This is a genomic window from Leptospira neocaledonica, from assembly GCF_002812205.1.
GTDB lineage: Bacteria > Spirochaetota > Leptospiria > Leptospirales > Leptospiraceae > Leptospira_B > Leptospira_B neocaledonica.
The window spans coordinates 155075-270417 of sequence record NZ_NPEA01000006.1; the positions used below are offsets into that span (position 1 = coordinate 155075).

Sequence of the window (115343 nt, forward strand, 5' to 3'; positions counted from 1 at the left end):
GCGACCGCCATGGCATCCTCCGCCTTGACCACCCTGGCCTCCGCGATATCCACCGCCGCCACCTTGACCGCCTTGGTAACCTCCGCCTTGACCACCCTGGCCTCCACGATAGCCTCCGCCGCCTTCACGGTTTTGGTAACCGCCACCACCTTCGCGGTTTTGACCACCTTGATAACCACCACCCTGACCACCGCGGTATCCACCGCCTTGGCCTCCTTGGTAACCACCACCTTCGGAACGATTTCCTCTGTAGTTGCCACCGGATGATTCTCCAGAATCTCTGTTCTGGTTGGAGTAGGTAGGTCTTTGGTTTGGACGAGATACTATAATATTATTGTCTTCTCTCTGAAATGGAGGTCTTCCTTCTCCTAAAATATGTTCAGGAGGAGCAGATCTTGGAACCGGAGGTTCTTGGCGAGTGCTTGGTTCCGGAAAGAGAGGTTCTTTTTTAGGAGGAGCAGAACTTTTAGGAGTGCTTGGAGAGGAGGAAGCAGCAGCGGCCGGCTTATTTGGAGCTGGATCTGTAGAGGCTTCTTTCTTTGCAGAAGTAGAAGGCATCTTCTCATCCGGCTTCTTTTTGATCACCAGCTTCTTCTTCTTACTTGCGTCAGCAGAAGCAGAGCCCTGGAGCTTTTCCTTGATTGATTTATTCTTTTCTTCCATATAATGTCCTGGTCAAGTACGCGATGTACTGAAAACGGGTCTTAAAGCCCTACCCTCGAATCGAGGAGATCAGCTTTCCTCCACCCACTCTACAGATTCTGCCAATATCCTAAGTATCTGTGCAGCAGTAGTCTGTCCTATGCCGGGGAGTTTTGCCAAGTCGTCCTGGCTGATCTCGATCAACGTCTCGACGTTATTGATCCCTGCGCTCCTTAATAGGCCTATCAAGCGGGTAGAAAGTCCAGGTAGATCCTCTAGAGCAGTTGCTCCATCGTCTTCTTCTTCCGCAACTGCAGCTGGAGGACTGAATAGTTTATCCAATCTCTCTCTCGCTTCCGGAGAAGAGAATTCTTCGTTGTACTGGGCTATCGTTTTGATATCGATCCTAAATCCGGTTAACTGTGATGCCAACTTTACATTGGAACCGTTGATTCCGATTGCAAGAGATAATTGTTCCTCTGGAACGATTACCATTGCCTCTCTACCCACGGAATCCGCCTTAACATCATAAGGTTTAGCAGGAGAAATCGCATTTGCGATAAACTCCGTCGGGTCCGAAGAGTATTGAACGATATCTATTCTTTCGTTTCCTAATTCCCTAACGATGGACTGGATACGAACCCCTTTCATACCTACGCAGGCTCCCACAGGATCGATATCTCCTCTGGTAGCATAAACCACTACTTTGGTACGAATGGAAGGTTGACGAGCCACGTTTACGATCTCTACGAGTCCGTCGTAGATCTCTGGGATTTCCATTTCGAAAAGTTTACGAACAAAATCCGCAGAGGCTCTGGAAAGAGTGATCACAGGGATCGGTTCTCTGGGACGAAGTTCCACTTTTTGTATGATTGCTTTTAGACGATCCCCGCTATGATATTTTTCTCCGGGGTTTTGCTCACGCTTAGGCATAACACCTTCGACCTTACCTAGATCGATGGACATTGCGTCTTTTTTCCAGCGTTGGAAATATCCGTGAGTCAGTTCGCCTTCTTTTGCTTTGTATTCCTGATACAGAAGTTCTTTTTCCATATCTCTCAAACGTTGGAATACCATTTGTTTTGCTTGAGATGAAATGATCCTGGAAAGCTCCATCGGCTTTTCTTTAAAATCCAGGACTTCTCCTTCTGCTGCGTTAGGATAAACAGCCTTAGCATCTTCTAAGGAAATTTCCAAACCGTTTTTAGGAGAAGAGTCCACAACTTTGCGAGACACTACGATGACGACATTTTCTCCGTCTCCGGAGGAGGCAAATTCTACCTTGATCGGGTTTTCTTCCTCTTCTAGAGTTTCGATGCCCGACTTCTTTTTGTACGCGGTAATCAAAGAATCACGAATGACTCCCATCACGGCTTCCCTGTCTAAGGATTTGTCGGCACAAAATTGTTGGATCGCTTCCAACAGATTGACTTCGACTTCTTTCTTCTTAACTGCCATAATCAAATACTTACGTACAAATTTCCTTTTAGTATATCCTTCAATTCAAGAATGACTTCCTTTTTTTTAGAACCTTTTGTTTTCCTTTTGGAAAACGGTTCTAAAAAGATCCTGTCCTCTTTCCTATCTAGAATCTTAAAAATTCCTTCTTTATCGTTCGACCCTTCCAACTTATAGACGAGTCGCACCGGTATTCCACGGAATCTATCCAGATCCTCGGGAATCACCAGTTTTCTTTCCGCACCGGCGGAAGAAACCTTGAGAGTATAGTTCAGATCCGGTGAGATCCGCTCCAACTCTTCATTCAGTTTTCTGGAAACTTGCTCACATTCCAGAAGGCTGACGGAACCGTACGGGTGTCCGAGGTGATCCAACTCTACCTCGATCAGCGTATGGTTTGGCCTTTGGCTAACCATGAGTGCATACAGCTTGACGGGAGCGAGAAGGATTCGATCTAAGATCGTTTCGATTACTTCTTTACTGACTGTCAACGCCGGCCTTACAGAGAGTCTCTGAACCGCTTCGTTTTGCCTCAAAAAAGAGGAAAAAACAACCTACAAAATCGGAATATCGCCGAAAATTTTAGGTTTTTCCCATACCATTCATGGGTGGTTCCCGATACCTATTCAAAATATTTTTACCTAACCCTAGTGTAAAGTAAAAAATAAGCCCAGTTCCGAACCATCCTCTTGATACGAGCGAAATTGCTTGTTTTCTTATACTAAAAAGAAGGATGGTAACGAAATGTCCCGAGAAATCAAAATGTGGCTCGGGTTTTTATAAGAAACATGCAAAATTCTTTTACTTCCAAGATCAGGACCTCATCTGTCCGCAAATACCTTCCCTTTTTCCTATGCTCTATCTTAGTGATAGGAGCTTGTTCCAAGTTCCGAGTGGATGATTATAATCCTTATCTATACGGAAGAGTTAAATTAGGAAAAGATTTAAAAGAATTACAAGTGAGTATAGTCAATCGGGTTCCCACAAATGTTCCGAACCAAGTGGCTGTTGCTTCCGGAGTGATTTACGTTCCAGATTTCGAACAATCTTTGATTAAAGCATTCAATTCAGATGGAGATCTGAAGTTTGTGATCGGGAGTTCAAAAGAAAAACAGGATAAAGTCAAAACCTATAATATCAAATTAGGAAGAATCGGATTAGTCACCGTTTCCGATGGAGATGATATCTATGTCCAGTCCAGAGTATCCAGAGAAGATGCAAAGTCAGATAAAGTGGCTGAGAATATTTACACAAAAAAATCCGGGGAATTTCGTACGGAAGCAGAAGAAGCAGTTCCTTCTGTAATCCTGAAAATAAACGATTCCGGAAAACTTTCCCAGACAATCTATGCAGACGGCGTAGGGGGTTCTATTCCATTCGGTTACGTGGAAAGAATGGAAGCAGGAAATAATGACCTATTATTTGTTTTCCATAGACAGAATGGAGCGATGCGACTCAGCATTTTTGACGAAGCCGGAAAATTAAAACAGAAGGTAGAAGGTTCCGACTATAAAGATTCTTTAAACCAAGGAGAAGCTTATACTTGGTATGTTGATTCGTTTATCTCCCATCCCGATGGAGAGTATGTGCTCGGTTCTTTTAGTTTTTACGAAACCAAATCCGGAAGATTCAAAAATAGAAAGATCCTAAAATACGAACTCAAAGACAAAAGGATTACTCCTATCAAAGAGATCCAAGATCCTTCCGAAACATTGTATTGGGTCCTAAATAACGATAATTTTTTCATTTGGGAAACTGAAGTAGAAGAAGGAAATTCAATCCGACTCCAAGTCCACGACGAGGACGGAAACCATGTGAATAATATCCGCCTCAACTACCCTCCTCCTCGAGGGCTTTGGAGAGAAACTTGGATGGATACAAACGATGAAATTTATTCCATGAAGATTAGATCGGGCTATCTAGAGATCCATAAATGGAAATAAAATGAGCAGATCTCCTGATTTCCAGGTTCTATTCGGCGAAGAAGAAGCAAAAATTTTAGACGAGCAAACCATCCGAGAACGAAAAATTTCGGGGACATTGCTCATGGGATATGCAGCAATTTCCATCTTCCAAACCTGGGAAGAAGTTTTCAGATCGGCAAAAAAAATCGTCATACTCTGCGGCTCCGGAAATAACGGAGGGGATGGATACGCTTTAGCCCAATTTTTAAAGGCAGAAGGTCTCTCAGTGGAGATCTATTCAAAAGAAGGGAACTTCTCCGAAGAAACAAAATATTATAAAAATCTAACAGAAGAATTAAAGATCCAAAATTCCCCTTTGGAAAAATTTAAGAGCAATCTTGTAAATCCGGGAGAAGTATTGGTAGATTCTCTTTTAGGAACAGGATTTAAGGGTGAATTAAAGGGAGAAATTTCCAAAACTGTTGAAGAAATCCGAACTGCCAAAGAAAGATTAAAAAATTCTTTGCTGGTATTGAGTATCGATGCAGTTTCAGGATATTCTCCGGACGAAAAAATCCCGTTTGCTGCGGACATCTTAGCAGAAATAGGATCGCCCAAGACTAAGAATGTATTCTACCCTTTATCCAAAGAAAGAAAATCATTTCATCCAATCGGATTCTTACGCCAAGAATTTCAGACATCCAAATATCTTTTGCCAAGAGCAAACAAAGAAGAACTAATTTCAAAACTTTCCAGAGAAAAAGATTCACATAAATACAAAAACGGTTCCGCAGTATTTATAGGTGGGTCAGAAGGAATGTCGGGAGCAATCCTATCTTCTGCACTCGCATTCCAAGAATTGGGAGGAGGAATTTCGCAAATACTCACTCCATCTGCAACTACCCTTACTAAGGTATTAAAAAAAGATCCTTCTTTTATGGTTTCGGAGTTAGAAAATTCTAAAAAATCTTCCGATTATCCATTTTTGAAAAAGGCAAGCGTGGTATGTGTCGGGCCAGGACTCGCTTCTTCCGATCTTCCACAATTTTCTTTTCCAAAAGAAACGTATTTGGTCTTTGATGCAGGTGCATTAAAGTATTTAGATGAAAAAAATCTAGGCCCTCGAACGATACTCACTCCTCATTTAGGAGAATGGTCTTCTATCACAGGTAAAAAGGTCCAAAGCCAATATTCCGCCTTGGAAGATGCAAAAGTTTGGGCAAAAGAGAAGGGAACATACTTACTTTTAAAAGGGCCAGCTTCTATCCTGTTTACACCTGAAGGAAATTCATATTTTTGGGAATTCCAAGAACCTAAACTTGCTGTAATGGGAACAGGAGATCTACTTGCAGGAATCCTAACATTCTTCTTATCCAGGGGGGAGGATATGATTGAATCCGTCAGACTTTCTCAAAGTATTATGCTTCACTGTGCGGAACTATGCAAAGGTTATCCTACAGCAAGTAGGATACGTAAGAAGATCCGAACTTTGGTTATATAGAGACACGAAGTTTTGAAGAGCCACAGAGATTTTATCACACAGAGGCGCGGAGTCACAGAGCTTTTTTGCAGGGATTGTTAGTAATATATATCAATTCCGAAAAGATAAACATACGCTTGACCTGTCGAAATTTTAACCAATCTCATTCATGTAATCGAAGAAGGAGATTTGTTTATGAATTTTTTTAAGGCAGAAACGAGTTGGTCGAATGCAGAATTTATAATATTTAAACTTTGTGTGGCATCTGTGTATGTTTTGATTGGAGCCTATTTCAGCGATTTTTTCCTTCAATATCGTTTTCCAATTCTGACCATATTCGTAATCACCGTTATTTGGACAGTATCCCTTTGGCTACGAAAAATGAAATGGATATGAATCTCTACTCAGACTTAAATTTGATCTTACGATGAGTTCCGTCACAATAAGGTTTATTGGAAGAACCACCACAACGACAAAGGTACGATTCGGTGATTCGATTCGTTACCTTTCCAGTTCCGGAACAAATTTCTAAATTTCCGCTCACCTTCAATGGGCCATTTTTAGTAGGATCAATATTTAGGATTCCATTTCGAACGGGCAAAGGTTGAGATTCTTGGACAGAAGGTTCCCCAGTTGCTGTAAATCCAATACTCACATGAGTCGCATCACAAAAAGGTTTATGAGTAGAAGCTCCACATCTACAAAGCGTGAGTCTATATTGTTTCTCCACACCTTCTAGCTCAATATCCGCATGGATCGCAAGAGGACCATTCTCTCTCACCCTCAGAACATTAACAGGAGGAGCAGTTTCCTTAAAAGAAGGATCATTGGATTCAAAACGGATCGCGCCAGATGGACAATTCAAAGCTAAAGATTTAATCTCTTCTACACTTGCCTTGTCTGGATAGATCCATTCTCCTTCTACATTCGGAACGAATACATCTGGTCTACTCAACACACAATTTCTGGAATGAATACACTTCTTGCCATCGAAGAGAATTGTTGCTTCTTTTCCTTTTACGATTTCCATGATTTGGCCTCGGTCGAATTTTCTATTAGAAAAGGCCGAACGGCAAGCTTTTTGGATATATAGTTATGAAATTTTGAATTTATTGAACTTTCCGCTGAAAATTCGATAAAAATCGAAGCAAAAGCAATTCAAAAATTGTCACTATAGAATCTCGCAAAATTGAGGCCGCTTTCCTAGCATGTTCCTCTATTCCGAGGCTTCCTACTGTATACACGAAGTTTTCCAACAAAATTAGAAGGCTAACTGCAAGAACAATCATTGCCCATTTCTTAAAGAGGACGTTTCCGCGAAAAAATTGTATAACTCCAATTAGAGTAAAGATCAGAAAAGCATTAGCCCGCAGAAAGTAAGAAAGATAAAAACGTCTTTCCTCTTCCGAAAGGTCGTCGCCAAGCAGACCGTATCCGATAATACCCAGGACCGCTTGAAGTCCAAGGTGGGCGTAAATAATAATTAATCCGTTTCTTTTAAGCCAGTTTAGCATAATTACTCCGATAAATAACCCGAAACCAATTCTTTAGGAAAATCATATTTCCCTAAATCCACGTCTATTCCATTTTCCTTAAATAAATTTAAAAATGCAATTGTCCAAAGATCATACATCCCTTCTAATAATCCGCTAAAAACCCCACTTCCTTTTTTTAATTTTTTAAAACTATCTGCGGCATCACCTAAAGCTTCAGATATAACAGCAAGGTCTCGGCTCTCCTCAACCAACAATTTTAAGAGCTTGAAATAACCGGCATAATTCTTCCAACTACTTTTACTTGTTGCGTAATTGATACATTGCTGCAATTCAGATCTCGAGTTTTTTGCATCTTCTAATATATAATATTTCAAAAGTAGACCCATCCGAAAAGCTGGATTATTTGCTTCACTTTTAGTAAAGCGATCTTCTAAATTGAAGTAAGTTGCCATTTTTTTAGATAAAGATTTTTTTCCGATTAGCATACAATCGAAAATGAGAAATCCATCTAGATGGCTAATTCCTCTAGCATAATCAAGATCACCATCGACGTAACGTTCATAAATAGCAAACTTCGCAGCTAAAGACCGCAACAAACCCGAACGGAATTTTTCAACATCTCTATTAATAATCAAATCACAATGAGCTATTTTTTTTTCCTGTGAACTGAGAGTTACTAATTTATATGCAAGAATTACTTTATTTTGCTCAATATCTGCATAAGTCTCTTGTAGGCGCTTCTTTTCCAGTTTACTATATTCTTCAATGGAATAATCTTCAACTTTCATAAATTTCATCAATCACCATTCAACAGTATCAAACGCTTTAAATATTAATACGTCAATCCGGATCGTTTGCAGCAGAGTCAATTCCAGTAAGGCCATAATTAGCAGCTTCAGCTAAAAGAAATAATCCAAATCTATCAAAAGCTTCTAACGATGTTAAAAATTCGACATTCTGTGCGTTGATTTGCTGACCACTTCCATAATTCTTGATATCTTCAAGAATAATATCCTTCGTAGGTTTTGTATTCCAATAGATAAAATAATTATCCACAATAGTAAATCCCTTCGGATTCATTTTTAAAACTTCTCGTACAAATGCTTCTGAAATCCGAACAAGCCCGTCATCTCGCAGACCAGAAGACGCAACTTTTCCTATATATTGGTCCCTATTAGAATCATAAAGTTCCGGATATTTTTCCTTTAAAGCAGATGCAAAAATCAAATGTAGATCTTCCGAATGAAGTATATCCTCTAATGTAATTAAATTATAACTTTCTTGTCTTTTAGGACTAAACTTTTTGCGGGGCATTTTTTATTTGCCTCAACTTTATTACTTAAATTTTTATATAAACCCTATCAGAATACAACCGAATCATTTTGGAACAAACTTAGATAAAAAAGAAGAATTTGCCTTATTCCATTGTGCAGTCAAAGCTGTTCTTTGTTTATTTAGAGCCTGATTAGTCTTATTATACTTGTCTGCCAATTGATTGGTCTCAGTTACAAGTTTATTATATTGGTCCACATCTTCTTGGGTTTTGTCCTTAGCACTTTTCAGATCGAATGCTTTTTTGTATTTATCGAACTGTTCTTTTTTGAGCAAAAACTCGGTTAGAACCGGGAATTGTTCCGAGGATTCCATTTTATAAAAATTTAAAGTATTCTTGCAGGCGACAAGTAAACTGGAGTCTCCCTCGTAAGCAGGAATTTTTTCAAGCTCAGAAAGACCTTCTTCCGAATATTTTTGGAGAGTAGAACGGTTTTGCTCGATTCCATTCAGATCATTTTTATTAAGGGCATCCAAAAGATACATTTCTTGTTTGTAACTTTTAAAATCTACCAAGTAAACGATCCCTTGGTAATTCAAAACTTCCGAAGCTTTTTTGAGCTTAATACTCGTTGGATCTTGTTGCTCTATTAGTTTAATATTATTGTCCGCTGCAAATCCTTTCTCTTTTTCTTTTAGTTCGTCGCCTATTTCTTTCAATTTTTCATTGGCCTTTTTTTTAGCCAACATGTATGCCTCCATCGCATCGTAAGATTCCTCTGCGACTTCCTGTAGGTTAACTAATTTTCCGTAATCTTCTCTCAAGATGGTATACATCGTATTCAGATATTTTAGTATTGAATTTTTATAATCTGAACTTCCTTCATACGGAGCCACTTGGTTTGCGTTCAAGATTGCCTTTTCGACAGAAACTATAATTGCTCTTCTTTTATTCTCCACCAAAGAAGCACTTTTACTATGCGCAATTGCCTGTACATAAGCCAAGGTTTCCTTCCCGATCAGTTCACTTGGTCCGGTAAGTTCATTCATATGTTTTAATGCAGAAGCGGGATCCTTTGCGAAAATACTTCCGGTGTGAATGAAACCTAAGAGTAAAAATAGAATTATGGTTTTAATATGTATTTGTATCATTTTTTATCTTTCCTTCCGTAAATCTGCATATAGTCCTGCATAATTTTATATGCTTCATCTATATACAGGTCTTCTTCCAATCTTGCTTTTCTTTCCAAATTGATTTCTTTCGTATAAGAATCCATCTTTTCCAGCCCCTGATCGAAAGAATGAGTATCTACCGTAAAACTATTCGATTTTCTACTAGTTGCAGCCTGGTATTCTTCGTAAAATTTCGCTAATTCAGAAAATTCTTCGAAAAATTCTCCATTATCCAAAGAGATACGATCCATCGACTTTATTTTTTTACGAAGTTTAGAAGCAAGGGAGCCTAACTTGGAGAAATTCGGGCTTTCATCCGATCGATCTTCACTTGCATCTCTGATATCCGAAAGCTCCAGTTCTGGTAATTTTTTATAAGTTATTTCCTTATAGATTTGTTCCGTTCGGATCGCCTCCGGCATATCTTTTTCTCTCCCAGACAAATCCGAAAGATCAGGCAAAGGGATATCGGGAATTACTCCCTTTTGCTGATGACTCATCCCTTGCACTCCAAAGTATAAATGAGTGGTTAATTTTAGAAAATCGGAACTTCCCTTTTTGTTCTCTTCTAACGGAAGAAGAAATTGAGAGGTAGCCTTTCCGTAGCTAGGACTACCAACCACCAATGCCCGATTATAATTTTGTAATGCGGAGGCCAAAAATTCAGAAGCGGAAGCACTTTGCCCGTTTAGTAAAACCAGCAAAGGTCCGTCATAAATAGTACCCCTGTTTGTATCCTTGATGATAAATAATTCTCCATTGGAGGATTTTTGCACAAATAAGGGCCCTTGGTCTATGAAGATTCCAGCAAGATCTATAGCTTCTTCCAAAGAACCTCCTCCATTATTTCTCAAGTCCAAGATCAGTCCTTTAATATTATCTCTTTTTAATTTAAGAATCTCTCTTGCAATATCTTGAGCGCAACCTCCCCCTTCCGTTTCCCATTCGGTATAAAAAGCCGGTAAATACAGATAACCTATTTTACTTTTCCCGTTCAAAAGATAACTGGATATGGAATTTTCTTCCAGACCTATCTTTTCCTGAACTAATGGCACAGTAAGGATCTGACCATCGTTCTTTCTGACCTTAAAGACCGCTTTTTTGGTTTTGGTTCCGGAAAGAATCGAATCCATTTCTCCCGGAGAAAAATCGGAGGTGGAAACTATCCTGTTTTTATCATCGGGAAATCGAACTTCTAGAATCTGATCACCCCGGTTCAACTTTTCAGACCTCCAAGCCGGACCACCTGGAATCAATCTTTCTATTTTTGTGTCCCCGAAAAAACTCCTATTAAAAACGATTCCAAAAGAATATCCTTTGGAGGAAAGAGAGGTTTCAAATCTTCGTTTTTCGGAAGCGGAGAAAAAAGAACTATGAGGATCAAATTTTTCTAATATTACATTCAAGAATATGGATTCTAAATACGCCTCGAATCCGTCCGGATGTTCCAAAATATTTTTAATCCTTTCTTTTTCCCTTTGGATGGCCTCCTTCTTAAGCTCTTTTTCGGAGGCCAAAAAACTCTTCTGAAAATCTTCCTTTTGGGAAAACGGTTCAGAATAGAATTTAGAAGATAATACCTTGTATTTAAGATAGCGTGCCCATCTGTCATTCCAATCCGCTTTGTCTTTTGGATATTCAGTTTTCCTTTCAGGATAAAATTCGAATTCTCCCTTAGAGGCAAGAGGAGAATTCGATTTTTCTAATTCGTTTAAATATTCCGAAGTGATTTTAAGACGGTCCTTAAACAGGCTTAACGTATTCGCGAAGAAGGACGAAATTTGTCCGGATTCTTCCAAATTCAGTCGAAAGGACCTTCTCCCCAAGAGATCCAGATCCTCTTTGATAAAGTAAAAGCCCTGAGGGTCCAGACTTGCCCAAAAGGAATGTTTAACTTCTTCCGATAGACTGGGTTGCATCCTTGACTTTCCCAGATAATGACGTTCTGCCACTATGGAGAGAATTTTTTTGGTCTTCATCTCCGTGCTTAAACCTGGAGCGTTTTGTGCAGAAGTAGAAAAGGAGAAAAGAAGAAGTATAAGCAGGACTTCCTTCTTTTTTAAATATGAGAATTTAGAAAAGTACACTGAAATAGGTATCTGTATCGGATCAAAAAATTCGATCAATCCATTTACAGATCTACTCTTTTCAAAAATGGATCAGGAATGCTTGCAATCTTTTCGAGGAGAAAGTAATGTATGGAAAAAGGACCCAGGAATATCCAAAATGAGTAAAGGTTACCATTCCCGCTCTCCAGATGAATTCCAGGATTTCCTGCGTAAAAGTAAGGATGCAGGCAAATCTAATAATCGCTCCAAATTGATCCTATTTTTCGACGTTATACTATTACTGTTTATCTTTTCCGTAGTTGCCAGGCTTTTAAACCCTCTGGCATTTTCAGGCCAGACAGAATCAAAAGAAATTTCTTCCGGTTTTGTGAGTTATCGTCTTTCTTCCAGTAAAGAAAATTCTAAGGAATTTCCGATCTTCTTTCTTTTTTTAAAGAATAAAGGAACTGAAAGTTTATCTTTTCCGAATACGGAAGATAAAATCCGAGTTTTTATAAAAAGTGGAGATTTAAACTGTTTGGAAGATTCTTGGACTTTAACATCTAAAAAACTAGAACCTGGAAGTACGAATTTTTTCAGGTACGAAATTTCTTCTGCGCTTCTTTCGAATCTTCCTCCTGAATGCAAAACTCAGGAAAAATCGATTTTGAATAATATTACAGGTGTTTTCCAAGGCGGAAAGAAAAGATCCTTTCATGCAGAAATTTTCCGAAAAGACGAAAACATTTCTTTAGAAATTCCTAATTTTTGAGATATTATGAACGAAGAGATCCAAGCATTAAACAAGATAGTCGCCATCGTAGACGAAAAAGCTTCCTTATTCAAAAAGGATTGGAGTCATATGCCCAAGATCAGAGCAATTACCGAGAAAAAGTTAATCTTGGACTTGATTGAAAATGCTCTACAGTTAGCTAAAAATATACGCCCGGCGCCAACAGATCTTCTGGGGGATTTGCAGAAATTAAAGGCGGAATTTTCCAGGCTGCCGCTTTAGGGAATTCCAGAATGTTGGAATTCCAACAAAAGTAAGATATAAAATTGAGTCGTAGAAATTTGAATTTTATGATATAGGGGCGGGGCTCTCCCACGGGCCACTCCCCCCACCCGAACCTGGGCGGGGGCGATCCCAACGCGCGATGTGGGAGTTCCTACATTCTAGGGTGCAACGTTCTCTTCTAATCATAATTCTTCGTGATCTTCTTCCATTTTTTTTCAGTATCTTCAAGATAATCTTGGATCTCAGAATAGGACCGTTTTCCGTCCAGATAATCCAGAAGGAATTGATCCCCTACCAAAAGTTGGATCGCAGGCAGATCGGATCTGAATTCATAAGGTCCTTGTAGGAATTCAAACTGATTCGGATAAAACTCTTTCAATGTTCGAAGAAGCAGTAATCCGAATAATAGGCTATGGAATTTTTTAGGTTTATCTAAAAGAATCTGGTAACCTCCGCAAACTTTTCCCGCATGTTTATGGAATGTAGGAATAAACTTTAAAGGCCTGAGTCTAAAAATTCCTTTTTGCTTTTCTTGCAATTTTTCCAAAAGTGATCTGTCTAGATCGTTGATATAAGGAGCACCGAATGTTTCGAATGGTCGAGTAGTTCCTCTTCCTTCGGAAAGATTTGTTCCTTCTAACAGACAAAGTCCAGTATATACATAACAAGTAGTTTGGGCGGGAATATTTGGAGAAGGTGGAACCCATAAAAACTCGGAACTCCTTTTGGAATATAGATCCAATCGATATAGTTCCAGATCGAGTTTGAATTTATCTTTATAATATTCTAAAAGGCCCGCAGCAGAAAGACCATGTCGGTGCAGTGTACCTTCTACCCCGACGAATGAAGAAAATTTTTTTTGCAAAGGAGAACCTTCTACCTTAGAGCCAGCAGGATTTTTTGCATTCGATACTAAGATGCGAGGTTTTGATTTTCCTTTTTTAGAGAGTCGATCCGCTGCCTGCATTGCGTACAATGCGGTGGTCAAAAATGTATAATAACGAGCTCCTACATCCCGGATGTCTACGATCAATGTGTCCAGATCGGATAAAACTTCTTCCGCGGGAGCGAGACTTTCCTCATTATCCCCATATAAATTTAAAACTTCTGTTTCTCCCAGATCATAGATAAGCCCGCTCCCTGATACCTGGTCTTGCAATTCTGCAAAAAGCCCATGTTCAGGCAAAAATAGTTTTTTAAGTCCGTATTCTTTTTGGATGATCCTGAAATGATAGTCACCTTTCCAGCCGTATGCGCTCTGGTTGGTAAGCATCCCGATGGATTTCGCATCAGAGAGAATTTTGCTTTTTTTCATTTTCTAAAGAGGTTTTTTCCGGGAAACTACAGGAGTCAAGCAAGACTATGAGAGCCTCAGCCTTGGAAATCTTTTGCCTTATCCAGAAGGTCCTTTTTAGAGAATCCTTTAAAAAAGAGTTTCCATTCTTAGGGAAGGATAGTTTTCTTCTTAATTTGCCCCAACAGCGATCGTATGGCATTAGATACAAGCGTACCAAATCAAAAAGTAACAATAAAAGCCGGGACGGTTTTATTTCCGGAAGGAAGTGCCGCGAATTCTCTCAACGTATTGCATAGCGGAGCCTTGCGTTATTTGGTAGAAGCTCCCGGTTCCAGAAAACTGGAGTTATTCAAAATTTCAGGAGCCAATTTGACTCCTGGTGCCTCTGCACTTTTCGGCAGCGGACGTTATCCTTTTACGATTGTTGCAGAGCAAGACTGCGTGCTCTCCACATATGTTATGTCCCCGTCTACAGTGGGTCGTTCTCTCGCAGCCAGAAGTTCTTTGGGAATCATGGTGGGTCGTTCTCTTTTGAGAGAGATCACCGAGTCTTTCAAAAAAGTGAACCAGCTCAGAAAGATCGCTTCCGATATGGGAAAGACGAACGATAATCTTTCCCTTCTGTATTATCAATTCAATCCGAGTGTTTTTCCGGATATCAAACCTGGACAACCCATCGCAGATCCAAGTTCCGAAATTGTGGATCCGGTCCTTAGACTTGCTCGTGAAAATTTAAAACATTATTTCGATAACGGCGGAATTCTTCCGGAAAGACCTACTGCAAATTATGTAGAAGAAGACCATTCTCAGCTTCTAGTTAAATATTATCCTGAAGAAATAGAATTCCAAGATGGTGAATTCAATTTTGTTCGTAAGATAATCCTGGCGGATCCGAATCTTCTCGCACAATTATTCGCTCCTGATCCAGGCATGGTCTCCTATGTCTGCGACAAGCTTGGAAGAGTGCAGAATAATATTACGGAAAATGCAAAAAGTATATTAGAAGAATTGGATGAGGATTTCTCCCTGCTTTTAGGCGGTGTTGAAAGCCTTACCGAAAAATACTTCCTCATCCTGGATATGGCGGCGAACGGTTATGCGACGGCTCCTCCAGAGTTTGTTGTCCCTATTTTACAAGTTGTCTCTCAAAAGATAGAAAGAGCGCTCGCAGGTCACCAGGCACTTTTCGGTTCAGCCATTCCCGGACCTTCTCCTAATATTAAATCGTTCTTAGAAAAGACTGCTGGTCTTGCTAAAAAATTCGAAGCTTCTAATCCGACTGCAAAAGCAGCCTCGAATGGAAGTGGAGTTTCTGTGGATGGTTCTGCGGATGCGACGGCAATTCGTAAAGAATTGGCGAATTCTGCTTCCACGATCATCCAATTTTCCGGGATGGGTGGGGATGCGATCAAAGAGTTTTCCGCGATGATGGTAAAACTCAAGTCCTTAAAAAACCCATTGGACTCGGACAACGATACTCGTAAGTTAAGAAGGTCTATTACAAAAACCTACTTCGATATTTACGCTGCCTGTTTCCAAAAATACATCAACTCAGGAAAGAATGTTCCTAAACCTGTAGACCTGATGTTAAAATACGGTTTCTTCGACGAAACAATGCTGGATGATTCTCAGTTGGTGTTCATGTCCACATTCAAGGATGCGATCACTTCGGTTTCTGATATTCCGATCCATTACGGAACGGAATGGCTGGAAAAAATTTATAAAAGAGAATGCCCTACTTCCTTGGACGAACTCGGTCAGAACTTCTTCGACAAGGTCAAGATGGACAACCGAAATGCAGTTTTCAAAAAAGAATCCGATCTTCCTCCAGATATCGATAATCCGGAAGCAAGACTTAAATTTGAATTCGGTGCAATGTATGAGGCGAACGTTCGACTCACAACAGGTTCCTTGGCTACATACCTGCCTATCCTTACAAAATATCATTCTCAAATCCCTCTGGGAAAAGCATACGTTACCAAAAAGATGCTAACGGATACGATCCACGATATTATGGCAGTGGACTTCTCCGTATTCAACAGAGAGGTGATCTATAATAATCCGGAGATGGGGATCAACAAGGAGTTCGTTCAAAGAGCGATCGTTCCTGACTTTGTAATTGTTCCTTCTATCGGTAGCAAGATTATGATGTGGCAGGAACTTTCCATCCACAGAGGTTCCGGCTCTAAAGAAAGTAGAGGTAGGATCGTTCTTCCGATTTTCGTACAAGGAGATCTAAAATCTCTTTTGATAGATGCATTTGCGGCATTCCGTTGGGAGCTTTGCAAAACAATCTTGGGACCTGAATGGAATAACGTAGGAAATCCATCCATCACTGCTGACTATATGGACTATGTTCAGTTCTACAAAAAGAACAAAGATCTTTCCATAGAGATCAAAGAGAAGTTAGCCGCAGAATTCAAACGTTTCCGGAATGAAAGAGATATTTTCGCGAACGATTACCAGCTTTGGATCAAATACGAAGCAGAAGGTGTGCAAAGGTTGAACCGAGTAGTCCGAGGAATTTTCTATCGCCATATTCCTTTCGCGAGGACGATCCGGGAGAAGGTTTCCAAAATGCCTGCCTTCGGTGAAATCAACAATAGGTTCGTGAATATTCGAACACGTAAGTTTACCGAGTTGGAAAACAGATATAAGAAGTATATCAACGCGTTAGGAAGTCTTCCGGATCCTCTTCGAGAAAATATGGAATTTTACCGAGTTTAAGAAACCAAAAGAGATTTGTTTTCTTTTAATAATACACTCACGTCCTGAAGCTCTTCCCCAATAAGATTCTTTATGGATGTGTTCACTTCCTTCAAATAACCTTCTCGAATAGATACATCGAAAGAAGCCAAAGCGTCCGCCATAGGTTTCGGAACTCCAGCCCCAGCTAAAGCCTTGGAAAGTTCTTCTGCAGGAAGATCCACATAAGAAATTGTTATGCTCACTAGTTCGGAAGTAAATTTTGCAAGTTCCTTGTAGGTCCAAGCCCTAGGCCCACCGATCTCTAAAATTTTATTTCCCGATTCAGACGAAAGTAAAGCAGCCGCTGCCGCTTTAGCACAATCTTTCCTAGAAACATAGGCGCATGCACCTTCTCCTCCAGCACCGTAAATAGAACCGCTTGCAATTGCATGTTGCAATTTAGGTATTAAATAATCTGAATACATATTATTACGAAGTATTGTGTACGCAAGGCCACTTTGTTTGATCTTTTCTTCTGTTCCTTCGTGCTCGAAAGCGAATGTAACTGGAACTTCGTCTGCTTTTGTAAGAGAGGTATAAAGAATTCGTTTTGCTCCTACTTTAACTGCTGCGTCAACTGCGGCGCTATGTTCAGGGATTCTATTTCCTATATTATCAGTACTAATGATCAAGATCCTATCTGCGCCTTGGAACGCAGTGACAAGACTTGCGGGGTCGTCAAAACTTGCCTTTCTTACTGTAACTCCTCTTTTCGCAAAGTCCGCTAAACTTTCCGGCTTACGAGTTGTAGCGATGATCTTATTATGCCCTTTTTTTAATAATTCTTCTAGGACAATTTTTCCTAGATGGCCGGAAGCTCCGGTCACTAATACTGTTTCGGAAATGGTACTCATTTGGATCCTTAAACCTATTTTGGTCGGCGTTAGATTTATATTTTTAGACTACTTGAAATAATAAAAGTTACAAGTTAAATATAAAATTAACACACGCGGCAAAGCTAAGAGTGTTTATTTCAGTTATGCTTTCGATTCAAAGTACTGGTTTTGATTATAGACATTCTCTCGTTTGGTCTTCGACCACCGACTCACTTCCGCGGTCGTTTTCTCGCTCCCTACGGGTCGCTGCGGAAAGGATGCGCAGGGCTTTAGTCCATGCGAAGCATGGATGAGCGGGACGCGAACCCGGAGCAGCCTGGTCTGAGCGAAGGACCGCTTGGTGTGCCCTCGATAAACGCCTCCGGCTATCTCGGGCTCGCTCACTCCCAATGGGTCGTTCGCGAAGAGCCGCCCGAAAATTAAACTTCTTCTAATAGATAAGGGCGAGTATATTCTCTTACGATCTCTACAACGAAACGGCCCCAAGACTTAGGATCTTCTTGAGAAATTTCGATCTGGCGGATCTTAGGAAAATATGCCTGAGGTTTGAACGCAGTATGAGTCAGCTCCATGGCTCTCAAATAATTATCCACTCGTTTCACTCGAACGAAGTTCAATAACTCACCTTGGATCTTATCTTGTGGCATATAGCCTATGATGATGAGTCTTGGAAATAATGACTTTTTGAGAAGATTGATGAAGTCTCCAAAACTATCCACACGATCTATAAATCCTTCGTAAGCACCTCCACCCAGGTTCATGATCTGAGTAACAATGTCCATGGTGAAGGAAACACCTTCCGCAGATGTCATATCAGAGATGATCACGATACCTTCGTCAGGTTGAAAAGTTTTGAATTCACTGGTTGGTTTAAAATGACGTCTAAGTAATTTCGCTGTAGAGATATCTATCTCCGCTGCTTTCGGAACCAGAACTTTTCCGGATGAATCGGAGATAGGTTCTCTAGTAATAAGATATCTTTTCTTGGCGGCGTTCTGGTTCATCACCCGGAAGGCTTTCACCTTCTCTTCCAGCTCGTCCAGAGTACAATACCCTATTTTTAAAACGTTTTCTCTCGCGCGTTTTTTGAGATCTATGTCTTCCATACGAGTTTTTGGTGGCCCGGAGGAACCAGCTTAAACGAGGTTCCGAATTCCGCGAGAATTTACCGGGTATCCGGGGAGAGTATATAAAAAAAATCCAGGTCTGAAAAGCCCTCTTTTGGCTATGCAAAAAAACCGCTTGTCCACGGAATGTGCGCTTCTTGAATGGGGAGGAATGCCCATTCTCTCCATTTTAACTCGTTCTAGAAGCGGAATATATATTCAGTTTTGGAAGGGAGTCCTGCTGATATCCTGTCTGACCTTGGTTTCCTGCTTTTCGGTGGAATTTATCCAGGAAGGAAGTCAGAAGGAAACAGTGCTCATTTCTCACAAACCAGGTTGGGAACAGATAGAGATACTGAAACATCCCCCAAAGCGTAGGAACTACAAAACTTACGGAAGAGTGATCGTTCGTAACTTTGGAGACGGCAAGATAGAAAAATTCTATTACGAAAAGATTAAGAAAGAACTTTTTGACAGAGGTATGGATGGAATGTACCTCGCAAATGTAGGAATAGTACCGGTTCCTCCTACCATTTTTCAAACTGGCACCACCGAAGGGTATACTACTAGCATGGCGGAGATCGCAAAGGATGCAAAAGTCCTGGAAGGAGTTGCCTTCCGTTATAGAGAAAGGGAAGAAGAATGACCGCAAGGCGTCTAAATAGCGAAATTAAGGTTTTGCCTAACGGGGACTGGATCTTCCGTGACGCCAAGATAGAACAAAAAGATATTCTGGAATATTTCCGAAAGAATCTGAAAGAAGCGGAAGATGGAATTTATATAGATAATCAGTACGGAGAATTTTCCGAAAACGGATATTTGGAATTATTCGGTTACCCATTAAACCTGATTCGGATCTGGGAGAAGGACGGAGAATTTTATTTTTTAAGCGATTCCGGAGAAGAATTACCACTCTCCTCTTTGCATATCGCGGCAGATTCGGAGGGAGAATTATTCGCTAGAAAAAAGGATCACCTTTTCCTAAAGTATAAGATCGCTCGAAATGTTTCTTCCGTCTTAAGCGAATATTTGATAGAGTCTGACCAAGGTTTGAAGCTTGCTCTAAAAACCGGGGACATTCTAATTTTAGAAACCAACGAAAACCCCAAAATTCCTCTTCCTCCTGAATTTCAGAATTTATAAGCTGCGGTTTTCATACAGAGGCGCAGAGCCGCGGAGTTTTTTAAGACTATATCCTCTTGTCTTAGTGCCTTTGCGTGAACTAAAATCAAATCATATTAAAGAATTTGATTTTCCGGATAATACCAACCTTCCCAATACTTTTCCGGAAGATAGATCGTTCAAAGCAGAATCTGCATCCTTCAAATTCCTGACCTGGACCGGAACAGGGCGGATCTTTTTCTCGGATACAAGTTGTAATACTTCCTTCAGTTCTCCAGGAGAACCTGTATAACTTCCGCGAATTGTTAAACTTCTGAGAGAAAGAATGGGAGTAGGGATTTTTAATTCTCCACCAAAAAGTCCAACACCGATCAGAGTCCCATTCTTTTTCAAAAGAGAAAATCCCAAGGAAGAAGTGGCGCTATTATTCACAAAATCGATTACGGCGGACACTCCAAGTGGGCCAGAGATCTTTTTTACTTCAGACGCTGGATCAGGATGAGAAGAAGGTACAGTATAAAATCCAAGCTCTTTTAGTTTTTCCAAACGAGACTCATCCAGATCCAAGAAGATTACTTTTGCTTCCGTTAGAAGTGGAACCAATTGAGAAGCGAACATTCCAAGGCCACCTGCTCCTATAATCACCAAAGAATCCGTTCTTTTAAGTGGAAGAGCTTTTTTCAAAGCGCCATAAGCGGTCAGTCCTGCACACGCATAAGAACAAGCGTATTCGGGAGAAAGATCATAAATATCCAAAAGCCATTTTTCATCTGGAACCAAGATGCGATCCGAATAACCGCCATCTTGGTAAATGCCCAAGGATCTAGGAGCAGAACAAAGTTGAGGATTTCCGGATTCACATTCTTCGCAGGTTTCGCAACCTATCCAAGGATATACTAACTTAGTTTCTCCCACGGAAACAGAAGAAACCTTAGAGCCGATCTTTAAAATTTTACCTACGATTTCATGGCCAGGAGTTAGAGGAAGTTTGACTCCTCTGTCCTTTACGAAAAGTTTTTCATCTCCGCCAATTTTATAATAACCATCTCTTAAATGAAGATCCGAATGACATACACCACAAGAGATCACTTCTAATAAGACTTCGAAATCTTTCGGTTCAGGGTCTTGTGTTTCTTCCCATTGCAAAGAGGATCCAAATTCTACCAATCTAGCACTTTTCATTTTTCTAAAGTACAACTTCCTTCAGTTTAAAGATCCTATCCATTTCCTCAGAGATCATTCTTAAACCTTCTTCCGGAGCCTTGAGAAGATTTACTTTTGTAAAAAAGCCGTGAGTATAACCCTGGAATTCCTTAAATAAGACGGAAACTCCGGCTTCTTTTAATTTTTCTGCATATAGTTTTCCATCGTCCCTAAGAGGATCTATATCTGCGATAAATACGATCGCAGGCGGAAGATCCTTCCAATCTTTTTGGTACAATGGAGAAGCTTTCGGATCCGACCTCATATTGGGATTAGGCAGATATTGAGCGATAAACCATTCCATATCTTTTTTAGTAAGACCGGGACCAAGTTCGAATTCTTTATAGGAATTGGTATCGCAGATCGCTTCGGTGACGGGATAGATCAGGATCTGCATATCGATTTTTGGACCGAATGTTTCCTTGGCCCTCATAATGGTAGAAGCCGCCAAATTTCCCCCGGCACTATCACCCGCCACTACCAATGGAAGATTTTTCCAGACATTTTCCTTTTGAGAAGAAATCCATTCCAAGGCGGCATAAGAATCCTCCAAGGGTAATGGAAATGGGAACTCGGGAGCCAATTTATAATCCACAAGTGAAACAATACTAGAAGTGATCTCCGCAAGTTTACGCGCAAACGGGTCGAAATCTTTTAATCTTCCGACTACCCAACCTCCACCGTGAAAGTAGAGTATTTTGGACTTAGGTTCCGTTTTTGGAATATAATTTTTTATGAATACATTTCCACTTTTGGAAGGGATGGAGATATCCTGGATTTCCCTCATGAACGGACCTTCTCCCAAAAGTTCTCCGATTGCGGAATAGCCGTCCCTTCTTTCCTGAATACTTCCTTGGGTAAAACCTGTGAGTCCTTTAGAGGAAATTAGATTTGCGTATTCCAACATCTCCGGAGCAAATTCCATTCTTTTCTCCCTTTCGAATAATAAAGAAGGAAAAGTATATTAGGAATCCGATGATTTGTCGTTCCAGTTTATAGATCGGGAAAGAATAAAAATGGATCAGAAGGAGAAGCGATCCGCTTCCATATAATAATGATTAGGCACTAAACCTTTAGGCCCGGAAAAATTCCTGGCATCTACGATCTCAAATCCTAATTTTTTATACAGACCTTGGGCATTCGGATTTTCTTGGGAAACATCCAGAGAAATTTTTTCATAACCTGGATAAGCCGAAATAGCAAATCTTATCAATTTTTCCGCTATTCCTTGTCTTCTTTCTTTCGCAGGAACGGCGATATGGCCCAGATACAATCTGCCTGATTTAGGAGGTTGGATCATTCCTTCCATACTCAATCCTCGGACCGCAACCTTAGGGGCTTTTAATCCATAAATTCGGAAAATATTTCCTGCAGTCGCAGCATTTTGAAAGAAGAAGTTTTCGGAGCGAAATATAACGATACTTCCTACCACTTCGCCGTTCTTTTCAGCCACATAATGATTCTTGTAGCTGAATGTGTTCTTGGTCCCTTGGAAAGATTTAATAAGAAAATCCTGAGAGGAAATTTTCCCCTCGTTGAACACATAGTCCCAAGCGGCAGGCCCAGAACTATAGATCAAAGGGACAGCAGCGGCCGCATCATCCGGCCGAGCGGGGCGAATCGTAATAAGAGGATTTGTCATCAGATAGCAGAATTCAATTCTTCTCTCAGACGTTTTGCTTCTTCAAAATCCGGCTTCATTACAATTGCCTTATGCAAATACTGTAAGGATCTTTCCGGGCGATTCCAGATTTTATAAAGAGTAGCCAGGTTAAAAAGAGAAATATGAGGTGCGTCGTTTAGGGTGCAACGAAGAGATTTTTTCAGCCAGAAAACGGATTCTCTTTCTCTTCCCATACGAAGAAGAAGGATCCCGATCTCGTTGCAAGGATTCCCGTATTCTGGATTCACTTCTACGGAACGGTAGAAATAGTACAGACCCTTTTTCCAGTTACTTCTTTGGTTTTCGATCAAACCCAGAAAAAAGTAGGTCTCATGACTTTCGGAATCTTCCAAAGAGGATTTCAGTAGGAATTCCGCGCGATCCAAATCGCCGGTTCTATAAAAAAATTTAGATGCTTCTAGCTTGTCTTCAGGCGTCAGGTTTTCCAATTATCTACCCGTTTTATTTTTATTTTCGGACGCCTCTTGAAATAGCTTAATTCCGTTTTCCGTGTAGGACTTCCTTCTTTACATTTTCTCGAAGAAACTTGGAGATACTTTGAGCATCCAATCCGTACTCGGTGAAAATTTCCTTTCTTTCCCCGTGGTGGATGACCTCAGATGGAAACGCGAATGTTTTAATAAAACGTCCTAAATAATCAGGTGAGATCCGATTTAGCAAGTATCCGGAAGCTCCTCCGTCTAGATAACTCTCATCCAGGATCACAAAATGACGCACATGAGAAAGTTCCTCGTCCAGAGCCTCTTTCCCTAAAGGCCTAAGCCAGACTAGGTCAATCAATGTGACCGAGTATCCTTCTTGTTCCAAAAGGTTAGTCACTTTCTTGGCTTCTTCTAACATGGAACCGATAGAGAGAAGAGCAATATCTGTACCTCTTTGTAGTACTCTGAAACTTCCAGGTTTTAGGTCCTTCTCCGCACTGAAATCCAGACCGGAAAGTTCCACACTTGCCTTAGGGAATCGGATCGCGATCGGAGACTTATCATAATTCTCCATATATTTAAGTGAATCCACCAAGTCTTGTCCGGAAGAAGGCACAAACACATCCATATTCGGCAAGGATAGAAGGTAACTTAGATCGAATAATCCTTGGTGAGTTTCTCCATCCGGCCCGACACAGCCTGCCCTATCGATCACAAAGCGGACGGGAAGATTCATGAGAGAAACATCTTCTACCAATTGGTCCATTCCTCTAGTCAAGAAGGTAGAATAAATACACATATAAGGGATCACATCCCCGTTAGTCATCGCTCCTGCGAAAGCGACCGAATGCTGCTCCGCGATCCCCACATCATAAACATGGTCCGGGAATTTGGAAACATATTCCCCGAGTCCGGAACCTTCTATCATTGCAGGAGTAATTGCAGCAATACGCGGATTTTTTTCGGTTAGATCGGAAAGTACCTTACCCACAATTTTAGAGTAAGAAATTTTAGAAGAATCGGCTGATTCCATGGCCCCGTCTTCCTTACGGAATGGGGTCACCCCATGGTATTTAATCGGGTCTTTCTCTGCGGGAACGTAACCTTTTCCTTTTTGGGTGATCGTATGGAAAAGAACAGGACCTTTCATAGTCTTGATCTTTCTGAGCATTTTTACTAGACGGACTACATCATGACCGTCTTCAGGCCCTATATAAATAAAACCTAAATCCTCGAATAGGCCACCAGGAGTAAAAACGTCTTTGAAACCTTTTTCTACTCTTTTAAAAAAACTCTCCATGGCAGGCCCAACAATCGGGAACCATTTTAGACAGGTATAAAAGATCCTTTTCCAGTTCAGATAAAAATGAGAGCTAATGATATTATTCAGATAGTTGGAGATGGATCCGACGTTCTTGGAAATAGACATATAGTTGTCGTTTAACACTACAAGAAGATCTTTTTTAAGATGTCCTGCATGGTTCATCGCTTCCAACGCCATTCCTGTGGCGATAGATGCATCTCCTATAATTGCCGCGACTGCGTAATCTTTTCCGGTCAGATCTCGAGCTACAGCTTCTCCCAAGGCTTGCGAAATAGAAGTGCCAGCATGTCCCGTATTGTATAGGTCGTAAACGGATTCTTCTCTTTTTGGGAATCCCGAAAGTCCTTTGAATTTTCGGACAGTGGAAAGTTTTTCCTTTCTGCCGGTTAGGATCTTATGAGGGTAAGTTTGATGTCCTACATCCCAGATCAGTCTGTCTTTTGGAGTTTCGAAAACGTAATGTAAAGCAACTGTGAGTTCCACCACTCCCAGATTACTTGCGAAATGCCCTCCAATTCCGGAGAGAGTATCAATGATATAATTTCGGATCTCGGAACAGAGTTTAGGCAGTTCCTCGAGAGGCAATTTTCTGAGATCCGCCGGAAGGCGGATCCCGTTCAATAACGAATCTTCCTGTTGCATGTATTCCGTCTTTAACGGTCATCAGGACTGCTCTACTGAATGCAAAGGTCTCCTCAGAAGTTTAAGGTCTTCTTCGTTCACTAAGTCGATCAGTTCATAGATCCGGACAGGTTTGGTTTTACCCTTTACCTTGACTAGGTCCAGTTCTCTGGCAATTACGCGGTCCTTGACCTTTTCGTATGTATATTCCGAAATAATAATATTTGTGGCATATTCCTTGTTGGATCCTTCCAGACGAGATCCCAGGTTAATGGTATCTCCCATACAAGTATAGTCCATCCGGTGAGAACTTCCCATATTCCCCACGACAGCAGGACCGGAATTTAATCCGATACCGATATCCATCACAGGAAGGTCTCTTGCTTTCCATTCTTCCTTCAGGACTGCGAGCCTTCTCATTTGTGCAATGGAAGCCGCGCAAGCATAGTAAGCATGGTCTTCTAGGGGAACCGGAGCCCCCCAGAAAGCCATGATCGCATCCCCCATGTATTTATCAATCGTTCCCTTGAACTCGATAATGATCTCGGTCATTTCCGAAAGGTACTGGTTTAGGAATTGGACCAGTTCTTCCGGGCCCATTTTTTCGGACATGGTGGTAAATCCGCGGATATCCGAGAAGAAAATAGTAATGTCCTTCTTAGATCCTCCTAAGTTCAGATTTTCCGGATTTTTAAGAAGTTCGTCCACAACGTCTTTGGAAACGAATTTGGAGAATGTGGTACGGATATATTTTACGTTTTCTTCTTCCGTTAGAATCTTATACACTATGATCCCCACGAATATGAAGAACTGTTCTACGATCACGGATGGAAATACGTGAACTATATTGAATTCCGAAAAATCGTATAATGTCACGATGCTGTATAAAAGTGCAATTCCAATGATGAACAAAAACCCCCAAGAGGTTTTCATTCTAGGAAGGATGAGTCCCACGATAAACGCCATGGAGAAGAAGATCAAAAAGTTCCCAGCCAAAGGCATGTCCCAGAGGAAATCCTGGTTTAGGATTGTATTGATCGCATGGGCGTGGTGTTCGATCCCCGACATATCTCCGAATGGAGACAAGTGAGTATCTTTTGCGGCCCCTCTTCCAGTAGCGTAGAACATAGCAACTAAGAAGATATTATTGTTCACCTGAGTAGCAGTCTCGTTGTCCCAACCTTCTGAAACTTCGAAGAACTCGGTAGTATTATAAGAATATAATCCTCCCGGAAAGTTAATTTCCATCTGACCATACTCGTCTATCGGAATGGTAACTTCACGGGTATCATTTGGCTTAGCCATAATGTCTTCTGTGACCATTTTTAAACTTTTACGATCGAAATAACTGATATTCTTTTGAGGAATATTTTTGATCTTCACATATTCGCCCATGACAACTTCTACGTCTTTTTTAATATCCACTCCGTAATAGTTACAGGCAATGACTAGGTCGATAGAAGGATAGTATTCGTCTTCTCTTCCTGGACCGGAACCCAGGATTTTTGCAACGATCGGCATTTTACGGTTCAGACCGGATTCGTCTTTTTTAATATTCGCAAATCCTAAACCGGAAGATTTTTCCGCAACAGGTTCGATCGGAGATTGTGGGAATTTCAACCAAGAAAGTCCTGTTTGTTCATCCTTAACATTTTCCAATTTGAATTTGCGAAGAATTTCGGTTCTCTTTTCTAAATTAATAATTGTGCTCTTGGATTCCAAACTGGTTTCCATAGGATAGTCGAACATGACCCTTGGGTTTCCGGAAAGAGCTTTAGCCATCTCATCTGTTTGTCCCGGCTTATAGTCCAGGAAGAACACGTCGAACATAAGATGATTGGTAGAAGTAGCGAATTTATCTATTATCTTTGCGTAATATTTCCAAGGAAGGGGCCACACACCACCTAGTTGGTCCAAGGTTTTGGTGGTGATCCCGATAATATTGATATCCCTTCTTGCTTTTTCAGGAGGTTTTAATTGAATCTGTTCCAAATCTCCCTTATCGGATTCCTTCTCTACTCTTGCGTCGGTTTGGTTACGAAGAACATTAAATCTCCAAGAGATAGAATTTTCTTCCAATTCGGAAACCGGAGTAAACGCAACATATAGATCGAACCAAACTAAGGAAGCAAGGATCGCTAACCAAAGACTTCCTACAAACTGGGGGTTCTTAGCGGCCTTGGTAATGGTCTTATAGAAGAAGTAAGAAGAAGAATATAGAAGAAGTGCGCCTAATAACAGAAGTTGAAGTGAATAATCCGCTTCGGAAAAAAACGCGTAATAAAAATGTGCCAGAATTCCGAGGGATGTAGTGACCCCGAAAATAATATCCACTAAGGTAAATTTCTGGGCTGGTTTGGACTCGCTCATTCTTTCCTCCGATCCGGAAGATTCTCTCTACCGGGACGGTTTCGTCAATTTTCTTCCCAGGTTCAGGAAAGAAAATATCGACTATGAGAAAGAGTTTTAGCGGTTTTTTCCTCTCAAAGAACCGGAAATCGATTGTGCGTATTCTTCTAACTTTTTTCTGCAAAGACTAGGATTAGAACCATTCTCTTCTATGATCCTTTGCACTGCGGAACCTATGATAATACCGTCAGCGTACTGGGAAATTTCTTTCGCCTGATCCGGGGCAGAGATCCCAAATCCAGCACTCACCGGAAGGGAAAAAACTTCCTTAGTAGTTTTGATCCTATCCTCCAGATCTGCAGAGATGGATTTTCTCTCTCCAGTCACTCCATAAGAAGTTACATAGTAGATAAATCCGGAAGCAAAATCACGAATTCCTTTCATACGATTCAAAGGAGTCGCAGGAGTCACTAAATGGATCAGATCTACTCCTCTTCTTTTCAAGGATTTGAATAATTCGTCCGTCTCAGGGGTATCATATGGAAGATCAGGAATGATCATACCTTGTATACCTGCTATCTTTGCCTTCTCCGCAAACTTTTCAAAACCATAATGAAAGATCGGGTTGAAATACGTTAGATACACTAGAGGGATATGAGGATGTAAAGAATGTATCTTTTCCGTAGTTTCTAAAATTGTATCCATGGAGAATGGATTTGCGAGAGCACGTTTGAATGCCTTTTGGATCACAGGCCCATCCGCCACAGGATCGGAAAACGGGATCCCAAGTTCTAAAATATCGGCGCCACCTCTGATGAGTGCATCCGCCCAATCTACACATAGATCGTAATTCGGATCTCCTAAAGAAATATAAGGAATGAATGCGCTTTTTGAATCTGAAAAAACGCTCTTAATCGCGCTCAAATCAAATCTCCTTGTGAAAGACCAACAAGTCTTGCTACTTCTGCCACGTCCTTGTCTCCTCTTCCGGAAAGACAGATCAAAATGTCTTTTTTCTTTCCAAGTTCTTTTGCAAGATCCTTGGCAAATCGAAAAGCATGAGCAGTTTCTAATGCAGGGATGATACCTTCTACCCGACAAACTTCCATGAATGCGTCCAAGGCACCCTGGTCGGAAACAGTTTCGTATTTTACTCTTCCGGAAGAATGTAAATGAGCATGTTCAGGTCCCACGCCTGGATAATCCAATCCAGCAGAAACTGAATGCGCAGGAACTACCTGCCCTCCATCGTCTTGGATGACCAAGGTTTTGGTTCCGTGTAAAAACCCAGTTTTACCGAAAAGCATTGTGGCAGAATGTTCTCCGGGAGAAGAACCTCTTCCTCCGGCTTCCACACCATATAGTTTTACTTTTTTATCATTTAGAAATGCATAATACATTCCCATCGCGTTAGAACCGCCGCCTACACAGGCAACGACAGCATCCGGAAGTTTATCGTTTTCTTTTTTGAACTGCTTTTTAGATTCATCGCCCACAACTTTTTGAAAATCACGGACGATAGTTGGGAATGGGTGAGGCCCAATCACAGAACCTACTATATAATGAGTATTAGAAACATTTAACGCCCAATCTCTCATCGCTTCGGAAGTAGCGTCTTTTAAAGTTGCAGTTCCAGAAGAAACTCCAATCACTTTTGCGCCAAGCATCTGCATACGGATCGCATTCAATTTTTGGCGACGGAGATCTTCTTCTCCCATAAAAATAGCAGTTTCAAATTCGAATAATGCGCCTACTGTTGCAGTTGCCACACCATGTTGGCCCGCACCTGTTTCTGCGATGATCCTACGTTTGCCCATTGCCTTTGCGATAAGCGCCTGACCGATTGTATTATTAATCTTATGAGCGCCGGTATGATTTAAATCCTCGCGCTTCAGCCAGATTTTAGCTCCACCCCAGGCCTTGGTCAATTTCTCCGCATAGGTAAGTGGAGAAGGTCTTCCTATATAATTCCTTCTATAAAACTCCAGGTCCTTTTGGAATTTTTTATCCTTACGGAGTTTATTGTAAGTGTCTTCCAACTCGATCAAAGCTTCGGTCAAGATCTCAGGGGAATATCTTCCTCCAAAATCGCCGAAGTATCCTTCTTTTTCAGTGAAGTTGCGTTCTTTAGCCATGACAGTTTTTGAAGGGATTAATCTCCCAACAACTCCTGGTATAATTCCTGACGTAGGTTCTCTACTCTTGTGTTCAGATCGTCGAAGTCTATAAATTTGAAAGTTTCATCCTTATCGAGTTTACGATTGTAGATGGAAATTTCTCCGGACTCGAAAAACTTTTTACCGACGGTGATGCGGATCGGGAAACCGATCAGTTCCGAATCCTTGAACTTAAATCCAGGTCCGAGATCTCTTTCATCCCAGAAGACCTCAAAACCTTCGTTCTTTAGATTTTCGTAAAATTCTAATGCTTTTGCGTCTTGTTCCTCACCTTTTGTAAGAGTCACAAGACCGATCTCAAATGGAGCAATACTGATTGGCCAGTAAATCCCCTTATCATCATTACATTGTTCTATAACTGTAGCCATGGTTCGGTTCACACCAATACCGTAACATCCCATGGTAAGTGTTTTTGCCTTACCTTGTTGATCCAATACTTGGATCTGGAAAGACTTGGTATATTTATCTCCTAACTTGAAGATATGCCCAACTTCTATTCCTTTTTCTGCTTTTAAGGTTTTTGCACAGGTAGGACATGGGTCCCCTTCTCTTGCAAGTGCTACATCTGCGGTTTCATATTGGATCTTGATCTCGGAAGAAGGAACATATCCTTGGATATGGAAATCTTCTTTTCCTCCACCGACCACATAAGCGAAATCCTTTTGGATAGAAGAATCCAAAATCACCTTAAATCCTTCACCAACATCGGAAGGACCGATAAATCCGGGAACTAAATTAGAATTTTTTAATTCAGGTTCTGGGATCATGTCCAGATCGGACCATTTTAAATAAGACTTAAGTTTGTGTTCATTCAGCTCCAAGTCTCCGCGCAGGAATACTAGCAGCTTCTCTTTTCCATTTTGAAAAGCGACTGCCTTGATCGTATCCTGAGGGCGAACATTTAGAAAAGCAGCCACATCTTCGATAGACTTTTTGCCTGGAGTCGCCACTTCTTTTTTGTCCTTAGGACCATTTGGAGAATCTTCTGCTTTTGCGATAAAAGGAGTTTTTTCGCTGTTAGAATTATAACCGCAGTCGCCACAAAGAAGAAGTGTCTCTTCTCCAATCGGAGAAACCACCATAAATTCTTCGGAAGCGGAACCGCCCATTGTACCGGAATCCGCTTGGACAGGAATTGTTTTCAAACCGCAACGTTGGAAAATTTTTCGATAAGCAGTTCTCATATCTTGGTAAGTTGCATCCAAAGAAGCCTCGTCCAAATGATAAGAATATGCATCTTTCATAATGAACTCTCTGGAACGAATTACCCCGAACCTAGGACGGATCTCGTCTCGGAACTTAGTATGGATCTGATATACATTAATTGGCAGATCCTTGTATGATTTCAAAAGAGGTTTTACTAAATAGGAAAAAGATTCCTCATGAGTGGGGCCGAGCGCATACCATTGGTCATGACGGTCTTTTACTCTCATCATTTCCGGTCCCATCACACTCCATCTTCCGGATTGTTCCCAAAACTCGGAAGGTGTCATGATCGGAAGTTCGAATTCCAATGCACCAGTTGCGTCCATTTCTTCGCGGACTATATTCTCTATTTTTTTTAGGATCCGAAGTCCTAATGGCAGAAAAAAGTAAAATCCCGAGCCTGATTTTCGAACCAGACCAGCTCGTATCATCAGCCTATGGGAAGCGACTACCGCGTCCGAAGGATTTTCTTTTTCCGTAGGTACTAAATATTTAGATGCTCTCATGACTCTCGATTATCTTAAGAAATCGTGATAAGTCACATAGAGGCCCAAGGATAAAAGGAAGAAGAATCCCAATCTCAAAACTTGTTCTTGAACAGCCATCGGCAGAGGTCTACCGGCGATCGCCTCATATGTGAAAAAAACGATATGTCCACCGTCGGCTACAGGAATCGGAAGTAAATTCATTATCATTAAGGCGATCGAAATAAATGCCACGAACTGAAAGTAAGAATAAAAACCGTCTTCTAAGAATTGAACGGAAACTTTAGCAAGTCCCACTGGACCGGAAACGCTATCTTTTACCTTCAATCTTCCGGAAAAGATCATCCCGAGTCCTCTCAGGTTATCGCTGATCATTTTTCCTACGTCTTTGCCTGATTGTAAAAATGCTTCGCCGAAGGAAAGTTTTCGGTCCATACTTTCCTCTTTCACATGCATCTTAGCAGTAAAACCTAAAAGACCGATTTGATAGAATCCTAGGGTTGTATCCCAAACCTGGCCTTGGACCTCCAACTGAACTCTTTTGCCGATTTGAGATTGGACAGATTTTTTGAAATCTTCCAGATCAGCGAAAGATTTGCCGTCCATCTTTAAGCTTAAAAGTTTAAGTTTGATCTCCGGATCATGGCTTCTGAGACTAATCGTGCTGATAGGTATCTCGGGATATTTTCTATCTCGGATATCTTTTAATTCTACGACGAATGCAGCAAGAGGTGTCATTTCCACTTCCGCTTTTTCTCTGGTCCAAGGATTGAGTAGTGGATAAGTTTTACGATCCACTTCTAATTTTACTTTTTCGTTTTGGAATTTCCCGAGCGTTTTTTGCAATTCCGGAACGGTGTGAACTTGTATCCCATTCACAGATAAGATCCTGTCCCCATCGTTCAAATAATCTAAAGCCCTGGATTCGATCGCTTCTTTGTTCAGTCTTGCTTCTTGCAGAGCAAGTTCTCTGGGCGAAAGTTTTGGATCTAAAGCAGCCTTTCTTTCTCTTTGTTTTCTATATTCTGCCGCCTCTCCGTTCGGATCTAAGAAAGAAAGTTTTTTTAAGAACCAATGACTAAGCATGGACCCATATCCGAAGTCCACTTGCACAAGTCTTTCTCCTGCGAAGTCTACTCCGATCTGAGGATCTGAAAAATGAAATTCTAGTTCTTTTCCTTCTCTTTCTACTTTGAGTTGGATATCTTTTCCTCGGGCAAGCCCTAACTCCGATAATAATTCGTATTTGGATTCGGTTTTGGCACCGTTTACGGATACAATCTTGTCTCCACTTCTTAAACCTGCTTGGTATCCGGAAGAATATTCATACACTGCAGGTTCTATATAAATTTTAGTTCCGGCAGGTGCGTAACCGATCGCATACAAACCGAAGATGATAAAAAAACCAAGGATCAAATTGAATAATGGTCCACCGAAAACCGGGATCATTCTTTTAAGAGGAGGAGTGGATAAAAATTCGCCCTTCTCTCCTTTTAATGTTCCGCCTTCGTCACCTTTAAATAGGACATAGCCGCCTAACGGTATACCTGTAACTTGAAAAGTGGTTTCACCGATTTTCTTTTTCCAGATCCCTTTCCCATAACCGATGGAGAAGATCCTGGCCTTCACGCCAACGACCCAGCCCATGATTAAATGACCCAATTCATGTATAAAAATACAAAGGGCCAACATGAATACGATACCTAAAATATCTGCTAACATAAATGCACTACCTTATCTTTAGAGAAATGAAAGGCCAATTCTCTGGCCTTTCTATCTGCTTCTTCGTAACCTTCCAGATCTACCGGGAACGTATTCGGAATTTTTTCCAAAACGTTCCGGATAAGAGAAGGGATCTCCGTAAAAAGAATTTTACCTTGTAAAAACAATTCCACAGCCACTTCGTTCGAAGCGTTAAAAATAGAAGGAGATATCCCGCCTGCCCTTCCAGCCTCATATGCCAACGCCAAGCCTGGATATCTTTCCAAGTCCGGTTCTAAAAACTCCAGATTTCCCCAAGAAGTCGCAGGATGAGATCTTAAAACTTTCGGGACTATTTTAGGATAATATAATGAATGCGCCACAGGAAAGATCATATCCGGATAAGAAGCGTATACAAAACTTGCACCGTCCTTAGTTTCCACAAGACCGTGGGCCACACTTTGAGGATGGATGACCACTCCTATTTTATCATAAGAAAATCCGAAAAGAAAATGAGCCTCTATAACTTCTAATCCTTTATTGATCATTCCCGCAGAATCGATCGTGATCTTAGGCCCCATATTCCAGGTAGGATGTTTTAACGCCTGCTCGATTGTCACCTTAGGAAGATCTTCTACCGGAAGTTTACGAAATGGTCCACCGGAAGCGGTAAGAACAATCCTTTCAAGTGAGTCCTTCTTCATATTTTCCAGAAGTTGGAAAAGCGCATTATGTTCCGAGTCTACGGGAACCAGATAAGATTTAGAATTTTCTAATAAAGTTTTTATATAAGGTCCGCAGCTTACTAAGGTCTCCTTGTTTGCGATCCCTATTTTTTTGCCGGCACGAATTGCGGCAACAGTAGGACGTATCCCGCTTGCACCTACGACAGCAGTTACAACTGTTTCTATCTCCGGTTCCTGGACGATCTCTTCTAAATTTTTAGAGCCGTACAATACTTTCGTATTACCAATCTTATTTCCGAGAACCGTGCGATCTACAGTTTCGGAACTGATACATAGAATATCCGGTTGGAATTCCTTCGCAATCGATTCCGCTTTTTGTAAATTGGAATGTACACTGAAAGATACTAACCGAAACTCTTCCGGAAATTGGCGGAGTATTTTGAGAGTAGACTCCCCTACCGATCCGGAGGCACCCAGTATAGAGACGCCTCTTTTCATATTTTTATTAGACCGGAAATCCTAGAGCAACCTTGATCTGGAGATAAAAATAAAGGATAGGTACTGTTAAAAGTAAAGCATCCGCCCTGTCCAAAATCCCCCCATGACCAGGGATTAAATTCCCGGAGTCCTTTACCTTTGCGTCTCTTTTCATAGCAGATTCTAATAAATCTCCTACGACTCCCACCAAAGATAAAATTAAAGAAATTAAAAATACTTCTGCACCGGAAACTAAAGGTGCTACGCCCGTACTTCTTTCCCAAAGAATATTCAGAACGAATACAGAAACAATAGCAACTATGATCCCTGAAACATAACCTTCCCAGGTTTTTTTAGGAGAGATCGCAAGCCCTGCTGGATTTCTACCGAACCAACGTCCGCCGAAATACCCGCCCACATCAGTAAGAAATGTTGCGACAGATACTAGGAACACATAATAGATCCCTTCGTTCATTCCCAACAGAAGAAGTAAATGTCCGAGTGGAATTCCAGCATACACCACTCCCAGTATCGTGGAACTAACGGAGAAAATTGCCCCGTCCAATGGTCTTCTTAAAATTTGAAGAAGGAAGCTGAACAGAAAAAGTAATACAAAGGAGAATATTACCGCATCAAAACTAGGCACAAACAATTTGAAATGTGTTTGGAAGAAAATAGGCGGCTCAAACTTGTTCTGAGAAGCCATGAATCTAAAATAATAGATTAATAATATTACGATAAAGAAGAATATTCCCGTTCCCTTGAAAGGCCTTCCGTCCTGGCCCCTGTCGGAAAGCCTATAAAATTCAGAGAGGCCAATCACGCCCGCTACGATTAGGATACCCAAAGTTTGCAGATAATAAAAATCCCTGTAAAAGATCATGAACAGGTATAGTGCAACGAGCACAGCCGCGGAAAGGATTCTTTTTGTAGTTTCACCCATTCTCTAAACCTCCGAATTTTCGGGTCCTTCTTGTGAACCAATCCAGCGCTTCTCTCAGATCCTTGTCTCCGAAATCAGGCCAAAGATTTTCCGTAAAAAAAAGTTCCGCATAAGCGGATTGCCATAGAAGGAAATTGGATAATCTCCTCTCCCCAGCGGTTCTAATCAATAAATCTACTGCCGGAAGGGGGTACGTATACAAATATTTTTCGAGTTCTTTTGTGCTGATCGGTTTTTGGATGGAGATGGACTTCTTCTTTCTTTCTTCCGTTAATCTGGAAAACGCACTTAAAATCTCTTCCTGGGACCCGTAATTTAAACAAAAGTTCACCGTTAATTTGCGGTTTTTGCGGGTGATCTCTGCAGCATGATCGATTTTAGATAAAACCAAGGAACTCAGTTTTTTCCTAGAACCTGAATGTAATATTCTAATACCTTTGGCGTGTATCTTATCCAAACGGGAATCTATAAATTCCACTAATAGATTGAATATGGATCTGATCTCTGTGATCGGACGTTTCCAGTTTTCTGTGGAGAATGCATATAGAGAAACTACTTCTAAACCCAGTTCTAAACTGGAATCCATCAGACGATCGATCGCGTCTGCTCCTGCTCTATGTCCTTCGGACCTGGAAAGTCCTTTAGATGTCGCCCATCTTCCGTTCCCATCCATGATGACGGCCACGTGACGGGGAATTTTTTTTTTGGAAGAAGCCAAACTTAGACCGTGGTGATTTCCTTCTCTTTTTCAGCGGTAACTCCGGATATCTTCTCTATATAAGAATCCGTAATTTTTTGCACCTGGTCTTGTAGAGTTTTTAATTCGTCTTGGGAAATTCCCTCGGAATGTTTTTTAAGATCTTCCATCGCATCCCTGCGGATGTTTCTGACAGCGACCTTCTTCTCTTCCGATTTGGATTTTACCACTTTTGCCAATTCTTTACGTCTTTCGCCCGTTAGTTCCGGAATGATAATACGAATGACTACCCCGTCGTTCGTAGGTTGTAACCCTAGTCCCGAAGCTTGGATTGCCTTTTCGATATCTTTCATGATTCCCTTATCATAAGGAGAGACCACCAGAAGTCTAGGTTCAGGAGCCGAGATATTTCCCAATTGGTTGATGGGTGTAGGAGCTCCGTAATATTCCACTCTTAGGTCTTCGATCAATGCAGGATTGGCCCTGCCCGTCCGGACTCCCGCGAAATCCTTTTTTAAGAGTTCCACGGTTTTATCCATCTTGGACTTCATTGCGTTGATTAATTCTTCATTCGCCATCGATCCGAATATCCTCCGAGTTGGAAATCAGGGTACCAATTTTTTTGTCCCCGAGAACCAAATCTTTTAAATTGCCCCGCTTAAAAATGTCAAATACGATTATCGACATATTGTTTTCCATACAAAGGCTTAGGGCAGTAGAATCCATAACTTTCAACCTACGTTTGATGGATTCCATAAAGGAGATATGAGTATATCTTTTAGCACTTGGATCTTTTTTAGGATCCGCTTCGTAGACCCCATCCACTTTTGTGGCCTTTAGGATCACTTCGCACCCTACTTCTACTGCTCTTAAACTTGCTGCAGTATCCGTAGTAAAATAAGGATTACCGATCCCACCTGCAAAGATCACGATCCTTTTCTTTTCCAAGTGACGGACCGCTCTACGACGAATATAACTTTCTGCGATGGAATGGATATCGATTGCGGATTGAACTCTTGTATAGAGTCCTTTTTTTTCGCAGGCATCTTGAAGTGCCAATGCGTTTTGGATGGTAGCAAGCATCCCCATATAATCTGCGGTTGCTTGGTCCATTCCCACTTTAGCGAGATTTGCTCCTCGGATCAGGTTTCCCCCTCCGACTACCAGAGCGATCTCTACTCCTAAAGAATGAACTTCCTTGATTTCTTCTGCGAGAGAATGAGCCTTATTGCTATCGATCCCAAACTCGCCCTCTCCGGCAAGAGCCTCGCCGGAGAGTTTAATCAAGATTCGCTTGTACTTAGAAGTTTCCTGAGACAAGGTTTACGCGCCGCCTACCTGGAAACGAGCAAAACGAGCTACGATGATATTTTCACCGAATTTCGCGATGGATTCCTTAACCAGATCGTCAACGGTTTTAGCGTTATCCTTGATGAAGGCTTGGTTCAAAAGGCATACTTCGGAGTAATACTTTTTGATTTTTCCAGGGATGATCTTTTCGATCTGCTCTGGTTTTTTACCTTCTTCTTTCAATTGAGCTTCGAGAACCTTAGTTTCACGCTCGATGTCTTCTGCAGGAACTTGCTCTTCGCTTACGTATAGTGGAGCCATAGCTGCGATTTGCAGACATATCTCTTTTCCGAGAGCTTCGAAAGCCTCGTTACGTGCAACGAAGTCAGTCTCAGAGTTGAGCTCGAGTAGAACTCCGATCTTTCCGTCTCCGTGGATATAGGAAATATTTCTTCCTTCTTTGGTCACGCGTCCTGCTTTTTTAGAAGCCTTAGCGATCCCTTTTTCACGCAACCAATCTGCAGATTTGTCTAGATCGTTATTATTCTCTTGAAGAGCTTTTTTACAATCCATCAATCCCGCACCGGTGCGGTCTCTTAATTCCTTAATAAGGTCGGTAGTAGATGCTGACATTCTCTTCCCTCTTACTCGCCTTTATCGATTTCAATAGTGGCAGCAGGCTCAGTTGCGGCAGGAGCAGGAGTAGCAGCAGCGTCTTCTTTCTTAGGGCTGACAGGATCCTCGTCCATGATGAACTTACCACTTTCGTCGTATTCACCCTGATATTCCAGAGCAAGTGCTTCCGAATCCAGATCTTCGCTGAAGCGAGGTTGTTCTACAACTCCTCCAGTTCCTTCGATTACCGCGTTAGACATGGTTTCGAGGAATAAGGAGATCGCGCGGATCGCATCGTCGTTGCCTGGGATTGGATAGTCGATCAACTCAGGATCACAGTTGGTATCCACCACTGCGAAAATTTTAAGACCAAGTTTACGAGCTTCTTTTACTGCGATCTCTTCTTTCTTAGGATCGATCACGAAAAGAACTTCAGGAATGCTATTCATGTCCTTGATCCCGCCCAAAGTTTTGCGGAGTTTATCTAATTCTCTACGAAGAGATAGAATTTCTTTTTTAGTTTTAACTTCTTTTTCGAAGCTATTATCCGTTTCCATTCCCTCTAGTTTTTTCAAACGAGCGATGGATTTTTTAACTGTGTTCCAGTTGGTTAAAAGTCCGCCCGGCCAGCGGTTATTGATGAAGAACATACTGCAACGGAGTGCTTCTCTTTCGATCGCTCCTCTAGCTTGCTTTTTAGTTCCTACGAATAGGACTTTTTTTCCTTCGGAAGTAACCTTCTTCAATGCGTCGTAAGCTTCTTTAGCCTTTTGAACGGTTTTTTGAAGGTCGATGATATGGATCCCGTTTCTTGCAGTGAAGACATAGGGAGCCATTTTCGGATTCCATTTTCTTGTCTGGTGACCGAAATGTACTCCGGTCTCCAGTAAATTCTTCATGGAAATTACTGACATGAGTTGTTTACCCCTTTTTTAGTACGAAGAACAATGTCGCCACAAGTCCAAGAAGACTTGCAGGGGTAACTTGTGCTTCGACTTTAATTACGTAAAGTTCCAGCCGAACCGGTTCTTGTAAGAGGTAGGCGGAGAGGATATGGACCCCAAAAACGTTGTCGATAATTACTCCGACTACGGCTCCGGCCAAGGTTCCTAATAGGATGGCTAATGCGATTTTGGCCGCTTTTCCGCCGTCCATAGGTCGTTTCGGGCTGGCAGATACCAATGTTCCAGGTTGGACCGAGGGGTCAATCCTTATTAGGTAGGATCATCTCGCAGTTACCTTCGAAGATCACTCCGTCCGCAATCTGCAGCTTGGCGGTTTTGATGTTTCCATTTACCTTTCCGCTCGGTAGCATTTCTAATCTTTGGGTGGCAATCACGTTGCCTGTGATCTCTCCTCCAACGATTACAGTTCCTGCCTTAATATTGGCTCTGACCTTGGCTCCCTCACTGACTAGTAGAAATCCTTCGGATTCTATTTCTCCTTGGAATTCGCCTGAAATTTCTAAGGGTTTTTTGAAATTCAAGATCCCTGAAAAATGGGTTTCTCTTCCTAAAACAGTGGAGATAGTCCCGAATTCGGTTACAGTGCGGCTGGGTTTAGATGCGGTTGCGGCTTTTTTTGACATGATACCAGATTATTTCGTTTTCATCTCGAAAACCCCATCCCAATCTTCTGGAGGAGGATTCGCGATAAATGCTTCGCAGCGTCCTATATATTTTTTAGAAGGCCCGTCGTTCGGAGTGATCTCGACAGCTTTTTTGAATAGCTCCCAAGCTTCCTTGAACTTTCTATTCTTGTACAGTGCGAGACCTTCGTCGTACAATTTCAGAGTTTGTTTCAGAGACTCGGTGACCATTTTAGCTCACTCCTTATAGAGAACGACAACTGCAGTGGAATAATTTTCCGCATGGCTGATGGACACGGAAACACCGCTATAGCCTTTCTCGAGGAACAATTCTTTCGATTTTCCGTGAAGTACCAATTCTTTTTTTCCGAATTCTTTCCCGAAAAGTTCGATTTCTCTCATATCTAGAATCACTTTATGCCCGGGTTCTATCGCCTTGATAAACGCTTCTTTTACACAAAATCTTCCGCTCAGATGAGGGACAGGATCTTTTCTCCCGGAGCAATACGCAATCTCAGTTTCTGAAAATACTCTTTTCAGAAATCTTTCTCCATGTTTATCGAGCAAACCTCTGATCCTGGAATTTTCTACTATATCATTCCCTACGGTGATCTTCATTCTTCCTCAGGCTCCGGCAGAGGTTCTTCCGAGCCCGGATCCGAGTTTCCGTCTCCCCCATCTTCCGTTCCAGTTCCGCCTGAACCTAGATCAGGACGAACCCTGTATAGGATGGAAATTCGATCTGGGAAAACTCCCTGGATCTCCACCGATTTTAAACTAGGTGCTTTTTCCAAACGGACTTTCGCGACCACTGGTTTACCATCCGGGAGGATCTTTTTAGCTTTGGGATCGTATTTATGAGAACAAACTACACTTGCATTCAAACCTTTGATGATCTGGATACTTCGTAATGGAGTTCTGGATTGTAGTTTTACGGAAACTTCCTGCTCTGAAAATTCAGCCTCCAGATTTTTATCCAGGTTCTGGCATTTTACAGGAACGCCTAGAACTATACTTTCTCCAGGAGTGGAAGAATCCGCTACGATATTCACTGTTACGGAAACTTCTTTTATATTGTCCCTAAATCTTAAACCTGCAGGAAGATCCGGAACCTTAAATTTCTGAGTGAATGTTTTGGTTTTATCCTTCAGGGAGATAGAAGGAAGACTAACCAACCTTCCCACCTTATCGAACTCGGATGGATTTCCCACAACGACTAGACTAGTAGGAGAGACGAAATGAGAAGACTTAATATAATCCTTAGGAGGATCTCCCTGGAATTTAGGCTCGAGCACCAGAGTCCTACTTACATTGGATTCTACAAGGATGCGAACCTTCTCCTTTCCTGGAATTTTAGAAATTCTTAAACCTGGAGTTGTCCCCCCAAAACGGACCACATTTACTATATTCTCCCCAGGATGAAGATCAGCAGGAGAAATATATGCTTTTAAGGAAGGAGTGTAGAAGTTTACGTAATCGCGGACACCTTCTACCTTAACGGGAAAAGTAGTGTCTGATCCCTTGGCGATGATAAGACCGCCGCTAAGCTTAGGATATTCTATTTTGATATTCACTTCTCTTACGAGAATTTTAGAATTTTGTAAATTGATATAGAATAATGTGGCAAGGATGATAGAGCCAAGCTTTGCTTGCCAGTTGTTCAGAAGAGCCTTAATCATTCGACTCCCCCGCTTCTTCCGATTCTAATCTTTTATCAGCGTTCGGATTTCCAGGTCCTGCTTTCTTTTCGTGAAGGATTGTATTCAAAAGATTTTTTAATTCGATCGGTTTAACCGGATGGATCATCTCCCCGTCATGACAGACTGAAATTTCTCCGGTTTCTTCGGAAGTTACTACGATGACTGCGTCGGATTCTTCCGCAATTCCGAGTGCCGCCCTATGTCTTGCTCCCATACGAGCATCGTCCAAATTTGTGGCCATCGGTAAGAATGCGCCCGCACATGCGATTCGGTTCTGCTCAATGATGACTGCGCCGTCATGAAGTGCGGTATTCTTTTTGAATATGGTAAGAAGAAGGCTCGTAGAAAGAATTGCATCCAATTGAACCGCTTGTTCGGCGATATCTTTGAGACTATGTTCCCGTACGATCGCAATCAAAGACCCGGTTTTGTTTTTAGCCATGATCTTGGATGCTTCTACAATCTCATCCAGGTCGGTGGCAGTTTTTAAAAGGAAAGGACGGAATAATCGGAGCCTAGCCATATCACCTGTGATCTTACGGAGTTCCGGCTGCAAAAGAACTATGATCGCGAACACAAGAGCAGGACGAATATTATCTATGATCCAATCCAAAAGTTCAAAATTCAAAGTTTGGGCAAAGATCCCGAGCACCCAGATCAAACCGATGCCCAAAAGAAGTTGAACCCCTCTTGTTCTACGGATGGTGGAATAAAATTGATAAATTAAAAAACTAACGATCAGGATATCCAAGATCATCACGATCCCGAACTTATCACTTTGGAATAAACTGATGTTTTTTAAAAAATCCATTCCAAGAACCTTATAATCCTAATACGGAAAACATATCATAGAGGCCTTTTTCTCTTCCGACTAGAAATTCGGCGGCTTTTACGGAACCAACTGCAAATGTTTTTCGATCTTGAGCCTTATGAGAAATTTCCACCCTTTCTTCCGGAGTGAAAAAATAAACAGTATGATCTCCGATCACTTCTCCCGCTCTAAGAGTATGGATGGCGATTTCTTTAGGATCTCTTTCGGGAAGAATTCCATGGCGACCATGTACAATATTTGACTCTGTCCTGGATAGAGTTTCTAAAAGGATTACTTTTAGTTTTTCTGCAGTTCCGGAAGGAGCATCTTTTTTATGACGATGATGAATATCTTGGATCTCGATATCCGCAAGATCTCCCATTACTTTTGCGGCGATCTCGGTTAGTTTAAAAAGAAGATTCACCCCGATGGACATATTAGGAGAATACACGATCGGAATACTTTTAGAAGTTTCTTTTAATAATTCCTTATGAGTTTCCGTAAGACCAGTTGTACCGACTACGACAGGTTTTTTTAATTCTTTGCAGGTAGATAGAACATCCGATAAAACTTCTCTAATAGAAAAATCGATTACAGTATCAGATTCGGAAATGGATTTAGAAAGATCGTCCGAAAACAAAATTTCATTTTGTTTGAGTCCAGAATGTAAACCGGAATCCAAACCTAGATAAACGGAACCTTTACCAACTACCGCAGCGGAAAGTTCCGAAACTTTAGATTGGGAAAGGACTTGGATAATAGCCTTCCCCATTCTTCCAGATGCACCAATGACTGCGACACGATTCTTGCGGGCCAAATCGAATTCCTTATTTATAACCTTTTGCTAAGAGATCGGAAACCGTTTTTTTCAAACGATCCGCTCCTGGACCTGCACTCAAAGAAGTCATAGGAAGACGTATTTCACTGGAGCAGAATCCGTTCCAACTCATCACGGCTTTGATCGGGATCGGATTGGTTTCTATAAACGCCAAAGCGAATAGTTCCAAGAAATCATAATGGATCTTTTGAGCAGTTCCGATATCCCCTTTTTGAAAAGATTCCACAAGTTTCACTAAACTTTCCGGGAATAGATTCGAGATTACGGATACTACACCTTTTCCGCCTAAGGAAAGAAGTGGAAGTGTCAGGTTATCATCTCCGGAAAGAACGGTCATCTTGTCTCCTACAAGAGAGATCAATTTGGACATTTGTCCTAAATCTCCCGTAGCTTCTTTCATAGATCTGATCTTAGGATGTTCAGAAAGACGAAGAACAGTTTCCGGTAATAAGTTCACGGAAGTTCTTCCTGGAATATTGTACAACATCACAGGCACGGAAGAATGATCCGCGATCTCTTTGAAGTGAAGATACAAACCCTCTTGGGTAGGCTTATTATAATACGGATTGACTTGGAGTATCCCATCCACTCCATCCTTGCAAGCGACCTCGGTTAATTCCACGGCTTCTCTAGTAGAGTTGGAGCCGGTTCCTGCCACGACTAAGATCCGCTTTTTTACATGTTTCACGGTTTCACGGATCAATTCCGCGTGTTCTTCATGGGAAAGTGTAGGAGATTCGCCTGTGGTACCGCAGGGCACCACTCCGCTTACCCTTGCTTGGATTTGTTTGTCCAAAAGAGAAAAATAGGACTCATAGTCTATTTTCCCATTTCGGAATGGGGTAATAATGGCAGTAAATACGCCTTGAAACATAATATATAAATTCCTGATCCCTGGGCGATTTGGCAACCCCTTTAATAGTGATTCCTTACCTGATCCATTCTCCAACTGAGATAAATCAACACTCCCATTTCCAAAAACCCGGACCAAACGAATGTGGGAGGAATTCCGATCCGATCGGAGAAAAATCCGGATAAAATTCCGGAGAATGCAGGCACTAATAGAAAGACCAGACTATAGAGAGAAAGTATCCTTCCTCTGATATGATTTTCAGTATTTTGTTGGATGCCTGCAGGAATGAGAGTGATGATCACACCTGTCATAAATCCGAACACGAAAAAACAAATCACAGTTAGCACCAGACTTTCCGCGAGAAAGGGGATCAAAGAAAATAGCAAACAACTGAAGAGTGCAGATCCGAAAAGAATATGCCCCTTCTTCTTTAAGCCATGAAGAAGAAATGTAACTCCTCCTCCGATCACAAGTCCGATCCCAAGAGAAGAAAGTAAGGCTCCTCTCATCGACTCACCTAATCCCATGATTTCTTTGACATATTTAGGAAGAAGGACCTGGACAGGACCGACTAAAAGAACCACTGCACCCATAAGCAAAAGGAACTGAGATACCAACGGCGAATTTTTTAGATAGGCGATCAACTCGGAGATCCCAGGCCCTGAAGAAGTTTGGTTTCTTTCTCTCATCTGCACCGGAATTAAAACCAAAAAGAAAACGCTTAGTACATAGGCAGAACCTATACTCATAAAAACATATTTAAAGGAGAAGTATTCCTTAAAATATCCGGCAACCAATGGAGCGAGGCCATAACCGAAAAGTACAAGAGTGTTCAGCCAAACGCTATGTTTTCCTATTTTAGAATGTTCTAATAGATCTCCCAAGATCGCAAATCTTCCTGGCATTACAAAGGAAAGTCCTATCCCGGAAAGAACGGAAGACACAAGAAGAAGGTACGGTTTTCCGGGAGAGATCCACCCTAAATGTAACGATAAAGCGGCAAATCCAGAACCTAAAGCCATGGAAATCTGAGCTGCAGCCAGAAGCCATTTTCTAGAATATTTATCCAGTAATCTTCCTGCGGTGAAACTTAAAAATAACAGAGGAAAACATACAAAGAAGAAAACCCAGCCGGAAAATGTATCCGAATCGGAAATACTTTGGGAAAGAATAATGGCGGTATAATTGAACATATTTCCCGCAAGTAGACCCAGGATAGAAGAGAGATAATAGAAAAGAATCACGTAAGAAGATTGCGAAAAATCAACTCACCCGGCAAGCGCAATTCATGGGCAAATCACTTAGATATGCGGAGGTAAAAAGATTGTTTTGTATATTTGTTTGGAATAAAAATCATTCAAATTTTCGATAACCAATTGTTATTCGAGAGATGAAGTTATGCAAAATTGCGATCCCCTTCTTCTCCTTCATATTTTTAGCTTGCGGAGAAGAACCGAAGGATAATCCAAATTCATTCCTTTTTCCTTTATTACAAAATATTGACACAACAATCGGAACAAATCTTGCCCAAGTTAGCTTCGATACATTTTCCGCAGACAACCAATTGATCACCTCTTGCGATGTAGATAATTCTTTCGGACAAGGTATTACTGTGGACCTTCCGGACATATTTCCTCCCAACTACGTGGTAAAAATAGAAACCGTCCCCTCCTCCTCTCCTTTTACATTTCCAGTGAATGGGGACTTGGATCTTTATTTGGGCTCTTCTCACAAACCGGACGATCCTACAAACTGTACGCTAACTAGAACCTCCAACACAGTCTTCAGATATTCCGCAACACTATCGCCTAACTGCACTGTGTTGGGCCACACTCTCAGCCGTCTGGAGATTGACTGTATACCAAACTAAGCCTGCTTGCAAATATTAACCAGAGCCCTTAAGTAGCAGAACCAATAAACGAACAGTGTTTAAGATCATATAGACTGCCATCCGGTCACTCATTCGAGGGATAAAATAGTATATTATAAAAATTTAATTATATATCAAACATTAAATTTTAACAGTGTTCAGTGAGAGGACGCTCATTGTAATATTACGAATGTTCAATATAGATAAAAATATTTTATAAGCAAAATATAATTGGAAGTGACTTCGAAATTCCGGCTCTCATGCTTTGTCTCGAAGAGAATATAGAAATCTCCTTCAATAGAGAGTGGAGTTAATTTAAAAATGAACATTCGAAACTTTTGGAAAATCCTAAGCGGGACTTTCCTAATCGTGGGAGCTTCTACGCTTTCGGCACAAAGCCAGGCACAGATGTTTTCCAGACCCGGAGTAATCGGTGACTCCTTAAGCCATGGTTTTTATGGCGCAACCGTAGAAGAAAAAACTCAGAACTGGGCTTATCCGGTTTTAGTTTCTAAACAAGCTGGTTCGAACGTTTCGTATAACGTGCTAAAGGGACCTTACTTGAATTTTGAAGACGTGCTCAAAGGTGATTGTGGGGTATTCTGCATCGCTGCTTCCATTATTGGAGGGAACGGATCTACTGTTGGACTTCCAACACATGCAGGGATCACCGGTGCGGATTACACTACGGTTTTACAAACTTCCGGTCAGTGTGAGAATATTAATGCAACTACTTGGGCCAAAGACTGGTATTGGGAAACTTGGTACTGGTACACGTACCGTTGGGTGCAAGTTCCTGATTGTCAATCTCCTGATAAATTCCATCAATTCGGTTTAAGAAGTTCCGGAACCCAAATGCAAGTAATGCAGGCTGTTAAGCCTAGTTTCTTGTTCGGGACTGCTGCTGCGAACCATGTTCTTTGTACTGCGCTGAGCACTTCTACAGATTGTTTAGACCAAGCAAGATTTTTGAGAGATATTCGTTCTACCATGTCCAAAATGGCTGCAATCGGATCCATCAAAGGTGGAGTTCTATTCACTGTACCAAATGTGACTTCTATAGCGTTTTTGGAAAACTATAACGATCCGCAAGGAAGAGTAAACTATTCCGGTTTAAAAGCATTCTTCCGTTCTTCAGTTTCAGATCCTTCTCAAGTTTTGGATAAGAACGAAGTGAGCACTATCACAAACTTCTTAACTTCTATAAACAACGAGGTAAAAGCGCAGGCAGTGGCCATGGGATTTGCATTAGCAGATCTTAAAGTTCTTTTCGACGATCTAAAAGAAAACGGCCGTTTGATCAAAAGTCCTTCTGGTTATAGCCCAGGTTATGCAAAAGCTAACTGGCCTCTTCCTGGTCAGCCTGGTATTTTCGGCCTAGACGGCGTACATCCTAATATGTACGGTCATGCGGTTTTTGCGAACGAGCTGATTAAAGCAATCAATTCCAAATACGGTTATTCTATTCCGCAAGTAAGTGAATATACCGCTTGGTATTACGATTCCTTAAACCGTAACCCGGTTGACTTGAAAAAATTCCTGACAGACACTTTGTTCGGTCAGTTCATTTCTTGGGTCATCGGAATTTTCGTATAAGAACCTTTCCTAAAACATTCCTCGCTCGGTCCAGAGAGGGGAATGTTTTAAATTCAATTTTTCTAATTTAAATTTCTTTTTATCATAATGCAATTTTTTCGTTCTTATTGGCCCTGGATATCAGGCGCAGTTATCCTTATTATTTGTATTTTATTTATCTTTTGGCCGGAGAGAAAAACGAATTCTCCCAGTCTAGGAGAAGAAGCCTCCGAGGTAGTTGATCGAAAATACGGCAGCGGCACCTTAGAATTTCCGGATGCCCCTCATCCTTTCGAAGAAGATCCTGATTTAGAAGGCCCTGCTAAAAAACTTTGGCCCGCGGCTTTCAAAGAAAAAAAATCGGAAGAAGAAAGAGAAAAGATCAGAGAAGAATGGATCGATTTTGCAGCAAGATACCCGCGCAATATTTACATTCCGAGAGAATTTCGTCCTCAGCTTACTTCTGAAGATGAAAAAAAGGCAAGAGAACAGCTCGACAAGGTCACTTCGGCCGAGTCAAAGTTCGCCCTAGCAAGAAATGCAGGCAAATTTGCCGATCCAGGGTCAATGCCTACCCGTCCGAACGATCCAAATGTAACTCCAGAGGAACAAAAGGCTTACTTTTCCTATAAAATTTCAGAATTAGAGTCCAGGATACAGCTGGTCCAATATGCGATCCAGCAAGGTAGAATGGATACTTCTCAGATTCCGCAAGCAAATTCTGATATTATATCTTGGCAGAAGGAATTAGAGCAGTTAAAACAAGTTTCCGGATCGGTACCCAGATAATATTTATGAAGTTCAAAGTATATTCTGTTTCTATGATATTTAATTTATTAATCCCGACCATAATTTGCGGCGCTGTCGTATTTAGTTTAACTTTAGGATGTTTCGGTCCTCCTCGTCCAGATCTTTTGCCCGAAATCCAGGAAGAAGAAATACCTAGTTTAGAACAATTAGTATCCGATCTGAAAAGCCAAAATCCAAGAATGAGATCCCAAGCGATTTTGGAATTAGCATCAAGAAACGAAAGGAAGTTTATTCCCTTGGCTCGAGAATGGATGAGATCTTCAGAAGATATCACAAGAGGTCCAGCAATCCTGGCATTAGGAATTTGGAAGGATAAATCTTCTCTTTCTGAAATATTAAACTTTTTAGATCCTAAATCAGGTGTCGATCTAGGAACTATTTTGGAATCCATTGCAAGAATGGAAGATCCCCAGGCTGGTAACCGTGTAGCTTCCCTTTTAAACCATGAAGATGCAAGCATCCGATTATTGGCAGTAGACACCTTGGTCCGTATCAATGCGAGGCAATCGGGAAAAATCATTTTAGCTTCTGCTAAATCTAATAAGGATTCCGACAAAGCCAAAACATTTGCAATGGCTTTAGGAAAATTAAATATTCCCGAATCAGAAGAGTATCTTGTAGATCTTGCATCCCATTCAGAGCCCGGTCCTACTTTGGCGGCAACGTATCTCGCCTTAGGAAAGGTTCAAAGTAAAAAATCTGTTCCACTTTTAGTAAAAGCTTTACAGGCGGATTTTGATAAGGGAAGGGAAAACTCTTCTATTGCTCTTATAGAGATTAAGGATCCAAAAACTTTATCTTTAGTCCTTCCTATTTTAGAAGACCGAGACAGAGAGATCAGATACAGGGCAGCTGATGTTCTGATCGGGGTGACAGATCCTAGTTTTTCTCCTCGTATTTTAGAAGTTTTGATCAAGGGTAAAGTTTTAGCAAAAGCCCCTGCATCCCATGTTTTAGGTCGTATTAAATTTTACAAGGCAAGAGAAGAGATAGAAAAGACATTATTAGATCCTAATATTCCAGATAGGGAAATTATCGCTCAATCCTTAGGTTATCTAGGAGATAAAAAAAGTATTCCGGTTCTTGCTAAAGTCCTAAAAGAAGATCAAACTGAGGCAAAATATGGAGCCGTCTGGGCGTTGGGTGCAATAGGCTCGGAAGAAGTCCTTCCTTATGTCGAAGAAGCTTGTACGTCTAAGGACCAAAAACTTGCAAAGATCGCTTCCGAAAGTTTAGGGATGATCGCTTCTCCCAAATCATTATCTCTTTTAGATAAGAAAACGGAAGATTTTCCCGATTTAGCTCCAATCACTCTGTCCGCAATCACCTCTATTCAAGGAGAGGAATCCCGTAAAATTTTGGAAAAATATGCAGAAAGTGAGAATATAAATCTTCACCAAGTTGCCGTTTCTCAATTGGGAGCTAAAAAGGATCCTGCGAGTGTGCCGACCTTAATCAAGTTATTGCAAGAAAATACACCTTCTCGAAATAGAAAGTTGATCATTTCCGCATTAAAATCGATCACTGGTTTAAAATTTACTTCCAAAAACGAATGGGTTAACTGGTATATATTAAATTTTTCTAAAAAACATCCGTAAGTTTCAAAAGGATTGGATGATTCGGATCTATCGCCAACGCTCTTTCTGCGAATTTTCTGGCTTCATCCGTTTGGCTTAAGTTTTTATAAATGTCCGCTAAGTTAATCAGGTTATTCAGGTAACTCTGGTCCAATTTGTACGCGAGTTTTCCGAAATATTCCGCCTTCTGAAAATCCTTATTCAATTTACTGGAATAAGATGCGTAATATTGAGACTCCAATCTGTTCGGGTTTAAATTTGCAGCTCTTTCAAACGCCTTAGAAGCAGAAGAAAAATCTTTGAGCTTTAGATAGGATTTTCCAAGTAGAATAAAAAATTCTTCCCTATCCGAAAAGATTGTTTTGTATCCATTCAAATATTCGATAAGGGAAGAATAGGACTTGTTCTTATAGAGTATCTTTGCCTTTTCTAATACTTCAACGAGAGGGGTTTCGTTTTTTAACTGCGGATCTACAAGATACTCTAATCTCAAGAGAGTAAAATCGTCCGTCAATTCTCCGAATTTAAGGGTATTCTCGTATATGCCCCTTAAATCTCCATTAGATTCTTCTACGGTTCTTAAAAATTTAGTTTCGTCCTCATTTACGATTCTTCCCCTTTCGTCACTTCCTATCAAAACATCATCCTTACCGTCCGATCCCAATATTAGTACATCATACTTCTTTAATTGGAAAAACTTTACGAAAAAATTCTCTTCATTTCCTGGAATACCTATCTTGCGTAAGGTAAGTTCGTTCTCCAAAAACCCTGCGGACCCGTCTCTATATAATATAGGCCAAGGATGTTCTGCGTTGATATAATACAACGCCCCAGTGCTTTCATTTAACAAACCGATCACTACGGAAATATACATCGATCCATCAAAAGATTCAAAAATACTTTGAAGTTCCAAAAAGGATTCCTTCAGCCAAGATTCAGGAGGTCTTGAATGCCCTCCGTTTCGATTCGTCCTGGTTAGTAAGGACTGGAAAACTGTTCCCATCACGAGGGCCCCACCCGCGCCTTGGATAGATTTGCCCATTGCATCTCCATTTACAAAGACTGTGTATTTTTCTCCCTGGATAAAAATATGTCCGGAGATACTAATATCTCCTCCGATCTCGTAATTTTTCTCTTTAAATAAAATGGATTTTTTCTGCTTCGAAAAGAAATCTATCTTCAAAGAAGGACTGGAAGTATTGTTCGTAAACAATGGACGAATCAGTAGAGAAGTTAAGAAATAATCTCCGTCCTGTTGGTTTTTTAGTTTATTTACATTCGCCAAGGACTCGTTTAATTCTTGGGTCCTCTCCTCTACTTTATTTTCCAAATGTTCATTCAGTTCTTCTACTTGTTCGTTCAAACGTACGAATTTGTTTGCAAGGATGGTAGCAATACTGATAATAAAGAAAAAGAATGCATAGCCCACTGTTCGCGGAAAAACGAATAAGTTCCGATTGGACATCGTATCAAAAATTGTAGACAATGCTACAATGGAGACTCCAATCAAGATAAGTAACGCATCCCTATCTTTAATCCGGATTTTATGGATCAAGTAATAAAAGATCAGCACAATATAAGCAGCCCAACCTAGCTGCACTGCCGTACTATTCAGTTTATTGTATAAGATTACGTTATTCGAGATTAGATAAAAGAGTATAAAAAGTCCGTAAATCCCATCTAATGCATTAACAAACTTTCCTCTCGGGAATTTGAAATAAGATCGGATAAAGTTCGCAAATATCGGAATAAGAGCGGTAAGAATAATATATTCCGTTTTTTTCATATACAAGAACGGAATTCCCAGATCGTATTTAATTTGGTTTCTGAGAAATTGATAGATTACCAGAAATATAGTAAACAGCCCGAAATATAAATTTTCAGTATCGGTCCTTCTTCTTACGAATAAAAATAGGAAATATCCCCCTACTGTGAGATAGATCATCAGAAGTGCAATTTTGGTATATTCTGTCCGATAATAATCCCCTTGGACCAGACGGGTGTCCCCAATTTCGGTCCTGTCCTGCTCGATTCCGGCTTCAGGATGAAAATATTTTTTCACTTCTAATACTAGTATATTCACTTTCCCGCTCCGAATAAGCCCGGGAGGAATGGAATATATTCTGATTTTGTCATATGCCTGGGGTTCGGAAGAATTCATATCCCCAGTCTCTCCGATCAATTTCCCATTCAAATAAGTTTTATCCTTATCTGTCAGGGTTCCTAAACGAACGGAAATCCCAGCTGCTTTCCAAGTATCCGGAGCAATAAATTTCTTAATTATATAAACCTTATGCGCTGATTCTTGAGAAACCCTATACACTCCTGGGGCTTTGTATGGATTTGTTTTGATCCCGGGATCTTCTCCACTTAAATAGGAAATAGAAAATTGTCTTGGATCCAGAATTTCTTCCGTAATTTCCCAAGTATGACTTTCGGTAGAATTTAAGCTTACAATTGTGTCGAAGGATCCAATCTTTTGAATCTCTTCCGAGAGAAGAAAGTTTGGGAAAAATAAAATAGATAAGAGTACGATTGCGGAACGGATCTGCATCGGGCTTTCCTTGGATTGAAAATTGGATTTCGAATCAACATGCTCTTTTATCGGGTTAGGCCAAAACCGACCTTAGGTTTATTGTAAAAAGATAAAGAACAATGTTCGGGATTTTCGGATGCGAGCTTTTTGTTTTTCGACTTGCGAACGTTAGATTAAGAGTCCGATTTTATAAAATTCCCACAAGTACATTTTTGAAAGACAGATTACAACTATGTGTCTTAGTTTCGGAATTTATATTCCGAAATAATCTATTTAGAGAGATCATGGGTAAAATGGTCCGCCCGAAAAACGAATCTTTCGGGCGAATCGGTATTAAAATTTTATCCGTTACAGGAAATAAAATATAGAACAACTGCAATCAATGGAGGAAATCCTTGGATGATCGCAGCTCTAGCCATGGCGGGTTTAGAAACTAATAACACAAGCCCTGCTCCGAAAACGGAAAGGCAAGAAAATACTAAGATCGCAGGGGCATAACCGGGATGAATCTCGAAAAAGATTGCTCCGTACAATGCTCCGATTGCGAGAAATAGATTATAAAAACCTTGATTTAAAAAAACCGCCTTCATCGCTTCCGCAGATTTAGTATCTGTCACTCCGAATCTTCTGTGAATGCGAGGACGCATCCATAATACACTTTCCATAATGAAGATCCAAACATGCAATAAGCCGACTATAGCCGCCAAAATTCTTGCTGCCAATATCATCCCGTTCTCTCCTTCTTCTTTTGTTATTACGCCGATTCTTTAGATAAAATCTTATCACGTAGTTTATGAAAAGGCAATTCAATCAGACCAAATATTATGAGTGTGACTATAATTGAAAAGATTAACCAGCCGCTAAATAAAGCCGCGACTAATCCGTATGTTACTACTTTTCCTTTTATCAACGGAGCGAATACTTTCACGATGCCTGAAGTTATAAAATGCCATAGATATATGGTATAACTAAGTCGAGCGATAGGTATCCATATTTTTAAAGAGAAAAATACATTAAGTATTGTTTTATTGCCGAAAAGTAAAATCGCAATAACCAATCCGAACCCTAAAGAAAATAGAATATGGCGATATTGCATTTCATAACCGATAAGGTCTTTCTTTGATCCTAAATGCCCGATCAATAAAATCACAATTGAGATAATGAGAAGCAAGGGGAAATATTTTCGTATAAAATTTTCAGTTTGATCCTTATGATAAATATACAAATCGGCAATAATTACTCCAACCAGAATAGTATCGAAGCGTAAAGTTTCCGTTAATGTATTGAGGCCACTTAAAGAATCAAATTTTACACTTAAAAAAATCAGCACATTCCGAATCAAAGCAATCGTTACGAAGAGGAGAATATAAGTAGATAAACGATTTTTAGGATTAAGTTTAAAAATCAGAAAAAGGGCTAAAAAGGGAAAAACGAGATAGAAATGTTCTTCAGTAGATAAAGACCAGGTATGAGGTAATGCACCTTTAAAAATATTTGATAAATAAAAAACGTCGAAAATCAATCTATCTTTAAGAGTAGAATAAATTGTCAAAGATTCCGGATTAGGAGACGGTTGATTTGATAATTTATAATATGTTCCTAAAATTATCCATCCCGAGAATAGCAAAAAGAAATAGTACGATGGAAAGATTCTTAAAGTTCTTTTTATGTAAAAATTAGTTAAAATATTTTTGCTTTGAGAATTGTGTGCAATCATCAACCCACTAGAGATTAAGAATCCGGAAAGAATGAAAAAAAGATCCACGCCCGAATCTAAATTTCCAAGAAAATAATCGATATATGGGTTAGTATCCATTGGCAACTGTAATGCATGGAGACCTCCCATCAAGTGGCCAATCATCACCATTAAAATAGCCATTGCCCGAATTCCGTTTAACTCCGGTATTTCGTCTTTTTTCTGCAAGAATACGGCTGCTATTAATTTCTTCATATAATTTGTCTGATTATTCGTTTATATAAATAAGAGCAAGATATATTCCTCATTCTGCTTTCGTAAAAGTATAGGTGCGGAGAATTTGCGGATGAAAATTTGGAAGAAGAGGAATATTTCAGCGGTTTAGGATTGACGATAATAGACCTCATAATAAAAAAACGAGTCGAGATTTTCACATCCGCTCAGCAATCGATCATTCGATCGGAGAAAGATCAGCACATATGCAACTAACGACTGTTTCTTTACCTATCATAAATTCATGTTTGAAACCACAAATCTGATCCATTATTTAAAAGCTGCAATAATTGCCCAGCTTGGCTTTTTGATTTTAAACTTTCTCGTCCGAGTAAAACTAAGCACGTCTAGTCTCTTAGGAAGTTTATTCAGTTCTTCTTTGATCGCTTATTTTATTTGTCCCTGGCTGGATCACTCTACAAACGTATTCGTTCTAATATTGGTCCATAGCGGATGTTTCTCAGTCTCCGTCTTTTTTTATCTGTTTGTATCCAGCCTATTCGAAGATACATTCAAACTGAAATTCTGGCATGGAGGTTTATTCCTTTCTCTGAATATATTCTGTTTTTATGTTTTTATAGTCTCCGACATCAGAAGCCAAGATTCTGTTTTTGCCAACGTATTATTCAGCATGCCTCAGGTATTTTATCTTGGAATTATCTTATTCACCTTAGGAAAAGTCTTAAAAGATAAGAATGTGGACCTTTTAGAATCGAGAAGAGAATTCAGGGTCATCTTCGCCTGGGTGACGGGACTTTATAGTATCTCCGTCGTATTGCTGGAAGTAATTACCAAAGACGCCGGATATTCCGCCCAATTAGATCTCATCAATTCTTCTTTCATTTTTGTATTGGTGTTTTTTATTTCCTTCCGGCTTTTCCAATTTAGGGAGAATGTATTTCCCAATGGAGAAATACAAAAGGAAGAAGCTCCCGAAGAACCTTTAGACGAAAACCTATTACAAAAGCTGGATTCTCTCTTAAAAGAGCAAAAGGTATTTTTACAAGAAAACCTGACGATCTTGGCTTTGGCCAAACAGTTAAATGTTCCGGAAAAGAAGGTCCGTAGGTTAATCAATAAAGGGCTGGGATATAGAAACTTTAACGAATTCCTGAACCATTTCAGGATCCAAGAGGCAAAGTTTATTCTCTCGGATCCAGGCAAAAATGATTTTCAGGTGCTTAGGATTGCAATGGATTTAGGTTACGGCTCTCTTGCTCCTTTCAATAGAGCCTTCAAAGAAATTGTGGGAATGACTCCGAGCGATTTCAGAAAACAAAACGGTTCCATAAAATAATCGATCGAATCCGGAATCGATCAGACTTTGTCCGAAATCCATCGGATTCAAATCCGGAAAAATGTTCTAATGATCCATGAAATCCTCCACAGGAGCAAAGGATCAAACATGAACTTTCACAAACAATTATTTCAATATATGATAGATTTGGTTCCCCAGATTCCTATCATATTCTTAATCGATTTTTTGAGATACTTTCTATTCGCGGGCATGGCGTTTTTAGTCTTCTATATTTGGAAACATCCCTTTCAATCTAGAAAAATCCAGGAAAAGAATGCAAAACCATCTCAGTTCAAAAAAGAATTTTTATATTCTGTTTCTTCGGTGATCATTTATACTTCGGTAACTCTAATCGTATTCTTATTTAGAAAATACGGTTACTTCAAATTTTACAACCATATAGAAGATCATGGCTGGGGATATTTGATCTTAAGCACAATACTCATCTTAGGTATCCAAGATTTTTACTTCTATTGGACACATAGACTCATGCACACTCGTTGGTTATATAAGAGAGTGCATAAAGTGCATCATGATTCAGTTACCCCTTCTCCTTGGACAGCTTACTCTTTTCATCCTTGGGAGGCATTCATCCATTCACTTATCATGCCAATCGTGGCCTTACTATTTCCTATTCATCCTTTAGCATTGATGATCTTTATGACCTTCCAAATTATACGTAATGTTTTAGGACATAGCGGTTATGAAATTTTTCCATATTGGATGGGAACAAATAAAATTTTGAAATTGGTGAATTCGAATACCAATCATGATATGCATCACCAAAGCTTTCGCTATAATTATGGGCTTTATACAACGGCTTGGGATTATTTATTCGGGACAGTTCATCCGGAATATGAAAAAACTTTTGCGAAGGTCACGAGTAAAGAGCAAGGACAAAGAAGAAGCGAACTTCAAGAAAGTATCTAACCAAATATAAATAATCGGGAATTGATTCGCGCTGAAGCGGTGCGAGTCAATTTCGTATTTATACAATCTCAGGCAACGTATACAAAGGAGAAAATCCTCCTCCCTTAGTTCTAAAATTTGTAGTCTGTCCTTGGTACAAACGGCTCGCTAAAAGTAAGATCTCATCATTATAAATATATGCCCTTATATCCATCTTCAATTCCATTTCTTCTCCTGAAATGGATGTGACACGAACGGAAGGAGGGACAAATTCCTGGCTTATATATTCTCCATTTATGATTTCCGAAAACTTATTCTTCGTAAGTTTTCCTCCGTAATAGGCAGCCTTGCTACCGAAACCTTCTTTAGGTTTAAAGAAGATACTCTTTCTCTTCTCCCAGAGTTCCTCTGCATTTCCTAAGGTGACGATTTTAGTATCCGGAATAGATGATCTTAGGACTTCTGAATCTTTCCGATCAAGCCCTGCCTTTATTAAAAAATCATTATCCGAAAGAACGTTCAAATTCGTTTTTCGAGCGTATAAATCGTAATCGAGAGGGCTCGGAGTAACGATCGCTTTTCCATTCTTCCAAGCTTTTAAAATTTTAAGATTCGTATCTTCAGATAAATGAAAATCGGTTAATCGATTATAGATCAAATCGATCTTCTTTCCGTCGAAATAGAGTTCTTCTCCGATCAATTCGATCTGATCCGGATCTAATATCTCCGAGTGAATCCCTTTGGATCTAAATAGATCTCTAAATAAAAGAAATTCCGGATATAAGAACTGATCGGAAGGATTTACGTCCACAATAGCGATAAAGCCTGGTCTTCCCACTCGCCCTTTGGAAATCCATTCGTCTATGAATATGGAATAGAATCTTTCTTCCAAATCTTGAAGAGCCTCTGTATTCTGAATAGCAATATCAATAATTTTACAACATCTGATCTGTGCTTCCAAAAGTTTTAGCTGTAAATAAGCTCCACCCGCGTTCGTATTAATCTCAATCAACTTAAGGCCTTCTTTCGTTTGATGAAAATCCAAACTAAGAAAGGCTCCTCCGGTGATGTCTCGGCCCTTTTCTTTGGGATCATGATCGGATAAAATACGATCTCTCACTTCGGGTAAACGTAAGGCGTTACGAATAGAGAATAGAATTTGTCGGATCTTCTCCTTATCAGAAATATCAATAAAAGAAGGCGTTTCTGAATAAAAATGTTCGATGCCATGCGTTCTTATTTCAGAAAGTGGAAATTTATACGCTTCTTCACTCAAGCGCTCTTTGTCCAAAGTAGAACAAGAACATTTTTCATTTAATATTTCTGCCAAAGAATACATCAATCGTTAAATCGCAATATTACGATAAAAAGTCAAGATATTTTAACAGGAATTTCCACTTTCGGGAAGCAGTGAAAGTAAAGGGCCAAAATAATCCCCAATCTCTTCCCAAGTTTTTTTATCGATACAATAGCATATAGACGGGCCTTCTACGGTCCCTTGCAAAATGCCCACATCCTTTAAGGCTTTTAAGTGCTGAGAGATGGTAGCCTGGGCAAGTCCTAGTTCTTCGACCAAGTCTCCGCAAATGCAGGCTTTTCTTTTGAGGATCGACTCCAAGATTGCAATACGAGCAGGATGTCCTAAGGCTTTTGCATAAGAGGCAATCTTATTCTGCCTCTTATTAAATAACTCTGTCTTGGTAATTCCCACAAATTGGATGTGGAATTAGGTTAAGATAATTTCAATTCAAATTTTAATTATTTCGGCTTCGGAGTGGGTAATTTATTCTATAACTCCATAATGAGCAGATCATTTTTTCCACCAACGTTAGTACATTAGGAACTTTTTGGATTGTCTCGCATTCAACGATGCGGAAAGAAATTCCGCTATCCATAAAAATCGAGTATATTAAATATACCTAAAATCGAATTTCCGAATTTGAGTATATAAGGTTTAGCGGAATTCTCAGGGGTTTAATGAAAAAAGTTCTGTGTGTTATTTATTTTGTTTCCTTCTTTTATACTTGTAGTTCTGGGAATGTCAAGCAGCAAGAAGTTCCGTCTGGATTCAACTTTGCAAGTTATCTCCCATCTTCTTTTGAAGAAATCATAAAGCTGACTGACGGAGTAGATGCTGAAAAAGACCATGGATTGTCCATATTTACGAATAAATATAGAATCCAAATGAAATGGACTGAATTTCCAAAAGGCATTTCGAAAGAGTCCCTGGGATCCGCTCAAATTCTTTCTAAATTTATTAATTTAGACCCCAGATATGTAGCTCTATTCAAATACGAACTCAAGATGAAGGTGAAAAATAAGAACTTCACCTTGCTCTTTCAGGAAAACCTAGTCCCTTTTCTTCACCAAGAAGTAAAAAAAGGGGACTCTATTGCCTTGTTCGTATTTTTCGGAGAGTATAATACCTTTGGAAAGGAACATATCCTATTTGTAAATGAGTTTCAAACAGGAACCAGATAGGAAGGTATTCTTTTTAGCAAGTATAAACATCCGCTTAAGAAATTCGAATTAGAGCGGATGATTAGTTATTATGGAAATTAGTTTTTCCGAAACATACAACTAATCAAAACTAACCTGCATATCTTTACCGGTATTATTCCGAATCAGTACACTTCGATTTTTAAGAATGAGTCTTCTATCGTCCTTAACTTCATGATCGACGATTTCTTGAAAATGTTCAGGGAATACACTAAATCGATAAAATTCGCTCCCGCCTGTTTCAAAGGTAGTAAGATCGTCAAAATCCGAACCTGCCCGTTTCTGCTTAAAGTCACCAAACCCGATTAGTTTCATGCTACCAAGATTCAGGACAACAAGCTTCTCCTCGAACTTCACATTGGGATCTCCCGATTCACATTTCTTTTTGATCTTTTCCAAATCTCCACCTTCCAATTGGAGGAATTTGTAAAAATAAATATGAAGAGCTGCTTTACTGAGAACATACTCTCCAATCATAGCTCTTTCTTTTTTTACACAAATCGCAGGATCAATATAATAAACAACGGCACCTCTTTTGGAAAAAACGAAGGTATTACCGGATCGTAAATCATTCACACCTACTTCTTTCCAAACTCCAGGCATTTCAATTGGATACAATAATTGATCGGTCTTCTGCTCTTTGTAACAAAACAGAAAAACGAAAATGAAAATGAGTATAGAAAATCTTTTATAGCGAGTCATGAATCAGTCTGAAAAATATTGCCAATATAAAAGAATTAGCATCCCCCGCCGGCTCCATTGAACACGGGAATTACCCTATCCTTTTCTAAACTATAAATTCTGTAAAACCACCATTCGTATCCATGTGTAACCGTAAATATTTCTAGTATTCCGTTTTTATCTAAATCAGTGATTGCAAATGCAGTTTCCCGATCCGGAACCTCTTTCTTTCCTCCGATCGAGTCATGATAATAAAGGGTTTCAATTTTATTTTGTAGGATTTTATCAATACGAAATACTTGAGAATGACCGCTTTTATCTGGATAGACGATGGTTTGAGTAGAAATAATATACTCATTTCCATTATTTTTCACCGATTTATAGATACATTTGTCTCCGGAAACACAAAGAAAGTTTTCTCCTTTAAAATCGTCCGGACTTTTCTTTCTAACCATTAACGCAGAGGCATTCTCGATAGTTTTAATAATAGTTCGGTCAGTGAAATCCTTAAAATCAATCGAAGATTCTGAAGTCCCACTCAAACCGATAATAATTAAACTACTTGGAGCGGGTTTCAGCCCATTATAGATTCCAGAAAAATAATATCCTTCCCAACAACCTGATTCCTTCTCTTTTGTATAATCTGCCGCAAATTTAACATCCTTAATCTCCCCTATATTTTTCTGGTCAGAAGATAGAACTATTCCGTAATCAATTGATAATTTTTTCGGTACTCTGCTAATACTTTTGGACTGAATGAAATCGTAAGAATCCGGTTCTCTTACCACTCCATCCTGGAGAATGGATAAAGTAGTAGCTTTCAATTTTCCTTTTTCAATTTGCTCGAAAGTACCAATTAGACCTGCTTCCTTCTTATGACCAAGTAGTAGGTTAATATATTGTCTAGATATATATCCGACATTTCCAGTTTCTGTCTTTACCTTGTACCAATACATCGGCACCCCAAAGTCGTAATTCGGATAATGCTCCTCAGTAATATTCTCCGATATATCAAGAATCTCAAGACCTTGTCCATTATTCACAACCTCTATAACAGGTTGATTTCTTCCAGGCTTTGCTCTAAGATTTACTTTATCGCCAGAAACTGCATAGACATACTGGGGTGTAAGGTCAAACTTCTTAGCACATCCGCAGAAATTCACCACCAAGAATAAAGGGAATATACTAAAAATTTTAAATAGATTATATCTCATTAAGTCCTTCTTAAATAAAATGAGAATAGAATAGTAATGAAAATATGCTTCATTAATTTATAGCAGAATTAAGAGAATCACTTTTCGAATCGAATATCCTGGTTATCGAAGGTAAACTCACGCAAGGCAGATTCTATAATTCTATCTTCCGCCGCTGGACTCCAGAATACAGAAAACGTTGGAAGAAGCCATAGAGAAACATAATGAGTATATTCATTTTTATAACTCTTTTCTACTAATGGAAGCATTCTTTTTCCAAATACCTTAAAATCCATTTCTATTTTAGCTCCAGTCCAATAAGGAAAGCCTATAAGAAAAAATTCACCTGGAAACAATCGGTCCTTCACTCGATACATCTTAATATGAATTTTACAGTTAACATTACTTGAAGTAATGACCTTCTTATCTCCAAATATTATCTTATTGTAACCCAATTTCTTAAGTAAATTGCCGAACAAATATTCATAATTTTCAATATCTTCTGGCTTTTCCGAAAATCGAAAGAAAACATTCACCTCACATTCATTTAATACATTTTTAGTTGTCTCTAATCTTTCTTCAGATAATCTCCGACTAAACGTTGTAAAACAAGATACTAATGAGAAATATGCAATTAGAAGGAAAGAAAATCTATTTATAATTTGTTCCAAGTCTCCACATCTTTTATTTATGTGAGAAAATTATCAGGTCACTGTTCAGGAACTTCGATCGATAGAAGATCCTTTTACCCAAAAAATCATTTCCCCGTAGGAATAGTATCCCTCTGGAAGAACTGAACGCATCGGTTCATTAGTCTTAATAGGATAATAACGAACCACAGGATCGACTTCACAATTTTCTTCCAAATTTTGCTCAGTCCTACCTAAGCAGAATTTGGTTAGCATCATTTCATCGTATTTAGGCATTAGTGAGTTATCTAAACTAATCTCCAAAACAACTTCCTTACCAGGGCTAATGGAAGGCATTTGTTTTATATAGGGATCTCTATTACAGGACCAGAATATGAAAAATATCACGATAAAGGATTTCTCGAAGGTCCTCATTTCATACTCCTCTCAATAGCTTCTTTCAAAGGAACTACTGCAAACCCTACGCGATCGTTTCCTCGATAAATCAAGACCTCCATTTCCTCTGGAGAGCCGAATGCTTTATTTATAGAAAGAAGGGATACATTCGTTGTCTTAGACACCATCGGAGAATTAACATACTCGATATCATTTATTCTAAGAATTAACGTTAACCCATTGATATCTGTATCTTTTAGTTTGCGCTGATTTACGACTATCTCTCGATTATAGATCTCATCAAAACTAGGGTTCCAAGTCCGAAAGGGAATAGTGAATATGTATTCAAAAAATGAACCGATTACAAACCCAAGTGCCCAACCACTACGACCATATCCTAATTTTGTATACTTTTGATAAATTTCCGAGTATTCTACTTTATATTCTTTTTTAACCGTCTCTTTCTCAATTACCTTATCTACATCCTCTTCAACGAATCCACCATCAAAAGATAAATATAGAGTCTTATCTTTAAATTCATAGGAGATAGCATACTGCTCAGATGTTCTTGTAAGCTTCTCCAATTTCAGTATTTCTTTACTTAATATTTTCTTACCGTTTTCACTTACAGTTAGGCAACCACTCAATAATAAAATGATAAATGAAATGCGACTTAAATTCGAAATTATAAAAGAAACTCTTATCATTTCATTCCCTATCCAGTGTCTCTCTTAGTTTTGAAGATAAAGAGAATCAGAAGTAGCCTTCAGAAAAGTAACTAACGATTCTATTTCACCTGGTGAAAGGTTTTTACCTAGTGGGTTTATTAATTGGTAGGTGGTGATGGCGCGGTAATTTTGTGTTTCTTGGAGCGATGGGCAAAACTTCGGAACCGAGGACTTTCCGCAGGAAGGATGAGGTTTCGAATGTTTCTGAGTTCTGCCCGTTGCGGAAAGAAAACTTCTCATTTCCCCGTCGGAACGATCGTAATCCAATCAATAAACTTTGTCTTAAAGAACTCATCGATTTGCCCTGTGAATTGGTAATACACCAGGAAAAAAATCCAATACGCCAAGGTAGCCGCGACAAGAGTTCTCGCAGTCATATTTGCCAAAACTGGAGAAGCCGTATAATACATACGAATCACTGCAATAGGCCAGAGGAATAATAGGAAAAAGTAAATCGCTCTTGGGATTCCGTAAAGCCAACTTAAAATTTCGGAAGGATAAGATCTAGATAATCTTTCATAAGCTTCTTTTAACTCCGGAAAGAATTGGAAGAAGTAAAACACAAAAACGAAAAAGGTAGCGATCTTCCAAATGATCTCTATATCGTTTCGGATCAGTACCAAAGTCAAACCCACGAACCAAATCAAAAAGATGGGAAATACGATCTGCTGTAATAAGGAACCTGACTGGGCGAGAAACATCAATAAGATCTCCTAAGATCATTCTCGGCAGAAACCGGCTTAGACACCCACTCTAAACATTGCAGAAAACTCTCCGGATCCGCTTTTCCGAGACCTGCAATATCAAAAGCAGTCCCATGATCCGGAGAAACCCGGATAAAATCCAGTCCCAAAGTTACATTTACCCCGAATTTTCCCTCCCACATCTTGAATGGAATGAGCCCCTGGTCATGATAACATGCCAAAAACAGAGAATATTTTGCCCTGGAAGTTTCACTAAACGCACCATCCGCAGAAAGTGGATCCGTAACATCCAACCCTGCTTTTCTCATTTTAGAAATGATTGGCATTAGGATCTTCTTCTCTTCGTCTCCCACCTTTCCACCTTCTCCTGCATGAGGGTTTAAACCCAAGAATGCAATTTTTCCTTTAGAGATTGGAGCGGAACGAACAGCAGAAATGAAACTGGGTAAGTGGATTTTTTTTAAATAAGAAGGTACCTTCTTCAATGGAACATGAGTGGTTAAAGGGAGAACATTCAGTTCCTTGCCAGCCATAAGCATATAAGTTTTTTTCTTATAGACCTCTGCCAGATATTCTGTATGGCCAGTGAACTTTTTCACTCCAGCTTTGATCACCCATTCCTTACTTAGTGGAAGAGTGATCAGATTGCCGCCGATTTTTTTCTGGATACGAACCGCTTCTTCTAAACTTGCAAATGCAGCTTTCCCAGAAGAAGGACCAGGTTTACCAACCACCAAAGATTTTTGTTCGGAAGAAGAAAGTGAATTGGTTCTCCAAAGATAAAGTCCAGGAGAAGAGAGAGAAAATGGATCTTTGATTTCCTGCCAACCAGGATAAGAAAGCGAAGAATTAGAACTAATGAGTAGGATTTGTCTTTGCCCGGAGAATGTATTTAATATCTCCCGAGACATCTGAAGAATTTCAGGCCCGATTCCGCAAGGATCTCCTTCTGTGATGAGGATGGGAACCAAGGCCTATCGAGGAAGATTAAGCTTCCTTAGCTGCTGTTTGTTTACCGAAAAGTCTTTCTAAGGTTAAAGAGTCTTTCGCGTATTCCAATTCGATATGATCTTTATTGGAATGTTTTAGGTCGCTAGAAATGATACAACGTCCTTCTAACACTACTCCGTTTTGGATAATCAATTCCGGAGTGCGGATATCTCCCAAAATTCTGGAAGTAGGAAGAAGCATCACTCTGTTTCGAGCGGTGATATTTCCGATTACAATACCTTCTATAATAACGCTGGCAGCAGTGATATTTGTGCGGACTTTACCGGAAGCTCCGATATACAATTGTTCCGCTTGCAGAGATTTTCCTTCGAACTTTCCATCAATCTTTAAGGATCCATTGATGAAGAATTTTCCGTTAAAGTAGGAATTTTCACCGATTGTGGAGTTTGTAACTTCGGAAGAATTCTTAACAAGTGCCATGAATATAAAATCCTTTTGCGAAAGACCGCAGGTTTTCGGTTTATACACTAATAAACCGAACCCACCCCTTCCGAAAAGAAATTTTTTTAACTGGAAGCTATTTTTACGATTTCTGTCTCATCCCTTCCCGGATGCCCATTTTAGAAGGAGAAGGTTCCGATATTTTACAGATCCATACTCAGTCGGATCATGTCCCGACAGTGGATCCCGTTCTCATAGATCGGTTCCGGATAGTTTTTGGTAAAAAAATCGAAATCGATGCCAGTAATTCTAAACCCACATTTTTGGTACAAACCCAACTGACCAATCCCTGCATTGCCTGTCCCAATTTCGAGGGTATGAAAACCGTCTTCTTTTGCCTGAGAAATCGCATGAAGCACCAATTTTTTCCCAAGCCCCATTCCTTGCTGGTCTTCCTTCACGGCAACATTGATGATTTCCGAAGTTCCTGGACGAGTCATCAAAAGTACATAAACTCCTAAAATTTCGGAATTTTCAGACTCAAGTACATAACAATTTGCCCGTCCCAATACGACTGTACAATTTTTTCATTCGGATCTGCAAGAAGTAAGAGATCCATAGGTGGAGTTTCATTCGAAGAAAGTTTTCTGATCGTAAAGGTCATGAGCAAGTTTGCAGAATTCTAATCCGCGCGAGACCGAAAAGTCGAATCTTAATGTTTGATATTCGGAACGTTAATCCGATCCAAAACTTCTGCAGTGAATTCCCTGAATTCATCCAAGGCTTCCGGAATAGACTTGCCTTCCAACTCAGTGGCCTTCTCAAAACGAGAATTGAAGGTAATCCGATCTTCGATATTCATGATCACTCCCCCACCAGCTTTGAACTCACCCAAAACCTTAGAAAGGAATTCATTAAACTTTTGAAACATTTCGAAAGCTTCTGCGATAAAAATGCGAGTCTGTTTGTTTTTCATCCTGCTCAGCTGTTCTCTGAAGTCCTGTTTTTCAGCAGCCTGGTATTCTTCGATTGTCTCCGTCAAAACCTTGATGTTCCGGCGGATATTCTCCATATGTTTGACTACTCCGTCCTTCTCGTTCCCATGAGAGAAGTCGAAACGAATATGAGTTTCATTTAATATAGGAAGATACTCCCGATCCAATACATTGATCCAGGTGCCGATCTGATTTACCTCGGTATCATTAGAGTTCGGAGAAATTTTCATGATCGGATACTTGGCCAAGATCCTTCCAGCGGCATCCGGATTCTCACGGAACATACGGATCTGTTCTGCGGCAGTTTCGAGGTTATCCGGAATTCCCTCCGGAGAAATTTCTCTCATCCGATTTCGGTACTTTTCCAGATCCCTGGAAACTCGATACTTCTGTTCGTCATTTTTGGACAATCTTTGGATTTTCTCCAATTGTTGGATCATCTTCTGATGCCTTTGGAGTTCTAGGATTTGTTCTTGGGTGATAGCCATGGGATCTTAGGGCAAATTTTAGGAGGAGTACAATTCTAAGGCAAGGAAATTCTCCAGCCAATTTGCAGGCAAATTAGAGGAAGTTTCGCAAAGAGCAGAGTTGAGCGAGAAAGAAATTTTTAGATTTTGTAGGAGTTCCAACGTGAATTTCAAAAAGAGGATCTTATTGACAGGGGAAGCATTTTGTGATAGGGAGAATACGCACTCCCACGAGCCACTCCCCCCAATCCCAATGCAGGGCGGGGGCGGCCTTTAAATTCATGTAGGAGTTCCTACATCACAATCCTAAATCCTATTCTTATATCGATCCAAGACCAATCTTAAAAAATCGGACTGCGGAAATTTATGAACAAGCGATTCCATAAGTTGAACTCCCTCCTCTACTGGCCCGGTTTCCAAAAGAGAGATCGCTTTTAGATAAACCATCTCCGGAGAATATTGAAATCTTCCGGTTAGGACCAACCTTTCTCTGAATGCCTCGAACTTTTTGTCCTTAAATTCTTGGACTGCGATCGCTCTTTGAGACAGATAGGAACCAGGAGTTTGGGAACGGACTGAGATCATTTCAGAATCCAAGTCTCCAGCGGCGGTAGAATTCCAAAGCACCAAAAGTTCGAATGGTCTGAGAGTATAGGACATTCCTTGTTCTTTCAGGATCTTATAACGATCGAATAATGAATCGTCGCTTCCTTCTTGGATGGAATCGTGTAGAGTTTCTTTTAATTCTTCTCTTCCGTTCTTCTTTTTTTCTTCCGAGATCCATTCGAATACGAAGTCTCTCGGCTTACATTTTTTGACTAAGAAGAATCTATCCAGGATGGGATGTCTAAGCGAATATTGGTCTAAGAAAAAGTCCGCTTCCGTTCTGGAAAATTCTTCTATTCTTCTCGCAATGCTTGCATCCAAAACTTTTATGTTTCGGATTCCTTCTTTTTTATCCTTGAAATAGAAATATGCAAGTCCCGCCAGATCAGGCTCTTGGGAAGAAATTACCAGATCGAATAATTCGTTCTGCTCTTCCTGATTCAGTCCTTGTAGTTTATGATTGTAGGCGATCCTTTCTTTTCTTTCCAGACCTTCTTTCAGAAAACTTTCGGATTCAGGAATGGCGCCTATGAAGTATAATAATCTTCTTCCTTCTTTTGCTTCTTTCAGATCATTTCCAAAAGAATCTACTAATTCTTGGTAATCTCGAATTCTATCTTCACATAGTAAGAACGCGGAACATAAGAAAAATAACTCAGGATCCCAAACCAGATTTCCTTTCAGCTCATCCAATAATTCTTGGAAGAATAAGCGGAGAAGTTTCTCTTCTCTTTCGGTAATTCCATCCTCTCTGATCCAATCCAGGCGAGGAGAATGGAATACGAATCTTCCGAATAGATCCGCTCTGAAACAATGAGCAGGTCTCAAATGTGTCAGGATACTTCCACTATAATGATCTAAAATTTTTGTTTTGAGTCGCAGGACTTCCGTATCCGGTTTTCGAACCTCTTTTTTACCCTCGAAGTCCGGATGTCTTAAAGTTATTTCAGGCCATTCTGTATTTGATACCGATATATGCATAAAGACTCCTTTTGGAGTTGAACCCTTTTTAAGGCGGATTAAGTGAGAAGAATCGCATGAAAAAAACGATTCTGGGGCTACTCCCGTTTCTAGTTGTCGGCAGTCTTTTTGCGGATGACGACCTAAAATACTTGGTCAAATCCTATAGTTTAGAAAAAATACGTAGGATTTTCCGAGAAAGGTCCCCTTCCAAAGAATCCGAGGTCTATGCGCTTGTTCGCTTTCATGAGACCCATCCGGATGGAGACGAGGGCAATAAGTTCAGATACCTGGTATCTCTTTTAAAAGGAAGACTTGTTGTTGGAGTTACCAAGGACGAACTTCACGGTCTCATCAAAAATCCTCTGCCTCCCCTAAATGCAGTCACCAAAATAAGTTTTTGGAAACTGTACGAAGAAATGGTAAAAAGAAAAAGTTTATCCTCTTCCGAACTTATCTCCTATCTCAAAAAACTCCCTCCCGACTACGATCCTGTGTATAAAAATGTGATCGGGGAAATTCTTCGCATCCATTATGAAAATGGAGAATTCAAAGAAGCGAAAGATTATGCCGAAAGTTTTTCCGAAAAAGATAAAAAGGAATATTTCGGTGCAATGGCTTATTACAGATACGCCAAAGCTTTGTATAAATTCGGAGAAACCCAAAAAGGGGAAAATCTTTTATATGCTCTCGCAGAAGATGCAAACGTTCCTTCTTACGTTAAAAAAGATATTTATACGGACCTAAGAACCTGGAAAGGAGAATCCTTTTATAAACATATTCCTTTGGAAAAAGGAGTTCTATTTATTCCTTTCTTAGATGCAAGTGATAAGAAATCTTTTATTTCATCCCATCAATATTTTGGTTCTATCGTTTTTGAAAGACCGGAAAGCTGGAAGGCAGCGGCAAGAGGTTTAGTCGGATATTATCCGGAAAGGCTTTTTTCTCTTTTTTCCAGGCATAAACATTACGCGGAATATTTTCCTGAGTTTACTGCCGCCATGTCCGTCGAACTTTCCAACCAAAATCTTGCAAAATCAGGTTTGGATCTATTAGAAAAAACGAATCTTTCTTCTTCTGAGTCGGTGGAATATGCGTATGCCAGAGCCTATAAACGACTGGGGGAAAGGGATAAATATTTTAACGGATTACTTTCTTCTCTCGAAAAAAATCCTTATAATCTGATCCGGCAAGACGAGTTGATCGACCTTCTGATCGGAGACCATTCCCATTTTCTGGAAGAATCTTATTGGAAAGAAGCTCTCAAACGGATCCCGAATCTTCCTGTCAAAGGTAGATTGGTTTATTGGTATTTGAGAAGTTTAAAATCCAAAGGTAGACAGGACGAGCTTCTCTCTTGGTTAAAATCCTATTATAAGTTCATTCCCGGCTCTTATTATACCAGAGTGATCCGAGAAGAATTTGCTGCCGAAATCTCTTCTATCCAAAAACCGGATAGTCCTCTTAGGAATAAGGATACATTATTCGAATATCTTTCTTTGACCTCGGGAGATCCAAAATATTCGGATAAGATCTTAGGTAGAGATTTGGAATTCGCCTATTTTCCTGATTCCTTCTCTCTGGACATTCGGATCGATTCCGCTCATAGCAAGATCAGAGGAAATCATCTATTACAAAATGCTAAAGAATATTTAGAGATTGGAGAAATGGCCCATGCAAGTTCTCTTGTGGACAAATACGTTCTGCAAACAGGAACATCCGAAGAAGAAAAAGACGAAATTTTTGCGGCACTCGGAGAAGTTACCGGCAACCAATATCTAACCGTCTTCCATACAAGAAATCTAATGAAAAGAAGAAGGATCCCTGATGATGTGATCCTTCTCCCCTCCAAACTAGCTTCCAGGATTTATCCGAGACCTCATAGGGATATAGTTTCTCATTATTCACAATCTTTCGGGATCGAAGAAGATATCGTGTATGCTGTTATGAGGCAGGAGTCCTTTTTTAAGGAGAATGCTGTATCTTCTTCCAATGCAAGAGGTCTCATGCAGATTATGGGACCTACGGGAAAAGGATTAGCCCAAGGTTTAGGCCTCGGTCCTTATTCACTTTTCGATCCGGAAATTTCTATCCAAATGGGTGCAAAATTCCTGAAATACCTTCTCTCTTCCAATGAAAACGATTTGAAATGGGCATCTATCGCTTATAACGGAGGTCCCGGAAATCTCAGAAAATGGAAACGAAATCATTATCACGGAGATTTTAATCATTTTTTAGAGGAACTTCCCTTAAAAGAGCCCCGTGATTATTGCAGGATCGTAACGTCGAACTATTATAATTACCAAAGTTTAAGGCAGTATAAAAACCGCTGAGCAGACAAGACGGATTCTTTTTTTTAGATTGTCTAGAATTTCAGATCCATAGGATAGTTCTAAGGACCGGGCGGAGTCTTTAATTTCGCCTCTCTGTCCCAAGGTCTACCTTATGCCGGTTCGTCCGATATCATTCATCTAACAGGAGTAAAAAATGGCAAACACCGCAATCTTAAAAATCGACGGTAAAGAATATGAACTACCCATCATCACGGGAACAGAAAACGAAAAGGCCATAGACATCTCCAAACTCAGACAGCAAACAGGATATATTACATTAGATAACGGTTATTTAAATACCGGCGCCTGTACTAGTGCTGTCACTTTCCTGGATGGAGAGTTGGGAATCTTAAGATACCGTGGGATTCCGATCGAACAATTGGCCGAAAAATCAAGCTTTACCGAAGTAGCTTATCTTTTGATCTACGGTCATCTTCCTTCCGACAAAGAACTGCAAGATTGGGACAAAGAGCTAACCATGCATACTTTGATCCATGAAGATCTAAAACGTCTTTATAATGGATTCCCTAAAGACGGTCACCCTATGGCGATCATGTCCACTATGATCGGTTCACTTTCTACCTATTACCAAGATTCTTATGATCCTGAAAATCCGGATCATAGACATATCTCCATGGTTCGTCTTTTAGCCAAGTTCCCTACCATAGCAGCTTTCGCTTATAAAAAATCATTGGGCCAACCTACAGTTCACCCGATGAACCATCTGGATTATTGCGGTAATTTCTTGAATATGATGTTCTCCGTTCCAAGTGAGGACTATTACATCGATCCTGAGATTGTAAAAGCATTGAACCTTTTATTGATACTCCACGCGGACCATGAGCAAAACTGTTCTACTTCTACGGTTCGTTTAGTAGGTTCTTCCCTTGCAAACTTGTATGGAGCAATCTCTGCAGGAATTTGCGCTCTTTGGGGACCTCGTCACGGTGGAGCCAACCAAGAAGTATTAGAAATGCTTTTGGAGATCAAAGCTTCCGGTCTTCCTGTGAAAAAGATCGTAGAAAAAGCAAAAGATAAGAACGATGCATTCCGTCTTTCTGGATTCGGACACAGAGTTTACAAAAATTTCGACCCGCGCGCTAAGATCATCAAAAAAGCATGTGATGCTGTTCTTTCTAGACTTGGAGTAAAAGACCCTCTATTAGATATTGCTAAAGAATTAGAAGAAGCAGCACTTAAAGATTCTTACTTCGTAGAAAGAAAACTGTATCCGAACGTAGACTTCTATAGCGGTATTATCTACCGTGCGCTTGGAATTCCTGTGAACATGTTCACTGTAATGTTCGCAATGGGACGTCTTCCAGGCTGGATCGCTCAATGGAAAGAAATGATCGAATCTCCTGATATGAAAATCGGTAGACCTCGTCAGATCTATACTGGAGCTACTGACACTTCTTACGATAGCGCTAAGAAAAAGTAAGATATCAAAAGGCTTGCGGACATTTTTTAAAAGGACAGGGTTCTGCTCTGTCCTTTTTTATGTACTCTGGAATGAATCGCTTTCGAAGATACCAACTAAATAAAACAACGGAGTCCGTCCTTAATTTCGGACATCCTTGGATCTTAAACGGAAAATTATCCACTGCAATCTCGGCATTCCAAGACGGAGATTGGATGAGGCTTGTTTCCGGATCGAATGAAACATTGGGATTCGGGATCTATTCTTCTTCAGGCCCAATTGGAATACGTATCATACAAAGAGGAAATGAATTCTCACTTCCCCAACTAAAACGAACGATAGAGAAAGCATTAGAGCTTAGAAAACCACTTCGAACAAAAACAAATGCATATAGATTATTGCATGGGGAAAATGATCTCATCCCAGGCGTAACAGTGGATCGATACGGATCTACCTGGGTGGTCCAAACCTATTCCCAGTCTTTGAGAAAATTTTCCAGACTAGTAGTTCGAATACTATATTCCATAGCCCCAAAATTAGAAGAACCAATCCCAAAACAAATCGTATGGATCTCTCCCCAAAGAATCGGTTCCGAAAAATCTTTGCCTGTCCGTTTTCTACGAGGCAAAAAAGAAATTCCTTTTGAAGAAAAAATTTTTGTAAATCAGGTCCAATGGAAGACTAAGATCCCCGGACAAAAGGGCGGGTTCTTTTTGGATGTACGGAATTTACGGCAATATATATTAGAAAAACCGGAACTAGCTCGAGACAGAGATTGCCTACACTTATTTTCTCATACTGGACTTACTTCTGTATGTTTGGAAGAAGCAGGTGCAAACTCGGTCTTCTCCGCTGACGGCGCAAAAGAAGCATTAGAAGAATTTGTATCTCACATCTTGCCGGAGGATCAGGTCTTAAATTTTGAAAAGAAGAATACGATCTTCACAAAAGGGAAACATCATCTAGTACGAGCGGATCTATTTCAAGATTGGGGGTTTTTACAAGACAGAAAATTTTCCCTAATCGTTTTAGATCCGCCCAATCTGACTCCGAACCAAGCCGCTATTCTTGCCGGCAAAAAAGCATATCGCAGTCTAATCACTAAGGCGCTCTTTCATCTGGAACCTGGAGGAGATCTGATCTTACTTTCTTGTTCAGGAAGAATCCTGGAGTCAGAATTCGAAAAGATTGGCCGAGAAACCTTGGCAAACAAAGGATGGAAGTACAAGGATCTTTACAAATTAAGACCGGAACCGGATCATCCTACACGTAAGGAATTTCCGGAGGGAAAATACTTCAAGGTGCATATCTATAAAAAATGCGAACCCTTGGACCAATAGGCTTATGAGCACAAATAAAAATACATACCAACTCATCGATTCCGGAAATTTCAAAAAGTTAGAACAGGTAGGTCCTTATAAAGTGATCCGCCCTTCTCCTGTTGCTGCTTGGCCGCCTACCCAGGCTTCTCTTTGGAAGGATGCCGACGGAGAATATCATAGAAGCGATAAGGGTGGAGGAAATTGGAACTGGAGAGGATCCAGCGCTTCCAGACCGGACTCGGAAGATGAGTTTCTCATCCAAATTCCTCCTTTGACCGTTAAGATACGTTTTACTCCTTTTGGACATCTTGGGATTTTTCCGGAACAATTGAGCAATTGGGATCGTATTCGAAATGTTTCTTCTCAACTTTCCGGGCAGGGAGAAGTTTTAAATTTATTCGCATATTCTGGACTTTCCACCTTATCCGTATTAGCTGGGGGATTGGATGCCTGCCATTTGGATTCTTCTAAAGGAATGGTAGAATGGGCCAGAGAGAATGCACAAGTCTCCGGCCTCGCAGGCAAAAAAGTACGTTGGATTGTAGAAGATGTATTAAAATTCCTGAATAGAGAGATCAGAAGAGATAAAAAATATATAGGCTTTATCTTAGATCCACCTACCTTCGGAAGAGGCGCCAGCGGAGAAGTTTTCAAAATAGAAAAAGATCTACCGGAAATGATGGATCTCCTAATGAAACTATGCGATAATAAACCCGATTTTGTATTTTTGACCTGCCATTCCACTGGATTCAGTCCATTGGCACTTCGAAGGATTTTGGAAGGAAGGATCAAAACTCCCGGGAATTATCTCACGGAAGAACTTTCAATTTCGGAATCCACAGGAAGAATTCATCCAGCCGGTTCTAATTGTGTATTTTATTCGAATAGAGTAAAACTTTGAAAAAAAACATTTTGGAAATCAGCAGTTTTTCGAATGAAAAGCTGAAGTATATCTCCGGACTAAAAGAGAAAAAGAACCGGGAAAAATCCGGCACATTTTTCATCGAAGGTTTTAGAGAGATCCAAAGAGCGCAAGTCTCCGGCAAAGTTAAATTCGAATACTTACTCACCTGCCCTGCTTGTTATTTAGGAGAAAATGAAGAAGACCTGGTATCTTCTATAGATGCAAAAACGATCATCGTTCCAAAACAAATTTTCGAAAAGATTTCTTACAGAGACAGACCCGACGGTTTGATCGCCACAGGCGAATTGCCGGACTTCTCCTTATCTCCTAAAACAAAACTTTCTAATGATCCCGTGCTCGTGATCGAAGGTGTGGAAAAACCCGGAAATTTGGGAACTATTTTAAGAACGGCAGAAGGGGCCGGCTTTCATAAGGTATTCGTTGCAGATCCGAGATTAGATCTATTCAATCCAAACGTTATTCGTTCTTCCACCGGAACATTATTCACCTTAGATGTTTTCCAATCCGACATTAAAGAACTTTATCCTATTCTCAAAAACGCAGGATACAAAACATTTGCAGTAACCCCTGAAGCTAAATCTCTATATTGGGACTCAAATCTAAAAGGAAAGGTCGCACTTGTTTTCGGAAGCGAGCAATACGGCCTAAGTGAATATGCGAGATCCCAAAGCGATCAATATATTTCTCTTCCCATGAAGGGAGTCGCGGATAGTTTAAATTTAGCTATGTCTGCTGGAATTTTAATGTACGAAGTACTTCGACAGAACCGTTAATTGGCAATTAGTACGTCGGTTGGATGTATCCGTTGAAAACTTTATTACCCAGTAGTTTCTCTATAAAGAATGTCGAACTCTCGTTAGTCCTATTTGTTTAAGGTAGTTCAATTATCCTCCTTCAGAAATATCAGTTCAAAATGATGATTTAATAAAATACGTTCCCTTAATAGATTTCATAGGAGGCGTAGCAGAAACAAATATTATCCCGTATTGGAGATAGTTATCCTGAATGTTTAAGAGCAAGACAAGGATACTTTGGGACTAAAAGTAAGTTCTCCAGATACATCATCTTCTTTAGCGTACGTTATACTATCATATACCCAATACTCATGTTCCGTTCTTGTATGTAAGATTTGGACTCGAAAGTTACAAATTGGTAAGATTTTCATCGAAAAAGAAAGTAACACTTTCGATTTTTCTGTTTTCTATTGAAATCCATTGACTCAGTTTTCCAAATTTTTCATATATATTATATAAAAAACGCAGCAATTCAGATTTTAAGACAAATTTACTAGTTAGAACTGGTTTGCTAATTCTGGGATTTTGGAATGAAAATTATAAAACGGAAACTTAAAAAATTTACCTTAATACTTCTGTTTCCTCTGCTCTCATTAATTTTGTTTACTGGGTTCTCAATTCAATCTCTCTTTAAAAGTATTACCGGTTCTCTCCTTCCTCAATCACTGCCTAAGCTCTCCGCGTTACCAAATGGTATGCTATCATCGAGTATTGAAATTGTTTTACCACCTGGAACGAAAGGGATCGTTCCTGCACTTGCCCTAACCTATAACTCCGGCGGAAATAACGGAATTCTTGGAGTTGGCTGGGGTTTACAAGGTATCTATTCAATATCTAGAGACCCGAAGTTCGGAATTAACTATGATGGTAATGATAATTTTCTATCTGACCAAGTTGGTCCTTTGATAGACATTTCAGGTAGCAAATCTAAATATCACAGCCAAAAGGAATCTTGGATTCAATTTGTTCCGAGTGGAGTTTGTGGGAACGGGCCCTGTTCTTGGACAGCTACGGACAAAGATGGAAATACTTATAGCTACGGGAAAACCAGCGATTCACGTGTAGAAGCTTTGGGAAGGAGCGGCGCCATTCGAACTTGGGCTTTAAATCAGGTTCGTGATCCATTCGGAAATGGATATGACATTACATATATAGAAGACACTTCAAATGGCGAGTATTATCCGAATGAAATCACTTACCAAAATCGAAGTATAAAATTTGAATATGATAATTCTCGGACAGATACATTTCCGAGTTATCTAAACGGATCATTGGTTAAGACCACGAAGAGAATGGAAGCTATTCGAGTTTATACTGACGGATCACTTATTCGCGAATATGAGTTCGATTATTCTTCTGGAACTTCGACAGGAAGATCCTTGCTAACTTCACTCAAGAAGAGCGAATCAAACACTTTTGGATCGGAGAGCTATGACGATCTGAAATTTTCCTATGGAAGCGATGGTTTTAGCTTACAGGAAATCCTAGATTCAAATCTAAATACCACAGTCTCAAACGTGAATCTGTTTGTTCCAAGTGGACTTTTGTTATATGCAAATCTTTTATTTGGAAATCCTTTGCCAACTCAGCCAACCGCTACAGAGAAACGAATGGCGAACTATTTGCAATATGCTATGCACATTCCCGTACCAGATAGAGAAAGTTGTAACAACGGACCTTCAGCCTGCCTTTGTGCGGCTTACGCACCATGTTGGGGAGGTAATGTAGGCTTTTTTAATTATTTAGCCTCCATGTGCCTTGCTTATAATAATTGGGGCGGGCCCACTTATTGTGCCTCCGGAATCGAATCAGGACTTACCTATTGGACTCCGATGGACTTGGATGGAAATGGGATTTTGGATTTTGCAAGTATTGTTGGTTCAGAGACAGCAAATACGATCCGTTTAAGAGTCTGGCCTGTTCAGAACGGTACGATCGATTCAAATTCAAGTTTTTTAAGTCCAATTCTCCCGCTACATTATAATACTTTCTACCAAGCTGTGGATCTTAACGGAGATGGAAGAACAGACTTCGCCTATGAAAGCGGTGGAAAGCTGAATGTTATTTACTCCCAAGGAACTTCTTTTAGCAATCCTTCTAACTTTTCTAATGTAGTCATTCCTGCTGCCAATAGGAACATGCAAGCATTTGTTCCATATTCTTATTTCTTCGAATATTCCACTACAAATCCCACGAGAATGGCGACCGACAAGGCGCCTACTGATTGGTTTGCTGATATGAATTCAGATAGTCTTGCGGATTTTATTCACTACGATGGAAGTAAATTTAATATTTATATCAATCAGAAAGGTAGTTTCGCTAACCCAATTCAAATCGCCGGGACATCTGCGTATTTTATTAATGAATTTATGGACTTAGATTCGGATGGAAAAGCTGAATTTGTTCGTTTGGTCCAATACAGCGAAAATCCACAGTATACTGCCGTAAACTCTCAGTTGCAAGCTGCCAATGCGCAAGCGGATTCAATCACGAGCACTTATAATACTGAAAACGATATATTGAATTCAATACTTACAACCGGCGGAACCAGTATTCCAAATTCTGATTTTAACTCCTTGGTTGATTATTACTTAACTGGATGTGGTTACTATATTTCGAATATAGGAATCGGAAATTATTCTTTTGACGATGTTGTTTTGGTTCGAAACAGCTCCGGAGAAAACGTTGCTTGTATTCAAAACGACCCAAATTACATCGATATCATTCAATTGCAGGCGGCCCGAATTGGAACTGCCATTCCTACTACCAATACATTATCCAATGATTTACAAGTGATATACGCTGCCACCATCGGTCCTATCGCAGCCATTCAAACTGATTTACAAAATCAATTGAATTCACTGAATGCAAGTGCAAATGGAACGATTCGATACCGACTTGATGTTACTACTTTTAATCTCACCGCTAAAACATCGAGTACGGTTCAAAACGACTTAGGGACAAGCGCAGATCGTCTACGCAGTTTTTTTGGTGACGTGAATTCAGATAATCTTCCCGATTTTGTCACAATTGTCGGGAACCAAATTAAAGTTTCTTTAAATACCGGCAAAGGGTTCGCTTCGCAAGTTTCAAGTAGTCTCAACGCTACTGATGGCATTAAAGCAATTCAATTTAACTTTTCAGATGTAAATTCCGATGGCCTGGAAGATTTAGTTCTATACAATAAAGAAAGTCAAACCGTAGAAAGCTATTTATCCAACGGCGCGGGTTCGTTAAATTACAATTCTGCTTTTGGTTTCGGCCAATTTGCACTAAGTGAGCAAACTACAAATGGAGTTTATAAAGCAGATCAAGGTCAGTTTATTATCCAGGATGTAAATGGAGACGGTTCAAAGGATGCTTTACTAATCAAGTTATGGCAAGATAAGACGCAGGGGCATGTCCTTATCAGAAATGGAAGTTCTAAATCTTCTGACGAAGACGATCTTATTTCTGCTACGAATGGAATTCAAACGTCATCAGTTAGCTATACAACAAAACACGGTCATGCTGGAGCGATTCAAGCAGGAAGCGGAGACTATCCAAACATAGTAGATGCAAGTCATTCTTTCTTAGTAACAGGAATTTCTTCCGATATTGGATCTGGCGTAACAATTGGTGAAAACTTTGAGTATAAAAATGCAAGATTCTATCTTGGGCATAGAAATATCGTACGCAGCCTAGGGTTTGCCAGTGTAAAAGAAATAGACTCTGGGACCAAATTTTACAAACTTACTGAATATTTCCAAAACGATTATAGGCTAGCAGGGGTTCCGAGTACTTTTAGTAACTATAATGCCTCCGGAAACCTTCTACAACAAACAATCTATAGCGGTTTCCGATTCCCAAATCCTTTCGGAACGGAAATAGCATCTCCAACTACAGTTTCCACCAGTTCTTATCACAACGGAAATATCGAACTTACTTCGGACACTAGTTTCACGTTAGATTCCTATGGATTTACAACAAATCAAACGGAAACATCCGGATCTCACCAAGTTTCTTTAGATATAAACCTGGTTCATGATACAACGAAATGGAGGATTGCCCGAGCCATTCGTAATCTAAAGTCGGTCGATGGAGTTACAGTTCAAGATAAGTCCATAACGTATAATGGTGATAGTATTAGCTCAGTTACACAGTTTTCCGGAACTTCAGCCGAACAAAAGACTAGCTATGAATATGATACCTATGGGAATCCTATTTTAACTAGAGATGCACTTGGTGCGACTACTACAATCAAATACGATCCTGTTGTTCATACCTTCCCGATAGAAGCCACAAACGCGCTGGGGCATGTGGAAAAAATTAACTATGATCCTAATTTGGGGGTCGAAATCTCGAAGACGGACGCCAATGGAATTGTCTCTTCCAAGACTTATGATGTATTCGGGCGAGTAAGCACCGTTATCTATCCAGGGAATTCGAATTGGAATGAATCATATGAGTATAATAACTCCGGAAAATTCAATTTAACCGATCTATCGAGCAATCAATCGATTACTAAAACTATTCGGGACAATGTTAATGGAACGAAAACTACAATTACCGAATTTTCAGATCCTTTTGGTAATATCCTAAGATCCATTTCGAATACGGCCGTAAGTGGATCAAATTTGATCACGGACTCAGTATTTGATTACAAGACTGGTCTTCTGTTAAAGAAATCTAATCCTTATTTTAATAATACAGTTCCGTACTGGACAGAATATAAATATGAGGACCCGGATTATCGTTCAACTCAAAGCATCTTCACAGGAACCCAAGGTCAGATCATAACAAATATTTCGTACTCAGGACTTTCTATTTCAAAGTTAGTTTCTTATCCCGACGGACAAACTAAAACATTTGGAGAATCTAAGAACGAACTAGGCCAAGTAATTTCTTTGACGGAGAACGATAAAACGATATCCACTGTTTACGCACCGAATGGGCAACCTGCAAAGATTACTGATCCTGCCGGTCGTATTACTACATTTACTTATGATTCAGCAGGCAGAAAGACGAGCGTGACTGATCCAAATTCTGGAACTATTGGCTACGTGTATGATTCACTCGGCCGAATTACGAAACAAACGGACGCAAGAGGAAAAAATATAAGTTTCACCTTCGATAAAATAGGCAGGGTTATCTCGACCCAAGCTAGTGGTGGCGAATCTCCGATTACCAACGAATACGATGGAACAAGTTCATCACATGGAATCGGAAGACTGACGAAAGTTAACGACGGATCGGGTTCGACCGAAATCAATTACAATTCACAAGGTAAGGTGACACGGCAAATCAAGACAATCGACGAACAACGGATTATAACGGAATTGGAATATGATTCGTTAGGCAGACCGATTACGATCGTTTATCCCGAAGGCTCAAAAGTTCACCAAAGTTATTCTCAAAATGGTAATTTAGAAAAAGTAACGCTGGATACGGCAGACGGAAAAAATTCGGGTGTTACAGTTGCAGAATACGCCGGTCCTATATTTCAGAATGACGAGGTTATATTTAGAAAGACTACAGGAAATGGTGTGGTAACAGATATAAAAATCGATTTATCTAATTTTCAAACGACATCTCTATCTTCGACTAAAAACGATGGAACAATTATCCAATCGTTTACATACCAATATGATCCTAAGGGAAATGTTATAAAACAAATCGATAGTAAATATTCGAATCGAAATCAGATATTCTCGTATGACAAGCATAACCGTCTGATCTCTGCTACTGGAAGTTACGGAACGCAAAACTATACTTATAGTTCGGATGGAAATTTGCTTCAAAAAGGGGATGTTAGTTTTAGCTATACTGACCAGAATCATGCAAATGCTGTTACGGCTGCGATTTCCGAGAAAGGATCCGTAAGTTATTCTTATGATGCTTCCGGAAATATGATTTATCGAAACGGAGATGCGCTTTTATACGATTCGTATGGAAGATTGATAGAATATCAAACGACAAAAGGTGAAATAATCAAGTATACTTACGATTTTTCGGGAAGTCGGGTTAAATCTGAGAACTTAAAGACTGCTCTAGTAACCTATAGTGTTGATGACCATTACGAAATCGCAAAAACTCATGGAAAGAACGAGAAGCATACTATGTATGTTAAAGGTTTGGGCGGAGAAATACTGACACAAATAACGAGAATGAATGCAAAATTGCTCACCCAAGTTAGCGGAAATTCTCAGATTGCCTTTGGTGGCAACACCTGGTTAGACGATCTTGGATTTTGCTCTGGTTTAGCTATCGATTGTGATCTGTATTGGAAAAACAGATTCGTAAGCCCTATACAACATTTCCTTGCATATTCTTCTTTCTTTTATAAAGGCATTCCAACTCTATCTTTCCGAATTGGATATATCTTCTTTATCTTAAGTCTGTTGTATTTTGCGTATCCATTTCTATTGAAAGGAAATGAGATTCTCCAAAGAAAGAAGATTACCGGCTTATCAATGCCGCTTCTACTTCTTTCTATTTTCGGGATTTTTGCTATTCCAAATTGTAATGCATTTATAGGAAAAAATAAGGGCCCTTGGCATGATTTGGAAACTTTCCTTGAAGAAAGCGCAGCTATAGGATCCAAAAGCGGAGGCATAGACGGTTCCGGAGTGCCTGCCGTAGGTGCTTTCTTTTATCATTCAGATAGGCTTGGCTCGACTTCTATGCTGACCGACGGTTACGGCAATCCTGTTTCCGGACCTGGACGTAGTGGAGTAAGTTCGATAAGTTATCTTCCTTATGGGGAGCTTAATTCCTCGGAATCTACTGGTCCAGATATCTTTCACTATAAGTTTACCGGACAAGTATTGGATGCAGATACCGGTTTGTATTATTATAAATCTAGATTCTATGATTCGTTTTTAGGAAGATTTATTCAAGCGGACGATAGAGCTGATAAAGGAATTAACGCTTTAAATCGATATATGTACGTCGGCGGAAACCCTACAAATCGAATCGATCCGGATGGCCATGTAAATTTAAGCCAAGCAATCCATATGTTTAATCGAATCGTTGGTCACATGCTTGGGAAAAATTTTCATAATGGTAATAGTCCGAGCCTTAATTCGATCGGTCGCGATTTGGCCCGTAGCGGGTTAGGAAAGAATTTAACAGGAGCTTGGCGGTTTACTTGGAGGTTGGTAAATAACATAGGGTTTGTTGTCGGAGTTTTAGAGGGAGTTTTCGACTATATAATTTCGATTCCATATGCCTTATACAAGGGGACACCTATGCCGTATTTAACCTATCATCATGGAGGATTTATGGTTCATAATTCAGCTTATGCTGAAATTGATTGGACGTTTAGTGGAAGTTCCGTGCGCTCAGTGACGTCAGGGGGAGTTGCGCATTTAAGAAATGGAGACGAAAATAAATTAGTCATGAAGCATGAGGAAGGTCACATGCAGCAAAATATTAATTATTTTGGAGATACTGCTAATATAGAATATGGAGCAGATTTTCATCAGCTAACATTGGATTATTCAGCAACGCCATACTTATTCTATCTAGCCTTTGGGCCGCAAGCACTACAAGCGATAGCGGCAATGAATGTCTATTATGGTGGAAGCTCTGCTCAAGGGCTAAATGTCCTCGCCTTATACCTTAATCCAGAAGGGGCAAATCCGGCGACTAATCTTTTTTATTTCTTGTATGCAGTCCAATCGGATCTTAATCACATTAAGCGATAATGCCAAAAGGGGAATTGAAAATGAATCTGAACAAAAGCTTATTTTTGTTTTTTTTAATTATATTACTTTTTATTCAAAATTGCTCAACATGCATTAATTGTAGTGATAAAAAAATGTCCGCAGCAGAATGTGCTTTGCTAGCGATAGCCGGTGAAAGTAAATCTACTGGAAATCCAGAAGATATAAAGGCGGCAACTAATCTATTCTTTTTAGAATGCACGTCGTCAAAGGAATGAATAGATTCAATTTTTGAAATTTTAGTAAAAAATTAGGAAGTAAACAGATGAGATTTTTATTTTTAACAATACTTTTGGTTTGCGCTAGCTGCGCTGCAGTTCCACCGGGCGGCGGAGGTGCGTTAATATACAATGATTTTCGCGCTCCGTACAAGACATTCCCGGTAAAATTAGGAACACAGACCGCTGAATCTTCTGCTCATTGTATATTAGCCTTGGCCTGTTTTGGTGATATTTCTGTCAGCAGCATCGCACAAAAGAAGGGAATCAAGTTCGTTACGAATATTGAATATGAATTTTTTAACATTTCTTTCTTTTATAGTAGAACAAAAATTATAATCGTCGGATCCGATGAAGCAAAGAATCCTTAAGCAGTTATTATTGGCTGGGTTAGCTCTAATGATATTTTCCAATGAGCTATTCGCAAATGATTCTCAGACGAATATGGCCGGGTTTTCTTTGTATTCTTTTCTTAGCCTCGCGGCTCCGGTCCCCCCTCCCGCTGATCAGTTAAGAGGGTACCATATTAATTTTAACGCGAATGATAACTCGGAGTCGGATAGCGATAATAACATTCCACTAAGAACGTTTCAGAAGAGAACGATTCCACTACTATACGCAGACGTGAGTTTTCCAATATATTCAGAATCTGCTATAAGCAATACACTAATATATAAATACTCGACGAGATGTGTAGTCTGGGCGTTGCCACTGGCTTGTTTATCGGGTGATGGCGAGAGATTCGTTGAGAAGGCAAAGATAACCGATATTACGATTAATTACTTTCAATTTACTATTTTGTATTTTTCGTATGAGATTGTATTTCGAGGATTACCTGATAAGTAGTATCTTGTATTTCGAAATTTTTTCTTACTTCTTTTTTCAAAGTTTTTTTTAGCCTAGGTGCTTCGACAGACTCGTTAATGAAAAAGATCCATATTTCTGCGTTTGTGAGCGGTCACGGTTTCGGTCATATCAGCCGTAGCCTAGAAGCAATCCTCCAAATTTTAATTCAAAATCCTGAATGGACTGCAACCGTTCATTCTCCCAGAGGGGAAGAATTTGCATCATCCCTGGATGTTTCCGGTATTTGGGGGAAAGTCAGAAATAGAATCCGATTCAGAAAAACAAAATCGGATGTGGGCATCGTCCAAAAAGATTCTCTCGGAATGGATCTTGACTCGACGGAATCTGAAATTTTAGAATTTAAGAAGAACAAAGAATCCCTCTTACAATCAGAAACTGAATATCTCAAAAAAGAAAGCCCTGATATTATTTGGTCAGATTCTTCTTCTTTTCCTTTTTTGATCGCGTCCGATCTTAAGATACCTTCTTTATTTTTAGGAAATTTCACTTGGGATTATATTTATTCCTATTATGAATCTACAATATTCAGAATATACTCCGAAGAATTAAAAAAGGAATATGCACTCTGCGATTTAGGTCTTGTCCTTCCACTCTCTTGCCCTGTCACTTCGATCCGTGTAACCAAAAACATCGGATTATTAGGACGTAAACCGAACCTAACTAAAGAAGAAGCTAGAAAATATTACGGTTTCGAAGAAGGTATAGAGTATTATCTATTTTCCTTTGGAGCATATGGGATCGACTCTTTTCATTTTGATTGGAAAGAATGGGACCCGTCCAAAAGAAGGATCGTAATTGGTGGAATAGAATGGAAGATAGAGGCCAAAAATAATCTAGGAATTGTGACAATTCCTAACTGTCATTATCCCGACCTACTCAGAGCAAGCGACTTCGTATTGACCAAACCAGGTTATGGGATCTTAAGCGAGTCATATTTTTCAGGGACTCCCATCCTTTATACCGACAGAGGTAACTTTCCAGAATATAAATATTTGGTAGAAGCGTTACAGTCTCAGTACAAATCCTCTTATATTTCCCATAATGACCTGTTCTCTTTCCGCTGGGAAGAAGCGTCCAAGAGCGCAATGACTTCTAACGTTATCACTGATCCAAGATTCCAAAGGGATGCTATCAAAGAGATCCAAGATTCTATCTTAGAATTTATCAAATAAGTTACATCGTCCAGCTAACAAGCGTTTGGCAGAATAGAATACAGTCTAATGTCTTCCTTTCACTTTTTTACTTTTCTTCCTTTAAAAAATCGAGTATTTTAAGCCGCGACTGCGATTGTTTGGAGGGCGTCATGTGGAAGGAAAGAGTCCGCGGTAAGGTAGAAGAATTATTTGCAAAGGCCGGAGTCAGTTTCGGAGGAAATGCTGATTGGGATATTAAAGTTAAGGATGATAGATTATTCGAAAAAATATTCAGTAACGGTTCTCTAGGCTTAGGAGAAGCTTATATGAACGGCTGGTTCGAATGCGGAAGGTTCGATGAAACAGTCCGAAGATTATTAGATAAAGGTATAGAAAAGGCCGCCAAAACTTGGGGAAATCTATTTCTATATTTAGAATCCATAATATTAAATCGCCAATCCAAAAGAAGAGCGTTTGTGATCGGAGAAAGACATTATGATCTCGGAAATGACCTATTCGAGTTGATGTTAGACAAGGAAATGGTTTATTCCTGCGCTTACTGGAAGAATGCCGGCTCCCTAGATCAGGCTCAAAAAAATAAAATGGACCTGATCTGTAGAAAGCTGGATCTCCAACCAGGTATGAAAGTTTTAGATATAGGATGTGGCTGGGGAGGACTTGCCAGACATGCAGCCAAAGAATACGGAGCGGAAGTACTCGGTATTAGCGTTTCCAAAGAACAACTGTCTCTCGCGGAAGAAAGGTCCAAAAACCTAAAAGTTAAATACGAATTAATGGACTATCGGGATGTAAAAGACAATTTCGATTCTGTCCTTTCCGTAGGGCAAATGGAACATGTGGGTTATAAAAATTACAGGACCTATATGGAAATAGTTTATAAATCTCTAAAGGAGAAGGGATTATTTTTACTTCATACAATCGGCTCTAACGACTCTCATAAAGTGACTGATCGGTGGATCGAAAAATATATCTTTCCGAATTCACATCTCCCATCCGCGGCCCAGATCACAAAGGCAAGCGAAAACCTTTTTGTCTTGGAAGATCTTCACAATTTCGGTCCCGACTATGATAAAACTCTCATGGCTTGGTATCATAATTTCGAAAATGGATGGAGCCAAATCCAGGAAAAATACGGAGAAAGATTCAGACGTATGTGGGAATTTTATCTTTTAAGTTGCGCGGGTGCGTTCCGTTCTCGGAAAATACAACTCTGGCAGTTCGTATTTTCGAAAGGAGATAGAGAAGAAGTATATCAGGCTGTTAGATAATCGCAGCATAGTAGTAAATATGCGATGTAGGAACTCCAACATCGCAAACTTTAATTTACTCTAAGACTCCGCGTCTCTGTGTGAAAACACTCAGTGCCTCTTCCAATCTCCGTGCCTGAGCTACCTGAACCAGGAGACGATCTGTTCTTTGCGTATCCTGGTTTGGTATTCTAAAAATCTTTCTTTCCACCAAGGATGAGTTTTAGAAAGATCCGTTTCCCAAAACCAGAAATGAAGGTCGTTCAATGTACGCTTATCCCAAAGGAGTCGATTCATCTCCTTAGGATTTAAAGAATCTGGACCGTATTCTTTCCAGTTAGAAACCAGAGCGTTCATATATCTTTTACGCGCGTCCGATTCTTTTTTTCTGGTTCTCAAACGAGAAATATGAAAACGAAATAGAAGGGGATCCACAACGGATAGAAAAATTCCTCTTCCTGATTCCATTCCTTCCAAGAACTTAGAATATTCTTTTTCCAAAGTTTCAGTATCTGACAAAAGAACATTCTTTCTGGTTTCTTCGGGTGTTAAGAGAAAGCCTCTTTTTGCCCAAAGCTCTCCTTGTTTAGAAGAAGAGGTCCATACTCCCCAGAAATAAGAAAGAAGCCAACCGCCTGTAATCGGCAATAACCAATAAAAAAGTACAGGATAATATACAAATAACCAGATAGAAATTCCTGTGCCATAAAAAGCTTGAGGAAGTAAGGCTCGAGCAGCAGCCATTCTATCTATTCCTTGAGAAGAGTCCCTGTTTTGAGGCCCCCATTCTATCTTTCTATTCCAGAAAGTCATCCAAAGGAATCTGGTGTATTGGACCATATAAGCCGGGGCCAAGATGACCGACTGGATAAATTCTACAAAAAAAGAAATTATAAATGAGAAAAATCCAATCCCACTTTCTTTCCTGCGAAAAAACAAACCGTCCAAGAAGGAAAGTATCCTAGGCATAAATAATATTAGAATAGTATAAATCTGTAATCCGTAGAATACAGGAAGATACATACTCTCTTGGAATTGCGCCCATTCTTCCGGAATAGATGCCAAACGGTAATAATCCGTATCCGCCATCACTGTAAAACTAGTCGCAACAAGTAATAATGCCCAAAGAAGTGAGCTTCCGTAAGACAGGATACCTAATAGAATATGGATCCTACTCGAGATCCGCAAGCCCCCCACGAATAAAAACCAAAAATGTTGCAAATTCCCCTGGCACCAACGATTGTCCCTTTTTAAACTTTCCAGAAGATTGGGAGGACATTCTTCATAAGAACCTTCTAGGTCGTATGCAAACCAAACTGTATATCCAGCTTTTCTAATTAAGGCTGCTTCTACCGTATCATGAGAAAGAATCTTTCCTCCTATGGCACCTTCTCCAGGCAAACCAGGAAGTCCGCAATGTTCCATAAAAGGTTTTAATCTTACGATCGCATTATGACCCCAGAAAGGTCCGGAAAACACCTGCCAATAATAAGAGCCTGCTCCGAAGATAGGATTGCCGAGCCAGGTCCCGAATTGTGCAAGCCTTTGAAATAAACTTTTGCCTCGGATGATCTTAGGAACTGTTTGTATAATACCTGCGTTAGGGACTGCTTCCATAAGGTGGATCAGATTCAGCATACATTCACCGGTCACCAAACTATCCGCGTCCAAGACGATCATATATCTATAACGTCTTCCCCATCTCCTACAGAAATCGGCGATGTTTCCCGATTTTTTGTTTAGGTTGATCCTTCTTTTTCTGTAATATACTCTTCCCTTCGTTTCGGGTTTTCTGGAAAGTTTGGAGAATGCCTTCTCCTCTTGTAGCCAAATATCAGGATCCGTTGTATCCGATAATAAGAAGAAGTCTAAGTTCTCTCCCAAACCGACTGAAGCCGCGGACTTCATCATGGATTCCAAACCGGCCGAAACTCGAGCTACATCTTCGCAATGAATTGGAATAACTACTGCGGTTGGCGGGAGTTCCTTAGGGCTAATTTTTTGTCCTGCAATCAAACCGGAGATACGTGTAGGATCTCCTCCTCTAATTCTTTGGATCGTTCCAAAAATTGCAGTAGTGGCCCCGAAAGCTAATAAAGGAAATAAGAAGCAGAATAAGAGTAAAGTCGCCCATTCCAAAGGAGAAATCCCGTTTATTAGAAGAAAACGATATTCTAAATAGATTCCGAACAAAGAGAGAAGTCCCAGAACCCCTACGAATCCTAACCTTCTATACGTAAATTTTCTAGAATCGAATGCTTCCTTTAAGATACCTTCCGGCTCAGTAATACCTGTGGGAAATGTTTCCGCATTCATGAGAAATACCAAAAAGCTAAAGAAATATAAACTGCGGCCCAGAATAATGCAGTAAGAACCAATGCAACTGGCTCTGGTTTTTCCGCGGAGGGAGAAGCCAGATCCGCGAGTGGACCAAAATCGATAGGTCTTGGAACCATAGAACCCGGCTCCAAAGGAGGAAGGCTACTCTCCCATTCACGATGAAGTTTTACAGAAGTTTCTTCCTTAAAAATTTCGAATATATTTATGTCAGAGGATTTGGATTTTTCGAAAACCTTAGAAAGAGTATTATGGATCTCTAAACTATCTTCTATCCCCATTCCTCTCAAATAAAGTTCAAGGCGTTCCCATTCTTTGGAAAGATGAAGACTTTCTGAAAGACTAAGGTTCTCCAAGTCTTCCTGTTTTTTCTTAGTTCGGCTCAAGTACGAAATTCCAGGTTTCAGAAATGATTTCTTGGTTTCTACTTAATGCAGCCCTCAGATCGGAGGGTCTAAATTTATTTTTAGGATACACCCCAAAGGTAAGTCTCCACACTCCCGTTTCTTCTATCTTTTGAACTGAATATTCGGATAATTCCGCATTTTCTCCAGTATCTATTTTCGCCTGAATATACGCGAATGGATCCAAAGAACTTAAATTAGAACTTTTAAAATCCACATAGAACATTTTCAGATCAGGATCTCCCTGCACATCTCCGATCCGGGTAGCTACAACCTTTGCCATAGAGTCGGGAAGCGGATCTGTATCCGGCCAACGAACTGTATAAGAAAAATCGAATGGAGTCCCTGGCTGAGGAATAGGTTCCGGCATCCAATAGGCTCCCATATTATCGTCCGAATCCTGAATGGTCGGATTTTCAAGAAGATGAACTGTTCCTTTCCCAAAAGGGATTTCAGGCTCCACCCAGGCACTCGGTCTGAGTTGGTATTTCATCTCGCTATGTTGGTAATTCTGAAATTCTCGATCCCTTTGGATCAGTCCGAAACCTCTTGGATTTTCATCGGAGAAAGAATACGTTGTGCTTTTTTTCGGATTATCTAACGGCCTCCAAATCCATTCTCCTTTTCCAGAATGAATGAGTAGTCCATCTGAATCGTGAGACTCCGGATACGCCTGTCCTTTAGGAATTCCTCTAGTCTCGCTATACCAATACATACTTGTTAATGGAGCAATCCCAAGCCTGTCCACCTTGGTCCGAAGAGTTACCTCCGCATTTACTTTTACTGCAGAAACTTTTCCCGGAGTGATCTGGAATTCGTAAGCCCCTGTGGCAGTTCTTCCATCTAATAAAGCATAAACAGTAATCGTAGAGTCCGTCTTGTCCGGCTTGACTACGTAAAATTCTCTAAAAGAAGGAAAGTCTTCCGGATAAGGCATACCGGTATTGACTGCAATTCCCCGAGCGGAAAGCCCGTACCATTGTTTTTTAGAAATGATCCTATAATAACTTGCACCTTGGAAAACTGCAAACTCATCCGTATGCTCTTGAGTATTGATCGGGAAATGGATCTTAAATCCCGAATAACCTAAATTAGGCGGAAGCTCGCCCACACCCTTTAATTTGGATAGATCAAAGGAAGAAGGATCATACGGGATCTCCCTCGCAAAGTCCCCCCGTACTTCAAAAACTCTTACATTAGTATTATATAAATGTCCTGGATGCAAAAACTGTAACTGGAAAGGGTTTCCTTCCTTTTTCCATACAGATTTTTCAGGACGAAAAAATATGTTCTTATATTGGTTCCAGGGTAGACCTTTCAAAAAATCCGTAGTGGAATGTTTAGGTGGAATGTAACGTAATTTAGATAAGGCCCTAGCTCTTACTTTGAGATCCGAGAATGAAAACTTGAAGGTAGGATGAGTATTCTGGTCGGAAATATCTCCCTCCATCACACTCAGTAAGGGAGAAGAAGAGAAATCAGGTTCTTCTCTATCCCGTCTTTGCTGCCTATCTGCGACAGCAAAGAGCAAGGCTGTTGCCACAAAAGCTAGAATTATATGCAGTCGTAACAATTCGTATCTTTCCTTTCAGCAAGACGAAAGCTAAAACCAGTCTATCATCCGTACATAAAGAGGGCAAGGTCTTTTAAGTCCGAATTCACGTCGAACTCATTACAACCTTGCCCTTGATAGCGAGACTTAAATCCGAAAAACTTACTTTATTTAGGAGTAACTTTCACGAAATATTTTTTAGAATCTTCCCAAGCCTTCAGGATCTCTTCTGAAAGTTCAGATCCGGTCAACTTAGTGTGTTCAGTAATCAAAGACTTTATGATATCGTAATCTTCGTTTTCAAGATCCACGATTTTCACGTATTCTTTATTGATTAAAGGTTCTAATTCCCAGTCTTTTTGGAAGAAGTAAGCTTTTCCTCCGGTCATACCGGCACCCATGTTCTTACCGACTGTTCCCAAACAAACGATAGTTCCACTAGTCATGTATTCTAAGAAGTGGTCCCCTGCTCCGCCTACTACTGCGTCTGCTCCTGAGTTTCTTACTCCGAATCTTTCGCCTGCTCTACCGGAACTAAAAAGTTTTCCGGAAGTAGCACCGTAAAGACAGGTATTACCGATGATCACGTTCTCATATGCTTTCAGTTTGGAACGTCTATGTTTGCGGATCACGATGGTTCCACCGCAGAGTCCTTTTCCAACATAGTCGTTTGCATCCCCGTGAAGAGTGATTTGCACTCCTTTCACGAGCCATGCTCCTAAGGACTGGCCTGCAGTTCCTTCGAGAATAATTTCCAGTTTTCCAGGGAGACCTTTGGATCCATATTTGCGTGCGATAATTCCGGAAACTTTTGCTCCCACAGTTCTGTTCGTATTCTTCACAGAATAAGAAAGAGACATGGAAGTTTTTCCTTCTAACGCAGGTTCAGCATCTTTCAGGATACGATCATCCAGAACTTCTCCGACGGATTCTCTTCTTACGAATCTATCTTTTTTCTTCTTAGGGTCGTAAAGAAGAGGAAGACGAACAAGGATCGGATTCAAGTCCAAAGAATCCAAACGGTCTTGCTCATAACGTGTAATCTGTTTCAGAAGGTCAGTTCTTCCGATGATCTCGTCCATAGAGCGGAAACCAAGTTGTGCCAAACGTTCTCTCACTTCCATGGCGAGAAGAGTCATCAAATTTGCGACTTGATCAGGAGATCCTTTATACTTCGCTCTAAACTTAGGATCTTGAGTAGCAATTCCTGTAGGACAGTTGTTCAAATGGCATTTTCTCGCCATGATACAACCTAATGCCACGAGAGAAGCAGTCCCGATTCCGTATTCTTCTGCACCTAAACATGCAGCGATGATCACGTCCCTTCCGGAAACGATACCACCGTCGGTACGGAGAACCACTCTATCACGCAGACCATTCATTACTAAAACTTGATGTGTTTCGGAAAGTCCAAGCTCCCAAGGAGATCCCGCATGTTTGATAGAAGTAAGAGAAGCCGCTCCGGTTCCTCCCACATGCCCTGAGATCAGGATCACATCGGCGTTTGCTTTTGCAACACCTGCGGCGATCGTTCCCACTCCCGCCTCGGATACCAGTTTAACTGATACTTGAGCAGTATGGTTTGCTTGTTTCAAGTCGTAGATCAACTGAGACAAGTCCTCGATAGAATAAATATCGTGGTGAGGAGGAGGAGAGATCAGATCGATTCCCTGAGGAGTGTGACGATTCGTCGCGATCTCCTCGTTATTCTTCTTACCGGGAAGTTGTCCACCTTCTCCAGGTTTTGCTCCCTGAGCGATCTTAATCTCCAATTCTTTTGCAGAGTTCAGATATTCAGAAGTTACTCCGAATCTTCCGGAAGCTACTTGTTTGATAGAAGAATTCGCCAAATCACCTTTTGAATCCACAACGTAACGAGATGGACTTTCTCCACCTTCTCCGGAGGAAGACTTTGCACCTAAACGATTCATTGCGATCGCAAGGTCAGTGTGCGCTTCGATAGAAAGAGCACCGTGGCTCATACCCGGAGTTAAGAAACGTTTTTGGATCTCCGAAACAGTTTCTACTTCTTCAATTGGAACAGATGCACGATCCACGAAATCAAATAGATCTCGGATATTGATCGGATCACTTTCTTCCATCAGTTTAGAAGCTTCTAAGAATGCTTCGTAGTCATTATCCACCGCAGCTTTGCGGATGAATTTTACTACTTTAGGAGACCATCTATGAGGTTGGTCGTCCTTCTCGGAGATAAAGTCTTCCGGATTAATCTCTTTGTTAAATGCGGAGTCGTGGTTGCGTAGAATATTCTGCTCGATACCACCGATTCCAATTCCTGAAATTCTGGAATAAGTTCCCGGGAAGTATTTAGATATCAGAGTTCTAGAAAGTCCAATCGCCTCGAATACCTGTCCACCCACATAGGAAGACATGATGGAAATTCCCATCTTGGACATGATCTTCAGAAGTCCGTCATCCACCCCTGCACGGTAATTAGTACAAAGAGTAGCGAAAGAAGGACGAGTTCCGTCTTCAAGATCGAAATCTCCTTTGGACCATAGGTCATGAAGAGTGTCCCAGATCAGGTAACTATTCACACCGGAAGCCCCATATCCAAGTAGAACGGCCACATTATGGATTTCGAATGCAGATCCTGTTTCTACAAGAATGCTAGTCGCTGCACGTTTTTTATTGCGGATCAAGTGGTTATGAACTGCCGCCACCGCCAACTCCATAGGAATAGGAGCACGATCTTTGTTCAGTTTTTTGTCGGAAAGAATCAGGATATTTACTTCCGATTCTGCAGCTTTTACCGCATCCGCAAGCAACTGATCTAACGCAAGTTCCAGATAATTTCTGGCTGCATCAGGCTCATGATGAGCTTCAAATGTCGCGTCTAAGGTAACTACTTTGTATTGTTTTCCGTCCTTCTCCCTGATCCTTTGTAATCCAAGATTGGTCAGGTACGGATGAGAAAGTACAAGACAGTTCTGAGGTTTTTCGTCTGCGAAAAGATTTGTCTTCTTAACAAGACGAGTATAAAGAGAAGTTACTCCCTTCTCCCTTAGATAGTCGATCGGTGGGTTCGTAACTTGCGCAAATCTTTGGCGGAAGTAAGTATATAATCCAATCCGAGAAAGCATCAAGATAGACAAAGGAGTATCATCTCCCATGGAACCGATTGCTTCTTTACCTGCGATCGCTTGAGGTTTGATCACCGCTTTTTGTTTGTACGGAGAATATGCAAATAGGATCTGTCTTCTTCTCAGATCGTCTCCGCTATAAGTTACGGTTTTAGCGATAGACTCGTCAATGGTTTGGTCCAGGTATTCTACATTCTCTTTGGACCATTCTCTATAATCGTATTTTTTCTCGAATAGAGCGTTGACGTCCTCGTTGAAGTAGATCTTCCCTTCTTTCAGATTGATCGCAAGCATATCGCCAGGACCCAATCTTCCTTTTTTGGTGATGATCTCTTCGTCGATATGAACTAAACCAGTTTCGGAACCCATTACGACTAGTCCGTCTTCGGTCACAACATATCTTGCAGGACGAAGTCCGTTTCTGTCTAAACTTCCTCCGACCCAGTCACCTTCTGCAAAAGCAAGTGCAGCAGGTCCGTCCCATGGTTCAGTTAGAGTGTTATTGTATTCGTAGAATGATTTCAGTCCTTCGGACATCTGAACGTTCTTACTCCAAGCGTTCGGGATCAACATCGCTTTAGCATGAAGAACGTCCTTACCGGAACGTACGATCGCTTCCATCGCGTTGTCCAAACTTGCGGAGTCGGATAAATGAGGTCGAATGATCGGATGGATTTCTTTTTGGAAATCTCCCCATTTTTCGCAGGCGAGTTCTTCTTCTCTTGCGAGCATCCAAATTCTATTTCCTACGATCGTATTGATCTCTCCGTTATGAGCAAGAATACGGAAAGGCTGAGCCAATGCCCAGCTTGGGAATGTGTTCGTCGAATATCTTTGGTGAAAGATACAATAAGGAGAAACCATCTCCTCACTTTTTAGATCCTCATAAAATTGAGAGACCTGGTTTCCATTAAATAATCCTTTAAAAGTGATCCTTTCAGAAGAGAAGGAACAAATATAGAAGTCCTCGCTCATGGAAAGTTTCAGAGCATCTCTCATCACTTTCTTTTGGATCAGGAATAATTTAGTCTCGAAATCCTCGTTTGACATCCCATCCGGCTTTCCGATCAATACTTGTTCGATCTGAGGACGAGAAGCATTTGCCTTAGGCCCTAAAACCTCAGGATTTACGGGAACATATCTCCAAGCATACAGCTTGAAGTTAAATTGCATAAGTGCTGATTCAATGAGGCTTCTGCAAACATCTTGTTTGTCTATGTCCTCGCGCGGTAGGAACACCATCCCCACACCGATAGAATCTTCGTCAGGGCGTCTATGGCCCATCTCCTCGATGTACTTCGCAAACAGTTTTTTAGGAATACGGATCATGATCCCGGCGCCGTCTCCGGTTTGCATATCTGCATCTACGGCTCCCCGGTGGGTAAGGCATGCGACCGCCTTCAAACCCATGGATACAACTCGGTGATTGGACTCGCCCTTATAAGAAGCGACGAAGCCTACTCCGCAGTTATCGCGCTCGAAGGACTTGTCATATAGACCGTTTTCCTCCAAGTACTTTTGGATCCGCAACTGTTCGTCAAGGTTTAACATCCGCTAAGGTTCCTCTTTAGGGTTGATATAGAATCCGGGACACTGCTCTTGCCTTGGTCCACGGACAGAGGAAACCCCCACCCACGCGATGTTTGGCTGAATTTTGTAGCAAATGTCCGATTCTTAGACCAGTAAATTTACGAGTGCCTAGTTTGAAAACGATCTTTTTAAAGGAATCTACGACCAAATCGCATATATACGGCTTATATCCGCTTTGTCCGTCTAAGTTCCTATGACAGAAGAATCTAAAGGATCCAAAGCTTTACTTTGGCTTGTTGCCTGCGGCTTTTTTATGCAGACTCTGGACGGGACGATCGTTAACACTGCTCTGCCTGCGATCGCAAAAAATTTAGACGCAAGTCCTCTGAGAATGCAATCGGTGGTCGTTGCCTATCTTCTTACCATGGCGATGATCATTCCCGCTTCCGGTTGGATTGCAGACAAATTCGGAATACGCCAGGTTTTTATCGGAGCCTTGTCCTTATTCGCTTTAGGTTCTCTATTCTGTGCCCTTTCCCAGAACCTTACCCAGCTTGTTCTCTCTAGGATTTTGCAAGGTGTTGGAGGAGCACTTTTGCTTCCAGTGGGACGTCTTGCACTTCTTCGTTCGATTCCTCAGGACCAATTTTTACAAGCGATCAGTTTTGTGGCAGTTCCGGGTTTGATCGGTCCATTAGTAGGTCCTGTTTTAGGAGGGTGGTTAGTAGAAACTGCTTCCTGGCATTGGATCTTTTTGATCAATCTTCCGGTTGGTGTCGCAGGGATCATTGCATCTTCTATTTATATGAAGGGAAATCCACTTCCAAATTCTTCCGCATTCGATCTGAAAGGTTACCTTCTTTTGGCTTTCGGTATGGTTACTTTTTCTTTAGCCTTGGACGCAGGCTCTAGTCTTGGCTTGCAAAAGGCGGGAGTTATTCTCCTTACCATATTCGGACTCGCAAGTATCGCTGCTTATTGGATCCATGCGGCCAGAAGTTCTAAACCACTCTTTTCACCCCGAATTTTTTCTATTCCTACCTTAAGCATCGGTCTTTTGGGAAACTTGTTCTCTAGGTTGGGAAGTTCCAGTATGCCGTTTTTAGTCCCATTATTCTTACAAGTGAATATGGGATATTCTCCTTTTAAAGCGGGCTTAATGCTTTTACCTATGGCAATCGCAGGAATAGGGATCAAAAGATTTGCTCCATTATTAATTTATAAATTAGGTTATAGAAAAGTTTTAGTAACCAATACATTGTTGATCGGTCTTAGTATGAGTAGTTTTTTCTGGCTAAACTCTTCCGAAATTTGGTGGATCTTTTCCTTTCAATTATTCTGTTTTGGTGCGTTCAACTCTTTCCAATTCACAGCAATGAATACTCTTACATTAAAAGACCTAAACGGAGAATTTACAAGTAGTGGAAATACGATGCTTTCCATGGTGCAGATGTTAGCCATGGGAATGGGAGTTGCCTGTGCGGCAGGCGCTTTGGATGCATTCAGAGATTTATTCGGTCAAGATACGGAGAGTATGCTTTGGGCATTTAGAAGCACATTTGCTTGTATGGGTGTAATCACACTTTCTTCCAGTTTTATTTTCTGGCAGATCAAAAATGAAGACGGAAGAAGCGCAGTATTAAAAGACTCAGTATTAGATTGAAGATCAAAACTTATTTTAATTTCTACGGATAGAAAGGACCGGGTTCAAGAAAAGATCTGTTAAGATCTTTCTTTGGCTGGCATCTGGAATTCTAGAAAGAAGTTGGTCCATTTTTCCTTTGATCTGAGTGAAATCAGGATATTCATCCATAACCCTCAAAATATGAGGCCAAGCTTTTTTTACAAGTTCCGCTACAGCTGGGCTCGCAGTTCTTGCCTTATTCCAAGAAGCTTCTAATTGGTTTCGGATACGGAAAAAATCACGTCCTAGTTCTAGGACCTTTCTAAGTCTGGATTCAGAAAGACCGGTACGAGCACCTAACTGACCGAGTGTTCCATCCCATTCGACAACTTCTCCTCTAGATTCTTTTAAAAGAGAAGTTTGTAATTGGACGAGTGCATTTTCTTCTACAGGTAGAGAGGCGACCCAACGTTTGTATTCTTCCAGTTGTCCTGCTTTTTGGAATACTCTAACCTTTCCAACCTGATCCATATATTTGGAAAATGGAATGCTTACAGGAGGCTCGGAGAAACTAGGAGAATCTCCTCCAAAGTCCCCGTCGAAATGGAGATCTTCTACATCGGAAAGAATATCTTCTCCCATCTGAACTGGAGAATCGTCGTCCTCCAATTCTTCCACCTTCATGACCAAAGGTTTGCCGGAGAATAATTCACCATATTTTTTTAATATTTCTTCTAGGATTGGAGTTTCAGGTCCTTTACGAACCGGAACAGGAATGGGTCTTGCGGCCGCACCCGCTGCAGCAGTTTCTCTTGCGACTTCTCCCAAAGCAGCTGCTTCTCTTTTTTTGCCGGTAGAGATCTCGACCAGATAGATCATTCCCTCTTCCGCTTCGAATCTATGACCTGCCGGAAACGTAAATCCGAGTCCTTCTAAGATCTCTTCCGAAATTTTAGAATATTTTTTCTTACGAGGAGTTTGTTCTGCAACGGATTCTTGTTCGATGAGTTTGGTTTTTACCTTATTCAAAGCTCCCAAGAAGTTCCGATTCATGTACGAAGAAAGTTCTTGGGAACCCATTCCAAGAAACTGAGCGAACTGAGGAAGTTGATCGAAAAAATGATCCGTCTTTTGAACGTTGCTTGAGATATAAGAGCGTAACTTTGCTTTAAGAGCTTCTTGCTCTTTGGCGGGAATTTTTTTAGCCGAGATCAAGGTCCCGAAAAGTTGTATATGAGTATGGAAATAACTTAAAAATTCCCCGTACGCCGTTAGAACGTATTCTCCATGGGAATTTTTTTCGATGACCTTTCTGTCTGGGCCTGCCATAATCCGGATTCGCAGTCAAGTTTTTACGACCCTAGACCGGAATTCAAGACAATTAAGTTACGAATCCTTCTTAAACAGTCTTAGGTAAAGTTTCTTCGCTGGGGCTTCCGCTGATGATCCTGTATCTCAGGAATGTATTACAAGTGGCTTCTTCAGAATAACGAACCAGATCATAATCCGGGCGAGGAGAGCGGAAAAAAGAAGAATGCGACAGGCGTTCTGTCACTTCTTTACGGATATGAGCTCTCGCTTCGTTTCTTCTAATATAAACGGAAGGAACTACGATATCATTTTTATAGGATAAAATATTATTTCTGTAGATGGCTACGGTTAGACGGATCCGGTAGGATTTATTCTCCGTCAGGTCTTTTGGTTCCAGAAATTCCATACCGAGGCCCTTTGTTTCGAAAATCTTTCCAGACTTTCTATAACCAAAGTATCGGATTTTCCACCCCCAGATCTCAAATTCGGGCGATAGAATTTTTTTACTTTTGGAAAATTTAGATCCTACCGATAGAGCCAACCCATTTCAAGGTAACATAATCTTATGCAAACTCCAAGGGGTTGCAAGGAAAGAAGAATCGCCCGTGTCGGAAACATAAAATGCTCCAGTGGAGATTTGATTTGTAGGTATAGAAATCTGATTCAACTCGGTAAAATTCCCATCTCTTTTAAACACCTTAAATCCGTTATTCACAGTTCCTTCTAAGGTATATAAATTTCCGGATTTATCGGTTGTGATCTGCTGAAACGGAGTAGTAGTGGATTGGATCAGATTACTCCATTCTAAAGTATTAGAATTGAATTTCGAAATAGAAGTATGAATATCACTATCCCCCATTCCTATTAACATATGATAAAAATTTCCGGCAAAGTCCGTTTCCAAATCAATGGTATTCATGATGAAGGATTCTCTATAAGAATTATCTAAATAATTCCCTTCCCCTCCTCCATTAACAGAAGAGAAATTTAAATAAGTAAACATATCTTCTTCTCCAAAATCCACAAAATCACTAAATACTTTTCCGCCGGTCACGGCAATATTCGTAAAAGGAACAAACGAATTCGCAGGCAACGTTCGAATTGTAACTCCGGTAAAATCCGTCTTGACTTTTACTAAAACTTTTGCATCAGAAGAATTTCTTCCCGAAATATACAAGAAGTCCCCATCGATCTCCATATCGGAACCTTGAACGGAAGATCCTTGGAAAGAAGGTAAAACAAAACTGGAAATATGAGCCCCATTCGGATTCAGCTTAGTGATCTGTTTTGTTGCGTGAAGAATGTAAAAGTTCTTTTTATCATCACGAACGATTCTCAAAGGAGAAATCCCAACTAAACTAGGAGAACAATTCGAAAAGATAGGAGAAGCGCAAGAGAGTATAGAAGATCTTTCCGTATCTACAGCAAAAACATTTCCATTACGATTATCTGTTGCGATACTTTGGATGGTAGAACGGCCAGCAGGGTTAATCTTCATGGTTACAGAACCTCCGGCCATTCCGCTATGGAATCTCACCAAATAAGGTCCGTTATCGGGAAAAGTATTTTGCTGAATCGCAACTAAGATCTGATTTCCACTCATAGTCATATCGATGATCTGGCCTACGGTAATCTGCTTGAATGCGATTTGATTCGGAGTATCTCCGCTTATATCGTATTGGTACAAATTAAAAGAAGAATTATCTGCAACTAACAGACTATCGTCGGAAGGATGTATATAGATTGCATAAGGTTCCCTAAATGTCCCAGGTAAATCCCAAGTCTTGAGTAAATTTCCCGAAGAAGAATATTTGAAAATACGATCTGTACCTGTATCAAAATTTGCTTCGCTTATATACAAATTTCCGGAAGTATCCAAGGCAAGATCTTTAGGCTCGGAATCCGCAGGAAGATCGATCAAACTTGTTTGAGAACAATCTGAATTTAGTTCGAATACTTTCATTCCTGCCAAAGCAAAAATACGATTAGAAGCATCCACAACCATTGCTTTAGGAGAGATACCCGTCCAAACACCGATCATATCTCCATTCACACTCAATAGATAAACATTCGTACCGCTTGCAACTAGTACCGAATTTCCCCAAGAAGAAACCGAAATCGCAGTTCCCGGAAAACCATTCTTAAACCTAGAATAAAGAGATGTTCCTCCTCCAAGTGTATTTAACTTTGCAGAACAAGAGGTATTGAAACCGACTGTTCCTGTATCAAAAAGACTGATGGGAGAAATTTTACCCTCAAGATCCACAACTTGAATGGCATACTGAAATAAACTTTGGGAATTGGAAACTGAATCCATAAAAACAGGATCGGTTACTGAACCAATCTGTTGGAAAGAAGATTCGAATACTGATTTTCTAAACACTTTATATTCTTGAGCAGGAACCGCTTCCCAACGAATTTCCACCTTATCACTGAACGCCGCGTCAGACGCGCTTACCCAAGCGGGAGTTCCCGCTTCTCCTGGAGGTGGGACTTCTTCCCCGGGAGGAGAAGAAGGAGAAATTGCCGCAAGAAGCGCGGACACAGGATCTAAACCTCCTCCCTCGGAGGAACATCCCGTTACAGAAATAAAAAAGATCCCGAGCACCGGTAAGATCTTTATAAAACGTATTTTTCTATTTAATAGATTCATCAAGTTCCCATCTAACGTTTTTTCCAATAGCCTAATCCGTTGGGAATTTTTCCGAGTTTTTTAAAAAATTCCCATAACCGCTCGGAATGAACGACACAAATCGGGGAACAAACGCTTGTTATACGGATTGATCCGATAGTTTGATTTCAAAACTTCGGAAAAATCGCAACGTTATGTGTATATATAGATTCCCCGGCTAGTTAACTGCACAACAAATCGTGATCATACTATTTTTGTATTTTTTGATTCTTTCAGAAAAAAAGTGAGGAAAAGCTCACATTTACTATAACGTCCGCTACAACATATCTTCTGCGCGAAGTATATTTAAATTCGAAAGAATTGTCAGGATTCAGGAAATGATTTTAGAGCCAGTGTACATTCTTCTTTCTTTAACCCAAGGAAGTCCCGGAAGCAATAGAAGAATATAAGAGATGGGAAGAGATTCAAAAATAATCTCTCCGTAAAGACTACTCATTTCGGTGATCCCTAAAAGCTTTGAGATCAATATAAAAGAAACAAAAAGAGAAAAAGAAAATACGAATGCAAAACCGAGAGCGATTAGATGGCGAATCCAAAAATTCTTCCAAATAAGTTTTGTACCGATCAAATTATGAAATTGAAAACTTACGTAAGCGGCACGAATCGAAAGAAGAAGTAAAGCGAATGCCAGAAATATATTATTTCCTCCTCCCGCAGCGATCCCGAACCAAGTCAAGGTAGTCCCAACAAGTATGATCAAAGAATAAATACATAGAAGAATAACGGAGACCCTACTTCTGGAAAATCGGATCACGATTCCGAAGATAAAAAGAAGGAGAACATCCATATAGAAATTCCTAAAAGATCCCAAGAGAAATGCAAAAAGAATACTCTGCAAAAACCCGATTAAAAACAAAATATAGGAAGCGGAGTTCAGGAAAAACTCCGCCTCTTCAGGAGATTCTATCTTACCAAAAAAACGTTTTAGGAAATTCATATCCGGTTCCAGCAATCCTTGTTACTCCTCTTTTATAGTCAATTTAATCAATTTGTCCGCCCTTTTGGCTGTTACATTTCAGGGTAGAATATACTACAAATCCTCAAAAACCTCGCAGATTCCGACTTATTCGGGAAAAATCCTAAATGACAAGCGGTTCGTTCCCTTCTTAATGGAACTAGAGAGCACTCATGAACTTCCGATATAATCATTCTCCATTCTCTTACCAACGCCGCAGGACCAGAGAGGTAAAAGTAGGAGATATCGGCATCGGTGGGAATAATCCAATCCGCATACAATCCATGATCACTGCGGATACAAGGGATACTGAAAATTCAGTCAGACAAATTCTAGAGTTAGAAGCTGCAGGTTGTGAGATCGTTCGATTGACTGTTCCTTCTCAGCCGGACGCGGATAACTTGCCGAATATCCGTAAGGAACTTAAAAAGTTAGGAAGCAAGGTCCCTCTCGTAGCGGATATCCATTTTACTCCAAGTGTAGCGATGAAATCGGTAGAATGGGTGGAGAAGGTCCGTATCAATCCGGGCAACTTTGCCGATAAGAAAAAATTCGCAGTTAGAGATTATACCGATCTGGAATACAAAGAAGAATTAGAAAGAATCTCCGAAGTATTCAGTCCGTTAGTACTTCGTTGTAAAGAATTAGGAGTCTCGATGAGAATCGGGACCAATCACGGTTCCTTATCCGATCGAATCATGAACAAATACGGAGATACACCACAAGGAATGGTGGAGTCAGCGATCGAGTTTATTCGGATCGCTGAAAGTCTCTCTTATAAAGATATTATAGTAAGCATGAAGGCTTCCAATCCCCAAGTGATGGTCCAGGCTTACAGATTATTATGCAGCCGCTTCATGGAACTGCAGATGGATTATCCATTACATCTAGGAGTGACAGAAGCTGGAGACGGAAAAGACGGAAGGATCAAATCCGCAATCGGTATAGGCTCCTTATTGGAAGATGGTCTCGGCGATACGATCCGAGTTTCCTTAACAGAAGATCCAATCCACGAAGTTCCAGTCGCAAGATTACTCGCTGACAAATACAATCGACTTAGATTTCCGGAAACACAAAGCCAAGGTTATTCCGAATTCAGAAATCCTTACTCTTACCAAAGATTTTATAGCAGACCGATCCAAGTAGGGAATCTTCCACTTGGAGAAAACCATGCGGTCCGCATTGAATCCGTTCTACCTTTCGAATCTGAGAACGGATTCTCTCAAGCTCTTTCTTCACTTAAAAATTATGCGAAATCTAGATCCTTGGAGCTGGAAATGGTTTCTGTACCACTTCCTTCCGACGAATTTCTGAGAGAAGAATGTATTTCTGCGAGTAAATCCTCCTCTGTTCCCATGGGAGTCATTGTAGAACAAAACGAATTATTACTCGAAGATGTATTAGAGGACCTGATCCCTTTTCCTAAAGTAACAGTGGATCCATTTCATCATTTCCAAAACAGGGATTCTTTATTAGAATTTTTGCATAGAAGAGAAGGTAAAGGAATTACTGAGCTCAGCGTACAAGCCTATCAGATAGAAAGTCTGAAAGGATTGCCCGAAGAATTCAAAAACGCAGGGATTGAATCGGTAACATTCTCAGTCCAAACATTTCATATACTACACGATTACAGAAAATTAGCACGTATACTTAGCGATTTTGATTACCCTATCTTCTTGAGTGCAGAATACCAAGACATGGAAACTGCATTGTACGAATCCTCTATAGGAATCGGCGGAATGTTGACCGACGGAATCGGCGACATGCTCAGGATCAAAGTGATTGATAGCGAACCGGAAGCAGTATTACAACTTGGGTTCGATATTCTGCAAGCAACAAGACTTAGACTTACAAAAACGGAATACATCTCCTGCCCTTCTTGTGGAAGAACTCTATTCGATCTGCAGACCACGACTGCACGTATCAAAGAAAAAACAGGCCACCTGAAAGGAGTTAAGATCGCAGTCATGGGCTGTATCGTAAACGGCCCTGGAGAAATGGCAGACGCGGATTTCGGCTATGTAGGCGCCGGCCCCGGTAAAGTGCATTTATATAGAGGAAAAGAAATCGTGCTCAAAAACGTTCCTTCCGACGATGCGGATGAAAGATTAGTCCAGCTAATCAAAGACTCCGGAATGTGGATGGAGAGAGAATCAGTGGCTAGCGAAAATACTTTTTGAACTCTTGTTTTCGCGAATTCCACTATAACTCAAATATCCCAATTGGGTAATTAGATCCCGCCTAACGTAAAAATTCCAAACTTTCGGAAGAAAGTCGGTCGATTTTCTTCTTATTCTGTCTGGCCTCCCTCCTTTAGGATATATAAGTCGATAAGAATATTTTAAAATTGGAATTCTTAAAATGAAAAAGTGTCGCTCCTTGTGTATGTTATTCTTCGTATCCTTTTCTCTCTGGAACTGTGAACCTGATCATAAAAAATATAATCTGGAAACTTCCGCTCTTTTAGCTCTAACAAGCACTACAAGTGTCCCCCCTGGATCCTCTTTCAAATTACCCGACGCCAACCAAACCATTTGTTACGATACAAGCGGAGTAACGCGTGCCTGTATTGGGACAGGAGAAGATGGAGAATTTACAAATACTCCGGCCCCATTCCTATTACAGATCCAGGATTCCGGAGAAACCATACTAGAAGAAAGTTCCGAACTAACTTGGCAAAGGTGCCCGTTCGGAATGGTTTGGACCGGTAGCACTTGTATTGGCTCTAGTCTCAATGTGTATTGGCAGGTAGCTAACGCTTATTGTAATTCTTTAACCACTGCAGGACGAAACTGGAGACTTCCGACAGCCAGAGAAGCCTCTCTACTCGCAGATCATTCTCAAAATACTTTTCTACCAAACACTTACTTTCCAAATGGGCAAGGCGCAGGAGGTTGGACTTCCACACCTGCAGTAGGCTTTTTCGGGAGATATTTAGTATCTTCTGGAGGGAATGTAACTCCGATAGATGAAACTACAAATTTTCCTTTTCGTTGCGTATCCGGACCCAAGGCGCCAAATGCAAGCTTTACCGATATAGGGGACGGCACCATAGAAGAGGCAAATACAGGACTTCTTATCAAAAAATGTGCGTATGGACAAGCGGACGATTCCTCTTGTACCGGAAGTGCAAGTCCATTAAATTGGCAGCAAGCGTTAGACTATTGTAATAATCTAAACTTTGCTTCCAGAACAGATTGGAGACTCCCATCAATAAGAGAATCTTATTTCATATCGGAACCTTCGATAGGAAATTCAAATCTTCCGATTTCTATTTTTCCAAATAGCAGTCAGGCAGCAATTTCTTGGACTGGAACTACCTACAATAGTACTCTATCAACAGCTCATGCACAAATGGTCTATCAAATGTATGTATACTCAAAGACTGATTCCGCTAATGTTCGCGCTCGTTGTGTAGCAGGTCCTTAGTTGAATTTTTACGCGTAAAAGTATTATATTATTTTCGCACAGAGCCCACCGAGAGCACAGAGGTTTGATCAGATATAGGAATTCCTACATAAATCAAAATACTCCGTGACCTCTGTGTTCTCAGTGCGAACCTTAATTTTTATAGCTCGTTCGCTTCTACGATAATAAAGTTCGGAGAAACCTGTCTCAATTTTCTCGCGGAATATTTACCCTTGTCCTGAAACACTTTATGTTTCCAAACCTGAGTGGAAAATTCCGTTTTAGAATTTTTGATCTTATCATAGAAATGGTCTGCTATCTTTTGTTTACCCAAAACGGACTGAGTCCTTGCCAACCACAATGCACTTTGCTGCTTTCTGAAAGAAGAAGTCTCCAAACTTTCCGCTTGCTCCAATAAGAAAGAAGCCTTATTCAGATTTCCTTTTTCCAGATATAAAATTGCTTCTAAGAATAGGATAGAAGGGTCTTTGCCTGAAAATTCCTCGTTTGCCTTCTGTAATTCCAGAAGAATATCATCAATCCCTCCCATTCCAGGATCATCATTGATAAGCATTGCTTTTTTATAATGTAGAATCGCTGATCCTTCTTTAGGATTTTTAGACTTTGGGACCTTCTTCCCTTTTCCCTTTTTCGAATCCGAAAGATCCAAAAGTTTATAGCCAGGTTCTCCCCAAGCCATAGGAATTTCCATATAAGGGCCGCTACTAGTAGGTGCAGTACCGACTGAGACAAAAATTTTACGGGCCTCTGCACTCATCACCACAGACTTAACTGAGGTAATCTGACGGATCGTAGAACCCATTGTGCGAACTTCTCCGCTGGAACAATCGATAGTATCATCCAAAAGATTCTGAAGATCTACGACGCTGGTTCCCTTTTTTTTCTTTTGGGAAGAAAGAAGCTGCTCAGCCCGATCAAAACGACTGATACAATGATGATAAAAAACGGGGGCTGCCATGATTTCCCCTTCTTGTAGTTTTTCACTTTGGTAATGATTCGTATTTACAATATGATCTTTTCCTAAATTAGGATAGACCACATCCACATTTCCATAGTTGGTCTCGATAATCGCAGCTTTCGGCCCCTTCTCCTTATGATTGGTTACAATGAGTCCCCAGGTAGAATTGATTTTATGTTTTTTAGCGATACTTACCGCTTCTTCGATAGACCTTGCCTCTGAAATGATCTTATGACCGAAATCGATCACTCCCAAGCCGTTAAAGCCAATCTTTTTATGGAAGCGAGTATGGAATGCAATGGTTAGACCTGCTTCATTAAATGCGGTGATCCCAGGAACATCCGCACCCCTACAAGCTATATAGCCATAACGTAAACCTTTTTCAGGAGTACAAAAGACAACGATCGGACGTTTATCCCAAACTTCTACGCCTGGAAAATCAAAATTGCGAGCGTGATACAATTTGCCGTCCTGACTTTGTTCTCCCCAAACAGCAACACTCGTACAAGCAGGGATCATCTGAGGACTTCTACCCGGACTCATATGTGCAAGCTCGGGAAGAAGTTGGATTGCGCCCAAAAATCCAACTGAGTTTTGAAAAGAATCCATAGTAAAAAGTTCTTTTTCCAATTTCGCAGAACGACCGGCCGCAGTCAGGGCAGCAATCGTTCTCGTCGAAAACTCGGACGGCCGGTGCTTTTTCATTCTTCTGGACATCCAATTTACCAGAAGAGAAGTCGCTCCTTTCGCCAAAAAATTCCGATTGTTACGAGGCAAACTTCCTAACAAAAGATTGCGGGCCATGACTGGATAAAAGTCGAAGATCGGCTCGAACTGCCCGATCGCATTCATGATTTCACCGAATTGTCTTCCCATCTCTTCCTGGGAGCCCTTGAGTTGTATTACAGCTAGAGGATATGTTTCCGAATTCATGTGCCCATCATAACAGAACTTCGTCTTCGCATCGACCGCCTCCATAGGTTCGGATAGCCGAACTTATCGGATCGGACTTCCAACATGGCAGACCGTGTGTCAGAACTCCTACGCGCAATTTGGCAGTGATTCTCCCCACCCTGCTTTTGGGTGGGGGCTGGCTGGTGGTACCCGGTGCGACACTTTTTGACCTACTGGTCACCGACTTCCTTCGGAGTCGTTTCCTCGCTTCTATTGTCGCTGCGGAAGGGGGCTGGCTGGTGGTACCCGGTGCGACACTTTTCCCTTTATCAGAAAATTCCTCCCATTTCAAGAACCTTTCTGGTTGATGATTTTGTTGGAGCTCCTACAAAAATGCGGTGGCAAATTTGGCTTGCTAGGTCTTTTCAAATCTGTTTGGCAGAAAACAGGATAGGAAATCAAATAGCACCCGGCCCAAAAAGCCCATCTATGGAATACCTACATATATTTTTCCTGAAATTTCTGCAATTCGGCGCGGGCGCCGCATTTCTATATGCATATTTGGAAATCATTAGACCAGGCTCCGGAAATAGGATCCTGGTGCTCATCATGGCTCTAACCGGGACCATTCTACTTAGGTACTCGTGGTATCTTCAGAACGATTTATTAGAATTTCCTTATTTATTTATATTCTTACATACCAGCGTGATCTCAGTAGGGCCACTGATCTACACATACATCCGTTCCTTCTTAGAGACAGAAGAAGAAACTCCGAAAGAAAAAGTATTTCGTTACGGACTCCATTTTTCTCCCGTCTTGCTATTTACCGTTTTTGAATGTATTTTCTTTTCGCAAAATAGCTCGGAACTAAAGGCTCAGGTAATACAAGGAGCCAAGGAATTCAGACTAGATTGGGCTCATTTAGGAAGTTTTCTCGCTAGTATCCAGGTTTCCATATATTCCCTATTCTGCCTCTATCTCTACCATAAGGTCAGCAGAAGATACGAAATGTATGAATTAAAACTGATATGGCTGGTATTACTTTTGCCAGTCTTCGCAAACAGCCTAATAGGAACCGCTTACTTCTTAAAGAACAAATATTTGTTTGATCTGGGAGCCTCTCTTATCTGCGTCATGGTGCTCCTATTATTCTTAGTTAGAGAAAGACATCCAGGATTTTTCAGTGAGATCAGCGAGGTCATTCAAAATGCAAAATATCAAAACACTCCTCTTCTTTCTAAAGAGATAGAAGCCGCAAACTTTAAGCTTAAAGAACTCTTAGAAACCAAAACTTTATATAGGGATAGCGAATTAAGATTGGTAGATCTAGCTGCGGAACTCGGACTAAATCTGCACCAAACTTCCAGATATTTAAACGAAGTTCACAAAATGAATTTTTACGAACTCATCAATCGGTACAGAGTGCAAGAAGCTTGTAAACGTCTGATAGAAGAGTCCGAAAATTCCGTATTAGATATCGCATTCGCAGTGGGATTTAATTCCAAATCCACATTTCATTCCCAGTTCGTAAAGTTTATGGGGATGTCGCCTGCATTGTACAGGAAGCAGAAAGGGAATTCTAAGTAGACTTTAAAATACTGCAGAAATTCCTAAATAGTAACCTCGAATTTTTTCTCTTCCTGAATCAGGAGTCTGAGGATATATAGTAAGCGCATCCGTATATTGATAATAAGTAACGTATTGGTCCGAATAATTTTTATACGAAAAATTGGATCTATTATAATTATAGCCGAAGTACAGTTTATATTTTTCGAAAAAAATATAAGAAAAGGAAATATCCAACTCAGACCCCCTGAACACTCCCATCGTATTATGATGTGGGTATACTTTATACAAAAAGGCGAATTCTTCGAAGCTGGATCCTGTCCATTCTAAAGATGTATCATAACCTTGCGACTTAAAGTCCCTACGCCCTTCTGTATAATAAAGCTCCAAACTTAAATTCAAATAAAGAGAATCATATAAACGTAAATTACTTTTGATCGACACTTGAGGTCCTAAGGTTTGGATTTTTTCCGAGTAAATTCCAGATAAACTTCCGGACCACATGCTAGTATCTACCTTTCTTAACCCGGCGCCAAAATACAATTTTTCTCCAAACGGAGTCAGAGCATAAGACAAATAATTTAACTTATAATCGCTTCTTTCTAAATCAGAAATATCTCTCCGCCTAAACCCATAACCTAAATCGTTTCCATAAATATAATAGTAGTGCGCTTTTGTAAGAGCATTTTGAGAAAATAAAAACTCTACTCCATACTTTTTCTCTTCGTCGACAAATTTAAAATACAAAGGATAAATAGTCCGAACATTTCCAGTCAGATTAAAATCACGATTTGCCTGTTGTTGGGCCATATTTGTATTCGATTGGTATTGATACGGATCATATTCGGATTTCATAATTCTAAATCCCAATTCAGATTTTTTCCTAGTAGAAGAGAGATTCTTAGCAGACTCGGAAGTTTGTTCAATTAAACCTGAACCCTGCATTGGAGGACCAGCGTTCGTAGGATCGGCCGGAAATTCTTGAGAATATAAGGATATAGTAAGTAATAATATTGTAATAAATGAAACTAATTTCACGAGAAGTGATTCAACCTTCCAATCAATGCGTTACTCTCCCTATCTAATAGAGTCGAGAGTAAAGTCATAGTTTTTAAAAAAGAGCAACTGACAAGAAGGAATCGTTCGAAATACCTCCTCGCTCATATGGGCTACGGGATACATCCTAATTGTTAAACGAAATTAAAAACCGGTCTTCTTAATGAGTTTAAGTTCTGATTCTACAAATTTCAGGTGAATTCATAAATCCAAGAATCCCTATGGAAGTATCTTGGATCAGCCGTCAGGAAGATGCCAAAATGGCAGTACGAAACTTATTTAAAATTTTCCTAACCTTCATTGCTTTGGAGTCATTTTTAAAAAATAATTGACTATTGGTATATTATTTATAGTCCAATGGTATATTAATTAACGAGGTAGGAACTCATGCAAAAAGTATTGGTAACGGGTGCGAGTGGGCACTTGGGTTTTTCTTTAGTGAAACTTCTTCAAGAAAGAGGTTATGAGGTAACGGCTGCAGTTCGAGATAAGAACAATGCAAAGAAAACAGCTAACTTGAAAAAGTTAGGAGTAAAATTGGTATCTGCGGATTTAGGAGATAAAGAATCTCTTCGCAAAGCTCTTCAAGGACAGGATGGACTCTTCCAAGTCGCAGCGGCATTCAATCTGACCGCTAAAGATCCTCAAAAAGAAGTGGTGGAACCGAATATCAATGGAACCAGGAATATTCTAGAAGAAGCTCATAAGGCTGGAATCAAAAAAGTAGTTTATACTTCGAGTATCGCCGCAGTGGGAACGATTGCAGAAGGAGAATCCCCTTTGAACGAATCCACCTGGAACGATTCTGCAAAAGAGCCTTATGCGATATCCAAGACCCAATCCGAAAAATTAGCTTGGGAACTTTCTGAAAAGTTAGGCCTGAATCTGGTAACTGTTCTGCCCGGAACTATTTTAGGTCCTCAGTTCACTCAACCCACTTCTTCCTTAAAGCTGATCCAAGACATCCTGAAAGGCCAACTTCCGTTCGCACCTAAGATGACTTTTTCATATGTAGATGTGAGGGATGTTGCGATGGCGCATATCTTAGCCTATGAAAATCCTGCTGCACAAGGCAGATATATCGCAACCGGAGAAACATTATCCGTTTCACAAGTTTGTAAACTTGTAAAGGAGATCCATCCTAAGGCAAAAACGACAGGCAAGGAACTTCCTTCCTTTATTGTCCGAGTCATGCCTTACCTGGATGCTTTCAAACACGCAATCACTGGTTTGGACAGACAGATCAATTCCGAGATAGTACAAGATTATCTGCAAAGAAAACAAGAATATAATTCGGATCGATTGGAGAAGGAATTCCAATGGAAACCTATGCCTGTTAAAAAATCGCTCCAAGAGACGGTTGACTGGATGCTGTCCGCTGCCGTATAGTTTCCTGAGAGTGGATAAAAAAAGAGCCAGAAGACCAGAAGAAAAGGAAATCCGCAAGCAGTCCATTGTGGCTGCTTTGCGGGAACTTTTGGTTAAACAAAAACATCCCCTACCGAGCACCCAAGAAATTGCGGAGGCCGCAGGAGTCACCAAGGGTGTGATCTATTTTTATTTCAGAACCAGGGAAGAAATTTTCCTCACACTTCATCTGCAAGAAACGGAATCCTTTTTTAAAGAAATGGCGGAACTACTAGAAGGTCCTGAATATTCCTTATCCAAGCTAAAGGAGAAGATTATTCATCAGTTTTCGAAAAATGAAATTTTCATGTTCGTGGGGTTGATTATTCCGGGAATTTTAGAAAGTAATGTGGATCATGATTTTTTATACGAATTTAAAAAGAATACATCCGATGGAATGGATGAATTAGCGAGGATTTGGCTTTCTAGGGAAACCAGACTTACGATCGCGAATGCAAGAAAATTCATATTACGTTTTTATTTTTTAGGTCTTATGCTTTGGCAACATCATAACCCTCCCAAAGAAGTTAAAGAAGCGTTTTTAAACAAAAATCTTTGGCTTTTAGAGGGAGAATTGGATCAGGTACTTTCCGAATCATTTGACTGGCTTTGGAAAGGAATGAATTCTAACTAATATATCCTTACAAATATTTAAATTCACTATCCCTCTTTCACTTTTTTCGACTGGAACGGTATGTCTGCCGCTCTCGGCCATCTCGAAGACCTTGGCAGTTATACAACCTTGCAAAAATAAAGAAAAGATCGGTAGCGTGCTGACCAAGGAATCTCTACCACGCTACCGATCCAAATTGATTCGCTTTCTATTTTATACAAAGTTCAGCTGGAAATTTTTCTCCACTGGCAAACGTAAGAGTACAAGCCTCCGCTTTTTTAATAGGATCCAATTTATCCCACTCCGCCTTTGCCTCTTCTACAATTTCCAAAGAAGTATCCCAAAAGAGTGGATTATTTGATAAAATTTCCCCGGTTGCTACAACGATAAACCAGAGTTTCAGGAAATTATCTAAAGATTCGTCTTGATAATTCTTGATACTCAGTAGGTTCAGATTCTCGGCATCCGAGCAAGAGAAGCTAACAAAACTAACGCTCAGCACCAACATAACAGACACAAAAAATTTAAACATAGAAAAAATCTCTCGCGACACTTTCGAATGAAAAACAGACCCACATTACAAGTAAATCTATTTGTTTATTTTTTTAGAAAATATTTTTATCCCATATAGTATATAAAAAATATTTTATATACTATTCAAAGTAGGACCTCTCCAAAAGAGGAGAAGTGCATGAATTAACAAATTACAATATTACTTGGAAATGAAATTTTGTATCCCGGAATGTTTCCAGAGAATCCTTTTGATCTCCAGAATAGTGGGCATATGATCTTGGACGGAATGATCCGAGTCTATCAGAAGTTCGGATTCGGCCCCATCCAAATGGGAGCTATCATAAGACACCACTGAATCGTTAATCCATTCCAGGTCCCTAAACTTGGAATTCCCTATGATAGAATGAAAAGGAACTTCTGGCTTTAATTCTCCAGTTACCTTCATAAACAGACTATTAGGAGAAAGTCCATCTACTCCGTAGGTTTCCGGAAGAATGGACTCTTCTTCAGAATCGGAGGTTAAAAACTTATATGCTTTTCCGATATTATCGAGAGCTCCTTTAGGAAGCACGAATAAGATCCTTGCGATAGATGCTAAAAATCCTTCCGCAAGATTAGATCCCCTATGAGGTGTGGCGATAAATACCGCTCTTTTCACAAAAGGTAAAGGTTTGAAATCGAATACTCGTTTAACTTCTTCTTTAGATTCTGCGTTGAGAGAATCGAATTTTTCGGTAGAAACATTTGCGATTTTCATCCAATCTTCTTTTTTACTTCTGGCGACCATCAATTTGGTAAGAAGTCCACCCATACTATGACCCACGATCATCATCTTATCGAAAGACGAATCTTCTCCCTTCGAATCATAAATTTTTCGTAAGTCTCTGAGCGTGTCTCTAAAATCAGCGGCAGAAATTGTGATCGGATTTCCAGTAGGATACCAATATACCCAGAACTGGTAGTGATCCTTGATCTTAGGATCTGCTAAAAGTTCATTGATCATCGGGAACCAAATAAAAGGAGAAGAAGCAAGCCCGTGTACAAAAACAACGGGGATTTTTCCTTTTTTATAAGGATAAACCATATAGAGACCTTTTCTTTCTAAAGCAACTTCTCCATCAAATTTTGCAAAAAATCCGTCCCTTTTCTCCGCACCAGACAACATGTACGCAAGAGGAGTGGTTGTATCACTTTCCATAGGCAAATCCAAACCGGAAAACTGCACCCTGTCCCTATGCACAGGATCATATAGATGGATGACTGCCTTTAAAGTTAAATTACGATTTTCTAAATAAGACTCCTCTAAGGTCAAAAGAGCAGTTCCGGGATATGCTTGCCCTACCCCAGCTACGAATTCGTATTTTCTTCTTTCTTCTGTTTCTTTTTCCGGATGTTTTCGGATCAAGATAAGAGGTGTACCTATCCCAAATTTACTGATTTGATTGGAGAATCCTTCGTTTTTATAATCGTAGGCGACTTCTACTTCCAAGAAATTTTTGGGAGTCCAAGCAGTTTCTACTTCTGCTCTAGTCATAGAGAGTGCGCCTCTAATAAGAGGAAGGCTAAGATCCGTTAAGTTAGCGAGTTTTCTATTCTTTTTGGCAAACCGAACTAATTGCGCAAGAGATCTATTATATGTTTCTAATGCGAATCTAAACTCCATAGAGAATGGATCCGCTGCAGGAATGGCCTTTTTATCAAATAAGTATGTATAAGAATACACTAAGGAAGAAGCAAACATCCTTGCAAACATTGGATCGTCCAGATCCAGTTCGGATCCCGCTTGATAACATAGTTCTGCAAGATAGTAGGCAAGCTCTCTTGTTTTTAATGCTACGAGCCTATTATCCAGATCATAGATGACTACTCTGGGAGTTTCTTGGTATCTTTTATATAGATCGTTACTTTTTAAAAATCTGGTTGTGATCAGACTTAAATTTTCGGAAGAGATTGCGTTTTCACGAACTGTACGAATCTGTTCGTATTTAGAATAGGAAATTGTGGAATAAGTCGTTGTCCTGCACTGTATTAAGAAAGCAAAACTTAGAATGAAAAGCTTTCGTAAGAGCATTTGTTTTCACGCAGAGGCGCGGAGCCGCAGAGTTATTCTATTGGAGCGAGGTCCGCGAGCGTGAGGTCTTCGATTGTGTGTGGATAACCTTCGCGATCGTTATAAAGAACGGAAACTTTGTCTCCGTTAATCTCCTGGATCTCCACTTGAGCGCCGGTGAGTACGATTACCCCTTTTAAAAGAAAACTTCTTTTGGTTAGTTTCGCTTTATCACCCGGCTTCATGTTTCTCCATATAGATATCTTTTCCTTCCTTCTTCATGGAAGAGAAAATATGTATTTGTTTTTGATCCACTCTGGTACCTATATCATAGACTGCGTCCGTAAAGTCCGCACCTTCTATCTTGGCCCCTGCGAGTTTTGCCCAACGTAAATCCGCACCTTTAAAATTAGCGCCAGTCAAATCGGCCCCATTCAAAAAAGCTCCGCGAAGTCGAGCGCCTTCAAAATTGGCTCCTGCAAAATTACAATTGGTTAAGAATGCGTTGTTTAAATTTGCTCCGGAGAAATCCACTCCATGTAGATCTTCTTTTTCTAATATGATAGAAGATAGATCTTCACCTTTTAGGCTTCCGTTTTGGGAAAGAATTTCTTTTGCTTTTGCAGCGGTGATCCTTCTTTCTTTTGGGACTCCAGCTCCGGTCTCGTAATCATGAATTGCTTGTTGTAGTGCTGCTACTGCTGACTCAGGATAATTTTTTCTGCGTTCAGGAAACTCGAATTGTTTTTCAACATCTTCAGTGGTGACGTTCTTGAGTTCCTCGATGGTTTTTCCCTTAGCGATCTCTGTGGCCATTGCAAGTGCCACAATCCCGAACCCACAACCGGTCGTAGTATAACTTGCGTCAGTGACTTTTCTATTCTCGTCTATTTTGAGATAAATACGATACCCGTCTCCACAACCTACATTCCTATAGTTGGAAACCACAGTGGCATCTTCCATTTCTCTATAGTTTAACCTTTGGTCGTTGATCTCTTTGTATCGGTTGAAATCCATTACTGCCATGTTATTTGCCTTTCTTAGATTAGACTTTGTTGATAGAGCAGGAAAGCACTTTTAAGAGAGAAGATTTCTTTTTTAGATGCGTCAGGGATCCGGAGAGTGCGTCAGCAGTCGCGAAGCGACCGGAGCGCAAGCGCAGCTCGGAGGAGCCCGACCTTCGCTGCAAGCGAAGGGGACGCCCCGAGCCTAAAAATCTCTTAGGAGATTTTGTATTTTTTCTTGAACTTGTCCACACGACCGGTTGTATCCAGAATTTTGGATTTTCCGGTGAAGTATGGGTGGCAGTTGGAGCAAATTTCTACGTGGATGTCTCCTACAGTAGTACGAGTCTCGTATACAGCCCCACAAGCGCAGCGAATTTTGGCGTCTGCGTATTTAGGATGGATGTCTGTTTTCATGTTGTCCCCTTTTCCAAAGCCTATTGGGCGTTCATGCTACCCAAGAAAGCCTCGTTAGTCTTAGACTGTCTCATCTTCTCGAGTAATAATTCCATGCTTTCTGTGATGCTCATGGGAGAAAGCACTTTTCGGAGCACAAAGACCTTCTGGAGGGTTTCCTTAGGTAACAGTAGCTCTTCCTTCCTGGTTCCGGACTTGTTGATATCGATCGCAGGGAAAATCCTCTTGTCGGAGAGTTTCCGATCCAGATGAATCTCCATATTACCTGTTCCCTTGAACTCCTCGAAAATCACCTCATCCATTTTGGATCCGGTATCCACGAGAGCGGTAGCGATAATCGTTAAAGATCCGCCTTCTTCGATATTTCGAGCGGCTCCGAAGAATCTTTTCGGTTTGTGAAGTGCGTTAGAGTCCACACCACCGGAGAGTATTTTTCCGGAGGTCGGGATGACCTGGTTATAAGCGCGGGCCAAACGAGTAATGGAGTCGAGTAGAATGACCACGTCCCTTCCGTGTTCCACGAGCCTTTTTGCCTTTTCGATCACCATTTCTGCAACTTGTACGTGGCGGGTAGCCGGTTCGTCGAATGTAGAGCTTACGACCTCGCCTCTTACGTTACGAGCCATGTCAGTTACTTCTTCCGGACGCTCGTCTATCAGTAGTACGATTAGAGTCACTTCAGGGTGATTACTGGTGATCGCGTTTGCCACGTTCTGCATCAGGATTGTTTTTCCTGTTCTAGGTGGCGCTACGATGAGCGCTCTTTGTCCTTTTCCGATCGGACACATTAGATCTACGATCCTTGTATCTAATTGAGAAGGATCATGTTCCATTCTCAATCTTTCGTTAGGATATAGAGGAGTTAAGTTGTCGAATAA

The 115343-nt window shown here is 40.4% G+C and carries 99 protein-coding genes and 1 pseudogene (1 of these 100 cut by a window edge); 30 read left to right on the forward strand and 70 right to left on the reverse strand.

Annotation, left to right across the window (positions count from 1 at the left end):
• From CH365_RS11980 to rimP, 3 genes and pseudogenes are all read right to left on the reverse strand, one after another.
• Positions 1-663, reverse strand: a pseudogene (locus CH365_RS11980) (translation initiation factor IF-2); the annotation flags it as partial.
• Between the two features lie 69 nt (positions 664-732).
• Positions 733-2100, reverse strand: coding sequence for a transcription termination factor NusA (nusA, locus tag CH365_RS11985; protein ID WP_100768803.1), 1368 nt, complete (start codon positions 2098-2100; stop codon positions 733-735).
• Between the two features lie 2 nt (positions 2101-2102).
• Positions 2103-2528 (reverse strand): ribosome maturation factor RimP, encoded by a 426-nt coding sequence (rimP, locus tag CH365_RS11990; protein WP_244283181.1) that lies wholly within the window; start codon positions 2526-2528, stop codon positions 2103-2105.
• A gap of 360 nt (positions 2529-2888) precedes the next feature.
• Here rimP and CH365_RS11995 point away from each other — a divergent pair, with 360 nt between their 5' ends.
• The 3 genes from CH365_RS11995 (at position 2889) to CH365_RS12005 (ending at position 5880) form a co-directional block, all read left to right on the forward strand.
• The gene (locus CH365_RS11995) at positions 2889-4043 is read left to right on the forward strand and encodes an LIC_12708 family protein (RefSeq protein ID WP_100768804.1); all 1155 of its coding nucleotides are present in this window, start codon (positions 2889-2891) and stop codon (positions 4041-4043) included.
• A 1-nt stretch (position 4044) separates the two neighbouring features.
• Positions 4045-5505, forward strand: coding sequence for an NAD(P)H-hydrate dehydratase (locus CH365_RS12000; RefSeq protein ID WP_100768805.1), 1461 nt, complete (start codon positions 4045-4047; stop codon positions 5503-5505).
• 174 nt (positions 5506-5679) lie between these two features.
• On the forward strand, positions 5680-5880 hold the full coding sequence (locus CH365_RS12005; RefSeq protein ID WP_100768806.1) for a hypothetical protein: 201 nt from the start codon (positions 5680-5682) through the stop codon (positions 5878-5880).
• A 4-nt stretch (positions 5881-5884) separates the two neighbouring features.
• Here CH365_RS12005 and CH365_RS12010 read toward each other — a convergent pair whose 3' ends face one another.
• The 6 genes from CH365_RS12010 to CH365_RS12035 all read right to left on the reverse strand — a co-directional run bounded on the left by CH365_RS12010 (position 5885) and on the right by CH365_RS12035 (position 11404).
• Complete coding sequence (locus CH365_RS12010; RefSeq protein ID WP_100768807.1) at positions 5885-6514, reverse strand: CDGSH iron-sulfur domain-containing protein; 630 nt, start codon at positions 6512-6514, stop codon at positions 5885-5887.
• 79 nt (positions 6515-6593) lie between these two features.
• A complete protein-coding gene (locus CH365_RS12015) occupies positions 6594-6998 on the reverse strand; it encodes a hypothetical protein (protein ID WP_100768808.1) in 405 nt (134 codons plus the stop codon).
• 2 nt (positions 6999-7000) lie between these two features.
• Positions 7001-7768, reverse strand: coding sequence for a hypothetical protein (locus CH365_RS12020; protein ID WP_125226313.1), 768 nt, complete (start codon positions 7766-7768; stop codon positions 7001-7003).
• A 52-nt stretch (positions 7769-7820) separates the two neighbouring features.
• Entirely contained in the window at positions 7821-8294 is a 474-nt protein-coding gene (locus CH365_RS12025; RefSeq protein WP_100768810.1) for a hypothetical protein, read from the reverse strand.
• Positions 8295-8357: 63 nt separating this feature from the next.
• Positions 8358-9404, reverse strand: a complete 1047-nt coding sequence (locus CH365_RS12030; RefSeq protein WP_100768811.1) for a hypothetical protein — start codon at positions 9402-9404, stop codon at positions 8358-8360.
• Positions 9401-11404, reverse strand: a complete 2004-nt coding sequence (locus tag CH365_RS12035) for a carboxy terminal-processing peptidase (protein WP_100768812.1) — start codon at positions 11402-11404, stop codon at positions 9401-9403. The genes CH365_RS12030 and CH365_RS12035 overlap by 4 nt, the downstream gene beginning before the upstream one ends.
• A 247-nt stretch (positions 11405-11651) precedes the next feature.
• On the opposite strand from CH365_RS12035, the gene CH365_RS12040 reads away from it, so the two are divergent.
• Together CH365_RS12040 and CH365_RS12045 are read left to right on the forward strand one after the other, a co-directional pair.
• On the forward strand, positions 11652-12245 hold the full coding sequence (locus CH365_RS12040) for a hypothetical protein (protein ID WP_100768990.1): 594 nt from the start codon (positions 11652-11654) through the stop codon (positions 12243-12245).
• A gap of 6 nt (positions 12246-12251) precedes the next feature.
• The gene (locus CH365_RS12045) at positions 12252-12488 is read left to right on the forward strand and encodes a hypothetical protein (RefSeq protein WP_100768813.1); all 237 of its coding nucleotides are present in this window, start codon (positions 12252-12254) and stop codon (positions 12486-12488) included.
• A gap of 181 nt (positions 12489-12669) precedes the next feature.
• Here the strand turns inward: CH365_RS12045 and CH365_RS12050 are convergent, their stop codons facing one another.
• Entirely contained in the window at positions 12670-13806 is a 1137-nt protein-coding gene (locus tag CH365_RS12050) for a DUF1343 domain-containing protein (RefSeq protein WP_100768814.1), read from the reverse strand.
• A 174-nt stretch (positions 13807-13980) separates the two neighbouring features.
• On the opposite strand from CH365_RS12050, the gene CH365_RS12055 reads away from it, so the two are divergent.
• The gene (locus tag CH365_RS12055; protein ID WP_100768815.1) at positions 13981-16515 is read left to right on the forward strand and encodes a cyclic nucleotide-binding domain-containing protein; all 2535 of its coding nucleotides are present in this window, start codon (positions 13981-13983) and stop codon (positions 16513-16515) included.
• Here CH365_RS12055 and CH365_RS12060 read toward each other — a convergent pair.
• Both CH365_RS12060 and CH365_RS12065 read right to left on the reverse strand, forming a co-directional pair.
• Positions 16512-17390 (reverse strand): SDR family oxidoreductase, encoded by an 879-nt coding sequence (locus CH365_RS12060; protein ID WP_100768816.1) that lies wholly within the window; start codon positions 17388-17390, stop codon positions 16512-16514. The two genes, CH365_RS12055 and CH365_RS12060, sit on opposite strands and share 4 nt — an antisense overlap.
• A gap of 401 nt (positions 17391-17791) precedes the next feature.
• The gene (locus CH365_RS12065) at positions 17792-18478 is read right to left on the reverse strand and encodes a hypothetical protein (RefSeq protein ID WP_100768817.1); all 687 of its coding nucleotides are present in this window, start codon (positions 18476-18478) and stop codon (positions 17792-17794) included.
• Between the two features lie 121 nt (positions 18479-18599).
• Between CH365_RS12065 and CH365_RS12070 the strand changes: the two genes are divergently transcribed.
• Complete coding sequence (locus CH365_RS12070) at positions 18600-19124, forward strand: hypothetical protein (protein ID WP_100768818.1); 525 nt, start codon at positions 18600-18602, stop codon at positions 19122-19124.
• The gene (locus tag CH365_RS12075; RefSeq protein WP_100768819.1) at positions 19121-19621 is read left to right on the forward strand and encodes a hypothetical protein; all 501 of its coding nucleotides are present in this window, start codon (positions 19121-19123) and stop codon (positions 19619-19621) included. The genes CH365_RS12070 and CH365_RS12075 overlap by 4 nt, the downstream gene beginning before the upstream one ends.
• Positions 19622-19711: 90 nt before the next feature.
• Here CH365_RS12075 and CH365_RS12080 read toward each other — a convergent pair whose 3' ends face one another.
• The 26 genes from CH365_RS12080 to CH365_RS12205 form a co-directional block, all read right to left on the reverse strand.
• Positions 19712-20782 carry an alcohol dehydrogenase gene (locus tag CH365_RS12080; protein WP_100768820.1) on the reverse strand — a complete coding sequence of 357 codons (1071 nt, stop codon included), beginning with the start codon at positions 20780-20782 and terminating at the stop codon, positions 19712-19714.
• A gap of 4 nt (positions 20783-20786) precedes the next feature.
• The gene (locus tag CH365_RS12085; protein ID WP_100768821.1) at positions 20787-21728 is read right to left on the reverse strand and encodes an alpha/beta hydrolase; all 942 of its coding nucleotides are present in this window, start codon (positions 21726-21728) and stop codon (positions 20787-20789) included.
• A gap of 96 nt (positions 21729-21824) precedes the next feature.
• Entirely contained in the window at positions 21825-22445 is a 621-nt protein-coding gene (locus tag CH365_RS12090; protein ID WP_100768822.1) for a GNAT family N-acetyltransferase, read from the reverse strand.
• A complete protein-coding gene (locus CH365_RS12095; protein ID WP_100768823.1) occupies positions 22445-22915 on the reverse strand; it encodes a tetratricopeptide repeat protein in 471 nt (156 codons plus the stop codon). Before CH365_RS12095 ends, CH365_RS12090 begins: the two co-directional genes overlap by 1 nt.
• Before the next feature lie 46 nt (positions 22916-22961).
• Positions 22962-24875, reverse strand: coding sequence for a 1-deoxy-D-xylulose-5-phosphate synthase (gene dxs, locus CH365_RS12100; protein ID WP_100768824.1), 1914 nt, complete (start codon positions 24873-24875; stop codon positions 22962-22964).
• Between the two features lie 21 nt (positions 24876-24896).
• Complete coding sequence (locus CH365_RS12105) at positions 24897-27224, reverse strand: adenylate/guanylate cyclase domain-containing protein (protein ID WP_100768825.1); 2328 nt, start codon at positions 27222-27224, stop codon at positions 24897-24899.
• 96 nt (positions 27225-27320) lie between these two features.
• On the reverse strand, positions 27321-28127 hold the full coding sequence (gene trpA / locus CH365_RS12110) for a tryptophan synthase subunit alpha (protein ID WP_100768826.1): 807 nt from the start codon (positions 28125-28127) through the stop codon (positions 27321-27323).
• Positions 28124-29338: a tryptophan synthase subunit beta gene (trpB, locus tag CH365_RS12115; RefSeq protein WP_100768827.1), complete on the reverse strand. Its 1215-nt coding sequence runs from the start codon at positions 29336-29338 to the stop codon at positions 28124-28126. The genes trpA and trpB overlap by 4 nt, the downstream gene beginning before the upstream one ends.
• A gap of 17 nt (positions 29339-29355) precedes the next feature.
• On the reverse strand, positions 29356-31092 hold the full coding sequence (locus CH365_RS12120) for a proline--tRNA ligase (protein WP_100768828.1): 1737 nt from the start codon (positions 31090-31092) through the stop codon (positions 29356-29358).
• Between the two features lie 9 nt (positions 31093-31101).
• Positions 31102-32793 (reverse strand): site-2 protease family protein, encoded by a 1692-nt coding sequence (locus CH365_RS12125; protein ID WP_100768829.1) that lies wholly within the window; start codon positions 32791-32793, stop codon positions 31102-31104.
• On the reverse strand, positions 32787-33956 hold the full coding sequence (gene dxr / locus CH365_RS12130) for a 1-deoxy-D-xylulose-5-phosphate reductoisomerase (protein WP_100768830.1): 1170 nt from the start codon (positions 33954-33956) through the stop codon (positions 32787-32789). The genes CH365_RS12125 and dxr overlap by 7 nt, the downstream gene beginning before the upstream one ends.
• A 7-nt stretch (positions 33957-33963) precedes the next feature.
• A complete protein-coding gene (locus CH365_RS12135; protein ID WP_100768831.1) occupies positions 33964-34878 on the reverse strand; it encodes a phosphatidate cytidylyltransferase in 915 nt (304 codons plus the stop codon).
• A complete protein-coding gene (locus CH365_RS12140; protein WP_100768832.1) occupies positions 34871-35596 on the reverse strand; it encodes an isoprenyl transferase in 726 nt (241 codons plus the stop codon). Before CH365_RS12140 ends, CH365_RS12135 begins: the two co-directional genes overlap by 8 nt.
• 2 nt (positions 35597-35598) lie before the next feature.
• The gene (gene frr / locus CH365_RS12145) at positions 35599-36153 is read right to left on the reverse strand and encodes a ribosome recycling factor (RefSeq protein ID WP_100768833.1); all 555 of its coding nucleotides are present in this window, start codon (positions 36151-36153) and stop codon (positions 35599-35601) included.
• Positions 36143-36895, reverse strand: a complete 753-nt coding sequence (gene pyrH / locus CH365_RS12150; RefSeq protein WP_100768834.1) for a UMP kinase — start codon at positions 36893-36895, stop codon at positions 36143-36145. The genes frr and pyrH overlap by 11 nt, the downstream gene beginning before the upstream one ends.
• Positions 36896-36898: 3 nt before the next feature.
• On the reverse strand, positions 36899-37498 hold the full coding sequence (gene tsf / locus CH365_RS12155; RefSeq protein WP_100768835.1) for a translation elongation factor Ts: 600 nt from the start codon (positions 37496-37498) through the stop codon (positions 36899-36901).
• Between the two features lie 11 nt (positions 37499-37509).
• Entirely contained in the window at positions 37510-38394 is an 885-nt protein-coding gene (gene rpsB / locus CH365_RS12160; protein WP_100768836.1) for a 30S ribosomal protein S2, read from the reverse strand.
• A 7-nt stretch (positions 38395-38401) separates the two neighbouring features.
• Positions 38402-38662: a hypothetical protein gene (locus CH365_RS12165; protein WP_174704450.1), complete on the reverse strand. Its 261-nt coding sequence runs from the start codon at positions 38660-38662 to the stop codon at positions 38402-38404.
• A 22-nt stretch (positions 38663-38684) separates the two neighbouring features.
• The gene (locus tag CH365_RS12170; protein ID WP_100709399.1) at positions 38685-39068 is read right to left on the reverse strand and encodes a bactofilin family protein; all 384 of its coding nucleotides are present in this window, start codon (positions 39066-39068) and stop codon (positions 38685-38687) included.
• Between the two features lie 9 nt (positions 39069-39077).
• Positions 39078-39299 (reverse strand): tetratricopeptide repeat protein, encoded by a 222-nt coding sequence (locus CH365_RS12175; protein ID WP_100768838.1) that lies wholly within the window; start codon positions 39297-39299, stop codon positions 39078-39080.
• Between the two features lie 6 nt (positions 39300-39305).
• Positions 39306-39686, reverse strand: coding sequence for a holo-ACP synthase (acpS, locus tag CH365_RS12180; RefSeq protein WP_100768839.1), 381 nt, complete (start codon positions 39684-39686; stop codon positions 39306-39308).
• A complete protein-coding gene (locus CH365_RS12185; protein WP_100768840.1) occupies positions 39683-40747 on the reverse strand; it encodes a YbbR-like domain-containing protein in 1065 nt (354 codons plus the stop codon). The genes acpS and CH365_RS12185 overlap by 4 nt, the downstream gene beginning before the upstream one ends.
• Positions 40740-41579 carry a diadenylate cyclase CdaA gene (cdaA, locus tag CH365_RS12190; protein WP_100768841.1) on the reverse strand — a complete coding sequence of 280 codons (840 nt, stop codon included), beginning with the start codon at positions 41577-41579 and terminating at the stop codon, positions 40740-40742. Before cdaA ends, CH365_RS12185 begins: the two co-directional genes overlap by 8 nt.
• Positions 41580-41589: 10 nt before the next feature.
• Entirely contained in the window at positions 41590-42396 is an 807-nt protein-coding gene (gene dapB, locus CH365_RS12195; RefSeq protein WP_100768842.1) for a 4-hydroxy-tetrahydrodipicolinate reductase, read from the reverse strand.
• A gap of 10 nt (positions 42397-42406) precedes the next feature.
• Positions 42407-43291, reverse strand: coding sequence for a 4-hydroxy-tetrahydrodipicolinate synthase (gene dapA / locus CH365_RS12200; RefSeq protein ID WP_100768843.1), 885 nt, complete (start codon positions 43289-43291; stop codon positions 42407-42409).
• Positions 43292-43332: 41 nt separating this feature from the next.
• Positions 43333-44514 (reverse strand): MFS transporter, encoded by a 1182-nt coding sequence (locus CH365_RS12205; protein ID WP_100768844.1) that lies wholly within the window; start codon positions 44512-44514, stop codon positions 43333-43335.
• 146 nt (positions 44515-44660) lie between these two features.
• Between CH365_RS12205 and CH365_RS12210 the strand changes: the two genes are divergently transcribed.
• The 4 genes from CH365_RS12210 (at position 44661) to CH365_RS12225 (ending at position 49123) form a co-directional block, all read left to right on the forward strand.
• Positions 44661-45140, forward strand: a complete 480-nt coding sequence (locus tag CH365_RS12210; protein ID WP_100768845.1) for a hypothetical protein — start codon at positions 44661-44663, stop codon at positions 45138-45140.
• Between the two features lie 321 nt (positions 45141-45461).
• The gene (locus CH365_RS12215; protein WP_100768846.1) at positions 45462-46736 is read left to right on the forward strand and encodes a hypothetical protein; all 1275 of its coding nucleotides are present in this window, start codon (positions 45462-45464) and stop codon (positions 46734-46736) included.
• An 87-nt stretch (positions 46737-46823) separates the two neighbouring features.
• Complete coding sequence (locus CH365_RS12220; RefSeq protein ID WP_100768991.1) at positions 46824-47504, forward strand: hypothetical protein; 681 nt, start codon at positions 46824-46826, stop codon at positions 47502-47504.
• On the forward strand, positions 47501-49123 hold the full coding sequence (locus tag CH365_RS12225; protein ID WP_100768992.1) for a HEAT repeat domain-containing protein: 1623 nt from the start codon (positions 47501-47503) through the stop codon (positions 49121-49123). The genes CH365_RS12220 and CH365_RS12225 overlap by 4 nt, the downstream gene beginning before the upstream one ends.
• Here CH365_RS12225 and CH365_RS12230 read toward each other — a convergent pair.
• The 3 genes from CH365_RS12230 to CH365_RS12245 form a co-directional block, all read right to left on the reverse strand.
• On the reverse strand, positions 49107-51656 hold the full coding sequence (locus CH365_RS12230) for a SpoIIE family protein phosphatase (protein ID WP_100768847.1): 2550 nt from the start codon (positions 51654-51656) through the stop codon (positions 49107-49109). The two genes, CH365_RS12225 and CH365_RS12230, sit on opposite strands and share 17 nt — an antisense overlap.
• 323 nt (positions 51657-51979) lie before the next feature.
• On the reverse strand, positions 51980-52366 hold the full coding sequence (locus CH365_RS12240; RefSeq protein ID WP_100768849.1) for a DUF1304 domain-containing protein: 387 nt from the start codon (positions 52364-52366) through the stop codon (positions 51980-51982).
• Between the two features lie 26 nt (positions 52367-52392).
• Positions 52393-53589 (reverse strand): acyltransferase family protein, encoded by a 1197-nt coding sequence (locus CH365_RS12245; RefSeq protein ID WP_100768850.1) that lies wholly within the window; start codon positions 53587-53589, stop codon positions 52393-52395.
• A 262-nt stretch (positions 53590-53851) separates the two neighbouring features.
• On the opposite strand from CH365_RS12245, the gene CH365_RS12250 reads away from it, so the two are divergent.
• Both CH365_RS12250 and CH365_RS12255 read left to right on the forward strand, forming a co-directional pair.
• Entirely contained in the window at positions 53852-54904 is a 1053-nt protein-coding gene (locus CH365_RS12250; RefSeq protein ID WP_100768851.1) for a helix-turn-helix domain-containing protein, read from the forward strand.
• A gap of 108 nt (positions 54905-55012) precedes the next feature.
• Positions 55013-55834 carry a sterol desaturase family protein gene (locus tag CH365_RS12255; protein ID WP_100768993.1) on the forward strand — a complete coding sequence of 274 codons (822 nt, stop codon included), beginning with the start codon at positions 55013-55015 and terminating at the stop codon, positions 55832-55834.
• A gap of 58 nt (positions 55835-55892) precedes the next feature.
• Here the strand turns inward: CH365_RS12255 and CH365_RS12260 are convergent, their stop codons facing one another.
• Both CH365_RS12260 and CH365_RS12265 read right to left on the reverse strand, forming a co-directional pair.
• On the reverse strand, positions 55893-57152 hold the full coding sequence (locus CH365_RS12260; RefSeq protein ID WP_244283160.1) for a circularly permuted ATPgrasp domain protein: 1260 nt from the start codon (positions 57150-57152) through the stop codon (positions 55893-55895).
• Between the two features lie 42 nt (positions 57153-57194).
• Complete coding sequence (locus CH365_RS12265; RefSeq protein WP_100768853.1) at positions 57195-57524, reverse strand: ArsR/SmtB family transcription factor; 330 nt, start codon at positions 57522-57524, stop codon at positions 57195-57197.
• Between the two features lie 266 nt (positions 57525-57790).
• Here CH365_RS12265 and CH365_RS12270 point away from each other — a divergent pair, with 266 nt between their 5' ends.
• Complete coding sequence (locus CH365_RS12270) at positions 57791-58294, forward strand: hypothetical protein (protein WP_100768854.1); 504 nt, start codon at positions 57791-57793, stop codon at positions 58292-58294.
• 99 nt (positions 58295-58393) lie between these two features.
• On the opposite strand, the gene CH365_RS12275 is transcribed toward CH365_RS12270, so the two are convergent.
• The 11 genes from CH365_RS12275 to CH365_RS12330 form a co-directional block, all read right to left on the reverse strand.
• Complete coding sequence (locus CH365_RS12275; RefSeq protein WP_125226315.1) at positions 58394-58930, reverse strand: hypothetical protein; 537 nt, start codon at positions 58928-58930, stop codon at positions 58394-58396.
• A gap of 119 nt (positions 58931-59049) precedes the next feature.
• A complete protein-coding gene (locus CH365_RS12280) occupies positions 59050-60159 on the reverse strand; it encodes an SH3 domain-containing protein (RefSeq protein WP_244283189.1) in 1110 nt (369 codons plus the stop codon).
• 125 nt (positions 60160-60284) lie between these two features.
• On the reverse strand, positions 60285-60857 hold the full coding sequence (locus CH365_RS12285) for a hypothetical protein (RefSeq protein WP_100768857.1): 573 nt from the start codon (positions 60855-60857) through the stop codon (positions 60285-60287).
• Positions 60858-60902: 45 nt separating this feature from the next.
• Complete coding sequence (locus CH365_RS12290; RefSeq protein ID WP_100768858.1) at positions 60903-61250, reverse strand: hypothetical protein; 348 nt, start codon at positions 61248-61250, stop codon at positions 60903-60905.
• Positions 61247-61918, reverse strand: a complete 672-nt coding sequence (locus CH365_RS12295; RefSeq protein WP_100768859.1) for a hypothetical protein — start codon at positions 61916-61918, stop codon at positions 61247-61249. The genes CH365_RS12290 and CH365_RS12295 overlap by 4 nt, the downstream gene beginning before the upstream one ends.
• 257 nt (positions 61919-62175) lie before the next feature.
• A complete protein-coding gene (locus CH365_RS12305) occupies positions 62176-62640 on the reverse strand; it encodes a hypothetical protein (protein ID WP_100768861.1) in 465 nt (154 codons plus the stop codon).
• A complete protein-coding gene (locus tag CH365_RS12310; RefSeq protein ID WP_100768994.1) occupies positions 62640-63554 on the reverse strand; it encodes a PdxA family dehydrogenase in 915 nt (304 codons plus the stop codon). Before CH365_RS12310 ends, CH365_RS12305 begins: the two co-directional genes overlap by 1 nt.
• Positions 63555-63630: 76 nt before the next feature.
• Positions 63631-64074, reverse strand: coding sequence for a bactofilin family protein (locus CH365_RS12315; protein ID WP_008592184.1), 444 nt, complete (start codon positions 64072-64074; stop codon positions 63631-63633).
• A gap of 164 nt (positions 64075-64238) precedes the next feature.
• Positions 64239-64604 carry a GNAT family N-acetyltransferase gene (locus CH365_RS12320; protein WP_244283161.1) on the reverse strand — a complete coding sequence of 122 codons (366 nt, stop codon included), beginning with the start codon at positions 64602-64604 and terminating at the stop codon, positions 64239-64241.
• A 143-nt stretch (positions 64605-64747) separates the two neighbouring features.
• Positions 64748-65518 (reverse strand): hypothetical protein, encoded by a 771-nt coding sequence (locus tag CH365_RS12325; protein WP_100768862.1) that lies wholly within the window; start codon positions 65516-65518, stop codon positions 64748-64750.
• 285 nt (positions 65519-65803) lie between these two features.
• Positions 65804-67084, reverse strand: coding sequence for a hypothetical protein (locus CH365_RS12330; protein ID WP_100768863.1), 1281 nt, complete (start codon positions 67082-67084; stop codon positions 65804-65806).
• A 56-nt stretch (positions 67085-67140) separates the two neighbouring features.
• Here CH365_RS12330 and CH365_RS12335 point away from each other — a divergent pair, with 56 nt between their 5' ends.
• The 9 genes from CH365_RS12335 (at position 67141) to cfa (ending at position 85070) form a co-directional block, all read left to right on the forward strand.
• Positions 67141-69396 carry a lytic transglycosylase domain-containing protein gene (locus CH365_RS12335; RefSeq protein ID WP_100768864.1) on the forward strand — a complete coding sequence of 752 codons (2256 nt, stop codon included), beginning with the start codon at positions 67141-67143 and terminating at the stop codon, positions 69394-69396.
• A 154-nt stretch (positions 69397-69550) separates the two neighbouring features.
• On the forward strand, positions 69551-70837 hold the full coding sequence (locus tag CH365_RS12340) for a citrate synthase (RefSeq protein WP_100768865.1): 1287 nt from the start codon (positions 69551-69553) through the stop codon (positions 70835-70837).
• A gap of 71 nt (positions 70838-70908) precedes the next feature.
• Positions 70909-72156, forward strand: coding sequence for a class I SAM-dependent rRNA methyltransferase (locus CH365_RS12345; RefSeq protein ID WP_244283164.1), 1248 nt, complete (start codon positions 70909-70911; stop codon positions 72154-72156).
• A gap of 4 nt (positions 72157-72160) precedes the next feature.
• Positions 72161-73039 carry a class I SAM-dependent methyltransferase gene (locus tag CH365_RS12350; RefSeq protein WP_100768867.1) on the forward strand — a complete coding sequence of 293 codons (879 nt, stop codon included), beginning with the start codon at positions 72161-72163 and terminating at the stop codon, positions 73037-73039.
• Positions 73036-73836 carry a TrmH family RNA methyltransferase gene (locus tag CH365_RS12355; protein ID WP_100768868.1) on the forward strand — a complete coding sequence of 267 codons (801 nt, stop codon included), beginning with the start codon at positions 73036-73038 and terminating at the stop codon, positions 73834-73836. Before CH365_RS12350 ends, CH365_RS12355 begins: the two co-directional genes overlap by 4 nt.
• A 551-nt stretch (positions 73837-74387) precedes the next feature.
• On the forward strand, positions 74388-81545 hold the full coding sequence (locus tag CH365_RS12360; protein WP_100768869.1) for an RHS repeat-associated core domain-containing protein: 7158 nt from the start codon (positions 74388-74390) through the stop codon (positions 81543-81545).
• Between the two features lie 283 nt (positions 81546-81828).
• Positions 81829-82152: a TRL domain-containing protein gene (locus tag CH365_RS12370; protein WP_100768871.1), complete on the forward strand. Its 324-nt coding sequence runs from the start codon at positions 81829-81831 to the stop codon at positions 82150-82152.
• A gap of 552 nt (positions 82153-82704) precedes the next feature.
• Entirely contained in the window at positions 82705-83820 is a 1116-nt protein-coding gene (locus tag CH365_RS12380) for a glycosyltransferase family protein (RefSeq protein WP_100768873.1), read from the forward strand.
• Positions 83821-83951: 131 nt separating this feature from the next.
• Positions 83952-85070, forward strand: coding sequence for a cyclopropane fatty acyl phospholipid synthase (gene cfa, locus CH365_RS12385; protein WP_100768874.1), 1119 nt, complete (start codon positions 83952-83954; stop codon positions 85068-85070).
• A 120-nt stretch (positions 85071-85190) separates the two neighbouring features.
• Here cfa and mdoH read toward each other — a convergent pair whose 3' ends face one another.
• The 4 genes from mdoH to gltB form a co-directional block, all read right to left on the reverse strand.
• The gene (mdoH, locus tag CH365_RS12390) at positions 85191-87365 is read right to left on the reverse strand and encodes a glucans biosynthesis glucosyltransferase MdoH (RefSeq protein ID WP_100768875.1); all 2175 of its coding nucleotides are present in this window, start codon (positions 87363-87365) and stop codon (positions 85191-85193) included.
• Positions 87362-87772 (reverse strand): hypothetical protein, encoded by a 411-nt coding sequence (locus tag CH365_RS12395; protein ID WP_100768876.1) that lies wholly within the window; start codon positions 87770-87772, stop codon positions 87362-87364. The genes mdoH and CH365_RS12395 overlap by 4 nt, the downstream gene beginning before the upstream one ends.
• The gene (locus CH365_RS12400) at positions 87759-89363 is read right to left on the reverse strand and encodes an OpgD/OpgG family glucan biosynthesis protein (RefSeq protein ID WP_100768877.1); all 1605 of its coding nucleotides are present in this window, start codon (positions 89361-89363) and stop codon (positions 87759-87761) included. Before CH365_RS12400 ends, CH365_RS12395 begins: the two co-directional genes overlap by 14 nt.
• Before the next feature lie 146 nt (positions 89364-89509).
• On the reverse strand, positions 89510-93997 hold the full coding sequence (gene gltB / locus CH365_RS12405) for a glutamate synthase large subunit (protein WP_100768878.1): 4488 nt from the start codon (positions 93995-93997) through the stop codon (positions 89510-89512).
• A gap of 232 nt (positions 93998-94229) precedes the next feature.
• Between gltB and mdtD the strand changes: the two genes are divergently transcribed.
• Positions 94230-95639 carry a multidrug transporter subunit MdtD gene (mdtD, locus tag CH365_RS12410; RefSeq protein WP_100768879.1) on the forward strand — a complete coding sequence of 470 codons (1410 nt, stop codon included), beginning with the start codon at positions 94230-94232 and terminating at the stop codon, positions 95637-95639.
• A gap of 15 nt (positions 95640-95654) precedes the next feature.
• Here the strand turns inward: mdtD and CH365_RS12415 are convergent, their stop codons facing one another.
• The 4 genes from CH365_RS12415 to CH365_RS12430 form a co-directional block, all read right to left on the reverse strand.
• Positions 95655-96929: a hypothetical protein gene (locus CH365_RS12415; RefSeq protein ID WP_100768880.1), complete on the reverse strand. Its 1275-nt coding sequence runs from the start codon at positions 96927-96929 to the stop codon at positions 95655-95657.
• A 70-nt stretch (positions 96930-96999) separates the two neighbouring features.
• Positions 97000-97317, reverse strand: a complete 318-nt coding sequence (locus tag CH365_RS12420) for a hypothetical protein (RefSeq protein WP_100768995.1) — start codon at positions 97315-97317, stop codon at positions 97000-97002.
• 141 nt (positions 97318-97458) lie between these two features.
• On the reverse strand, positions 97459-99591 hold the full coding sequence (locus CH365_RS12425) for an NHL repeat-containing protein (RefSeq protein WP_244283170.1): 2133 nt from the start codon (positions 99589-99591) through the stop codon (positions 97459-97461).
• Between the two features lie 322 nt (positions 99592-99913).
• On the reverse strand, positions 99914-100540 hold the full coding sequence (locus CH365_RS12430) for a hypothetical protein (protein WP_244283171.1): 627 nt from the start codon (positions 100538-100540) through the stop codon (positions 99914-99916).
• Between the two features lie 191 nt (positions 100541-100731).
• Between CH365_RS12430 and ispG the strand changes: the two genes are divergently transcribed.
• Complete coding sequence (ispG, locus tag CH365_RS12435) at positions 100732-102738, forward strand: (E)-4-hydroxy-3-methylbut-2-enyl-diphosphate synthase (protein WP_100768883.1); 2007 nt, start codon at positions 100732-100734, stop codon at positions 102736-102738.
• Between the two features lie 181 nt (positions 102739-102919).
• On the forward strand, positions 102920-103987 hold the full coding sequence (locus CH365_RS12440) for an Lcl C-terminal domain-containing protein (protein ID WP_100768884.1): 1068 nt from the start codon (positions 102920-102922) through the stop codon (positions 103985-103987).
• A 139-nt stretch (positions 103988-104126) separates the two neighbouring features.
• Here CH365_RS12440 and CH365_RS12445 read toward each other — a convergent pair whose 3' ends face one another.
• Positions 104127-105878 carry a C45 family autoproteolytic acyltransferase/hydrolase gene (locus CH365_RS12445; RefSeq protein WP_208861206.1) on the reverse strand — a complete coding sequence of 584 codons (1752 nt, stop codon included), beginning with the start codon at positions 105876-105878 and terminating at the stop codon, positions 104127-104129.
• A 450-nt stretch (positions 105879-106328) separates the two neighbouring features.
• On the opposite strand from CH365_RS12445, the gene CH365_RS12455 reads away from it, so the two are divergent.
• A complete protein-coding gene (locus tag CH365_RS12455; protein ID WP_100768887.1) occupies positions 106329-107426 on the forward strand; it encodes an AraC family transcriptional regulator in 1098 nt (365 codons plus the stop codon).
• Between the two features lie 3 nt (positions 107427-107429).
• Here the strand turns inward: CH365_RS12455 and CH365_RS12460 are convergent, their stop codons facing one another.
• Complete coding sequence (locus CH365_RS12460; RefSeq protein ID WP_100768888.1) at positions 107430-108443, reverse strand: LA_2444/LA_4059 family outer membrane protein; 1014 nt, start codon at positions 108441-108443, stop codon at positions 107430-107432.
• Between the two features lie 405 nt (positions 108444-108848).
• On the opposite strand from CH365_RS12460, the gene CH365_RS12465 reads away from it, so the two are divergent.
• Positions 108849-109850 carry an SDR family NAD(P)-dependent oxidoreductase gene (locus tag CH365_RS12465; protein WP_100768889.1) on the forward strand — a complete coding sequence of 334 codons (1002 nt, stop codon included), beginning with the start codon at positions 108849-108851 and terminating at the stop codon, positions 109848-109850.
• A gap of 10 nt (positions 109851-109860) precedes the next feature.
• Positions 109861-110502, forward strand: coding sequence for a TetR/AcrR family transcriptional regulator (locus CH365_RS12470; RefSeq protein WP_100768890.1), 642 nt, complete (start codon positions 109861-109863; stop codon positions 110500-110502).
• A gap of 187 nt (positions 110503-110689) precedes the next feature.
• Here the strand turns inward: CH365_RS12470 and CH365_RS12475 are convergent, their stop codons facing one another.
• The 6 genes from CH365_RS12475 to rho all read right to left on the reverse strand — a co-directional run.
• Complete coding sequence (locus CH365_RS12475; protein ID WP_244283172.1) at positions 110690-111013, reverse strand: hypothetical protein; 324 nt, start codon at positions 111011-111013, stop codon at positions 110690-110692.
• A 180-nt stretch (positions 111014-111193) separates the two neighbouring features.
• The gene (locus CH365_RS12480) at positions 111194-113065 is read right to left on the reverse strand and encodes an esterase/lipase family protein (protein WP_100768891.1); all 1872 of its coding nucleotides are present in this window, start codon (positions 113063-113065) and stop codon (positions 111194-111196) included.
• 32 nt (positions 113066-113097) lie between these two features.
• The gene (locus CH365_RS12485) at positions 113098-113289 is read right to left on the reverse strand and encodes a hypothetical protein (RefSeq protein WP_008592353.1); all 192 of its coding nucleotides are present in this window, start codon (positions 113287-113289) and stop codon (positions 113098-113100) included.
• On the reverse strand, positions 113276-114070 hold the full coding sequence (locus CH365_RS12490) for a pentapeptide repeat-containing protein (RefSeq protein ID WP_100768892.1): 795 nt from the start codon (positions 114068-114070) through the stop codon (positions 113276-113278). The genes CH365_RS12485 and CH365_RS12490 overlap by 14 nt, the downstream gene beginning before the upstream one ends.
• Before the next feature lie 194 nt (positions 114071-114264).
• Positions 114265-114465: a 50S ribosomal protein L31 gene (gene rpmE, locus CH365_RS12495; protein ID WP_008592280.1), complete on the reverse strand. Its 201-nt coding sequence runs from the start codon at positions 114463-114465 to the stop codon at positions 114265-114267.
• Positions 114466-114485: 20 nt separating this feature from the next.
• Positions 114486-115343, reverse strand: the 3' portion of a protein-coding gene (rho, locus tag CH365_RS12500; RefSeq protein WP_100768893.1) for a transcription termination factor Rho. 570 nt of this gene lie beyond the right edge of the window; the window shows 858 of its 1428 coding nt (coding positions 571-1428); its start codon lies beyond the right edge, outside the window — the gene reads right to left on this strand; it ends in the stop codon at positions 114486-114488.

Coding starts and splice junctions, on each gene's coding strand:
- mdtD (WP_100768879.1), top strand. CDS start 94,230: ATGACAGAAGAATCTAAAGGATCCAAAGCTTTACTTTGGCTTGTTGCC.
- CH365_RS12120 (WP_100768828.1), bottom strand. CDS start 31,092: ATGAGAGCATCTAAATATTTAGTACCTACGGAAAAAGAAAATCCTTCG.
- CH365_RS12440 (WP_100768884.1), top strand. CDS start 102,920: ATGAAAAAGTGTCGCTCCTTGTGTATGTTATTCTTCGTATCCTTTTCT.
- CH365_RS11995 (WP_100768804.1), top strand. CDS start 2,889: ATGCAAAATTCTTTTACTTCCAAGATCAGGACCTCATCTGTCCGCAAA.
- cdaA (WP_100768841.1), bottom strand. CDS start 41,579: ATGGATTTTTTAAAAAACATCAGTTTATTCCAAAGTGATAAGTTCGGG.
- trpB (WP_100768827.1), bottom strand. CDS start 29,338: ATGGCTAAAGAACGCAACTTCACTGAAAAAGAAGGATACTTCGGCGAT.
- CH365_RS12050 (WP_100768814.1), bottom strand. CDS start 13,806: ATGAAAAAAAGCAAAATTCTCTCTGATGCGAAATCCATCGGGATGCTT.
- CH365_RS12250 (WP_100768851.1), top strand. CDS start 53,852: ATGTTTGAAACCACAAATCTGATCCATTATTTAAAAGCTGCAATAATT.
- CH365_RS12185 (WP_100768840.1), bottom strand. CDS start 40,747: ATGATTAAGGCTCTTCTGAACAACTGGCAAGCAAAGCTTGGCTCTATC.
- frr (WP_100768833.1), bottom strand. CDS start 36,153: ATGGCGAATGAAGAATTAATCAACGCAATGAAGTCCAAGATGGATAAA.
- CH365_RS12360 (WP_100768869.1), top strand. CDS start 74,388: ATGAAAATTATAAAACGGAAACTTAAAAAATTTACCTTAATACTTCTG.
- CH365_RS12445 (WP_208861206.1), bottom strand. CDS start 105,878: ATGAATTCGGAAACATATCCTCTAGCTGTAATACAACTCAAGGGCTCC.
- CH365_RS12035 (WP_100768812.1), bottom strand. CDS start 11,404: ATGAAGACCAAAAAAATTCTCTCCATAGTGGCAGAACGTCATTATCTG.
- CH365_RS12080 (WP_100768820.1), bottom strand. CDS start 20,782: ATGAAAAGTGCTAGATTGGTAGAATTTGGATCCTCTTTGCAATGGGAA.
- CH365_RS12030 (WP_100768811.1), bottom strand. CDS start 9,404: ATGATACAAATACATATTAAAACCATAATTCTATTTTTACTCTTAGGT.
- CH365_RS12010 (WP_100768807.1), bottom strand. CDS start 6,514: ATGGAAATCGTAAAAGGAAAAGAAGCAACAATTCTCTTCGATGGCAAG.
- dapA (WP_100768843.1), bottom strand. CDS start 43,291: ATGTTTCAAGGCGTATTTACTGCCATTATTACCCCATTCCGAAATGGG.
- CH365_RS12350 (WP_100768867.1), top strand. CDS start 72,161: ATGAGCACAAATAAAAATACATACCAACTCATCGATTCCGGAAATTTC.
- CH365_RS12465 (WP_100768889.1), top strand. CDS start 108,849: ATGCAAAAAGTATTGGTAACGGGTGCGAGTGGGCACTTGGGTTTTTCT.
- CH365_RS12485 (WP_008592353.1), bottom strand. CDS start 113,289: ATGAAGCCGGGTGATAAAGCGAAACTAACCAAAAGAAGTTTTCTTTTA.
- CH365_RS12230 (WP_100768847.1), bottom strand. CDS start 51,656: ATGCAGATCCGTTCCGCAATCGTACTCTTATCTATTTTATTTTTCCCA.
- CH365_RS12090 (WP_100768822.1), bottom strand. CDS start 22,445: ATGACAAATCCTCTTATTACGATTCGCCCCGCTCGGCCGGATGATGCG.
- CH365_RS12255 (WP_100768993.1), top strand. CDS start 55,013: ATGAACTTTCACAAACAATTATTTCAATATATGATAGATTTGGTTCCC.
- dxr (WP_100768830.1), bottom strand. CDS start 33,956: ATGAAAAGAGGCGTCTCTATACTGGGTGCCTCCGGATCGGTAGGGGAG.
- mdoH (WP_100768875.1), bottom strand. CDS start 87,365: ATGAATGCGGAAACATTTCCCACAGGTATTACTGAGCCGGAAGGTATC.
- CH365_RS12270 (WP_100768854.1), top strand. CDS start 57,791: ATGAAAAAAGTTCTGTGTGTTATTTATTTTGTTTCCTTCTTTTATACT.
- CH365_RS12455 (WP_100768887.1), top strand. CDS start 106,329: ATGGAATACCTACATATATTTTTCCTGAAATTTCTGCAATTCGGCGCG.
- CH365_RS12105 (WP_100768825.1), bottom strand. CDS start 27,224: ATGAGCGAGTCCAAACCAGCCCAGAAATTTACCTTAGTGGATATTATT.
- CH365_RS12370 (WP_100768871.1), top strand. CDS start 81,829: ATGAGATTTTTATTTTTAACAATACTTTTGGTTTGCGCTAGCTGCGCT.
- CH365_RS12415 (WP_100768880.1), bottom strand. CDS start 96,929: ATGGCAGGCCCAGACAGAAAGGTCATCGAAAAAAATTCCCATGGAGAA.
- rpsB (WP_100768836.1), bottom strand. CDS start 38,394: ATGTCAGTAATTTCCATGAAGAATTTACTGGAGACCGGAGTACATTTC.
- CH365_RS12305 (WP_100768861.1), bottom strand. CDS start 62,640: ATGTTTCTCGCCCAGTCAGGTTCCTTATTACAGCAGATCGTATTTCCC.
- CH365_RS12070 (WP_100768818.1), top strand. CDS start 18,600: ATGCAAAAAAACCGCTTGTCCACGGAATGTGCGCTTCTTGAATGGGGA.
- CH365_RS12315 (WP_008592184.1), bottom strand. CDS start 64,074: ATGGCACTTGTTAAGAATTCTTCCGAAGTTACAAACTCCACAATCGGT.
- CH365_RS12295 (WP_100768859.1), bottom strand. CDS start 61,918: ATGATAAGAGTTTCTTTTATAATTTCGAATTTAAGTCGCATTTCATTT.
- CH365_RS12000 (WP_100768805.1), top strand. CDS start 4,045: ATGAGCAGATCTCCTGATTTCCAGGTTCTATTCGGCGAAGAAGAAGCA.
- CH365_RS12045 (WP_100768813.1), top strand. CDS start 12,252: ATGAACGAAGAGATCCAAGCATTAAACAAGATAGTCGCCATCGTAGAC.
- CH365_RS12240 (WP_100768849.1), bottom strand. CDS start 52,366: ATGATATTGGCAGCAAGAATTTTGGCGGCTATAGTCGGCTTATTGCAT.
- CH365_RS12170 (WP_100709399.1), bottom strand. CDS start 39,068: ATGTCAAAAAAAGCCGCAACCGCATCTAAACCCAGCCGCACTGTAACC.
- tsf (WP_100768835.1), bottom strand. CDS start 37,498: ATGTCAGCATCTACTACCGACCTTATTAAGGAATTAAGAGACCGCACC.
- CH365_RS12260 (WP_244283160.1), bottom strand. CDS start 57,152: ATGTATTCTTTGGCAGAAATATTAAATGAAAAATGTTCTTGTTCTACT.
- CH365_RS12005 (WP_100768806.1), top strand. CDS start 5,680: ATGAATTTTTTTAAGGCAGAAACGAGTTGGTCGAATGCAGAATTTATA.
- CH365_RS12040 (WP_100768990.1), top strand. CDS start 11,652: ATGAGTAAAGGTTACCATTCCCGCTCTCCAGATGAATTCCAGGATTTC.
- CH365_RS12210 (WP_100768845.1), top strand. CDS start 44,661: ATGAAGTTATGCAAAATTGCGATCCCCTTCTTCTCCTTCATATTTTTA.
- CH365_RS12480 (WP_100768891.1), bottom strand. CDS start 113,065: ATGCTCTTACGAAAGCTTTTCATTCTAAGTTTTGCTTTCTTAATACAG.
- CH365_RS12335 (WP_100768864.1), top strand. CDS start 67,141: ATGAAAAAAACGATTCTGGGGCTACTCCCGTTTCTAGTTGTCGGCAGT.
- CH365_RS12430 (WP_244283171.1), bottom strand. CDS start 100,540: ATGAATTTCCTAAAACGTTTTTTTGGTAAGATAGAATCTCCTGAAGAG.
- CH365_RS12060 (WP_100768816.1), bottom strand. CDS start 17,390: ATGAGTACCATTTCCGAAACAGTATTAGTGACCGGAGCTTCCGGCCAT.
- gltB (WP_100768878.1), bottom strand. CDS start 93,997: ATGTTAAACCTTGACGAACAGTTGCGGATCCAAAAGTACTTGGAGGAA.
- CH365_RS12340 (WP_100768865.1), top strand. CDS start 69,551: ATGGCAAACACCGCAATCTTAAAAATCGACGGTAAAGAATATGAACTA.
- CH365_RS12220 (WP_100768991.1), top strand. CDS start 46,824: ATGCAATTTTTTCGTTCTTATTGGCCCTGGATATCAGGCGCAGTTATC.
- CH365_RS12085 (WP_100768821.1), bottom strand. CDS start 21,728: ATGGAATTTGCTCCGGAGATGTTGGAATACGCAAATCTAATTTCCTCT.
- cfa (WP_100768874.1), top strand. CDS start 83,952: ATGTGGAAGGAAAGAGTCCGCGGTAAGGTAGAAGAATTATTTGCAAAG.
- CH365_RS12175 (WP_100768838.1), bottom strand. CDS start 39,299: ATGGTCACCGAGTCTCTGAAACAAACTCTGAAATTGTACGACGAAGGT.
- CH365_RS12325 (WP_100768862.1), bottom strand. CDS start 65,518: ATGGCTATCACCCAAGAACAAATCCTAGAACTCCAAAGGCATCAGAAG.
- CH365_RS12420 (WP_100768995.1), bottom strand. CDS start 97,317: ATGGAATTTCTGGAACCAAAAGACCTGACGGAGAATAAATCCTACCGG.
- CH365_RS12015 (WP_100768808.1), bottom strand. CDS start 6,998: ATGCTAAACTGGCTTAAAAGAAACGGATTAATTATTATTTACGCCCAC.
- CH365_RS12125 (WP_100768829.1), bottom strand. CDS start 32,793: ATGTTAGCAGATATTTTAGGTATCGTATTCATGTTGGCCCTTTGTATT.
- CH365_RS12330 (WP_100768863.1), bottom strand. CDS start 67,084: ATGCATATATCGGTATCAAATACAGAATGGCCTGAAATAACTTTAAGA.
- CH365_RS12020 (WP_125226313.1), bottom strand. CDS start 7,768: ATGAAAGTTGAAGATTATTCCATTGAAGAATATAGTAAACTGGAAAAG.
- acpS (WP_100768839.1), bottom strand. CDS start 39,686: ATGAAGATCACCGTAGGGAATGATATAGTAGAAAATTCCAGGATCAGA.
- CH365_RS12345 (WP_244283164.1), top strand. CDS start 70,909: ATGAATCGCTTTCGAAGATACCAACTAAATAAAACAACGGAGTCCGTC.
- CH365_RS12490 (WP_100768892.1), bottom strand. CDS start 114,070: ATGGCAGTAATGGATTTCAACCGATACAAAGAGATCAACGACCAAAGG.
- nusA (WP_100768803.1), bottom strand. CDS start 2,100: ATGGCAGTTAAGAAGAAAGAAGTCGAAGTCAATCTGTTGGAAGCGATC.
- dxs (WP_100768824.1), bottom strand. CDS start 24,875: ATGCAACAGGAAGATTCGTTATTGAACGGGATCCGCCTTCCGGCGGAT.
- CH365_RS12135 (WP_100768831.1), bottom strand. CDS start 34,878: ATGGGTGAAACTACAAAAAGAATCCTTTCCGCGGCTGTGCTCGTTGCA.
- CH365_RS12475 (WP_244283172.1), bottom strand. CDS start 111,013: ATGTTTAAATTTTTTGTGTCTGTTATGTTGGTGCTGAGCGTTAGTTTT.
- CH365_RS12290 (WP_100768858.1), bottom strand. CDS start 61,250: ATGAGGACCTTCGAGAAATCCTTTATCGTGATATTTTTCATATTCTGG.
- CH365_RS12025 (WP_100768810.1), bottom strand. CDS start 8,294: ATGCCCCGCAAAAAGTTTAGTCCTAAAAGACAAGAAAGTTATAATTTA.
- CH365_RS12065 (WP_100768817.1), bottom strand. CDS start 18,478: ATGGAAGACATAGATCTCAAAAAACGCGCGAGAGAAAACGTTTTAAAA.
- CH365_RS12245 (WP_100768850.1), bottom strand. CDS start 53,589: ATGAAGAAATTAATAGCAGCCGTATTCTTGCAGAAAAAAGACGAAATA.
- CH365_RS12310 (WP_100768994.1), bottom strand. CDS start 63,554: ATGTCTCGGGAGATATTAAATACATTCTCCGGGCAAAGACAAATCCTA.
- ispG (WP_100768883.1), top strand. CDS start 100,732: ATGAACTTCCGATATAATCATTCTCCATTCTCTTACCAACGCCGCAGG.
- CH365_RS12380 (WP_100768873.1), top strand. CDS start 82,705: ATGAAAAAGATCCATATTTCTGCGTTTGTGAGCGGTCACGGTTTCGGT.
- CH365_RS12215 (WP_100768846.1), top strand. CDS start 45,462: ATGAACATTCGAAACTTTTGGAAAATCCTAAGCGGGACTTTCCTAATC.
- CH365_RS12055 (WP_100768815.1), top strand. CDS start 13,981: ATGGCATTAGATACAAGCGTACCAAATCAAAAAGTAACAATAAAAGCC.
- rpmE (WP_008592280.1), bottom strand. CDS start 114,465: ATGAAAACAGACATCCATCCTAAATACGCAGACGCCAAAATTCGCTGC.
- CH365_RS12075 (WP_100768819.1), top strand. CDS start 19,121: ATGACCGCAAGGCGTCTAAATAGCGAAATTAAGGTTTTGCCTAACGGG.